This is a genomic window from Paenibacillus sp. Soil750 (genome assembly GCF_001428045.1).
Taxonomy (GTDB): domain Bacteria; phylum Bacillota; class Bacilli; order Paenibacillales; family NBRC-103111; genus Paenibacillus_E; species Paenibacillus_E allorhizoplanae.
Genome location: NZ_LMSD01000012.1, coordinates 115,344 through 227,776, shown reverse-complemented (window position 1 = coordinate 227,776; position 112,433 = coordinate 115,344). Strand labels below are relative to the sequence as shown.

Genomic DNA, 112,433 nt, shown 5'->3' with positions numbered 1-112,433 from the left:
TTCCCTAGTTGCTTTAACTTGTTCATATCACAGATTTTGTTTTCTTGCGAATATAACCCTTGCGAGAGACCCTAAGATTTTGTGGACAATTTGGAAAAATTTATAAAATTATTCATATACATGCGAACGTTCGTTTGTTATAATGATTTTATGGAACGTGAGTTCTCATTAGGGGGGGTGGACATGAATATGAAATCCATTGCTAGTGATGCGTCATTTTGTGAAACAGAAGAGGCATGTGAAAATTTTCTTATGAACTTGCGTTGGTCTAAGGGATTTCATTGTCCTCGATGTGATCATCATGAGGCTTTTCAAATTCGTACCCGTAGATTGTTGGAATGTAAAGAGTGCAGAATGCAGATTTCGATAACAGCTGGGACAATTATGCATAAATCTAAACTTTCCTTGTTAACCTGGTTCAAAGCTATCCAGCTTATGTTTATAAGCGGTGTTGAAGTTACTGCGTACGGATTATCAGAGATTCTGGATATTAATTATAGAAGTGCTAAGTTGCTGATTGATAAAATTTGTTTGGCAATTAAGGTTGAGGAGAGTAGATTACTTGCCTTGCGCAAAATGAAAATGAAAGCTAATCGCTCTGAATCAACTAAAACAAAGTTTCCAATGTCGAAGAACAACGAGAATTGGAGTGATCCATTTGATCTCAAAACATATATTGAAGTCAAATTTTCCAAACTTACTCAGCACTCGCTGATGAAAACTTTTGTGTCCATTCATTTATATGTCAGATTCCTGAAGTGTTTTCAGTTAGGATAGAGTTGAAAGCCAAAGTCATAGTATCATTTGACGGGATCCTTATTTTCAGTCAAGATAGTAGTAATGGTTACAACTTTACAAAGAATTAGGAGAATACTGATGAAAAGGGTTGTACAAGCCCCAATCCACTTTTATCGGAAGTTTATTTCGCCGCTTAAACCACCAACATGTCGATTCTATCCAACTTGTTCGCAATATGCGTTGGAAGCGATTGAGGTTCATGGACCTATGAAAGGTTCCTGGTTATCAGTGAAACGCATTTGCAAATGCCATCCTTTTCACCCAGGTGGTGTGGACCACGTGCCTGCAAAGAGCGGAAATTAATATAGTGAATCTGTCGGCTTGACATGTGGCTGTTTTTTTCGATATATTGTGCTTAAGATGCTAAATATTGTTTATTTCGATGAACGGATAAGTACAATCAGATGCCTATGTACAGAGAGCCGGGACAGGTGAAAGCCGGTATAGGAGAATGTTTGGAATATGGTCCCGGAGAATAGGCCTTCGAGCTTCTCAGTAGAAGAGTGTATAGCAATTGCTTACACAAACTTTGCCAGAGAGTAAGCTGGTCTCGTGTCCCAGCGTTAATGGGCAAGTCGCAATAGACTTACTGAGCCCCGAGCTTGTGAAAGGCGGGGGAACCTGGGTGGTACCGCGTGAGTTCAACTCTCGTCCCAAGATGGATGAGGGTTTTTTGTGTTTTCTAATAACCGCTATTGGAGGAATGAATAATGTCCGAACAATCAAAAACATTTTACATTACCACACCGATCTATTATCCAAGTGATAAGCTGCATATTGGGCATGCGTATTCGACTGTTGCTGGAGATGCAATGGCGCGCTACAAAAGGCTACAAGGCTATGATGTTAGGTATTTAACTGGTACAGATGAACATGGTCAGAAAATTGAACGTAAGGCGCAAGAAAAAGGAACAACACCACAAGCATTTGTGGATAATATCGTTTCTGGGATTAAAGAACTTTGGGCGAAACTAGACATCTCCTATGATGATTTTATTCGTACAACTGAAGACCGACATAAGGATGCAGTTGCTAAGATTTTTCAACGTCTACTCGATCAAGGAGATATTTATTTAGGCGAGTATGAAGGTTGGTACTGTATTCCAGATGAATCTTTCTTTCTGGAGAGCAAATTAGTTGATGGGAAATGCCCTGATTGTGGTCGTCCTGTGGAGAAGATGAAGGAGCAAACATATTTCTTCCGGATGAGTAAGTATGCGGATAGACTAGTGCAATATTATGAAGAAAATCCTGATTTCATCCAACCGGAATCACGTAAGAATGAGATGTTGAACAACTTCATTAAACCAGGGTTAGAGGATTTGGCTGTTTCGAGAACGACTTTTGACTGGGGAATTAAAGTTCCTGGAGATCCGAAGCATGTCATTTATGTTTGGATTGATGCGCTTTCCAATTATATTACAGCCCTAGGTTATGGTTCTAACGATGAGACGATTTTCAAAAAATATTGGCCAGCAGATGTGCACTTAATGAGCAAGGAAATTGTGCGTTTCCATACGATTTATTGGCCGATTATGTTAATGGCGCTTGATTTGCCTCTGCCGAAAAAGGTATTTGCACACGGCTGGTTGCTTATGAAGGATGGCAAAATGTCCAAGTCCAAGGGGAATGTTGTTGACCCTGTAACACTTATCGATCGTTATGGTTTGGATGCTCTTCGTTATTACCTCATGCGTGAAGTGCCTTTTGGAGCAGACGGTACTTTCACACCTGAGAGTTTTGTTGAACGTGTAAATCATGATTTAGCTAATGATCTGGGGAATTTATTGAATCGTACGATTGTGATGATCGATAAATATTTTGCTGGTAAAATTCCTGCCTATATTCCAGGGGCTACTGAATTTGACGAAAGCCTACTGGAGACGGTTCGTACAACTGTTGCTAAGTATGAGGAATCGATGGAGAAAATGGAGTTCTCCATTGCGTTATCCGCGGTGTGGCAGTTGATTAGCCGCACGAACAAATATATCGACGAAACACAGCCGTGGTCGATGGTGAAGGACGAAGCCAAGCGCGATACGCTAGGCTCGGTCATGTATGTGCTGGCGGAATCTCAGCGCATCTCGTCTGTTCTTCTTCGTCCTTTCTTGACGAAGACACCGGAACTGATCTGGGCGCAGCTAGGACTTGCTGCGGAAGATCTGCCACGCTTGACTGCCTGGGAGAGCGTTCAGTCCTTTGGGCATCTCCCTACAGGCACCAAGGTGCAGAAAGGAGAGCCTATGTTCCCTAGACTCGACGTAGCGGCAGAAGTCGCCTACATCGTCGAGGCCATGGGTGGCGGTGCTTCGGAGAGCACCGAAGAACCAAATGCAGCAGTGCCAGCATCCGCTGCAAATGCTTCTGTGCCAACGCCGGAGCCCAAAGAAGAAATCGGGATCGACGATTTCGGCAAAGTGGAGATGCGCGTGGCCCAAGTGATTTCGGCGGAGCCTGTGAAAGGCGCCGACAAGCTTCTCAAGCTACAGCTCGACCTCGGCTATGAGCAGCGTCAGGTTGTTTCGGGCATCGCGAAGTTCTACACGCCCGATGATCTTGTTGGACGCAAAGTCATTTGCGTCACGAACTTGAAGCCCGCCAAGCTGCGCGGCGAGCTGTCTCAAGGTATGATTCTCGCTGCTTCACACGGCGATCAGCTCACACTGGCGACCGTTCCGGATTCGATGCCGAACGGTGCGATCGTGAAATAATAGCCATATGCACGAAGACTCTTTCCCAGATTTTCTGGGAAAGGGTCTTTTGCTTTTTGTGACTAAGTTGAGGGTATTTTTGATGATAAAGGGCAAGCTATAGGAAACTAACCACGGAGTGAATAAGATGCTTATACAACGTATAGGAAAAGGGATAACTTTAGCAATATTGATCATCACTTTAACAGCTTGTTCGTTATTCGGTGGAGGCCAGAAGAAAAAGGAAGAAGAAAAAAAACAAGCTGATGCTAAAAATGAAAGTGTGATTGATCAAGAACTGAAAAAGCAGTATCAGATGTATAATGAAGTGATCAAATATCAAAAAGAGCAGAATGCTAAACTCATTAAGGAATCGGAAGAGCGTTATAAAAAGTTGAAAGAAGAGTCAGACAAACCCATAAAAGGTAGCAGCGAGGAAAAACAAAAAGCCAAAGAAGCTAAGATTGGGAAAGAAGGCTCTAGCGATTCGGGTTCAGGTGATTCTGGGGATTCCGGAAGCTCGAGTGATTCAGGAGATTCAAGCGATTCTGGAGGTTCTGAAGAATAATCAACCTCGCATATGTAAAGTAAAACATAGGGAAATCATAGGTAAATTAGAAATGGCCATGCTGTGAACGATGCAGCTGGCTTTTTTGACTTTCCTCTCCAGATATATTGACTTCAATAAACCCACCTCGTATAATCAAAGCGTTAATAAAAAAAATTACGATTTAGAGTAGGTGTTTATTCAAATGACAAGACATGCAAAGCGTTATATCTACATAGCTTTATTGATAATAGTTGCTTGCTGCATTGCGGGCTGTAGCAGTTCGAAAGCAGGATTAGTAGAGGGGAAAGTGAATGTTGTAACTAGTTTTTATCCCTTGTATGATTTCACGAAACAAATTGGCGGCGATTATGTAAATGTAATAAATCTTGTCCCGGCTGGCGTGGAGCCACATGACTGGTCTCCAAAAAGCAGGGATATCAAAAATATGTCTGGGGCTCAAGTTTTCGTATATCAAGGCGCAGGCTTTGAAGGTTGGGTCAAAGATTTTCTAGGAAGTCTATCAAGTACATCTAAAGTACGTGTCGTAGAGGCAAGTCAAGGTGCTAAATTGATTACAACAGATGAAAATAAAAAAGAATTTGATCCACATGCCTGGTTAAGCCCGTTAAATGCACAAAAAATGGCTAATAATATTAAAACGGCTTTAATTGAAGCGGATCCAGTTCATAAGGATGCTTATGAGCAAAACTATCAGGCATACAACGCTAAATTAACAGAGTTAGACGCTAGATATAAAAAAGAACTCTCAACTACTACAAAAAAAGAAATTGCTGTATCTCATCATGCTTTTGCATATCTATGTAGAGACTACGGCTTGACTCAAATGTCCATCATGGGCTTATCACCGGATGCTGAGCCAACAGCGCAAGATCTCAAACAAATCAACTCTTTTATTAGAGATCATCAGCTCAAATATATTTTCTTTGAAGAACTTGTCTCGGATAAGCTGGCAAAGACGTTAGCCAAGGATGCAAAGGTGGACACCCTAGTGTTAAATCCGCTAGAGGGACTTACCGAAGAGCAGATTAAAGCAGGCGAAGATTATATTTCGATTATGGACAAAAACTTGAAAAACCTAGTCCTCGCGTTACAATAAGAAAGTAGGACAATTCTTAGTAAGTCAGGAGTAATCAGATGGAAACTAGTAATAGAATGTTATGCCATCAGAAAATCGTTTCAATCGATCAGATTTCATTTGCATATGAAAATAAGTCAGTGATTAACAATCTCCAGTTTGATGTGTTTGAGCGGGATTTTGTTGGTGTGATTGGTTCCAACGGCGCGGGCAAAACGACGCTTCTAAAAATGTTAGTTGGTTTATTGAAACCAACCAGTGGAGAAATCCGATTATTTGATCGTCCATTGAATCAATTCAAGGACTGGGAACGTATCGGTTATGTACCACAGAAGAATGCTTTCAATCCTTTATTCCCTGCGACAGTTAGGGAAGTTGTACTTTCTGGCATGTATACCAAGAAGAACGTATATCGCCGACTTTCCAAAGCTGATTTGCAAAAAGCGGAAGACGCGATGCTGGCGATGCGCATCGAAGATCTAGCCGATCGACGTATTGGTCAGCTCTCTGGAGGTCAGCAGCAACGAGCCTTCTTAGCTCGAGCGATTGTGAATAACCCGGAGCTGCTCATTCTAGATGAGCCTACGGTAGGGATTGATGCCGAAACACAGATCGGCTTCTTCCGAATGATCAAGCATATGCATCAGCATCATCATATGACCTTCATTATGGTCTCCCATGATATGGACATGATTCAGTCGTATCTGGGAACAGAACCGCAGCAAGTAAGCGGCGGTATCAAGTTTTATGTGAAGCATACCCATGATCCCGAAGATTGCCGTGAGACGAATCTAACCCATTCACTCGGCCAGATTCGAGAGATGATCGGAGTTCAGTAAGGAGCGGGCATTTTGGACATATTTACAGAGTACTTTTTTCAACGTGCATTAATAGGTGGATTATTGATCGGGCTAACTGCGCCATTAATGGGCGTTTTTCTTGTTCTAAGACGTCTATCTATGATAGGGGACACACTAGCGCATGTTTCGATTGCTGGCGTAGCACTTGGTTTCTTGATCAATGTGTACCCACTAGGTGTGGGACTTGTATTTGCCTTATTGGCGTCATTTGCAATAGAAAGACTGCGCAAGGCATATAAGACCTACGCTGAGCTCTCTATAGCCATTATCATGTCAGGCGGCGTTGCGTTAGCAACGTTACTTTTTACCCTAGGAAAAGGGTTTAATATGAATGTCATGAGCTATCTGTTCGGCAGCATTTATACGTTGGATTCCACGGATTTATGGGTGGTACTAGTGGTATGTGTACTAGTTATCGGTGTTATAGCTTTTCATTTCAAAGAATTTTTCTTGATGTTTTTTGACGAGGATGCAGCTAGTGTAAGTGGACTTCCTTTGAAATTTTATAATATGATGATTACGATGCTGACGGCACTTGTCATTTCAGTTGCTATCAAAATTGTAGGTGCCTTGTTGGTTTCCTCCTTGTTGACCATTCCCGTCGCATGCAGTCTTTTAATTGCTCGCAGTTTCAAACATTCCGTTTTCTTAGCGATTTTATTCTCAGAAATTGCAGTTATCGTTGGTCTTGTTGTTGCTGGGATTTGGGATCTGGCACCAGGAGGAACGGTTGTTCTGAGCCTTATCGCTATTTTAATAGGGATTATTTTAAAAAGAGGATTGAGGATATAAATCATGGATTCCGTTAATTTATGGATCGCCCTCTGGGCGGGTATAGCATCTTTCATTTCACCTTGTTGTTTACCTTTATATCCTTCGTTCTTATCCTACATAACAGGTATTTCGGTCAGTGAACTTAAGTCAGGGAGAACAACTGTACAAGTTAGACGTCAAACGATGCTTCACACATTAAGCTTTATCGTTGGCTTCTCCATCATTTTTTACGCTTTAGGTCTGACGGCAGGCTTTGTCGGCAGCTTCTTTATTGACTACCGCGACTTGCTTCGTCAAATCGCTGCACTTTTAATATTTGTAATGGGATTATTTTTACTCGGTATTTTTCAACCGCAATGGCTAATGAAAGAACGTAAACTGTCTATTAAATTTCGGCCAGCCGGATATGTTGGCTCTGTCTTTGTTGGTATGGGTTTTGCAGCGGGTTGGTCACCCTGTGTTGGGCCAATACTTTCAGCCATTCTTGCTTTAGCGGCAACAGAACCGGGCACTTGGTTCCAACTAACCACTTCATACTCGCTTGGATTCGCGATTCCTTTTTTTGTGCTTTCCTTTTTCATTGGTTCAACTAAATGGATTCTACGCTATTCCAACCTACTTATGAAAATTGGCGGAGGCTTAATGATTATAATCGCCATTCTTCTTTATACAGGTAAAATGACGCAAATCACCCTTTGGTTGAACTCCATTACACCTGATTTCTTGAAATTCTAAGAATTCATGTAAAATATTCAATCTTCGCTTGAGGGAATTTCTCAAAAATTTGTTCTGTGATAAATTCTCTCAACGCGGTAGCTTGTTCATCTTTGTACACGTATTTACCTTTCCCATATTTGCCCCATTTGTATTTTCTCTTTTCTTCATCCATTTCCAACTTCGTTTTGGGATAGCGCTTCTCAATTATATTCTTGGCTGTTTTCGTGAAACGATGCTGAATCATTTCGAAAGTAAGATCATGAGTGGCTTCAGCAGGCAAGGTGTTATAGAGCTTTTCAATTAGCGTCGCATAGCCTTCCTCCCAACCTTCATGCCAAATAATAGGTGCAATGATGAAACCAAGCGGATAGCCAGCCTTGGCAACTTTGCCTGCCGCTTCAATGCGCTCATGAAATCGAGATGTTCCAGGCTCGAAGTTTTTGATTACATAATCCGCATTCACGCTGAAGCGAAAACGAGTATGCTTGTTATGTTTGGCATCTAATAATGGCTCTACGTGATGGTACTTGGTGACAAATCGTAGGCGGCCGTGCTCTTGTTCACCCATAAACTCGATTAACTGTTTAAGCGAGCCTGAGATATGCTCAAGCCCTACAGGATCTGATGTACAAGCGGCTTCGAAACGGGTGATTTCAGGTTCACGCTCCGCGATATAGCCCTTGGCTGCCCCGAGAATATCGTCTATATTGACATAGACACGAATATACGGCTTCGCACCCATCGTTGTTTGCAAATAGCAATAATGACAATGTCCCATGCAGCCTGTTGCGATCGGTATCGCGTATTCGGCGGATGGCTTGGATGTCTCGAATTTTAACGTTTTTCGTATACCTACAACTAAGGTTCTCTTGGCAATTCGGTATTTATCTAATTCGCTTTCCCCGGGCAAATCGCGGATTTGATTATGTGAGGTCGTCATATGAATCTCTAGGCCTTCTTGTTCAGCCCATTTATAAATTTGCTTACCTTTGGAATAATTCAGGGCATCTGGTTCAAAATAAACAAGCTCTGGCACGAAAATCGTCGTACTAGGTTGCGTCCTTGTAAGTAACTCAGTAGACATGTGGGCCTCCTTTACAAATCGGAATGATAATCTATTATTTTAGTGTGCCAAAGTGAAGAGCTTTGAAATCATGGGAGATTTGACCGCATCTAGGTAGATGGATTATGATAGGAAAGCAGTATTTGGAAAGAAATTCGTACAGCAGGGGGAAATATAGCAATGGCTACGCCAAGTATGGAAGATTATTTGGAGAGAATATACAAGCTTATCGATGAGAAAGGTTACGCTCGTGTTTCCGACATTGCTGAAGGGCTTGAAGTGCACCCCTCCTCCGTAACTAAAATGATTCAAAAATTAGATAAAGATAATTATTTAATCTATGAAAAATATCGCGGTCTCATCCTAACGCCTAAAGGGAAGAAGATGGGCAAACGTTTGATGGATCGTCATGAGCTATTGGAAAATTTTCTTACGACAATTGGTGTCCATGAGGACAATATATATAAGGATGTCGAAGGCATAGAACATCATTTAAGCTGGGATTCGATTACGTGTATCGAAACATTATTAGAATACTTTCGAAGAGATCCAAGTCGTGCAGATGAACTTATGAATGTTCGTAAAGAGTTAGAGGCAGAGAATTAGGCAGAGACCGTTTACGGTTCCCTGTCTTTTTTTGTGGGAATAGAAACAAACTGCTCTCGCATACATACCTAAGAAGCCCTACGAAATAGAGCTATAGGAGGATGCAGGGTATGAAGATTAATGGCGTGTTTGAAGGTGGGGGCGTCAAAGGGATAGCCTTGGCGGGGGCTGTGAGCGCAGCCATAGAACAAGGATATACCTTCCATAATGTCGCAGGTACAAGCTCTGGTGCGATTGTGGCTGCTTTGTTGGCAGCGGGCTATTCAGGGGAAGAAATGAGGGAGTTGATCCTTAGAGCGCCTTTTAAGTCGTTTATGCAACGTTCTCCTATTTTCAACACGAAGATCATAGGTCCCGCGGCACGTTTGTTACTCAAAAAAGGGCTATATTCAGGCGAAGCCTTAGAACATTGGATCAATCAACAGCTCGCCGCGAGAGGTGTTCGCACGTTTGCTGATCTGGGGCCGAACCAGCTCCGTATTATTGCTTCTGATATTACACAGGGCAAGCTATTGGTTCTGCCTAATGATATAGCGCAATACGGCATTGAGCCTGGCAAGCTTTCGGTTGCCAAAGCGGTGAGAATGAGCACGAGCATTCCATACTTCTTCGATCCAGTTAGAATCCGGCGGAATATAAAAAGCTCCGAGAAGGCTAAGCCTTTCTCAGAGCAGTTTAATTATATCGTGGACGGTGGTTTGTTAAGCAACTTCCCGCTTTGGGTGTTCGACAATGAAATGCCGCGTGCTAAACTCATTCCTGTTATTGGTTTTCAACTCGTTGGAAAGAGTGATACGCCAACACATACGATCCGAGGACCTATTACGATGTTAGAAGCGCTCTTTAGCACCATGCTTAGTGCACATGATGAACGCTACATAGAACAGAAGAATCGCTTCCGAACCGTTAAAATCCCAACGTTAGGTGTTGGGAATACACAATTCACCATCTCTAAGGAATTAAGCATGTCACTGTACGAGTCAGGCTTCTTGGCGGCCAAAGCGTATTTCAAAAGTTGGTCTGCCAGTACCTATGAAGAAAATTATGAGAAATATGTGATGCGACCTCCGCATAACTCTTTGACTTAGTGGTATTTCGGGAAATCATCCTTATCGGAATCTTTCGTCCCGTTGATGACGCGGAATTTCGCGTTCTTCGTTTTACCTTTTTCAGCTCCACGAGGGATGGAAGGTTTCTTCCAACGGGATGGTGGGAATTTATACAGTAGAAATATGACACCAAGCACAAAAATAGGAATGAGAAAAAATCTAAAATTAGCGATCAAGCCTATTGCAATCAAAACGCCTATGGCAATTTCAATCGGAGAAAACTTTCTTCTCATGCCCGTCCCTCCATAATTCGTTTTTCCGCTTCTAGCATACGGTTAAAAGATGCAATGGACACCTCGACTTGACTGTCTTCAGGTTCTTTGGTTGTCAGTAATTGAAGCCAAAGACCAGGATACCCTAAATAACGAAGTACAGGTACTTCACGAAGGGAATTCGTAAAACGTAATACCTCATAAGAAACACCGATAACTAATGGTAACAAAATGAGACGCTGCACAATACGCTCGACCATGCCGTCGTAGTGAAGGAATGAATAGATAACAACACCAATTAAAACGGTAAATACGATAAAGCTGCTTCCACAACGGTAATGAAGGGTGTTGAATTTTTGTACATTGCTAACCGTTAATTCCATACCTGCTTCATAAGCGCTGATGACTTTATGCTCTGCGCCATGATATTGAAACAATCTCCGAATCATAGGTGTAAGAGAGATGAAGTAAATATATCCCACCAGCAAAATGATTTTAATTACACCTTCTATAAGATTATGAAGAATCTGATTGCTAAATACATTTTGAAACAAAAACTGTTCAATAATAGCTGGAACTAACGTAAAAATGAATTTACCAAATAAAAATGAAAGGACACCGACAAAAGCAACTCCTAGAACCATGGAGATGCCAGAGAACATGCCTGCTTTCTCTTCTTTCTTCGGCATGTCAGCTTCACCTTCTTGTTCGGCGAATGACTCGGCGGAGAAATTTAGATGCTGTGCACCTTTGGCGCTCGACTCGATAATTCCTACAATTCCTCGTACAAAAGGAATTTTCTTAAGTGCTTGAACCCACGGAATCACTTTCTTAGGTACTTCCAAAAAATCAAGGGAACCGTCTTTTTTGCGCACAGCAGTTACATGCACATTTCTTCCTGCGAACATGACGCCCTCGATGACGGCTTGTCCTCCGTATATACTGTTTTGTTCTGCCACAAGATTCACCTTCTCATCTTTCTCGAATTCAGTTACTCACTTTCTCATTGTAACGGATTCAGGTGTTGAATGCTACCGATTGCGACAGAACATACTATGATTGCCAAGGAAAAGACAAGCCTTATCGGTAGAGAAAGGAAGATCGAAGATGACAAGTGCGCATACCGCGAAGAAAAAACAAACGAATCGTTGGGTATTTGTACTATATATCGGTTTTTTTGCGGGGTTACTATGGGGTGCCCTCAAAATCGTCGAGAATTACTTTAAGTTCACAACCATAGGAATTGGTTTTCTTGTTGAACCTTTTTTCAAGCATGATTTTTTTAATACATGGATGGGATTATTCTTGGGGTGGATCGCGTTTGCTCTATTCTCGATATTGGCCGCTTTCATCTACATGGTCACCATGTGGAAACTGCGCAGTCCTTTTTGGGGGATAGGCTATGGTGCCTTATGGTGGGCGATTATTTATCTCATCGTAGGGCCGATTACGGGAATGGTGTATTGGATCACGGAGTTGGAGCTAAATACAATCATCAGTGATATTTGTTTATTTCTCGTATGGGGGATGTTTATTGGGTATTCCATTGCCATTGAATATACAAGCGCTAGAACAACAGAGGCTATACCCAAGACATGAAAGTTATGGTAAAATATCAAAGGCTAATTAGCCGTAAGAAGCTAGTTGCCTATGACGATTGTCGTGGGAGGATTTCGAATTGAAAAGGGTTCTAGTTTTGAATGGTCCGAATTTGAATATGCTTGGCATACGTGAACCTGGTGTATATGGAACTGTCACACTTTCTTCCATCATTGAAGGTTTGCAGCAGCTTGGAACTGAGCTTTCGCTCGAATTGGAGAGCTTCCAATCTAACCATGAAGGCGAGATCATTGATAAAATTCACGCTGCCTACGGTACTAAGGATGGCATACTTATGAATCCTGGTGCCTTCACGCATTACAGCTATGCGATTCGTGATGCGCTATCTACGGTCCAATTGCCAACGGTAGAGGTTCATATTTCGAATATTCATAAACGTGAAGAATTTCGTCATCATTCGGTCATTGCACCCGTTGTAATTGGTCAGATTTGCGGATTTGGCGCAGATAGCTATGCGCTTGGTTTACGAGCATTACTACCCCATCTGTAAGCATTAGGCTTACGAAGCTAGTTTTGCTAAAGCAAAACTTTAAGAAGGAATGGTGATTTGGATGCAGGAGAAACGTATTGAACGTCTTCGCGAGGCTATGCAACAGCAGGAATTACCGGCACTACTCATCACGAACGCATATAACCGTACATATGTATCTGGTTTCACTGGTTCATCTGGCTATGTACTTATTACGTTAGACCGTGCCATCTTATTAACAGATTTCCGTTATATGACACAAGCGCCGCAACAAGCTAAATTGTTTGAAGTGGTAGAACATAAAGCAAAGGCGATTGAGTCCGTAAGAGAGCTCTTGCAGCAGCAAGGGATCACGAAGCTTGGCTTCGAGCAAAGCGACGTGTCTTATGGTGATTTCCTCAACTATCAACAGGGACTTCCGGACATCGAATTCGTGCCAACTTCACGTCTTGTTGAATTAATTCGAATGGTGAAAGATGATGCTGAACTCCAAGTGATGCAGGAAGCGGCTGATTTGGCTGATCTGACCTTCTCACACATCCTTAATTTCATTAAACCAGGTGTCAAAGAATTAGATATTGCACTGGAAATTGAAGTGTTTATTCGTAAAAACGGAGGCACCTCGACATCCTTCGAGACGATTGTAGCGTCTGGTGAGCGTTCAGCGTTACCACACGGTAAAGCAAGTGATCGTATTCTCCAATTAAACGAATTTGTCAAATTGGATTTTGGAGCGTATTATAAAGGTTATTGCTCTGACATCACAAGAACGGTTATGCTAGGAAAGCCGACAGATAAACATAAAGAAATTTATGATATTGTGTTGGAAGCACAGTTGAATTGTTTGGCAAACCTGAAGCCCGGTATTACTGGCAGAGAAGGCGATGCGTTCGCACGTGATGTCATCGTGAAGCGGGGCTATGGCGATTATTTCGGTCACGGGACCGGACATGGGCTGGGGATGGAAGTACACGAATCTCCGCGTGTGTCGAAAACCGAAGATATGATTTTAACTCCTGGTATGGTTGTTACTGTTGAGCCTGGTATTTATCTCCCTGATTTTGGCGGAGTTCGAATTGAGGATGACGTAGTAATTACTGAGACCGGCATTAAAATACTTACACATTCTACCAAAGATTTTCTTATCATTGACTAGCGGAGGGATTTACAAGTGATATCAGTAAACGATTTTAAAACAGGTCTGACAATTGAAGTTGAACATGATATTTTTACAGTTCTAGATTTCCAACACGTTAAACCAGGTAAAGGTGCTGCATTCGTGCGCTCCAAACTCAAAAACCTACGCAACGGTAACACTGTTGAGCGTACATTCCGTGCAGGTGAGAACGTTGGACGTGCTCACATCGAAAACCGTGAAATGCAGTACCTGTACGCAGCTGGCGACGAGTACACGTTCATGGATACGGAAACTTACGATCAGATTTCGCTTGCCCACGAACAATTGAAATGGGAATTGAACTTCTTGAAAGAAAACATGAACATCAAAATCATGAGCTACCAAGGGGAAATCCTAGGGATTAACCTTCCGAAGAGCGTTGATTTGAAAGTTATCGAAACCGATGCAAGTGTTAAAGGAAACACAGCACAAGGTGCATTGAAAAATGCGAAAGTGGAAACAGGCCTTAACGTGATGGTTCCACTTTTCATCAACGAAGGCGATGTCCTTTCCGTTGATACAGATGACGGCAAATACCTTTCACGCGCAAGCAACTAAAAAGCAAAGCCTTTCTGACTCTACGGAGTCCGAAAGGCTTTTTTTCTTTTCTTACCACAGTCCGTCAATTGTATGCTATAATATTGAATTGTTATGCACTAGTATGCGTTAGGAGTGGGTCAGCTTTGTCTCTTATAGTGATGAAATTTGGCGGTAGCTCTGTCGGTGATGCGGAGCGAATGAAACGAGTTGCAAAAAGAATCGTGGAGCGTAAACAAGCTGGACACAGCTGTGTTGTTGTCGTTTCAGCGATGGGTGATACAACGGATGATTTAATCGACTTGTCCAAGCAAATTTACGATGGAGCCCCACCGGCTCGTGAAATGGATATGTTGTTGACGACGGGCGAGCAAGTTTCCGTAGCGCTTTTATCGATGGCCATACATAATCTTGGTGAACAAGCGGTTTCGTACACTGGGTGGCAAAGTGGCATTTATACAGAGCCAGTTCACGGGAAAGCGAGAATTACGGATATTCAACCTCATCGTGTCCTGAATGCGATTGAACAAGGGAATGTTGTCATCGTAGCTGGTTTCCAAGGGATGACTGAAGCAGGTGAAATTACTACGTTGGGCCGCGGCGGCTCCGATACTACAGCAGTAGCACTTGCTGCAGCGATCAAAGCGGATCTTTGTGAAATTTATACCGATGTTGATGGCATTTATTCAACGGATCCTCGGATTGTGAAAGTAGCTAGAAAGCTTGCTGAAATTTCCTATGATGAAATGTTGGAGCTTGCTAACCTTGGAGCTGCAGTTCTTCATCCTCGCGCAGTCGAGTATGCGAAAAATTACAACGTGACCCTCGTGGTGCGTTCAAGCTTTAATTACAATGAAGGCACCAATGTGAAGGAGGAAGCAGTGATGGAGCAAGGAATCGTCGTTCGTGGCATCGCATATGACAAAAATGTAGCAAGAATTAGTATTCTGGGTGTTCCTGAGAAACCAGGTCAGCTTGCTAAAGTTTTCCTAGCACTTGCTGAGGTGCAAATTGACGTGGACATTATCGTTCAAAGCGGTGTGATTAACGGATCTGCGGATTTCTCTTTCACAACGACATTGGCGGATCGTGAGAAAGCGCTAGATGTTATTGAACAAATTCGTGCTGAAGTTGGTTTCCGTGAAGTGACGTCCGAAGTTGATCTTGTTAAAGTTTCGATCGTTGGTGCCGGTATGGTTAGCTCACCAGGAGTTGCAGCTACGATGTTCAAAGTTATTTCTGATCTTGGCATTACCATCTCATTGGTAAGTACATCAGAGATTAAAATGTCTTGTGTCATTGACAATACGAACTTAACAGATGTGATTCGTGCTCTTCACACAGCATACGGCTTAGACACAGCAGAGCAAGCCTTCGTTGGTGGTCCAGAAGATCGCAGATAATTTGGAAAACTAATGGAGTTTGTCCGCAATGAAATAAGCAATCTTCAATAGAAATGCCGTTATTCCAGCAGCCATTAATGGTCCTACCGGAATGCCGCGCATAAATAAAATGCCAAATATAGAACCAAGGACAAGACCCACAATTAATTGTGGGTCTACTTTTAGTAACTCCAAACCTTTTCCATTCATATAGGTGGCTATCGCTCCGCCCACGAGGGCAATGATGCCAGGCCATGTTGTGAAGACGGAGAGGATATCTTTCATCGAAATACGGTCACTTGCAAATGGAATCAATACACCGATTGTCAGGAAAAGCAAGCCGAGCTCGAGACCTCTACGTTCCATGGTAGGGAAATAGCGATCGAGACCAATTAACTTAATGGCCAGTAAAAGACAAGCCGCGGTTGTAATGATCGGAGAACGGCCTATGAGTCCAATAATAATTAGAATAACTAAGAGCATATCACCATTCATATACATAACCCCTTGTCCTCATCGTCGTCATTTAAGTTTATGAGAGGGGCTTGTATTTAGAACGAAGGGTGGGGGACTAGCGCCCAAAAGGAACCATCTGATCGTGTTCCAGAACGGGAACGCATTCCGTTATATTCGTCTTGGCACAAAGTTCGACATCCGCGAGGAAACCGGACTTTTTCATTTTTTTACCGTTGCTGCAAGCGAGTATGGTCTCGAATAAGTGATTCTTAGCTTCGAGATAGCAACCTCGCATTGCTAGACCGAAGTCATTCGTTATCATGTGCTGCTCGCCAAGTAGAATCGCGATTTCATTCAGGATGAGGCCGGCACAGAGGCCGTCCTCTAATGAGAATACATCTTGCGTACCTGCACAAACGATCACTGTGTCCCGTTTAAGGTCGATTGCTGCCGCAGCAGTGGCTTTGCCGTTAATAATGGCTCCCGCAAGCACACGATCGGCTTTTATCGCTTTCTGTATCCCTCTTGTGCCATTAGTAGTCGTCAAGATGATGCGTTTGCCTTGAACGACTTCGCGTGTGTACTCAAGTGGTGAATTACCAAAATCAAAGCCAGGAATTTTTTTGCAATAGCGCTCCCCACCAAGCAAATCGCCATCTCTCGCCAGTTCCTTCGCTTTTATAACCGTATCAACAGGGACTACACCCTTGCTGCCATTCATCAAAGCGGTGATGATTGTGCTGGTTGCACGTAAAACATCAACGACAATGACGGTTTTATGGAGAAACTCGTCACTTCTTGCTTCGCCGATGTTGGCGATCACCTCGATATGCATGTGCTAATCCTTTCTGGTACCTAAGGACAACGTGTCTGACCGGAGTCCTCTCCTCAAAGCTTCTAATGCAATAACTTCATCTGGGGAAATATTGCCTAAGTGAATATCGGGACCGAGGGAGTTGATCAGGTGCACTTGTTGGCTTTTTTGAGGTGCTTCCCATAAGAGCTTATGACCTGAAATGGAAGCAAGCACGCTATGCAATTCCTCATCTTTGCATTTCCCTTCCCCATCGAAAATGCCAACACCCATGCCAGACTCACGCGCTTCAATCGTGACAAGGGAAGCACCTAATTCAGAATCGATTAAGACTGTATCAATTAATTCTGTTAACTCTATGGAGGATCCCCATCCTTTTTTTCCATACTCCGTCACGACTTCTAACCCTTCATCTAACCCTCTGGTAATTAACTTATTCCGTTGTCTACGATCCATTTGAATGGTGCCGTCGGATATTTCAACGCCATTAAAGCCGAGTGCAAGTATCATGTCAAAAAATGAATCTACCGCATTCTGGGTTACAGCCACTTCCAGAAAAGTACCTCCTGGATAAATGAGAATGTTATTCTCTTTAGCTAGGTTTATTTTGCTCCGCAGCACGGATTGCGGATAAAGCGGTGAAGTGCCGAATCCGAGTTTGATCATATCCACATGGCTGCTAGAGGTTTGGAGCAAATCCTGAAAGGCAAGCATGCCAAGCCCCTTATCCATCACCATTGTTTTCCCCATCGTTCTTGGTTTCAGCTGCCTTTTTCCTGTAGGGTCGGCTAGAACGGGGTTCCATTTTAATTGAGAGGTCACTTCCATCGGTATTTCTCCTCACTGTCCTTCGAAGGATCAATTATGTGTACAGCATATGCATGAGTACAAATGGAGGTGCCCAGCATGCCTAAAATGAGACGAGCTCGCATAAGGTAGGGAAAAGCGTATGCTTCCGAAGCTAGTTTTGTCGCTGCACTATTCCGCTTCGCTTGCATGTGCTACAGAACTTTTAGGAGGTGTTATAGTTCATGAACAAGATTGTACTTACGATGGCTTCCTTGCGGCTGATGTCAGGGAGCATCGAAATTATTGCTGCTATTCTTATGCTCAGACTAGCGACGATCGAGAAGGCGCTGTTGGTGAATTCAGCTCTAGCACTAGTAGGTCCTCTAGTACTATTAACTACGACAACGATTGGATTAGTAGGCGTAGCTGACAAACTATCATATGGAAAGATGTTGTGGATCATAGCAGGAGTCAGTTGTTTGTTTATTGGGATTATTAAAAAGTAATCGGTCATATTTCTTTCTAGTAAGCATAGAAATGAATATAGAAGACTGGACAACTTGGAGGGATGTCTCCCAATGCTAGCGAGTATTTCACATTTGTTGCCGCAGAACATCCGATTCATGCTGAGCGAGCTTCCACCGAACGTACAAGCTAGTGTGGAGGAGATCAGGGTGAGAGAGTCACGTCCTCTTGAAATTAGCTGGGCGGACCGATATGCCTTCATTAGTGAGCGTGGGCAAATGATCACCCAGGAAGCTTTGGCATATAAACCGTCCAGGCAAGATTGTCTGACACTACTTGAGATCCTAACGAATCATTCGTTGTACACGTTTGAGGAAGAACTGCGCAGAGGCTACATCACCGTTTCAGGTGGTCATCGAGTTGGACTGGCTGGTCGTACGATTCTCGACCAAGGTCAAGTGAAGCAAATACGCGATGTGAGTTCCTTTAACATTCGGATCGCGCGCGAAATTCAAGGTGTGGGTCAGGAGATTTTACCGTATCTGGTAGATCAGAGCATGGGGAACATTCATCATACCCTGATCATCTCACCGCCGCAGCAAGGGAAGACCACCTTAATTCGTGATTTGGCCAGACTGATTAGCCGAGGCGAATGGGGGGCTAGGCATAGCTCACTATCAGGCAAAAAAGTAGGTATCGTAGATGAACGTTCCGAATTGGCTGCTTGTGTCAAAGGCGTACCGAAATTCGACTTAGGTCCTCGCACAGATGTGTTAGATGGTTGTCCGAAGGCTGAAGGGATGATGATGATGATTCGTTCCTTATCACCTGAGGTGCTCATCGTGGATGAGATTGGACGAGTTGAGGATGCGTTTGCGATTCATGAAGCGGTTCACACCGGGATTCGTGTTCTAGCGACAGCACATGGAGCAAGCTACGAAGATGTCCATAGACGACCAGTTCTTAGGGAGTTGATGGAGTCAGGTGTGTTTACGAAATATGTGATCCTGCAGCGAAGAAAAGGTGCTTCAGCTTCCTTTCGGATCTTGGATCATCAAGGTAAGGCAATGGGAGATGGATGACGAACGCAAAGGACGATGAAGATGCTGAAATTCGTTGGAGGAGTACTGATTTTCGGAGCAGCGTCAATGTATGGGTTTATGCAAGCTGCTCACTATGTAAGACGACCCAAGCAAATTCGTATACTTATTGGCGCGCTTGGCCGAATGGAGACGGAAATTTCCTACGCGCTCACGCCGCTTCCTGAAGCTTTCGCTTCATTAAGCAAGCAAGTTGCTGATCCACTTTCGACTTTATTTCGTTTAATGTCAGAACGTTTGCTCGGCAGCAATGGTGAATCGACTAAGGATCTATGGCAAATGACAGTGAAAGAAGTCTGGTCAAGAACCTCTATGCGGCAAGCAGAGCAAGAAGTGATTCTTGGGCTCGGTCCGGTGCTGGGGCTCTCAGATCGAAGTGACCAAATCAAACACTTGCGACTTGCGATGAGCCAACTTCAATCGGAAGAGACGGATGCAAGGGATGAGCAGCAACGCTACGAGAAAATGTGGAAAAGCCTAGGTGTCCTCATCGGAGCGTTAGTCGTAATTTTAATGTATTAGTGGGGATCATTTATCCCTGGATGACAAGTTCCTTGAAGGCGGAGTGAGGTGCCAGGAATGAATGTAGATGTGAACGCCATTTTCCAAATCGCCGGCATCGGAATCATCATCGCGATGATCCATTCGGTGCTGAAGCAGATGGGTAAAGAGGATATGGCACACTGGGTCACGGTCATAGGCTTCGTGGTCGTGCTTTTTATGGTCGTTAGTATGCTGGATAACTTATTCAAAGAAATTAAAACTATTTTCCTATTCCAATGAGGTGGTCTGATGGAAATCATCCAAATCGTAGGTTTAGGACTCATCGTCACGATCTTGACGCTCATCATCAAGGAACAGAAGCCGATGTTCGCCTTTCTATTAGCTGCTTTTACGGGCATAGTCATATTCTTGTTCTTAATAGGCAAAATTTCTTCGGTTATCCAAGTCCTTGAGGACTTAGCAGTGAAGTCGAACGTAAACCTCGTTTTCCTCAAAACGATTCTGAAAATTATAGGTGTTGCCTACATCGCCGAGTTTGGCGCTCAGATCGTTAGAGATGCCGGCCAAGATTCCATAGCTTCCAAAATCGAGCTGTCAGGTAAGGTACTCATTATGGTTATGGCCATTCCAATTATAACAGTCATTATCGAAACCGTGGTTAAACTGCTCCCTGCTTAGAAGATTCACCTAAGGAGTGACACGCATGCACCTACTTTATTCGCACCAGAAGCTGAACAACCGGTGGATCTTACTATTTATTATAACGATGGGTCTTTGGCTCGGCTTGTCGGGTTCCTTAACGGCCGAATCGCCTACAGATATTATCATCCAAGAACAAGCGAACCGCTTGAATACGGAGCCAGTCGAGCAATATTGGGATAAGCTGATGAAGGAATATGGCGGGTATTTCCCGGAGAGCAAACCTCCAACCTTCATGGAACTTCTTCTTGGGACTAAGGGTATTAGTATGAAAAGTATCTTTAAAGGACTACTGAGCTATGTATTTCATGAGATTATCATCAATGGCAAGTTACTAGCTTCCATCGTTGTATTGACCGTCTTTAGCATGATTCTGGAGACGCTGCAAAGCTCTTTTGAACGAAATACGGTTAGCAAGCTAGGTTATACGATCACGTATATGGTATTGATCATCATTGCCATCAATAGCTTCAGCGTTGCGATCGGGTACGCCAAGACAGCCATTTCGTCTATGATTCAATTCATGTTCGCGATCATGCCTTTGTTACTAACTTTATTAGCGTCCATGGGTAATGTTACTTCCGTGGCCATCCTTCATCCTCTGATCGTGTTCATGATTCACTCGGTGGGAACGGCGATATATGTGTTTGTTTTCCCGCTCTTGTTTTTCTCGGCTGTGCTGCACATCGTTAGCTCACTCAGCGACAAGTTTAAGGTTACCCAGTTAGCAAATCTACTGCGCACCGTAAGTTTAAGTATGCTGGGCGTGTTCGTAACGGTTTTCCTTGGTGTCATCTCTATTCAAGGGACTGCAGGTGCGGTTAGAGATGGTGTAGCGATTCGAACAGCAAAGTACATTACTGGGAATTTCGTGCCTGTTGTAGGGCGGTTGTTCTCGGACGCAACGGAAACGGTGATAGGGGCATCTCTCCTTGTCAAAAATGCCATAGGACTTGTTGGTGTTGTCATCCTCGTTCTCTTGTGCGCGTTTCCAGCGATTAAAATCTTAACGCTAGCTTTTATCTACAACTTATCCGCAGCGCTGATGCAGCCCTTAGGCGATAGCCCGATTATTGCTTGTCTGCAAACGATTGGTAAGAGCTTAATTTACGTTTTTGCAGCGTTAGCGGCAGTAAGCTTAATGTTTTTTCTTGCCCTGACCATCATGATCACAATTAGCAATGTCTCCGTCATGATGAGGTGAAAGGAGCTAGGCGATGGATTGGTTAGCAGGATGGCTGAAAACCGTCATTATGGTCATTATGCTCGCGACGTTTGTTGATCTTCTGCTCCCAAGCAATACGATGCAGCGGTATGTGAAGACGGTTTTGAGTCTATTTATTCTACTGACGCTACTCACCCCTGTGCTTCAGCTGTTCCAGAAGGACTGGGATATGGATCAGCTTCTCAGCCAAGCGGAGAAGGAGCAGAATGAGAAAACGATGCTTGCAGGTGGTTTTGGCGGCAATCAAACAACACAAATGAAGTCATTGGCAGCCATCACGAAGGATGCCAATAAGATTCAAGATGCAGAACAGAAGAAAACACAGGAATTAGTACAAACGCAATTAGCCGCATTGATTAAAGAGGACTTGCAGAAACAAACGGAATGGCCAGTACAGGAGGTACAAGTTCATGTAGAAGTAGACAATAATGGGAAACCCAGCATTACCAATGTGAAGGTGACCCTTGATGATATAGAAACGAAGAAACAAACGACAACGAAGAGTAATAGTATTGCAGCGATGGAGCCTGTCAAGCCTGTAGATCCCATCAAAATTGGGTCTACCGCGATAGCACAAGATCGTCAGACTTCTGCTCAAGGCGACTTGCATTCAACCCTTAAAGCGCTGCCTAGCGAGCAAGAAAAGGATCGACTCAAGCAAGATATTTCACGGAATTGGTTAGTGGATCCTGCCAAAATCGAGATCGAAACTATACAAAGCAAAGGATGGATGGCGAGGTGAATCGATGGGAACATTGCTGCAATGGATGGAGCACAAATTCGGCGGCGGACCAGGTGGACCCAAGCGTAAAAATACGTTGCTTTGGGTCATCATGGTTGGGCTTTTAGGAGCTGCGCTAATGATCATCAACGCATTTATAAATGTAAAAGATCTGGATCCCATCAACACAGGCAGAGCGTCTCCCCCAGCGGAAAGTAAGGAAACCTTTGCAGGAAGCGCGTCTAAGGAAAACGCAAGCTTTCATGACTATGAACAAGCTTATGGTGACCAACTGAAGGGCATCCTGCAACAAATTGTCGGTGTTGGCGAAGTGGAAGTGCTCGTTACTATCGAATCTACGGAAGAAATGACCGTTGACAAAAATTATAACGATAATCAGACCATGACGACAGAACGCGACAATGGTGGCGCAACACGCAACATATCCCAGGTAACGCGAAGTGGTGAAGTCGTTATTTATCAAGTATCAGGTGACCAGAAGCCGCTTGTGCTCAAATACATTAAACCCAAAATTAGAGGTGTCATTGTTGTTGCAAAAGGTGCAGAAAATCTTACGGTGAAGAAAATGATCATGGAAGCCGTTGAGCGAGGAATGGATGTTCAAGCGAGTAAAATTTCGATTTTACCGCGCAAAACAGGGAATTAATTCAGCAAATTATCTAACTATTCTAAGGAGGAATAAACAATGAATGCAAAAAGACAAACAATTTGGCTCGTATCGATGCTTAGCTTGATGGTGGTACTCTCCGCGTATTATCTCTTTACTGAGGACGTCAATAAGTTGGATCTCGCATCGTCTGATGCCATCACGCAATCGCAAGAAGTGAAGATTGATATGGCACAAGTGGACCCAGTTACTGGCGCAAAAACGGATGTAAAAGCAACATCTGGAACAGGAACACAATCCGACACCAAAGCAACAACGCCGCAAACTTCTACAAAAACAGACGCTAAAGCGACGACGACACAAGATAGCTCCAAAACTACGACAAAAGATGCAAGCAAACCAACAACGAATAAAACAGATGATCAAGTGTTGAAACAGGTAGAAGAACAAGCCAAAACGACGTCTGCTAACGACTATTTCACAAATGAGCAAGTGAAACAAAACAACTACTTCAGCAAAGTTTCCACGGATCTGATGACAATCATTTTGGATACTAAGAAAACACCTGAAGCGGTAGCAAAAGCAACAAACGATTTGTCTGCCTTGTCAGATTTGCAAGATAAAATTGAAAATCTTCAAGATCTTTTGATTCAAGATTTCCCGCAAGCGGTCATCAATCAAGATGGGAATAAGTGGAAAGTAACGGTTCAAGCCGATAAATTGGAAAAAAGCCAAGGTGTTTCCATCGTCGACATGGTTGTCAAAGAACTGGGAGCTATGCCAGAAAATATCAAGATCCAATACGTACGTCCGTAGGGATTCTAGTGAAGTTTTTGCTTCACAAATGGGAAGTGGAAAGGGTCCGGATAAACTGGACTCTTTCCATTTCGTGCGTTTATGGGTATAATACATACGTTGCGGCTATGAAAACGCATTTTTTAAGGGTTCACCAACGTCTAAAGGAGTGACTTGAATGTTTAAATTGAGTGAAATCAAAGAGTTAATTAAACTCGTCGATCAATCCTCTTTACAAGAACTTGAAATTGAAAATGAAGGTGCACGCCTTTCTATTCGTAAACCGAATAAAGCGGAGCCTCTGTATGTATCCGCTCCAGTTCAACACACATACGCACCGATTGGTCAACCAAACTACACAAATACAGCGCCAGCAGCTGCTCTTGAAGTGCCAGTAACTGCTAACGGACAAGCCAAGCAAGAGGATTCATCTTTACATAAGATCGTATCTCCGATGGTAGGGACATTCTATCAATCCGCTTCGCCAGGATCAGCGCCATTCGTAAGCGTTGGCTCTAAAGTAACGGACAAGAGTGTTGTTTGTATTGTGGAAGCTATGAAATTAATGAATGAAATAGAAGCCGAAGTGAAAGGCGAGATCGTTGAAATTCTCGTTGAGAACGGACAGCTAGTCGAGTACGGACAACCTTTATTCTTGGTTAGACCGGAATAGTTGCGTTTGCAAGCTTATGCTGACAGCGCAAGCTTTTCGCAGGAAGAGCTCTTAGGAGGGCAAATCATGAAATTTAATAAAATACTTATTGCGAACCGCGGAGAAATTGCAGTTCGTATTATCCGAGCATGCCGTGAACTTGGCATCTATACGGTTGCTGTGTACTCGGAAGCAGATCGAGAAGCACTGCACGTTCGTTTGGCAGATGAGGCTTATTGTATCGGGCCAACAGCTTCCAAAGACAGCTATTTGAACTTCACTAACTTGATGAGTGTTGCAACGTTAACGGAATGCGATGCGATTCATCCTGGATACGGGTTTCTTGCTGAAAATGCAGACTTCGCAGAAATTTGCGAGAGCTGCAATATCACTTTCATTGGTCCTTCGCCAGACGCGATCTCCCGAATGGGGGATAAAGCGGTTGCCAAGCAAACGATGAAAGAAGCAAGAGTTCCAATTATTCCCGGTTCTGATGGGTTGGTTGAGGATATTGATGATGCTGTGGTTATTGCACGTGATATCGGATATCCGATTATAATTAAAGCGACAGCAGGCGGCGGCGGTAAAGGAATCCGTATTGCAGAGAACGAGGAAACACTTGTTCAACAAATTACGGCAGCTCAACAAGAAGCGCAGAATGCCTTCGGTAATGCAGGGATCTACTTGGAGAAGTATTTAACTGGCATGAAGCATGTTGAGATTCAAATCCTTGCTGATAAACACGGCAATGTCGTTCACTTAGGCGAACGTGATTGCTCTGTACAGCGTCGTAGACAAAAACTTGTTGAAGAAGCACCTTGTCCGATCCTTACGGAGGAAACGCGTAAAGCAATGGGGCAGGCGGCAGTGCGCGCAGCGAAAGCCGTGAATTATTCCGGAGCGGGAACCTTGGAATTCTTGTTAGGTCCAGATGGTAATTTTTACTTTATGGAAATGAATACACGAATCCAAGTTGAACATCCTGTTACCGAAATGATAACGGGGATCGATATTATTCAAGAAATGATTCGCGTTGCTGAAGGGAATCCGTTGTCCTTCAGACAAGAGGATGTTCGCATCAATGGATGGGCGATCGAGTGCCGCGTGAATGCGGAAGATCCGAATCGGAACTTCATGCCATCTCCAGGGCAAGTGAAATTTTATTTGCCGCCAGGTGGATTTGGTGTTCGCGTGGATAGTGCCGTTTATCCTGGTTATACGATCCCACCACACTATGATTCCATGATCGCGAAGCTAATCGTCTGGGGAAGTACGCGTGAAGAAGCTATTAACCGTATGAAAAGAGCGCTCAATGAGTTCGCGGTGGACGGTGTAAACACGACGATTCCTTTTCATTTGAAGCTGCTTGAGCACAAGAAATTTATCAGTGGCGATCACGATATTAAGTTCTTAGAAGAGCACGATGTGAACGATCCAGAATCGTAGATAATCATTTGTCATATTTTTACCGAAATGTTATACTAATAAATTAAGATGGCTTATCCCATTTATATTTTAGGCTTATGATGCAAGATTGTTACAATCACAATTTTAAGATTTACAAGCCAGTTTTGCTGGCGCAAAACTTTTAGGAGGTGCCACAATGAGCACAATCGCTCCGGATTACGTCAAGACAGACATGGGCAGCATCCAGATTGCCCCCGAGGTTATCGAAATCATTGCCGGATTGGCAACGGTGGAAGTGCAAGGTGTAGCGGGGATGAGTGGCGGATTAGCTGGCGGCATTGCTGAATTACTTGGACGCAAGAATTTGTCCAAAGGCGTAAAGGTAGAGGTCGGACAACGTGAAGCTGCCATTGACGTCTCCATCATTATCGAGTATGGAAATCGTATCCCAGAAGTTGCAAATGATATTCAGAACAATGTGAAAATGGCTATTGAATCAATGACAGGTCTAAATGTTGTTGAGGTCAACGTACACATTCATGATGTTCACTTTAAGCAGGCGGATAAACCGATTGACGAAGAACCAGCGGCTGCCAATCGTGTGAAATAGGCGGTAAAGCTGAGCCATATGGATCAATTGAAACCCCCTACAGGTTGCAGGGGGTTTCCTCTAACTTAGGAAGGGGACAAGCGTAGTGGGTAAAATTGTGGACAGGCTCTTGTTACTTTTCTATAGCCTGATTATTTTCGTCGCATCGATCTTTGTATTGTTCACAGCATCTAGCTGGATCCCACTCGATCAAGCAAGTACAACGCTTAGTCATTTCTATTACGAGAAGGGCTACGCTTATCCGGGCATTATCATTAGTTTGATTATGCTGCTGATTTCCGTACGATTCTTGATCGTAACGCTTCGTCGCGGACGTTCCCAGGCACCATCGATTGATCAACGCACTGATTTTGGGGATATTCGAATTTCCATCGAGACGGTTGAGAATCTTTCGCTGAAAGCAGCGGGTCGCACGAAAGGTGCCAAGGACTTGCGTGCACGAGTTAGAGTGAATCAATCCGGGTTAGAAATAACAATTAGAACCATTGTCGATGGGGAAAGCTCGATTCCGGAACTGACTGAAGACATGCAAGGTACAGTGAAAAGTTACATAGAAGAGATTACCGGTATTCCTGTAGCTTCCGTAACCGTATTCGTAGCGAATATCGTGCAATCTGCCCCAACGTTTAAAAGCCGGGTCGAATAGAGGTGAATCCACATATGTGGAATGAACTGTGGGAATTCCATAGGGGCAAAGTAATCGGAGTGTCAGCGGGTATATTCTTCGGTTTTATTTATTTATTTTTTGGTTTCTGGGATATGTTGATCTTTGCATTTATCGTTCTTGTTGGTTTTTATGTTGGAAATAAGTTGGATCGCAAAGAAAGTTTCGTCATGCTGGAAGACATTTGGCGCTATCTCACACAAAAATGGAGAATGTTTCGCTAAAATCCCTGGTTCAACCATGGATTTTTTTGTTTGGATTGGATCTAATTTGACGTATACTAGGAGAAAGAGTTTTTAGGAGAAGGTCGCTTTGCTGGAGTAAAGCACTTAGGAGGAACAGAATGAAACGCAGAATTGCACGTGAAATTGCTATACAAAGCTTATACCAAATCCAAATGAATGAGGCTACTCCTCAGGAGGCTGTTCAAGTCGCGATTCATGAAGCTGAGCATGATAATGAAACGCAGTTGGATTTCTCCGGAGATAAGATAGATCCTGTCTACATTGTTGAGCTTGTTGAAGGAACTTACAAGAACAAAGTAAGCATCGACGAGTTGTTGGAGGAGTATCTGAAGGGGTGGGCGATGGACAGACTGTCTCGCATCGATCGGGAAATTCTGCGACTGGGTGCCTACGAGATGCTGTATCGCGACGATGTTCCACCGAAGGTTGTTGTCAATGAAGCTATTGATTTGGCCAAGCATTATGGCACTGAGGAATCAGGGAAATTCGTAAATGGTGTGTTAGGAAAAATGATCAAAGAAATCGAAGAACTGAAAGAGAAAGTTCTGCGTACGCTTTGAACAACCTTATTGAGATCATCAGCATAGTTAAATAGGGGTAAGGCTTAAACGGCTAAGGGGGAAATAACATGTCAGCACAAGTAATTAATGGGAAAGAACTCGTGAGCTCAATCCGTGAGGAAATTAGATCTGACGCAGCGGCACTTACAACTCAGGGAAACCAGCCAGGTCTTGTCGTTGTGATTGTAGGTGAAGATGCAGCTTCACAAGTATATGTTAGAAACAAAGCGAAAGCTTGCGATGATGTAGGTATTTATTCCGAAGTACACCGTCTGCCTGAAGAGACGACGCAAGCAGAATTAATTGCACTCATCCATGGTTTTAACGCGAATAATCGAATTAACGGGATTCTTGTTCAATCACCACTGCCTAAGCATATCAATGAAGAAGCGGTTGTTGATGAAATTGATCCAGCGAAAGATGTAGATTGCTTCCACCCGATTAATGTTGGTAACCTGATGATTGGTAAAGATGGTATGAAGCCTTGTACCCCGCACGGTGTAATTGAAATTCTGAAGCGGACAGGCGTGGAAATCGCAGGTAAGCATGCTGTTGTTGTAGGTAGAAGTAATATCGTTGGTAAACCGATGGCGATGCTGTTATTGCGCGAACACGCAACGGTAACTGTCGTTCATTCCCGCACGCCTAACATGGAAGAGATTACCAAACAAGCCGATATTCTTGTTGTAGCGGTTGGCAAAGCGCATTTGATTAAAGCTAATCATGTGAAACCAGGTGCAGTCGTTATTGACGTTGGGATGAATCGTCCTGCAGACGGCAAATTAACGGGTGATGTTGATTTTGAAGCTGTGAAAGAGATTGCAAGTGCGATTACACCTGTTCCAGGTTGTGTAGGCCCAATGACGATTACGATGCTGCTTCGCAATACAGTTGATGCGGCTAGCCGTGCAGCTAAAGCGAATGTGAGCGTATAGTCATCTTATGGCGAGAAATGAGACCAAGATTTTATCCGTAAAGGATCTAAACCGCTATATCAAGCTATTGCTGGAAGGAGATTCACGACTCCAGGATGTGTGGGTGCGAGGCGAAATTTCGAATTTCACACATCACTCCAGCGGTCATATGTATTTTACATTGAAAGATGCGGATGGTCGGCTGAAAAGCATTATGTTTGCTTCGCATAATCAAAAACTGGGATTTATCCCGAAAGAAGGCACGAAAGTCATTGCTCGCGGCAATATTTCCGTTTATGAGCGTGACGGTGCCTATCAGTTTTATGTAACGGCGATGCAGCCTGATGGCATCGGCAGCTTGTATTTGGCTTTCGAGCAGCTGAAAAAGAAGCTCGAAACAGAAGGATTATTCGCGCCAGAGCGTAAGAAACCGATTCCTCGGTTTCCGCGCGCCATTGGCGTGATCACGTCCCCGACGGGGGCTGCCATTCGTGATGTCATCATCACGCTTCAGCGGCGCTACCCGTCGATCCCGATCTTGCTGTACCCTGTCCTTGTACAGGGTACGCAGGCGGCGCCTTCGATCGTGAAAGCGATCGAAGCGATGAACCGGCTCGGTGAAGCCGACGTGCTCATTGTGGGCCGCGGCGGCGGCTCACTGGAAGAGCTGTGGGCTTTCAACGAGGAGATCGTTGCGCGGGCTATCGCAGCCTCCGCGATCCCGATCATCTCGGCCGTCGGCCACGAGACGGACTTCACGATCGCCGACTTCGTCGCCGATCTCAGAGCGCCGACGCCTACGGCGGCGGCAGAGCTCGCGGTGCCGCACCACCTCGAGCTGAAGCAGCAGCTATCGCAGCAGGCTCAGCGCCTGCATTACGGGCTGCTGCAGCAGCTGCGCCGCAAGCAGGAACGGCTCGAGCGCGCGAAGCGCTCGCCGTTCCTGACGAACCCCCGCAGGCAGCTGCTCATGCAGCCTGCGGAGCGACTCGACCGGCTGGCGGAGCAGCTCGGTTACCGTATGCGTCAGCGCCTCACGGAGCTGGCGCAGAGGCGTATGAAGCTGGAGCGTCGCTTATCCAGCTTCAATCCAACCGAGCAGGCCGTGATGGCGAGACGACGTTTGGACACGTCCAAACGTCAGATGCTCACGGCCATGCAGACTCTCCTGCGCTCGAAGAAGCAGGAGTGGCAGTCCAGCGTCCGTCATCTGGACGCCCTCAGCCCGCTGAAAGTTATGCAGCGGGGTTATAGCCTTGCTTATGATGAGCAGGAGAAACAGCTCATTCGTTCGGTCGCCCAAGTAAACATCGGTGATCGATTATCCATACGTCTTAAGGATGGTAAAATACAATGTCAAGTTTCGGGGATGGAGGCGAACATTGATGTCAACAAGTGAAACCGAAGTAAGTTTTGAAGTGGCTATCGAGCAGCTAGAGCGTATCGTAAGTCAGCTGGAGAGCGGTGACGTTCCTTTAGAGAAAGCAATTGAACTGTATCAAGAAGGTGTAAGACTCTCCCATATATGCGGTGTTAAGCTGGAGCAAGTGGAGAAGAAAATTGAGATGCTGGTTGAAGGGGAAGCTGGGGTAACAAGGAAGCCTTTCCAGCCTGTCTTGGAAGATAAGGGGAATTAGTTTGAATAACACGACGTCTACTATTCATACATACATCGCTTCCCATGCTGAATTGGTTGAAGCCGCATTGCGTCAATCATTGCCGACTGCTTGGGAGGTACCAGCTTCGTTACGTGAGTCCATGGACTACTCCTTGATGGCAGGCGGCAAACGACTGCGTCCTATTATGGTTCTCGCTGCAGCAGAGTCGCTAGGTGGCTCGCTGGAGTCTGCTATGCCTGTTGCGATGGCCATCGAATTGGTTCATACCTATTCGTTAGTTCATGATGATCTGCCAGCGATGGATAATGATGATTATCGCAGAGGTAAGTTAACGAATCACAAAGTTTATGGTGAGGCAATGGCTATTCTTGCTGGCGATGCGCTGCTTACGCACGCCTTCTTCTGCGTTGCGCAATCACACAAGAGGTTTGGTGTTCCTGCAGAACGTGTACTAGCCATTACAGAAGAGCTTGCCGTACTGGCAGGTGCTCGTGGCATGGTTGGCGGCCAAGCAGCGGATATGTTAGGAGAGCAAGGTCTAACCAAGTTAGAAGAGCTTACTTATATTCATACACATAAAACGAGTGATCTTATTGTATTTTCTTTGCGTGCTGGTGGACATATTGCTGGGGCATCCGAAGCGCAATTGGAAGCACTCAGTGAATTTGGACATGCGCTTGGACTTGCTTTTCAGATTCAAGATGATATTTTGGATATTATCGGTGATGAAGCGAAACTAGGTAAGCCTGTGAAGAGCGATGAGAAACAGCAAAAGGTGACATTCCCTTATTTTATCGGTATGGAAGCATCTGAGCAGAAAGTGCAAGAGCTGACGAATCAAGCGAAGGAAGCCTTAATTCGATCCAATATACCGAACCCTGAACGGTTGCTGCAGATCGCAGATTACCTGATGAAACGGGATCATTAGACATACGTATACAATTTGTATGACATACCGGAAGGTAGTTTTTCCACATTAGAAATAAGTTTTCACTTAATGAAAACATCTTCTAATTGGCGATGAAACCTACCTATAAACGCAGTCGCTCATCATTGAGTTGCCTCGAAAGAGGTTTAATCACACGAATTACCCAATAATATGATATAATGGTGAAATCTTAGTATTTTCACATTGAAAGTGAGGAAACAAGCGTGCTGCTCGAACAAATCAATCGGCCTGCAGATTTGAAGCGGTTATCCTTAACGGAGCTCGAAGAATTGGCAGGAGAAATCCGTCAATTTCTTATTGAGAAGCTTTCCGTTACTGGTGGACATCTAGCCCCGAACTTAGGCGTGGTTGAACTCACGATAGCTTTACACACCATGTTTCACAGCCCGTATGATAAACTGATTTTTGATGTGGGTCACCAGGCGTATGTACACAAAATTTTGACAGGTCGTAAAGACAAGTTTGATACTTTACGCAAATATAAAGGGCTCTGCGGGTTTATTAAGCGTTCCGAAAGCGAACATGATGTCTGGGAAGCAGGACATAGTAGTACTTCCCTGTCAGCTGCCATGGGTATGGCAATGGCGCGTGATCTCAAAGGCGAGCATAATAAGGTTGTGGCCATCATTGGTGATGGTGCGCTTACAGGCGGCATGGCATTAGAAGCCATGAATCATATTGGTCATGAGAAGAAGAATATTACGGTCATTCTGAATGACAATGAAATGTCGATTGCGCCCAATGTAGGGGCTCTTCATAATTATTTAAGCAAAATTCGTTCAGACCGTCATTATTTGAAAGCTAAAGAGGAAGTCGAATATTTACTGAAGAAAATTCCTGCCATCGGTGGAACGCTTGCCAAAACAGCGGAGAAGCTGAAGGATAGTCTTAAATATTTTGTATTAAATGGCGTGTGGTTTGAAGAACTAGGGTTTACTTATATTGGTCCTGTAGATGGACATAACTTACAAGTGCTCATGGATACGTTGAAACAGGCGGAAAAAGTGGAAGGTCCTGTACTCATCCACGTTGTCACGAAAAAAGGCAAAGGGTATACCCCAGCTGAGACGGATTCCCATACTTGGCATGGCGTAAGTACGTCGTACAAAATCGAAACTGGACAATTACTCAAATCTGCTGGACCTCCGATGTATACACAGGTATTCGGTGATACGTTAATTGAACTTGGCGAGAAGGATCAGCGTTTAGTTGCTGTTACACCTGCTATGCCAGGTGGTTCTGGTTTAATGAAATTTGCAAGCAAGTTTCCAAATCGGATGATTGATGTGGGAATTGCTGAACAACATGCTGCTACTCTGTGTGCAGGATTAGCAAGTGAAGGCTTAAAACCAGTGTTTGCAGTATACTCTACGTTCTTACAACGTGCATACGATCAAGTCGTTCATGATATTTGTCGTCCCAAATTGAACGTGACCTTTGCAATTGATAGAGCTGGCTTCGTTGGTTCCGATGGTGAAACGCATCAAGGGGTTTACGATATTTCATTTTTGCGAACAATTCCTAACATGGTCTTAATGATGCCGAAGGATGAGAAGGAATTGCGTGATATGATGCAAACGGCGCTTGAATATAATGATGGTCCGATTGCGTATCGTTATCCGCGTATTAATGGCACAGGCGCTAATATTGATGAGGCTCCAAAGGCCATTCCGCTCGGTACTTGGGAAACTGTACGTGAAGGTGATTATGCGGCAGTTCTCGCTGTTGGACCTATGGTTCAAGTTGCAGAGGAAGCAGCTGCTAAGCTGGCCCAAGAAGGCATTGAACTTCGTGTTGTGAATGCAAGGTTTATTAAACCGTTGGATGAAGCTTACTTGCTACAGCTAGCTAAGGAATCGATGCCAGTGATCACGATGGAAGAGGGTTCAATCCAAGGTGGTTTCGGAAGCGCGGTCTTAGAATTCTACGCAGAGAAGCGGGTTGTTGGTTTGCAGGTTGAATTGATGGGGATTCAAGACTACTTCGTAGAGCATGGCAGTGTGCCTGAACAACGCGAAGAGGTTGGGTTAACTGCCCATCACTTGATTGCCGAAGTGAAGAAGCTAGTTCCTCGCAAGGTTCTACGAGCGAAGGTCTAGTAACCGATTTTGAATAGGAGCAACACATTATATATGTCCTCGGATAAAGAACGATTAGACTTATTGCTACTGGAGCAAGGATATTTTGAAAGCAGAGAAAAGGCAAAGGCCGCCATCATGGCAGGCCTTGTTTTTGCGGATGAAGAACCAGCTGATAAAGCGGGGATGAAGATCAGCAGGAAAGCCGTGCTGAAAGTAAAGGGTGCGCTGCATCCTTACGTGAGCCGTGGCGGATTAAAGCTGGAGAAAGCGTTAAAGCATTTCGACATCGACTTACATGATGCAGTAATGCTCGACATTGGAGCTTCTACAGGCGGATTCACGGATTGTGCGCTGCAAAATGGTGCGGCCTCTGTCTACGCGGTGGATGTTGGCTACAATCAATTGGATTGGTCGCTGCGCAATGATGAGCGTGTTCATGTCATGGAGAGAACGAATTTCCGTTACACGAAATTGGAGGATTTGAACGGTCCGAGACCTAGCTTTGCCAGTATTGATGTTTCGTTCATTTCGCTTCGTATTATCCTGCCACCACTTAAGGAAATCTTAGGGGATCAGGGTCATGTTGTTGCTTTAATTAAGCCGCAATTCGAAGCTGGTCGAGAGAAGGTTGGGAAGTCGGGCGTTGTAAGGGACACGGATGTACATATTGACGTTCTGACAACGGTTCTTTCATTTGCTGAGGAGCTCGGCTTTCGCTTGAAGGGACTCACTTACTCGCCAATAACCGGTGGTGAAGGGAACATTGAATTCCTTGCGTACTGGTCGAGCAACGAGACGGAAGAGTCATTGGCAGTGCCAACTTCGATCAAAGCCCTTATTGCCGAGACAGTTAAAGAGTCTCAGAAATTACATGGAAAATAAACTCATCTTTGAGAACGCCTTTTGCGGCCCTAAGATGGGTTTTTTCAAATTATAAGCATATATTTGTTTCACTTCATATTTCGGCTTAAATTTTAGATAAACGCACTAGTCCCTTTCAGGACGGTGTAGTCGTTTATTTCACTTAAGAGAAAGGATTTGCCTTCCGGTTTCGCGAATACTATGGCGAGGTGAAGGACATGGAACAAGGCGATGTAAGAGTCATTTTGTTAATCCTTATCGTTGTTGTTTGTATCGTCTTTTGGCGATTTCAGAAGTGGTCAGTGGGTTCAAGTCGAAGAAGAGGACGTATTCCAAGGCATGCGAATATCCCCGAGGATGATGTTGTTGATTTGCTTGAGGCTGCTGGATTCGAAGTGCTTGCTGGTAAGACCAAAATTCCAATTACCATGTCCGTTGGCGAGAGAGAACTGCTGGAAAGCCGCCTATTTATCGATTATTTTGTGCAAAAGGAAGATGATATTTATCTTGTGAAAGTGGCAAGAGAACGCAAGCCACTTGAGATGACAGGGAGCGCTGTACGTGACATGTTGCTGCCCTACACTCTCATTTATCCGGAGGCACAGGGTATCCTTTACGTTGATATGACCGTTAGCAAAATCAAAAAAATCACTTTTCACATAGAGGTGTAAGGATGAAGGGTCAAAGGCATGTAAAAATCAGAGAAATTATTACTAATCATGAGATTGAAACGCAGGATGAATTGGTCGAGGCGCTGCGTGCGGCAGGATTTCATGTCACACAGGCGACAGTTTCGAGGGACATCAAGGAACTCCATCTCATTAAGGTGCCGCTAGATGATGGCAGATATAAGTATTCCATGCCGGCAGATCAGCGATTTAATCCGATGCAGCGACTTCGCCGGGCATTAAGTGACCATTTTGTCAGCATTGATTATACGGATAATTTAGTTGTTATGAAATGCTTGCCAGGCACAGCGAATACGATTTGTGCTTTAATAGATAATTTGGAGTGGAATGGCGTCATGGGAACGATTTGTGGAGATGATACGATACTTGTTATTTGCCGCGGGAAAGAGAATAGTGTAACTTTTGTAAATGAAGTCATGTCCTTATTATCATAAAATCAGGAGGCGTTCATGCTTACAGAACTTTCAATTCGTAATTTGGCTGTCATTGAACATGTACATATTCGGTTTAAAGCAGGTTTTCACGTCCTTACTGGGGAAACTGGCGCTGGGAAATCGATCATCATAGATGCGTTAACACTGATTGTCGGTGGTAGAGGTTCTTCGGAATTAGTTCGTTATGGTGCTGATAAAGCAGAGATTGAAGCGATGTTTGACTTACCTGCGTCTCATCCGGTTTGGCATACGCTTACAGAGTTCGGGATTGAATCCGATGCTTCCGAGCATCTCATTATCCGTCGTGAAATTACAGCAACAGGCAAAAGCTCAAGTCGAATTAATGGTCAGCTTGTGAATATGACGATGTTGCGCAAGACGGGGGAGTGGCTCGTTAATATTCATGGCCAACATGAGCATCAATCTTTACTTCATGTGGACGAGCATATTCATTCCTTGGATCTGTTCGGAGATGCCGAGATTGAGTCAGCGAAGAAGACGTACCAAGCTAGCTATGATCAGTATATGAAGCTTCAAAAGGAGCTGAACGATCTTCAAGAAACGAGCAAGCAGGCGCTGCAAATGTTAGACCTGTATCGTTTCCAGATTGAAGAAATTTCCTCAGCCAAGCTGAAACTAGGCGAAGATGAAACCTTAGCTGAGGAAAAGCGCAAGTTAGCTAATGCAGAGAAGCTTTATCAAAGCTCGTCTGAAGCTTATGATTTTCTCTATGCCACGAATCGAGGACTCGATGCTGCTGGCAAAGCAGTCTCTCGCCTTCAAGATATCGTTCAGCTAGATCCGACGAATTTGAGCCCAATTCTTGAGCAGGCGCAGTCGGCCTTTTATCAACTGGAAGACGCAGCTTATCAAATCAGAGACTATCGCGACAGCATTGAGTTCAATTCATCTCGATTAGATTATATTGAACAAAGATTAGATACCATCACGTCTCTTCGTCGAAAATATGGAGAGAATATAAAAGAGATTCTAAGCTATTTAGAAAAGATCAAAAATGAAGTCGATACGATTGAAAATAAAGATGAAATTATTCGTAAATTAGAAGATAAGCTTGTACTTGCTGAGAAACAAGTTGGTGTGCATGCCCTAGACCTTTCTAACCTGCGTAAAGGTATTGCCAGTGAACTCTCTGCTCAGATTGAACATGAATTGCGTGATCTTCAAATGGAACGAACACAGTTCCGAGTGCAGATCGCTCATATTATTGATGACCGCGGCGTTGAAGTTGACGGCAATAAGGTTCGCTTCTCCAGACAAGGCATTGATCAGGTTGAGTTCCTCATGGCTCCTAACCCAGGGGAACCGCTGCGCGGATTAAGTAAAATTGCCTCAGGTGGAGAGCTCTCCCGTATTATGCTCGCAATGAAGGCAATTTTTGCACGGATTGATCAAATTCCAGTGCTTGTCTTTGATGAGGTTGATACGGGGGTTAGCGGACGAGCGGCACAAGCGATTGCTGAGAAAATGTCCGTTCTTTCGCAAAGCTGTCAAGTCTTCTCCATTACTCACTTGCCGCAGGTTGCAAGCTTTGCAGATGTTCATTTCTATATTCGGAAAGAAGTGGATCATGAGCGAACGTTCACGCGTGTTCAAGATATGCCAGATACTGGCCGAATTGAAGAGCTTGCGAGGATGCTTGGCGGTGTAGAAGTGACAGAAACAACGCTTCATCATGCTGGAGAAATGCTTACCATGGCAAAAAATAAGAAAGCAAGGGTATGAAAGTATAGATAGTCATCATTTACAGTTATAAAAGAAGGGGACTGGGGTTAACTTATAGGTACGCAATTGACGAGGTTATTCGTCAGGGCTCAAGGAATTTTGAAGGAGCGTGTTGATAGTGCAATCCAACAAAAGAAAAAGATTGTTCGGACTCTTGCTCGTCTTCTTCGTTTGCTTGGTCAGTATGTCCCCGCCTTTTCAGAGCTTCGCCTCCTTTCCACAAGAACTCCGTTTGTTTAGCGGCCAAGGGAAGCAGCTTCAGTTAACGATGCCGGTCAGTGCCCAGGTCACGGTCAAGGATACGGATATTGTAAAGGTAAACGGCAACGCCAAGCACTCATTTCAAGTTAATTTGAACGAACCTATCTCACTGCAATCCGACCATTCTGGGCAAACGGAAATGAAGCTCAAGCTGTTCGGAGCCATTCCAATCAAGACTGTCAAAGTGAATGTCGTACCTGATTTAAAAGTAATCCCAGGGGGCCAGACAATCGGTGTAAAAATTAAGTCTGCCGGTATCTTGGTAGTTGGTCACCATCTAGTGACTGTTGCCTCTGAACAAAAAGTTTCACCTGGGGAAGAAGCTAAAATTCAAGTTGGCGATTTAATAACCAAAATTAACGGCAAGGATTCTAAGGATGTTAGTAAGGTCGCGGAACTGGTGGCCAAATCAGGCGAAAGTAAGAATCCCCTTGTTCTGCAAATTTTAAGAAACAATCAAGAACTTGTTGTGAAGTTGCAGCCAGTATATGACGTAGTAGATAAGTCTTATCGCTTGGGTCTGTACATTCGCGACTCCGCGGCAGGGGTTGGGACGTTAACCTTCTATGCACCAGATCAAGGAGTCTACGGGGCTCTTGGACATGTCATAACAGATATGGATACTCAGACACCCATTATTGTAGGCGATGGCGACATTGTCTATTCGAATGTGACGTCGATTTCCAAAAGCCATAATGGAGATCCTGGTGAAAAGCATGCAACGCTTTACAAGGACAGCAAGGTAATTGGCAATATTGAACGGAATACGGCTTTCGGGATTTTTGGGAAAATGTATGGTGCTCCTGATCACAGCTTAGATAAAGAAGCGATACCCGTTGCCTTCGCAGAAGAAGTGAAAGAAGGACCAGCCCAGATCTATACCGTCTTAGAAGGTCAAAAGGTAGAAAAATTTGATATCCAAGTGGTTCATGTATCCAAACAAGACGTTCCGGGTACGAAAGGCATGGTTATCAAAATCACGGACCCACGCTTATTAGATAAAACGGGGGGGATTGTGCAGGGCATGAGCGGTTCTCCCATCATCCAAAATGGTAAATTGATCGGAGCGGTCACACATGTCTTCGTGAATGATCCGACTAGTGGCTATGGTTGCTTTATCGAATGGATGCTTCAGGACTCCGGAATCATCCTTCGACCGACCTCGGGGAACACAGACAAAGAACTAAAGGTGAGTTAGTAGCCTTTAGTTCTTTGTTTCTTTTTAACCTCATTTTACGAGAGAATAGCGAGTTTCGTGTCTTCATGTCGAAAAATGTTGGAATTAGAAGATAAATATTATATTATATAAGAAACTCAAACAAAAGAAAAGAAAAATAATATTCGACAGAAGGATTTTAAAAAGAGCTGTCGAATAGTTTACACAAGAGAGAAAAATACCAACTTGTTTCAGTAGCTAAAGGAGGAAATTCAGTTGCAAAAAATTCAGGTATTACTTGCAGACGATAACCGAGAATTCACCCATCTATTGTCAGAGTTCATTGGTGAGCAAGAGGATATGGAAATTATGGGTGTTGCCTACAATGGTAACGAGGTCCTTCGTTTTCTGGAGCAACAGCGTGAGCTGCCCGATGTTCTCATTCTAGATATTATTATGCCTCATCTGGATGGACTTGGTGTTCTGGAAAAAATGCGAGAGATGAATCTTCCTTCTCAGCCCAAAATCATTATGCTAACGGCATTCGGACAAGAAAACATTACACAAAAAGCCGTGCAGCTTGGCGCTTCTTATTACATTTTAAAACCATTTGATATGGAAACCCTTACGAATCGTATTCGTCAGCTTGCTGGTAACTCTTCAACTACGACTACAACATCCTCAACACCTCGTGCGAATGTCGTACATATGCCAAAAGGAAAGAATTTGGATGCTAATATTACGAGCATTATTCATGAAATTGGTGTACCTGCTCACATTAAAGGCTATCAATATTTACGTGAAGCCATTACGATGGTGTACAACAATATTGAAATCCTAGGTGCGATCACCAAAACGCTTTATCCAGCTATTGCCGAAAAATACAAAACAACGCCAAGCCGCGTCGAACGCGCTATCCGTCACGCGATTGAAGTCGCATGGACGCGCGGCAATATCGACAGTATCTCCTTCATTTTCGGATATACGATTAATATCTCGAAATCCAAACCGACGAACTCCGAGTTCATCGCGATGGTTGCTGACAAGCTGAGAATCGAGCATAAAGTTTCTTGAGACAGTTAGGAGCTTTATAATATATGTCAAGTTAAGGACGCTCAATTTGAGCGTTCTTTTCATTTTTTAAAAAATATAAGAATTTATATGTTTCAATTCATAATTCGGCTATATTTGTCCATAAACACTCCCGTCCCAAGTGAACGACATAGCCGTTTATTTTGGTTGCATGAATGAGATGGGAAGCAGAAAAACTACCTAGACAGTCTAGGTAGTCCTTCTGTATTAGTTTTGAATTACCAAACAAATGCGCTAGTGATAATAACCAATAAGATGAAAAGTACCAAGACAGCTGCAGCGGAAGTACCATACCCAGTTCCACAACTCATTCGAATCAACCTCCAATTGGATATTTGGTTTGTGTTTCGAGATAGCTTATGACTATTTCTGAGGAATGTTTGGGCGAAACGACTGATTGTGCTAATGTCCCTGTCTTTTGAAATAAATTTGGGGTAGGGAAGGGGCAACGTGAAAACTTGGAACCAAGGGATAAGTTGTTACGTTATTACATCGTAGCTTATTCTTTTCAACAAGAGATCGTGCAAGCGGAATTAGAGGCATGGAGGAAAAGTGAATGTTATTGACAATAGTGATCATTGTGATTTTGATTGGTGTGTATGTTCTCTTTATGAAAGTGTATCCGGTATTCGGCCGAAGACCTTCTGAAGGTGATATTCGAAGGTTCAGTCAGTCACCGCAATATGCGAAAAACAAGTTCGAAAATCCAATCCCAGCGATGATGAATATGAGCTTTCGTACAACGCTCGGGATTTTGCGCGATATGATCAAAGGAAGCCCGCATCGACGTCCTAAGTCCCCCTTACCGATGGAGAGGCCTCAGTTTAGCGTGAATGGTGATACCAGCGTCACTTGGTTCGGACATTCGGCTAGCTTGCTCACAATCGATGGGAAAGCCTTGCTCCTTGATCCGATGTTTGGAAGAACACCTTCGCCATTTCCGTGGATAGGTAAAAACAGATATAGCGGCGGAATCCCGTTTGAAATAGCGGAGCTCCCGCAGATTGATGCCGTCCTTCTATCTCATGATCATTATGATCATTTGGATTATGGGTCCATTATGAAAATAAAACACAAAGTGAAACGGTTTTTTGTCCCACTTGGAGTTGGTGCTCATTTAATTCGCTGGGGAGTTCCAGCAGCCAAGATTGAGGAGCATGATTGGTGGGAAGAAATATCGTTTGAAGGGCTGGATTTAGCTTGTACGCCTGCCAATCACTTCTCAGGACGCAGTACGAATGATCGCGGGGCGACTTTATGGTGCTCATGGGTGATCAAAGGAGAGAGCTCTAGCATATTCTTCAGTGGGGATAGCGGATATACGCCTCATTTTAAGCAAATTGGAGATAAATATGGTCCTTTCGATCTGACCTTGATGGAATGTGGGCAATATGATGAACGTTGGGCGGATATTCACTTAATGCCGGAAGAAACGGTTCAAGCCCATTTGGATGTGAGAGGGAAGGTGATGCTGCCAATCCACTGGGGTGCCTTCACACTAGCCATCCATGATTGGAATGATCCTGTGGCTCGCGCCGCGAGGGCTGCTGAGACCAAAGGTGTTAAGTTGGTCACGCCACCTATCGGACAGACTATTATTTTAAAGGGTTCCGACGTACAGTCCTATCCGAAAGCGAATTGGTGGGTACAGTCATAGTTCGAGCTGAACTAGCTACCAGGGACTTCACATGGTATTATGGTTAGGTTAATAGTCAGATGTGAGCAGGAGAGAAGATAAGTCTATGTCGGAACAAAAAAGTGTACGAAAATTTCATTTTCTAGCCGTTGTGCTAGGAATAGCTATTGATAATATCGGGACGATGTTATCGTCAGGGGTGATTGGCAGTCTATATTTTGCTAACCGGCCGTTGGAAGATCAAGATGTAAATGCGATTTATTCAAATGCAGCTCTCTTACTTTTATTTCTGGTCGTTGGCTTATTCTGGACGTTCCTAGGTAGTTATTTCACCGCGAAGGTTGCCAAACGAGGGGAACTATTCAACGCAGCGATCATTGGGGTCATTGGTGCAGGGATTGGGTTTGATTCGATATTAACACAGGATGTAATCCCGCTATGGTACGAATTGATTGGATTAGTAGCCATCGTACCGGTATCGCTCCTAGGTGGATATCTTGCATTGAAGAGGAAGAAGACATCCCAGTCCTAATTACCTGCTTGGTACATTAGATAGGGTGATCTGCTGAATCTAGTGGAGTGAATTGTGCTTAGGAGGTGGAAGTATGCCTAAGTTCGCGAATGAGAGTGAAGAAGCGACGGCATTTTTACGCAAACAGACAGGCAGCAGTCAATTGGTGTGCTACACGTATATTGATGCTGAGAATAGCTTGGAGAGTTTTTTTATTGTGAAGACAAGTAATAAGGTCATTCAAGTATCCTTTGCGGAGATTTCGTATGATCCGAGGAATTACCAGAGCTTACTAGAGGGGCTCTACCGTGTTATCTACGAATAATTAATTGATCTACACATGGAAAACCCCCTAGCCAATGTGGCTAAGGGGTTTCTCATGTTCATGCCAATTACTTAATGAACGTTAAAGCTTGATCAGCGATGGAGAACTTGTAGCGATCAAGGCAATTGCACAGGTAATCTTTTCGGCAAATTGGACAAGGTTCTTTCATCAAACGGTTCAAGTCCGTTACGCGGCCGATGCCAGTTTCAGCATCTCTTTCAAAGAAAAGACGGCATTTGTTGCGGTCTTTCAAGGAAACGACAACCTCGAAAAGTCCATTCTTTTTATTATCACTCACTATTGTTGCATCAACTACCTGCGGATCGTAGGCCATATGTATTTCCTCCTAAGAGTTTGCTCAGCTAGACAATCTACATCGCAAATTCATAAATTAACATGCTTTTCTCTTTGTTTGCTCAGTTGCATTAGTATATTATATAAATAAAAAAGATTTTATTCAATAGGAGGTCATCTAGACATGATCATGGACTATTGTGAACAAGAAATTTCAGAAGGTCAGACATTCATTCACATTGGTTTACAGTTCGAGGATGAGCCTGATTCTTTGTATGTGGCAGAGCTTGAGGTTGACGATCAAGGGGTTGTTAAGCATTGGCAGTTATTCTTCAATGGGTTTGATTGCAAATATAATTTCCGTCCATCTGAGAAAGAAGAAATGATCCATTACGCAGCTCTACAAGGGATTTCCATACGAGAAGATGAAGGCCAAGAATGACAAAAGGAATTATCGCCATGTAATGAATGGTTCAAATTCCTTGATTTGTGTTTATTCTGTTGTTTGTTTTGAAGTTCTATTCGTGTTGGTGTTGTTCGGGTTACTGGATTCGTACCATGCCAGTGCAACCGTTGCATCATAGGATCCAGTTTGCCTTCACGTAGATTGCGTTGACGTAATTTTTGAGCTTGTGATCGGGACATCGTAATTCCTCTTTTCTATTTGTAGTGTGCGAGTCTATTTCTATTGTAACAGGTGATGAGGAAGAGGCAATGGAAAGTTTAGTTGATAATGAAAAAGGGTGAACAATATGCGCATTCAAATCCAGTTAGCGATAGATGGCGAAACGAAGAAAACGGAAGTGCTCGAAATTGCCGAGCATAAACTTGGTGAAATGACGGACGAAGAGATTGAGCAAGCAATTGAGGTGAAGATTCGAACGTGGGTTGATCGGATGGTTCAAGTGGAATGGGAAGTTATAGACGAGTAGGTAATAAAACGGCCCCGTAAGGATCTACCCTACGGAGCATCAGTGTACAACCTATGTATGTTAGTGAACGATGTTGCCTACTCCGGTCTTCTGCAAAGCATGTTCCCAGCTTGGATAGTAATACAGGGCGTTTTTCATAAGATCAGGATGCAGCTTCTTCACATTTTTTTTGGCTAGCGATTCCCCTGTGCTGTGAAGCTGTACAATTTGGCCTAACACTTCGTCTGCGCTCATGTTTAGCTCCATAGATGTCCTCTCCTTTCGTTACGAATATTAAACAATGCTTGCCATTCAAAGCTTAAAATATACATAGAATTTTGTGGGATCGGGTAAATTAGGTAGGCCATGAGACGACGTTAGGAAAGCTAGGTGTCTAACTATGAATTGGTCATCTTTATCTTTATTTGCCACAAAGCCAAACCTAATTTGCAAAGGGAAAATAGCTAAGATAACAGGTTCATTTGAAACGTTCGAACAGCTTTCAAGCGGTCGTATACTCGTGCTTTCACAGAGTGATATCGAGGAAGAACAGGCACAAGAACTGTTAGATCGAAGAGTGAAAGCGATCGTTCATTGTGGGCAAGTTATGAGTGGTGTCTTCCCGACGGAAGGTCCGCTATTATTGTTACAGCAGCATATCCCAATTATTGAAGTGGATGCCGTTCATGCTGAAATCTTTCTGCACGAAGCAGAAATGATTATTCATCATGATATGATCCATATAGCCGGTCAATCAGTCTCTTGTAAGCTATTTACGAGAGAAGACTGGTTGATAGCGCAACGAGCCGCCAATGAGCAGGCGAGTGAACGGTGGGAGCCCTTTATTGAACACACTTTAGCTTATGCAATGCGAGAAAAACAAGCTGTCAGAGAGTCATTACCCAACTTGCCGCTGCGCACGCAATTCATGGGTAGACACATCTTGGTAGTGTCCGATGGGAAAGGTTATAAGAAGGACCTGCAAGCCGCTAGTGGATTTATAACGGCGTTTAAGCCGATACTACTTGGCGTTGGTTCAGGAGCGGATGCGCTAATATCCAGCGGTTATCAACCAGATGTTGTTGTTAGTGATGCAGATCAAATTTCGAATCGCGTGTGGAAGAGTGGTGCAGAAATCATTGTCCACACCTACCCAGATCCTCAAGGAATCCTTGATAATTGTTCGCCTGATGGCCTAAGTAAGCATCATCTCGTGTTGTCCTGCATAGGTAACAGTGAGGATGCTGCTTTATTATTAGCCTATGAAAAGGGTGGGGAATGGCTAATTACGGTCGGCGTACATTCCTATATGAGTGATTTTGTAGCAAAGGGCTTAGCAAATATGGGGAGTGCGTTGCTTGTTCGAATGAAAATTGGAGCTCGTCTCGTAGATATAAAAAGCTTACAAGCGCTAACACTTCAACCAACTCAAAGACGGAAAGAAGTGCTTTCCACTATTGGTCTATCTTGTGTTTTCATTGGATTGAGTCTGTTCCAGTTGCATTGGATACTTAAACGAGCAAGTCATGTCGTGTGGAAGCTTGTTGGGGTAGAATGAGGGCTTTGACGTAAAAAAAGGACCGGACTTAGTGTCCGGTCTATTTATTGCGCTTTGGTTTGAATCGTGGAGCCAAATAATTCCGCTTACGATCTCTGAAGAAAGTCCATCCGCCAATAAAGGCAACACCGATCAGAAATAATACCAAGCCTAAGAAGAATTTCCCCCATAACATACCGCTATTAGCAACTGTATCAAATTGTGCAAAAAAGGCATCTTTCATTGCGAGAAAGCCATAAGTAGCGGTTATTCCAGGAATAACGAGAAGTAGAATAGCAATAAAACGATAAAAGGGTGCTTTCATAGTAACTCCTTACCTGATATTAAACATGTTTTTTCTAACATCATAACCCGAAACCGTTAGCGTGTCTAATTCCCCACATAAGAATTAATAAGTTTCCGGTGTTCGGAAAAACAAATTCTTATTGGCGATAAAAACAACATTTAAAACGCGGTAGCTCATCCTCGAATTGCTTCGATAGAAGTTTTTCTCACAAATAAGACTATGACTTCGATCCCAAAAAAGGGTAATATAATAGAGACGCACGTATACATATAACAAGTAATTGTTTCATAGGAGGCTTACATACATGAGTGAACATAGATATGATGTCGTGGTATTAGGTGGCGGAATCGGCGGGTATACCGCAGCTATTCGTGCTGCACAGCTCGGGAAGTCAGTAGCGATTGTTGAACGCGATAAAATGGGTGGTACATGCCTGCATCAGGGCTGTATCCCAAGTAAAGCTTTGCTTAGAAGTGCTGAAGTGTTTGCCGCGATGAAGCATAGCGAGGATTATGGCATCACAGCACAATCCATCTCGCTGAATTTTGACCAAGTAGTAGGACGTAAGCAACGAATTGTCGATCAACTGCATCAAGGACTTCAATTTCTGATGAAAAAGAATAAGATTACGATTCACCATGGAAATGGACGGATTATCGGACCTTCGATTTTTTCACCACGCAGCGGCGCTGTTTCTGTTGAGAAGGAGGATGGCGATATCGAAACGCTCCTTTCGAGCAATTTGATTATTGCAACGGGCTCTAGACCACGCAGTTTACCAGGATTAGAAATAGACGGTACTTCAATTATTACTAGCGAAGATGCGCTGCGGATGGAAAGTCTGCCGAAGTCAATCATCATTGTCGGCGGTGGGGTCATCGGTGTTGAATGGGCTTCGATGTTAAACGATTTTGGCGTGGAAGTAACGATCGTAGAAGTCGATAAGCGATTAGTCAGTTTAGAAGACGCTGATGTTTCCAAAGAATTAGAACGTTTATTCAAGAAACGTGGGATTAAGCTAGAGACGGGTACGAAATTGCTCCCGGATTCTGTGAAAGTGGCAGATGGCAAGGTTACGATGCAAGTGGACAAGCAGGGTGAGGTACAGGAACTATCCGCAGAAAGAGTACTGGTTTCAGTTGGTCGGGTGGCGAATGTCGAAGCGATGGGTCTTGAGAATACGGATGTCAAAATTGATAAAGGCGTCATTCGCGTCAATCGCTATATGCAAACGACGGAATCCCATATCTACGCGGTAGGTGATGTAATCGGCGGACTTATGCTGGCGCATATGGCTGGCCATGAGGGAATCGTGGCAGCAGAACATATTGCTGGACATCAACCGGATGAACTTCAGACGCACCTTGTATCCAAATGTACCTATACAAGACCTGAAATTGCCAGTGTGGGTTGGACCCAGCAGCAGGCGATTGATCAAGGTCGCCAAGTGAAAGTTGGCAAATTTAGTTTCAAAGGAATAGGGAAAGCTCTAGTTTATGGAGACTCCGATGGCTTTGTGAAAGTAATTGCTGATAAAGACACGAATGATATTCTTGGAGTTCACATGATTGGCCCTCAAGTTACTAACAGCATTACTGAGGCAGCGCTAGCTCAGGTGTTGAACGCAACGCCTTGGGAGGTTGGACAGACGATCCACCCGCATCCAACACTTTCGGAGGCTTTGGGTGAAGCGATGCTAGCTGTGGATGGTATTGCAATTAGCGGATAAAAATTGTAATCATAAACGTTTGCGTTTATAATATGCTTATAGAGTCAAGTACTAGGACCAGGTATTAAGTTTTAGTAGTCATTTAATCTCATTAAGGAGGCAAACTCCATGTCCATTGGTCAGCTATATAAGCACAGAAGTTTAGGATTATCCGATGATGAAGCACTACGTATGTATATGGTCATGAGCCTTGCAACTAAATTCGATGAGCGCGCCTTCATGCTGCAACGCGCAGGTAAAATTCCGTTTCACGTATCAGGTATGGGACAGTATGCCGGACAAGTTGGCATGGCCTTTGCGATGCAAGCTCAGAAAGACTATTTCTTGCCATATTACCGTGATTATGCATTCGTTTTATCGGTTGGAATGACGGTGAAGGACCTCATGCTCGCCATTTTCTGCAAAGCAGAAGATGTGAATAGCGGTGGCAGACAGATGGCAGGTCATTTCGGTGATCGTAAAAATCATATCGTAACGGCATCTTCACCTGTTACTACGCAAGTTCCGCATGCAGCGGGGATTGCTTTGGCGGCGAAAATGAAAAAACAGGATTTCGTTACTTTTGTTTCATTCGGAGAAGGATCCAGCAATCAAGGAGATTTCCATGAGGGCTGTAATTTTGCAGGTGTACATAAGCTGCCGGTTATCTTCGTTTGTGAAAATAATCAATATGCAATTTCTGTCCCACTCCATAAACAGGTGGCAGGCAAAATCGCGGATCGTGCGATTGGATATGGCTTCCCAGGTGTTCAAGTCGATGGCACTGATGTCTTGGAAATGTACCGCGTAACGAAAGAAGCAAGAGAGAGAGCCCTTCGTGGAGAAGGTCCAACATTAATCGAGATGCTGTGCTATCGCATTATGCCGCACTCCACCTCGGATGACGATATGTTGTACCGTACGAAGGAAGAAGTCGAAGAAAATCGCAAGAAGGATGGCATCTTGAAATTCAAGGAGTATCTCATCGCTTGTGAGCTGTGGAGTGAAGAGCAAGACCTAGCGCTTCAAGAACGTCAAAAGCAAGAAGTCAATGAAGCAACGAAGTATGCTGATCTTGCCCCTTATCCGAAGCCGGAAGATACGCTTCTTCATGTTTATGCGGAAGGAGATGGCAAATAGAGATGGCTGTTATAACGTATTTGGAAGCAATCCGTTCTGCGATGCAGGAAGAAATGCAACAGGACGACAACGTATTCGTCTTAGGTGAGGACGTAGGAAAAGGCGGCGTTCTTAACACAACCAAGGGACTTCGGGATCAATTTGGCGAAGAACGCGTGATGGACACGCCGCTTGCAGAGTCCGCAATCGTTGGTGTTGCCATCGGCGCAGCGATGTATGGGATGAAGCCGATCGCTGAAATTCAATTTGCCGATTTTATTTTCCCGGCAACGAATCAAATCTTGAGCGAAGCGGCGAAAATTCGCTATCGTTCGAACAATGACTGGAGCTGCCCGATCGTCATTCGTGCTCCTTACGGCGCAACAGGCGCTGGTGCTTTGTACCATTCACAATGTCCAGAATCCGTGTTCTTCGGAACACCAGGTCTGAAAATCGTAGCACCATCGAACCCGTATGATGCCAAGGGTCTGCTGAAAGCGGCTATTCGCGATGGCGATCCTGTGCTTTATTTTGAACATAAGAAATGTTACTTGGCTTTATCGGCCGAAGTTCCGGAAGAAGACTACATTGTACCTATCGGCAAAGCTGACGTGAAGCGTCAAGGGACAGATATTACCGTCATCGCCTATGGCATGGTAGTCAATTATGTCCTTCAAGCCGCGGAGGAGCTGGCCAAGGAAGGGATCTCGGCCCATGTCCTTGATTTGCGTACCTTGCAGCCGCTCGATCGCGATGCGATCCTAGAAGCCGCTAGAAAGACAGGCAAAGTACTTATAACTCATGAGGACAACAAGACCGGTGGTGTCGGAGCAGAAGTATCTGCGATTATCGCGGAAGAAATGCTATTTGAGTTAGATGCGCCGATCGCAAGATTATGCGGCCCAGATGTACCAGCCGTTGCAAGTAATCCTCCAATGGAGAAGTTTTTCCTTCTCAATGCTGATAAGTTGAAGGATGCTATGCGTCAGCTTGCTTTATTCTAAATGTTTGTTCTTATTCGTTGATCTTTTCCGAAATTAGGAGGTACTTGTATGAACCAAACCGGCCGCCTCACCGAGGTTACTGTTCCGCATTTGGCGGAAAGTCTCGTTTCGGCTACAATCGGCAAATGGCTGAAAAAGCCAGGCGATTATATTGAACAATATGACGTTCTTTGTGAGCTTTTCACAGAGAAAGTAAATACAGAAATGCCAAGTCCCATTGAGGGCAAGCTGATCAAAATTATTGTCGGCGACGGTGAAACGGCTGCCGTTGGTGAAGCGATTTGTGTTATTGAGGAGCCTGCTGACTCCTCAGCGGCGGCTTCAGCAGCGCCTGTTGCTTTCACGGATTCAGTAGTTGCTACCGAAGACACGGATCAAAGCATGCGTGGCCGCTTCTCTCCAGCGGTCCACAGACTTGCCCAAGATAACCGTGTCGATTTGTCACGCGTTGCAGGTACAGGTCTTGGTGGACGTATTACGCGTAAGGATGTAGAGACCTTCATCGCATCAGGTGGAGCTAATGCAGCTAACACAGCACCTGCGGCTGTTCAAGCAGTCTCTCCAGCGGCGTCCGTAGCAGCCTCTGTTGTCCCAGAAGAACCGGTGAACCAGCCTGTTCGCAGCTCAGGTATCCATCTATCAGCGAGTCCACAGACACCGCTTATCGAAGCAGAAGGTCACAACCTGGATGCTCGGAATGAGCATTTTATTGATGTAACACCTATGCGTAATGCGATTGCTACGAAGATGCGTCAAAGCGTCACCGAAATTCCTCATGCTTGGACTATGATTGAAGTGGATGTAACGAATCTAGTTGTTCTGCGGAATAAAGTGAAGGACGAGTTCATGCGCCGCGAGGGCATCAACTTGACTTACCTCGCGTTTATGCTGAAGGCTGTCGTTAACGCGATCAAAGACTATCCGATTATCAATTCCGTGTGGGCTGTTGATAAAATTATCGTGAAACGCGATATTAATATTTCCTTGTCTGTTGGTACGGAAGATTCCGTTATGACGCCGGTGATCAAGAAAGCAGATCAAAAGAATATCGCGGGACTTGCAAGGGAAATTGATGAGTTGACGAAGAAAACGCGTGCGGGGAAATTAGCTCTCACGGATATGGTTGGCGGTACATTTACCGTTAATAATACAGGCTCCTTCGGTTCGATTCTGTCGTACCCAATCATTAACTATCCGCAAGCGGCGATTGTTACATTCGAATCGATCGTGAAGAAGCCTGTCGTCATTCAAGATATGATAGCGGTGCGCTCCATGGTTAACCTTTGTTTGTCGCTCGATCACAGGATTCTGGATGGTGTGATCTGTGGAAGGTTCCTACAAAGAGTGAAAGAAAATCTAGAAAGCTACAACGCGGATACTAAAATTTACTAACGTTTTATGACGTGAAAAATAATCCGGCTGTAAACAATAAACTAGATAGCAGCATAACGAAGAGCATAATGTAAATAACGACTTTAAACCATTTCTTATTCTGTAGCACGGGATTCACTCCTTTTTCATCCAAGCTTGTACCGTTTTATTGTAACTCAAAGTGTGTATCGGAGGAAAGTACATGATTCAACAAGATCGTTTAGTCCAAGAATTCATTTCCCTCGTTCAAGTGGATAGTGAAACTAGATTTGAGCAAGACATCTGCGCCCTGCTCAAAGAGAAATTCGGCAAGTATGGCTTACATGTTGTCGAAGATGCGTCGATGTCCAAGAGTGGACATGGTGCAGGTAACTTAATCTGCACATTGGAAGCGACAGACAGCAATCCGGCAATTCCTACCATTTTCTTCACATGCCATATGGACACAGTTGCTCCAGGGAATGGCATTAAGCCTCAAATTGGTGAGGACGGGTATATTCGCTCTGATGGCACAACGATTCTTGGCAGTGATGATAAAGCAGGTATTGCTGCCATGCTTGAAGGGATCCAAGTTCTGAAAGAACAGAACATTCCGCATGGCCGTATTCAGTTCGTCATTACCGCAGGTGAAGAGAGCGGCTTGAAAGGTGCTCGCGCCATGGAACGCAGCTCCATGGAAGCTGAATATGGCTTCGCATTAGATTCCAATGGGAACCTTGGTGCTATTGCTACTGCGGCACCTGGGCGTGCAGAAATTGAAATCATTTTCCATGGAAAAACAGCGCACGCTGGTGTGAATCCGGAAGATGGCATCTCAGCCATCCAAGTGGCCAGCAAAGCTGTTTCGCGCATGTCACTAGGAAGAATCGATAATGAAACGACAGCCAATATTGGCAGCTTTTCTGGCGTAGGCCCGCTGAACGTGGTATGCGATAAAGTGAAAATGGAAGCTGAAGCACGCAGCATAGTGCAGCACAAACTGGAAGCGCAGATAGAAGCGATGAAACAGGCTTGTGAATCAGCTGCTGCAGAAGCAGGTACGTCCTGTGAATTCCATGCTGATATCGTCTACGCATCCTATATGCATGATGATTCTGCACCAATAGTACAATTAACTTCACGCGCGATGAGCACGATAGGTTTAACAGCAAGTACGTTCCACTCGGGTGGCGGCAGTGACGCGAATGTGTTCAATGGGATGGGGATTCCTACTGTGAATTTGGCCGTTGGTTATTTAGACATTCACACGGTCAAAGAGCGCATTGCGATCCGTGATCTCGTCAAAACCGCTGAACTTGTCGTAGCGCTTGTGAAAGAAGCTGCTAAGGTCTAGTTCCAGAAACAAAATAAAAACCGATTCGTCCGCCAACTGGCGCGGCTAATCGGTTTTCGTTCATTTATGCATGGATAATTCGAAGTTTATGTGAATGTCCTTGTGAGGAAGGCTTCTGAGCTATGTACAAGCCTGCTAAGAAATCAACCAATGGTATCTTCGGATCCCCTTGTTGAAGCAGTTGTTGCAGCTGATATTTGATCTCCCAGGCTTTACCTACAAGTCGAATTTGCTTAGAACTCACATAGCTCTTCATATCACAGACCCTCTTTCAGGAAAATATTTGATATAATGAACGATATGCTGCATGTGGACAAGTTAGACCAATTTACGAGGATGAGGTGCACGAATGACAGACCATAAGAAATTTGAAGAAGTGACAACGAGCAGTGAAATGATTTTCAAGGGTAAAATAATTTCCCTGCAAGTAGATCAAGTAACGTTGCCCAATGGAGGAACAGCTTCCCGTGAGATCGTTAAGCATCCAGGTGCAGTAGCGGTGATCCCGCTCCTAGGGGATAAAATGATCGTCGTAGAGCAGTACCGTAAGCCGCTTGAGAAGAGTCAGGTGGAAATCCCTGCAGGGAAGCTCGACAGCGGTGAGGAGCCTTTGAGAGCGGCTTTGCGGGAGCTTGAGGAAGAGACAGGATATAAGTCAGATAACATTCGATTGGTAAGCTCTTTCTACACATCACCTGGGTTTGCAGATGAGATTATCCATTTATACATAGCGGAAGATCTAGTAAAGGGTACAGCGAACCCGGATGAGGACGAATTCCTTGATTGTGAAGCGATCACCTTAGAACAAGCTCAGCAGTATATGCGTGAGGGACGAATCAGTGACGCCAAAACGATCATGGCGGTGTATGCTTGGCAGCTTTACAAGTTAACGGGTCAGATCTAAATGTTGAAGGATTACTATGTTGATCTGCATATTCATATTGGCCGGACGGAGAAAGGTCAAGCTGTCAAAATAAGCGCAGCGAATAATCTCACCTTTTTCAATATTGCTCATGAAGCTGCGAACCGTAAGGGGATGGAGATGATCTCCATTATCGATACACACTCTCCTTCAGTCCAAGAGGAGATTATGATGTATTTGGATAAGGGGGACATGGCGGAGCTCGAAGGCGGGGGAATTCAGTATCGGGATACATCCATCATCCTGGGGAGTGAAATTGAAGTAAGAGACCCTGGGATGGGGCCAGCGCATGTTTTGGCCTACATGCCAAACCTTCAAGTGATGCAGGAGTTTACGGGATGGATGAGCCGGCATATGAAAAATGTGGAGCTTAGTTCTCAACGCATCTATGTGCCTGCACGTGATCTTCAGGAAGAGGTGCTGGGCCGGGGAGGCATCTTAATCCCTGCACACATCTTTACGCCGCACAAAAGCGTGTACGGCAGCGCTACAAGCTGCATGAATGATTTGCTTGATGTGAAGCAGATACCTGCCGTTGAACTTGGGCTAAGTGCGGATTCGGACATGGCTGGGTACATCACTGAGCTGGATGATTTCACATATATAACCAATTCAGACGCTCATTCCTTGGCCAAAATAGGTCGTGAATACAACCAGATGAAACTTGCTGCGCCAACTTTTGATGAGTTAGCTAAAGCTCTTCGACGTCAGGATGGACGAGGTGTTACTGCCAACTATGGCCTGAACTCGCGATTGGGCAAATATCATCGAACCTATTGCAGCGTGTGTAAGGCTGTATTGGACGATGGCGAAACAGCTGTGGAACGTTGTGTTAATTGCGGCAGTGCCAAAATTGTGCGCGGCGTCATGGACCGAATCATGGCGATTGCAGATCGGGAGATGTCATATCAGCCAGCGCATCGTCCGCCGTATCATTTTCAAGTCCCCTTAGAGTACATCCCAGGATTGGGTCCGAAGAAGCTGGAACAACTGCTAAGCCAGTTCGGAACAGAAATGCAGGTCTTACACCATGCAACGCCAGAGGCGTTAGCTAGTGTCGTTGGGGACGAGATTGCTGCGTACCTTGTGAGTGCTCGAGAAGGGACCTTACATCTCGAAGTTGGCGGCGGAGGAAAGTATGGCAAAGTGAAAAATCATTCATAGTTTTACCTTTTCGCTCATAAGCTTGTCTTTGTAGAGGTTGTACAAGGAGGGAGTGGCGAGTGTGAATAGGAACTTAACGATGAAACAATATATGAAGGATAATTTGCCGTTATTTATATTCGTCTCTGTGCTCTTTGTTATTGGCGTTGTTTTCGGTGCCGTCATGGTTAATGCACTTTCCTTGGAACAGAGGACGGAAATGACCCGCCATTTGGGCAGTTTTTTTCATGAAATTAATGAGGGTATCGAAATTGACAGCCAGCAATCGTTTAGTCAAGCATTCGGTATGCATATGAAGTGGATACTATTAATTTGGTTATTTGGCTTGTCGATAATAGGTTTGCCGTTAATCTTAGTATTGGATTTTCTAAAAGGTGTACTGATTGGCTTCACGGTCGGATACCTCGTGGGTCAGATGTCGTGGAAAGGGATGCTTTTTGCACTTGTAGCCGTTGTTCCTCAGAATTTGATCGTAATACCGGCGATCTTATTCTGCAGTGTGGCTGCAATGTCATTCTCGCTATATATGATAAAGCATAGAATCATGAGTCGTAGTGGTAACATTTACCAACCTTTCATGAGATATACAACGATCACCTTAGCGATGGGAGGCTTCCTTTTAGCTGCTGCATTATTAGAAGGATACTTCTCCCAATACATGATGAAATGGGTAACCCCAATGCTGGTGGGGGTTTATGGGGAATGAAATGAATTGTGATTGTGTTTGACTTTGTCAGCAAGCTCCCCCTATAATGAAAAGAGTGGCTAAAAATGGGCTAGGATGCCCACCTTTCTGAGGGGGAGGCATATGGAAGCAAGGATCGAGAAAATTAAACAACAACTACAATCCCAGGGGTACAAGCTTACACCTCAACGGGAAGCGACTGTTCGCGTTCTACTGGAGAATGAACAAGATCATCTTAGTGCAGAAGATGTGTTTATGCTTGTGAAGGATAAAGCGCCAGAGATCGGGCTAGCAACAGTGTACCGTACGTTAGAACTTCTGAGCGAACTGCACGTCTTGGAGAAAATGAATTTTGGCGACGGCGTGGCTCGTTACGACTTACGTGACGATAATTCACGTCATCATCATCATCACTTAATTTGCGTGCAATGCGGAGCCGTAGATGAAATCATGGAAGACTGGCTCGGACCTTTCGAAGAAAGGTTAGAATCAGAATTTCATTTTCAAGTCTTAGATCATCGACTTGATTTCCAAGGTATTTGCTTCCGCTGTAACGAACGCGGGAAACCGGACTCATTGGAGAAATCCCACTAACAGCTGCCGCAAGGAAGCTGTTCAACTTATGAAAATGCCTGTATGCAGACTAATGCATACAGGCATTTTTGTGTTTACATCATATGCTAAATAGTAGCTAAGAGTTAACTTACTGTCACATAATTGGCAAGGGAGTCGGGGTACATTATAGACGAATGATCCGAAGGAAGAAGGTGGCGAGTATGTCGAAACCAAACCTAGTCGTTGGCGTTCCTAAAGAAATCAAGAACAATGAAAATCGAGTAGCTTTGACCCCAGGCGGTGCAGGGATGCTGCAAATGTCAGGTCATCGTGTGTTGGTCGAAGCCGGAGCAGGCATTGGCAGTGGATTTTCAGATGAGGATTATAAGCAAGAAGGCGCTACAATAATCGCACATGCAGCTGAAGTGTGGGCGCAAAGTGATATGATCATGAAAGTGAAAGAGCCGTTGCCTGCTGAATATGGCTATTTCAAAGAAGGTCAGATGCTATTTACCTATTTGCACTTAGCAGCTGCTGGCGATCTGGCAACGCAGTTATTGGAGAAGAAAGTGACGGGTATCGCCTATGAGACGATTCAACTGCCGAATGGCTCTCTGCCTTTACTAACACCGATGAGTGAGGTTGCGGGGCGGATGTCTGTACAGATTGGAGCCCACTATCTCGAGAAATTCTATGGAGGCCGCGGCATTCTGCTTGGCGGTGTTCCAGGAGTTCCGCCGGCAGATGTCATTATTCTAGGCGGTGGGATTGTAGGTACGAATGCAGCCAAAATGGCACTAGGGCTTGGTGCTAATGTCGTTATTATTGAACGAAGTGCGGACCGGATGCGAGCCTTGGATGACATTTTCGGAGGGCATCTCCGTACATTGATGTCCAATCCGTATAATATTGCTAGTGCAGTCCAAAAGGCAGATCTGCTCATTGGGGCCGTCCTCATCCCAGGGGCAAGAGCGCCGCGATTAGTGACAGCGGCGATGGTTCAGAGTATGAAGCCAGGCGCCGTCATTGTGGATGTTGCTGTCGATCAAGGAGGTTCCATCGAAACGATTGATCGTGTAACCACCCATAGTGATCCAACATATGAGAAGTTCGGTGTCCTGCATTATGCGGTTGCCAATATGCCAGGAGCTGTTCCTCGTACCTCAACGCTTGCTTTGACGAATGTCACTTTGCCATACGCATTGGAGTTGGCTAATAAAGGCTTCACACAAGCTTTAGCAGAGAACTACACACTACAATTAGGTGTTAATACGTACAAAGGTAATGTCACCCATCCAGCGGTCGCTGAGGCACTTGGAATGCCTTATACCAAATTGATTGATCTGTCATAATCATAGACCGAACCTCATATTCTGTTCCTAAGACATGGGATAGACATGGGGGACGGGCTATGATATTTTCCTATCGGAAATTAATTGTTCGCTTACAGTATATTTTGGTTTTTGTAGCATTGACGGTCATTTTATATCAAGTGTTGCTTGCCGTATCCGGCTGGATCCAACCTGTAAACAAATACAAAGCACCTACTGGCAAATCCGTTAAGGTATTCGGACAAAGCGAGCATGTTTCTTTTGAATCGAATTCAATGAGTGAGCGATTGCGTTTGTTTTATTGGTATGGTGAGTAAAGCGAAAAATAAAGGAATCTCTCCAGTCACCGTGGAATGCTATAGAAAGGAAATCATAGCAGGTAAACGAGGGAGAGACTGACATAATGACGAGTGAGCTACAATCCTTCATCCAATTTCTGACGACTGAACGAGGACTTTCACGGAATACACTCGAATCCTACGAAAGGGATCTCCTTCAATTTGTTGCTTATCTTGAGATGCAGGGTGTTACAAACTGGCGAGATACTGGGAAAGTACATCTTGGAAGTTATCTATCACAATTAAAAACGCTCGGACGAGCTTCAGCGACCTTATCGCGTATACGCGTTTCATTACGTTCCTTTTTTCAATACATGGTAAAAGAACGGCTGCTTGATTCTGATCCTTCTGTTTTCATCGAGGTTCCTAAGTTGGAAAAGAGGATTCCTAAAGTTCTAAGCATTCTCGAAGTTGAAAAGTTGCTGGAAGCTCCCCAATCAGAGCAAGTGAATGGCGCCAGGGATAAAGCCATGCTTGAATTACTTTACGCTACAGGGATTCGTGTTTCTGAACTAGTGGCACTAAATATAGCCGATGTAAATCTAGAGATGGGCTTTATTCGATGTATTGGCAAAGCAGAGAAAGAGCGGATGATTCCGCTTAGCGGCATTGCCATTCGGATCATTGATACCTACATTCAGCTCTTTCGCATTAAGCTCCTCAAACGATCGGTAGATGAGGAAGCACTCTTCATTGGGCATTTAGGTACGCGAATGACGAGACAAGGTTTTTGGAAAATTATGAAGCGCTATGCGTTGGAGACGAATATTACGAATGAAATTACGCCCCATACGCTAAGACATTCCTTCGCTGCGCATTTAATCGAAAATGGTGCGGATTTAAGATCTGTACAGGAAATGCTTGGTCATTCCGATATCTCATCAACACAGCTCTACGTGCAAGTTACGAAGATCAAAATGAAAGATGTCTATAATCGAGCACACCCGAGAGCTCATTTATGATTGTTGACAGAAGGGCAGCGGCACTTCCAACCGGAATTGCTGCTGTTTTGCATTCACGAGTTAGAAGTGGGATAATGAAGGGTGGATATCATTACTATTAGGAATTGATTTGGAGGGACATCGGTGCGCTTTGAACGAATTAGTTTAATCGTATTAGATAGCGTAGGCATCGGAGAATTACCGGATGCTGATCAGTTTGGCGACCTTGGAGCACATACCCTAGGTCATATAGCAGAGAAAGTAAGCGGCTTCGCGCTGCCCCATTTGCAGCAAATGGGATTAGGAAATATTGCAGATATCAAGGGGATTCCTCCGCTATCTTCACCAGAAGGCTATTATGGTAAAATGGCGGAGGTTTCCGTCGGCAAAGATACGATGACAGGCCACTGGGAATTGATGGGACTCCGTATTTCTACACCATTTAAAGTGTTCCCTGACGGTTTTCCCGAAGCCTTGATCTCTCAATTTGAGCAAGAGACAGGTCGGAAAGTGATCGGAAATAAACCGGCTTCGGGGACTGAGATTTTAGATGAGCTTGGCGAAGAGCAGATGAAAACTGGCGCATGGATTGTCTACACGTCAGCGGATAGTGTGTTCCAGTTGGCCGCACATGAAGACATTATCCCACTAGACGAGCTGTATCGCGCATGCGAGATTGCCCGAAAGCTAACTATGCAAGATGAATTTGCCGTGGGGCGTGTGATTGCAAGACCTTATCTGGGTTCACCAGGTGCGTTCAAACGAACGCCAAACCGTCATGATTATGCGGTCAAGCCACCAGAGCCTACCGTTATGAATCAACTGAAGGATGCCGGATGGGATGTCATTGCCATCGGTAAAATTAATGATATCTTTGATGGGGAAGGGGTCACGAAAGCGACCTCAACGAAAAGCAATTTGGATGGCATTCAGAAAACGATTGACGTGCTTGGAACCTCATTTAAGGGCCTAGCTTTTACCAATCTAGTCGATTTCGATTCCTTGTATGGTCATCGACGTGATCCTGAAGGCTACGGAAAGGCGTTAGAGGAATTTGATGCCTATGTACCACAGCTGAAAGCTGGTCTCGGTCCAAAGGATCTGCTGATCTTGACCGCGGATCATGGGAATGACCCTGTGCACGCAGGGACAGACCATACACGCGAGTATGTACCCATTTTGCTGTATAGCCCTAGCTTCCAATCGCCAGTATCCTTGGGAATCCGTGGAACCTTTGCAGATTTAGGCGCGACGATCGCTGAGAACTTTGGCGTAGAACCAACTAAGAATGGTGAGAGCTTTCTGCATCTTTTGAAATAAAGTCGAGTTACATTAATTTGAGGAGGCATGATGACATGTCAGGTACATCCATGATTCAAGAAATTCAAGAAGCTGCAGCATTTATTAAAAAAGAAACAAATATGACACCACAAATTGGTCTTATTCTAGGTTCAGGTCTCGGCGTTCTAGCTGATTTGATAGAAGAGCCTATTGTAATCGACTATTCACGTATCCCGCATTTCCCGGTCTCTACTGTTGAAGGACATGCTGGAGAGCTCGTTGTAGGTTCCATTAAAGGTAAGCAAGTCCTCATGATGAAGGGGCGCTTCCATGCTTATGAAGGTTACGGGGCTGAGACGGTTTCTTTCCCTGTACGTGTAATGAAAGAGCTTGGTGTACAAACCTTGATCGTTACTAATGCAGCTGGCGGAATCAATGAGTCCTATCAAGTTGGCGATCTCATGGTCATCAGCGACCATTTGAATATGACGTTCCGCAATCCGTTGATTGGACCGAATGATTCAGCGCTAGGTGTTCGCTTCCCGGATATGTCAGAGGCTTACAGTAAGCGTCTACGTAAGTTAGCCCATGATGTTGCGGCTACGCAGGATTTTAAATTACAAGAAGGTGTGTATGTCGGGCTGCTTGGACCTAACTACGAAACACCTGCTGAAATTCGCATGTTCCGTACATTGGGTGGAGACTCTGTTGGGATGTCTACTGTTCCTGAGGTCATCGTGGCTCGTCATGCGGGCATTGAAGTATTGGGCTTCTCTTGTATTTCCAACATGGCATCGGGTATATTAGACCAACCGTTATCCCATGCTGAAGTGATGGAGACGACGGAGAAAGTTAAACCTAAATTTTTGAAGCTAGTCCTAGGGATTATTGAGGCACTATAAGTGCGTGTTCAAACAACCTCTATAAGCAGATAAGGAGAACAACATGACATTGACTTACATTCAACAAATTAATGAAGCTGCAAGCTTCATCCAATCGCGTTTAGGCAGCGTGTCACCAACAATTGGACTTGTTCTAGGTTCAGGACTTGGCGATATGGCGAATCAGGTTGAGCAGCCAATAGCGATCGAATACAGTGACGTTCCACATTTCCCTGTATCTACAGTTGAGGGCCATGAAGGCCGTTTTGTGATTGGGACTTTAGAAGGTAAGCAAGTTATCGTGATGCAAGGCCGTTTTCACTATTATGAAGGCTACGATATGAAAAAAGTGGTGTTCCCGGTTTACGTGATGAAAGCTATCGGGGTACAGACCGTTGTCATGACGAACGCGGCGGGAGGGATGAATCGCTCCTTCCAGGCGGGTGATTTGATGTTGATCAGTGATCATATCAATATGACGGGCGATAACCCGTTGATTGGACCGAACCATGGTGAGCTTGGTGTTCGTTTCCCAGATATGTCAGAAGCCTATAATCGTGACTATCGCAGCCTTGCTCGTGAGCTGGCGTCATCTGTTGTGGGAGAAGATGGCACCCCTCTCCATCTCCAGGAAGGCGTATATGCAGGCATCACAGGTCCTACCTATTGTACGCCAGCAGAGTTGACGATGCTTGCGCGTATCGGCGGCGATGCGATCGGTATGTCTACAGTAGGCGAAGTGATTGCTGCGCGCCATGCAGGGCTTAAAGTATTGGGCATTTCATGCATTACAGATATGGCCATTGGTGAGGAACTTGAACCCTTGACGCATGAACAGGTTGTGGCAGTGGCGAATCGAACGAAGCCCAAATTTATTGCTTTGGTGAAAGCATTTGTTCGTGAGGTTGAATTGGGATAAAATGGATCGAAAAAAATATGATATTTTGAGGGGTTGGGCGCCTTAAGACCTATCCTTCCTATGGGTCACATGGTAGAATATAGTTAATTAGAACTATACTCGATGGTAATCTTTCTGAGAGAGATTACCTATTCCATAGAAGGATGTGTTGGAGCATGTCAGTTCCTCAGCAACTCATGGTGGCCAATTGCCCGCGCTGCGGGAAAGTGTTTCAAAGAAATTTACGCAACCAATGCATGGATTGCAGCACTAGTATCAATGATCAATTAAAGGATTGTGTCGATTATCTCCGTAGAAATTATCGTTCATCCAATGAGCAGGTTTGTGCTGTTACAGGTGTTTCCAATATTCAATTACAAGTTTGGATGAAAGAAGGCAAGTTACATCTTTCTGATTATCCTAATTTGAGTTATCAATGTGCTTCCTGTGCGGAACCAATTCGTGAACATAAGTTGTGTGTTAGTTGCAGCACGCGTATCACTCGTGAAATTCGTAAGCTTTCAGAGAGTGTGACCGTACAGCAACGAATGAAGCAACCTGAATTGAAACCTCAGGGTAACACGGGTGGATTCAAAATTAGTGATCGTTGGAATCGCGTGTAATTTGCTGTGGATTGGGCAATAGTAAGATGGAGTTCAGTTCACAATTCTGTCACGAAATAGTCAATTTTTTGCCACGGACTAGATATGGGATTATTCTCTGATGTTAGGTAGAATAGATGAAGTGAACACACGATGAGGGGGATATGCATGCAAAAGTGGATTTTCTTTGTACTATTTATACTTGCGGGCGCATTGGGGCTGGGAGTCCTCTTTCAAGATATTTCTGATCGCCAAGAGGCACAGGAAGCCGAGGCTGCCGCTGGTAAAATGCAACAGCTAAAATTAGTTGCTTCAAACTGGCAGTTTGATACGCCAGAGTACACGATCAAAAAAGGTGAGCCTACAAAAGTATCTTTATCTTTAAAAGAAGGCGTACATGCGGTTGAAATTGTTGGGTTGGATATTAAACTTGACAAAGAAAACCCTTCGAAAGAAATTACGTTTGACAAACCAGGTACATATGAAATTGATTGTGTTCTTCCTTGCGGCGAAGGACATGCCAAAATGAAATCCAAACTAATTGTACAATAATCTTCATAGATAACAGATAAGAGGGGGCTTATTAGCTCCCTTTTTTCCATTTTCCTAATTGTGATGTAAGATGGTAGCTAAAGCGGATGCTTACGATGTCAGTTTTCTGGCGAAAACTTTAAGGAGGCAATATCATGAGAATGGTTGATTTAATACATAAGAAACGTGTTGGTGAAGCGTTAAGTGAACAGGAAATTACGTTTATCATCAATGAATATACCACGGGGAGTATTCCTGATTATCAAATGTCCGCCTTCTTGATGGCGACCTTTCTAAACGGAATGACAGATGAAGAAACGTCGTTTCTTACACTCGCAATGGCAGGATCCGGTGAAATGATTGATTTATCTGCGATTGCTGGTGTGAAAGTGGATAAACATTCGACGGGTGGCGTAGGGGATAAAGTTAGCCTCATCGTAGGTCCAGTTGTGGCTTCGCTCGGAATACCTGTTGCTAAGATGTCAGGTAGAGGGCTAGGGCATACAGGAGGTACGTTGGATAAACTGGAGTCTATTCCAGGTTTTCAAATCGAGTTGTCGAAAGAAGCCTTTATTGAAGCGGTTAACACGAATAAAATAGCCATTGTCGGACAGAGTGGCAATTTGGCTCCAGCAGATAAGAAAATCTATGCCTTACGTGATGTGACGGCAACGGTGGATTCGATCCCATTGATCGCCAGCTCCATCATGAGTAAGAAAATTGCTTCTGGCGCTGAAGCGATTGTATTGGATGTGAAAATAGGTTCCGGTGCCTTTATGAAAACGGTTGAGGATGCAAGAGTACTTGCTCGTACAATGGTTGATATCGGAACTCGTCTGAATCGGAAAACAATTGCGATGATTACCGATATGGATCAGCCGCTTGGCCGCGAAATCGGAAATGCGAATGAAATTCGAGAATCGATCGAGGTACTGCGCGGAACAGGAGACAAGGAGCTAACGGAAGTTGCGATTTCTGTTGCTGCTTATATGGCAGTCCTGGGTAAGGTGTTTACCTCCTTTGAGGAGGCGCAGGAAGCTGTCCGTGACATCATCTTCAAGGGGAAAGCATTGGATACGTTCAAGCGCTTTATCGCCAGCCAAGGCGGCGACTCGCGTGTTGTTGATCAGCCTGAGCTATTGCCAACGGCAGCTTATCATATCGAGGTTATTGCACAACAAGCTGGCTTCATTAACGAGATTCAAGCGGAAAATATCGGCATCGCAGCGATGGTCCTTGGCGCGGGACGAGCGAAGAAGGAAGACTTGATTGATTATGCAGTAGGACTGACGTTAAATAAGAAAATAGGAGATGCCATTCAAATAGGGGAATCCATTTGTACCATCCATGCGAATCGACTCGACGTAGCTGAGGTTGAAGCGATGATTCTCGATGCCTATAAAATCACGTCAACGCAGCCTGCACCGAAGCAATTAATTTATGACGTAATCGAATAACAGTTGCAGTGAACAAACACTTTCTTAACGGAAGGTGTTTTTTTCGTTCTGGCTTATTTTCACCGTCATGGAATAATTTAGAGGAATTTCGTCAACACTGATTAGCAGTCATTCATGCTGCAAAATGCCAAAACTTTCACTTCATACATCACAGGAGGGGTACAATTGCTATGCGAAAAAAAGGGCTAATCAGTTTTATTTGTTTACAACTAGGTGTGATGCTGGTTCTGCCAGCGATTTATGCGGCGGAAACCAAGGTTCAACCCGTGGATCTAACACCGAATGCGCTATCAGCTGTTCTCATGGATGCGGATACCGGCACGGTGATTGCGGAGAAAAATAAGGATGCTAAACTTCCGCCAGCGAGTATTACCAAAATCATGACCATGTTATTGATTATGGAAGCAATCGACAAGGGTACCATCAAAATGGATGAAAAAGTCAGCGTTAGTGAATATGCGGCTTCCATGGGAGGCTCACAAATCTTCTTAGAGCCTGGTGAACAAATGTCTGTTCAAGAGATGCTGAAGGGCATCGCAATGGCTTCTGGAAATGATGCATCTGTCGCAATGGCTGAGAAAATTGCGGGATCGGAAGAGAATTTTGTTGCCATGATGAATGAGCGAGCAGGGCAACTTGGGATGAAGAATACCCATTTCTCCAACTGTAATGGACTTCCTGTGGCGAATCACTATACAACGGCGAATGATATCGCGATTATGTCACGTGAACTTCTGAAGCACGAAGGGATAACGAATTTCACTGGTGCCTACCAAGATTATTTACGCAAAGACTCACCGAAGCCATTCTGGCTTGTAAATACAAATAAATTAGTCCGTTTCTATAGCGGAGCCGATGGATTGAAAACTGGCTATACGAGTGAAGCCAAATTCTGTTTGTCAGCTACAGCTAAACGTGATAATTTACGTGTTGTTGCTGTTGTACTGGGTGAGCCTAATACCAAAACGCGAAACGCGGAAGTAACAAAGTTGTTTGATTATGCTTTTGCGCAATATACGAATTATCCATTGTTCAAAACAGGAGATAGTTTGGGAAGCTTCACGATAAATAAAGGTCAAGTATCGACAGTACCGTTAGTTGCAAGGCAGAATTATAGCATATTAATGAAAAAAGGGACGGACACGGCAAATATCCGACATGAATTGCAGCTTGATCCAAGCTTGAGAGCACCTGTAAGTGAAGGTCAACCGATTGGTAAAATCATGGTCTACAATGGGGATAATGTCTTAGCTGAATACCCATTAGAGTCTCCGCAAGCTGTTGATAAAGCATCTTGGTGGAAGCTGTTTAAACGGACAACGTCGGAGTTATTTACGACGAATTAATGCGGAAAACAGCGAATAGAAGTTGATGTGATCGTATATTTTGCCTTCTTTTAGCGGTTTTCTTCTAGTTTTGTCGGGTGGCAGGAAATGCCAACTCAGTTGTAGAAACTAGTGTTCATGACCTGAAGGGAGTGAACATATTGGGCATGCAAATTGAGTTTGAGCAAGGCAGAAGAGCGCTGATTGTTAGATTGAAGGGTGAACTTGACCATCATGCAGCGGATAGTGTAAAGGCGAGGATGGAGGATGCAATTGCGAAGGAGCAGACGCATCACCTCATTCTTAGTTTGAAGGACCTCTCCTTCATGGATAGCTCAGGTCTAGGTGTTATTCTTGGCCGTTATAAGCAAATCACGAGCAAAGGCGGCAAAATGGTCGTCTGTGACGTCTCACCAGCTGTTTATCGCTTGTTCGAACTTTCGGGAATGTTTAAGATCGTTTCGATTCAAGATAACGAACGTAATGCAATGTCCAGTTTGGAGGTTGCTTTATGAGTGAACGAAACTTTATGACCTTGCAATTTGCCAGCCGATCGGAGAATGAAGCTTTTGCACGTGTAGCAGTAGCCGCATTCGTTTCGCAATTAGATCCAACATTAGATGAATTGACGGATATCAAAACGGTTGTTTCAGAAGCCGTAACGAATTCGATTATACATGGTTATAACAATAATCAGGATGGTGTCATTACCATTTCAGCTGAAATTGATGATGACACGATTCGATTGACGATTGAGGACAAGGGTGAAGGTATTGCTGATTTAGAGCAAGCGAAGGAGCCCTTGTACACCTCTAAACCAGAGCTAGAACGTTCTGGGATGGGCTTTACAATTATGGAAAATTTCATGGACGAAGTGGAAGTTGTGACGGCCGTCGGAATCGGAACGAAAATAAACATGTTGAAGCGAATTGAATCTAAAAAAGCTTTATACAATTAGGGGTAGGATCTATGGATGTTGATCTGAAGCATGCTTCTCATAGTTATTTAGACGATTCGGAAGTCAAACGGTTAATCGCCCTCAGCCAATCCGGAGATGGACTCGCTAGAGAAACACTTGTCAGTTGCAATATCCGTTTGGTGTGGTCCGTGGTTCAGCGCTTTTTGAACCGTGGTTACGAAGCCGAAGACTTGTTCCAGATCGGGTGCATTGGACTGCTCAAGTCCGTGGACAAATTCGATCTATCGTATGATGTCAAATTCTCAACCTATGCCGTCCCGATGATTATCGGGGAGATTCAGCGGTTTCTACGAGATGATGGTACATTAAAGGTAAGCCGCTCTCTGAAGGAGCTTGCGAACAAAATTCGCAAGACGAAGGATGAGCTTTCGAAACGCTTGGGGAGGCTTCCTACGATCAAAGAGGTTGCCGAAGAGCTTATGATTACGCCGGAGGAGGTCGTGTTCGCTCAAGAGGCGAATAAACCACTCTCGTCGATTCATGAGACCGTATTTGAGAACGACGGAGACCCCATCACGCTCATGGACCAAATTTCGGATGAATCTGGCGAGAAATGGTTCGAGAAGTTAGCCTTGAATGAGGCGATTGGGACGCTCAATGAGCGAGAAAGACTTATTGTATATCTCCGCTATTTCCGTGATCAGACGCAGTCGGAGGTTGCAAGCAGATTGGGTATATCTCAGGTGCAAGTATCGCGCTTGGAGAAAAAAATTCTGCAATCGATCAAGGATCAGATTGCACAATAATTGTTCTATACGCAACAGCGCGCTGGTATAAACCGTGCTCCCTATGGGAGGACGGTTTTTCAGTGCATATACGTATAGCCGCTAATTTCCCATGAGTAAGTATCAGGGGGATGAGCGGCTTGTTCCTTATACACCGAACGCTTTTTTACCGTGCCGAATAACGGTCAACCGCATAAAATCTGACGCAGTATATCCCGCATAAACCTACGAGGGAATATACAATACGACTTAACCCTGAAGATTCACGGTGTGAATCTCCCCCAAGTAGAGCAGAAACTAAATCCCATTCGAAAAGCCCAACTAGAAGCCAATTCAGCGCACCAATGATGACGAGTGTTAACGCGAATTTTGCCATGTTATCACCTTCTTTATATGGAATAAGTAATCGTATTCCCTATTTAACATGCCTTGCCATGTCCAACTTTATGCATGGAGAATTTACCAAATCTCGAATGGATTACGAGAAGGAAGGATTTTGCATACTATTCCTATACATGGATGACTGCAGACAGAATTGACATTGTTAAGCTCTGAGAGGGGTGAACCATGGACCAGGTAGTTAATAAATACTTATACATACGTCTGCGCCGCAAAGCGCGAGTTCGCAAAGGTCAGATCGTGAGACTTCACCACATTGCACAGCTATTTGTGGAGCCTGAATATGAACAAGCTTTGAATGAATTGATTATCCATCAACCCCAGCAAGAGGATGGGAATCGCGTGCTCATTGACATGCTATTAATCATTCGTAAAGTAAAGAAACGGTTTCCCGAGCTGCAAGTTGAACATTTTGGTGAACCACACGTTCTGCTAGAAATATACACCGATAATAAGAAAGCAAATCCGCTTCTCATCGTGATCGTATGGTTGCTTTTATTTATTGGCTCTGGGCTGGCGATCATGAATTTCCATGCGGATGTGTCCATGCTAGCCGTCCATCAGCGTATTTATGAATTGATGACGGGTAAAAAGGTCGATCATCCGCTCATTTTGCAAATACCCTATTCAATTGGCATCGGTGTAGGGATGGTACTTTTCTTTAACCATCTGTTTAAAAAGAAATTCAACGAAGAGCCGAGTCCTTTGGAAGTTGAGATGTTTATGTATCAAGAAAATATTAATCATTACGTAATCACAGAAGAATACTCGAAAATCAATGAAGAAGGGGACGCGAAGTGATTACGCTGATCGGAGAAGCCTTCCTAGCTGCTTTTATCGGATTAGCTGGAGGCATTGCAGTTGGGAGCGGCATGGTTGCCTTTCTAGTCGTTCTGGATATCATCCCTAGGTTAGCTCAAATCTCACGTTCATTCTCCAAAATCCACGCTTATGAAGCAGCGGTAGTACTAGGTTCACTCGTGTTTACTTGGGTGGATTTCAGTGATTTGCATATGCACTTATTTCCAATGGGCGCAGCACTATTTGGCCTATTTGCAGGTTGTTTCGTTGGCTTGCTAGCCGCTGCACTGACTGAAATCGTCAATGTGCTGCCGATTTTGGCTAAACGAGTAGGAATGGATTCTTATCGAATTGTGTTATTAATGGCCATGATTTTCGGGAAAGTAATTGGCTCCTTGTTTGAATGGTTATTTTATTAAAGAGCGGAGGATGGTGGCGCACCAATGAAATTTATTGTTCGAAATGGTCAAAACAGCGAAGAGGAGAAATTGCAAGACCTACAGGACGATGATAAACAAGATAATCAAGAAGAAAAGTTAACTGTTGATGAGGAAGGGAATTTATCGGCCTATAATCCCATTACGAATATGACACCGAAAGAGAAGGCACTTAAGATCCAAGAAGATATTCCAAAAAGTCTGCGAGAAGTACAGCGCGTATTAGAAGAAAGGGTCGGCTTAAATCGGAGTTTTGATCTTGTGATGAGAGAGATGGTGTTTGGCTCTAAACGCGTCGGTATCTTCTACTGCAACGGGTTCGCGAAAGATACCGTGTTGACGGACATTATTACTCGACTGACCTATGCAGATAGTGAAGCAGTGGCTCACCATACGTTGGAAACTTTTATTGAAAAATTAATCCCACATATTCAAGTGAAGCATTATACGAAAATGTCGGAGATTGTTGGACAAGTGTTAATGGGTGGGACTGCATTCTTCATTGAGGGAGTAACGACGGCCATTGCGGTTGATGCGAAAAGCTTCCCTGTTAGATCGATTGCAGAACCAGATTTAGAACGTGTGGTTAGAGGTTCGCGCGATGGTTTTGTAGAAACGCTGTTAGTGAATGTTACCCTTGTTAGACGACGCATTCGTGATGAGCGTTTTAAACTTGAAATCATGCAAATCGGTAAGCGTACGAAGACAGATGTCTGTATCGGATATATTAATGATATTGCGGATGCGGCACTTGTCCAAGATATTAAAGACAAAATGAAACAAGTAGATATTGATGGTCTGCCCCTTGGTGAGAAGCAATTAGAGGAAGTGATTGTAAATAAGGGTTGGAATCCATACCCCATGGTGCGCTATTCGGAGCGGCCGGACGTAGTCTCTGCACATCTACTAGAAGGTCATGTTTGTGTGTTTGTGGATACCTCTCCAAGCGTCATGATCTTGCCGACGACCTTTTTCCATCATGTACAACATGCTGAGGAATATCGGAATACACCATTTATCGGTACCTATTTGAGGTGGGTACGTTTTGCCGGCATTATGATGTCGATCTTCTTGCTGCCACTCTGGTATCTAATGGTGATGGAGCCTTCCCTAAAACCAGCGGGATTAGAATTCCTTGGGCCGCAGAAGGAAGGGACGTTGCCGCTCCTCATTCAATTCCTGATTGCAGATATAGGAATTGATCTCATGCGGATGGCAGCGGTACATACCCCTTCACCGCTTGCAACTGCGATGGGGTTGGTGGCCGCGATATTGGTCGGAGATATTGCTGTTAAGACAGGACTCTTTATCAACGAGGTCATCCTCTACTTAGCACTCGCTTCAATCGGGATGTTCGCTACCCCAAGCTATGAATTAGGTTTAGCGAATCGAATCGTGAGGCTAGCGTTATTAATAACAGTGTCTATTTTTGGAGTTCCTGGGTTTGTGATTGGCTCCACATTATGGCTAATTATGTTAGCTTCAAAGAAATCTTATGATGCTCCCTATATGTGGCCGTTTATCCCGTTTAATGCGAAGAGCTTTTTCGCAATCTTGCTTCGTCGTCCAGTACTAGCAAGCAAAACAAGACTTAGCATTACGAAGCCAATTGATGGTACTCGTCAACCTAAATCATAGCTTAAAAATGGGCTGGAATCTTCCTGCCCTTTTTTGTTTGTTCTAGGCGCATGTATTGTCAAATACGCGTGCACTATGGTACTTTTATTAGTATGTATGCGACCTCTTTAGCGGAATTTGGCATAGGGAAGGTTCAAGTAGAGAGGGGAAAATATTGCTATGTATTTACATGGTACCAGTAGAATAAATGACCAAGGCCACCTCGAAATTGGCGGTGTTGATACGACAAAGTTAGTTGCCGAATACGGTACGCCTCTCTATGTTTTTGACGAGACACTCGTACGTCAGCGCTGTCGTGAATTCGTTGAAGCTTTCGGAGCTTCTGGGCTGAAATTTCAAGTAGCCTATGCAAGTAAAGCGTTTTGTGTAATGGCGATGTGCCGAATCGTCGAAGAAGAAGGTATGTCTTTGGATGTTGTATCCGATGGCGAGCTGTATACAGCGCTTCAAGCAGGCTTCCCAGCTGAACGTATTCATTTCCATGGGAATAACAAAACCATTTCTGAGATGGAAATGGCCATTGATGCCAAAATTGGATGCTTCGTCGTGGATAACTTTATCGAGTTGCAAATGTTAAATGCGATTGCAGCTGAGAAACGCCAAAAAGTGAAAATTTTATTGCGGATTACGCCAGGTGTAGAGGCGCACACGCATGAATATATTTCAACAGGCCAGACAGATTCCAAATTCGGCTTCGATTTGGGGAATGGATCTGCATTCCGCGCGATTGAAGAGGCATCGCAGTTATCCAATTTAGATCTTTTGGGCATTCATTCGCATATTGGTTCGCAGATATTTGAAGTCGAAGGGTTCCGTATCGCGGCTGAGAAAATGGCCGAATTTGCAATTCATGTACGGACAGAATTAGATGTCACGTTCAAAGTAATCAACCTTGGCGGTGGCTTCGGAATTCGTTATGTGAGTGAAGATACACCTCTACCTGTAGCTGTGTATGTGAAGGCGATTACTGATGCGATCCTAACGAATTTCGGCAGCAACGGCTATCCGCTTCCGGAAATTTGGGTTGAACCGGGTCGGAGCATCGTAGGCGATGCAGGGACAACGCTTTACACGGTTGGCACAACGAAGGATATTCCCGGTGTTCGTAAATATGTGGCCGTGGATGGCGGTATGACTGACAATCCGCGTCCTGCCCTATATGATGCTGTATACGAAGCGGGTCTCGCGAACCGCGCTGCAGAACAGCCAGCTGAAGTTGTTTCGATTGCCGGCAAATGCTGTGAAAGCGGCGATATGCTGATCTGGGATGTGAATCTGCCGAAGGTTGCGTCAGGTGATATTTTGGCGGTGTCGAGTACAGGAGCTTACAATTACTCGATGGCCAGCAACTATAACCGAATTCGTAGACCGGGGGTTGTATTTGTCAGAGACGGTCAAAGCGACCTTGTCGTGAAACGTGAATCTTTTGATCAAATCGTAGGGAATGACGTGATTCCAGCGAGAATGAAACAAGTGAGCAAAACGGTATAAAGGCATCATGAAAACAGCGGAAGGCCCTAGAGTTACGCTGGGTTCCTCCTGCTGTTTGTGTAATGCAGTCATTCATAGTAGAATAAGATATTATTTCCTAAAGGAGTGAACCACATAATGGCAAAACAAGCAAAAATTCAACTAGCAGGTGGCGGAGAGGTTGTTATCGATCTTTTTGAGAAAGATGCACCTAATACTGTCGCTAACTTTGAAAAACTAGCAAACTCTGGTTTCTACAACGGACTTGTTTTTCACCGCGTAATCCCAGGATTCGTAGCACAAGGTGGTTGCCCAACTGGAACAGGAACTGGTGGCCCTGGCTACCAAATCAACTGTGAAATCAACCCGAACAAACATGAGCGCGGCTCCCTAGCGATGGCGCATGCTGGTCGTAACACTGGTGGAAGCCAATTCTACATCGCTTACCAACCACAACCACATTTGGATGGCGGACACACGGTTTTCGGTAAAGTATCCAAAGGTATGGAGCTTGTTGATGCATTCAAAGGCAAAGACAAAATGGAAAAAGTAGAAGTTGTAGAAGTATAATTTCTGTTATATGAACTGCTCAGACTTAGGTCTGGGCAGTTTTTTGTATTTGTGGAATAAGTGAGGGGCTATCCCCCGAATCCCGTATCCTTAGTTACTCCGTAAACCAACACATCAAGCAGAACCTATCTGAACCCGGATACGTCAAACTTAAAAAGGGAATACGTATGAAAGGTGATGTCTGTTTGAAAAAGAAATGGCTTATGTATGTAGGTGCGGGTATAGGGATGGGTATACTCTGTTTATTCACTTTGACAGGAAAAGAGCGGCCCACACTCCCCGTTCAAAGCCCGCAACATGTCACCTTGATCTCAGATGTAGATGTAGCTAAAACGCCCTCAGAAACGGTGAAGCGACCTTTGATTGAGCAACTAAGAATAGAGCTTAGCCACTTCAATGAACCTATGCCTGATATGACGGAATGGCTTCAAACACGAGTATCGGCATACGATTCCAAGAATGAGTTGTTAAGTGTCATCCAGACGGATCTAGATCAAGATGGAGTTGCGAATGAATGGGTAACTGTGTTAGTTGAGGATATTCTGGATGAGCAAACAGGCTTGGTACAGGAACGAAAGTCTTATGGGGTCATCATTGATTTTGATGAAGATAACCAGTACACCCTTCAGTATTTACATTTTTCATCTGCGAATAACGGTCGAACAAAGGTCATGACCATTGATGATCTTACAGGTGATAGCAAGCCAGAGGTTGTTTGGGTATCCATAAATAGCGGCGCGCACACCACTTTTTCCGAATATACCGTGTCTTCATGGGTAGGTAGAAAACTTGAAACATACGTGGGAGCAGCTGTAATAGCCAGTGAATCCAAAGCGGAAATTCGAGATAGGAAACTTCAGTTGTCAGGTGGGCTAATCGGTTCAGTTGGAGCGGGACCGTGGCAGCAGGAATTCACTGAGACGTATGAGGTTGTTGAAAATACGCTTAAACGGACTGAGCGCGTCTATGTGCAATCACCTACACCGTATCATCGTCTGATAAATGGCATGTGGGCTGAATCGCATGGATACAGGGATCAGGCGTTACGTGATTATTCAGAAGCCATCAATATGCAAGCTGCGTCTTATCAAGATTATGCTTTTATCTTTGAAGGTGAGTGGGTACAGGGTGGGATGAATTCCGATAAGGAAGCGGAGTTCGACCGTACAATCAAACGTTTTTCAATGCTGCGGAAAGAACTTTTAACGGAGGTGAACAGAGGCGTTGACCAACATAACGCTTGTGTATCGGCCAAGAAGAAAGCTGGCTTCGACAAGGCTTGGTTGACATATCTGAATGCACCCGCAGGCTATGCGAATCCTCATTGGGAAGAAGGAACGATTTGTTCAGATATTGCATTATTAGAACAATGAATTCATAGTAAATTCAACAAGGTTGAGTTCCAAATCCATTAATTCCGACAAGTTTTATCAGAAAAAATGAAAAAAGACCTTGCAATTTTCATGCGTGAGTGATAAATTTTTGTGTAATAAAGAAATTAGTAGCTATGGTTTAGTTATTAATCTCTTTTATAGTATGCAAAACCTTCGGGGCGTGGTGAAATTCCACACCGGCGGTGATTCGTATGCATGTACGTGTACATGGTTGCGATCAGTCCGTGACCCGTTGTGAAGCTAGCGGTACCTGACAACAGCTTCGCTACGGTTGACCTGGTGGAATTCCGGGACCGACAGTATAGTCTGGATGGGAGAAGGAAAATGCGAATGCCAATTCGCTAGCATGCTTGTTCATTTTTTCACATTAACCTAAATTCGGCAGGTCTGTCCAAAGTGACTACCTCGTCGGTATTGTTTGATTTGATCAAAAATGTGACAAGCGTAATAGCTGAAGTTTATTCGTGTTATCTAAACAATCTCTGGCCCCCATCCGTAAGCGGAAGGGGCTTTTTTGCATTAGAAACAAGGATTGGATTAAGAAGGCGGTGATCACTCTTGGAGCTGTTAAATGACGAAACCTATATGAGACTTGCGCTTCAGATGGCGGAGAGTGCACTTGGACAAACGGGAATTAATCCTGTAGTAGGGTGTGTTCTTGTCAAAGAGGGCCGCATTGTTGGCATGGGTGCACATTTGAAGCGCGGAGAAGGGCATGCAGAGGTCTTGGCGTTGCGTATGGCGGGCGAGGAAGCTAAGGGGAGTACAGCTTATGTGACCTTGGAGCCCTGCAGTCATTATGGCAAAACGCCGCCGTGCAGTGACCGCCTCATCGAAGCTGGTGTGACTCGTGTTGTTGTGGCTACCACGGATCCGAATCCGGTAGTTGCTGGGACGGGAATCGCCAAGCTCCGCGCGCACGGTTTGGAAGTGAGTGTAGGCTTACTAGGTGAAGAATCTGAGAAGCTGAATGAGGCTTTCAATAAATTCATCGTCTCGAGGATGCCATTCGTGACGATGAAGACCGCGAGCACCCTTGACGGCCGCATCGCTTCCAAAACAGGCGACAGCAAGTGGATTACATCCGCGGAGTCGCGAGCTTATGTTCATACCCTGCGCCATCGGCATCAGGGTATCCTCGTCGGCGTGCAGACCGTCATCGCCGACGACCCGCAGCTGAGCACGCGCGGCGACGTACCGGCTGTGCAGCCGGTACGCATCATCGCGGACTCGCAGCTGCGAGTCCCGCTCGGCGCCCGCGTGCTCACCGAGCAGGATCGTCAGCCGACGATCCTGCTGGCGAGCTCACAGGCGCCCGCAGAACGCCGTGCCGCGCTGGAAGCGCGCGGCATCACGGTCCTCACCTGCGGGGACGGCCCGCAGGTGGACCTGACGCTCGCCATGCAGCAGCTCGGCGAGCGCGAGATCAGCTCCATCCTCCTCGAGGGTGGAGGACGCTTGAACGGCGCCATGCTGGAGCGGCGCCTGATCGATAAGCTGGTGCTGATGTTTGCGCCGAAAATTGTCGGCGGGGGTCAGGCAGCACCTGTGAACATCCACTTCGACGGCTACGCGAAGATGGATGACGCCATAACGCTCGACCGACTGCGTGTCGAGCAATTCGGGCCGGATGTTTGTATAACCGGTTATCCGTTGTATAAGAGCTAGAGAATGGAGGAGTGGCATGTTTACCGGCATTGTTGAAGAAATCGGCCACATGCGCCGCATTCATAGTGGAGGGCAAGCCATGGTGCTGACCATTGGCGCCAAAAAGATACTGGAAGATGTCCATTTAGGAGACAGCATTGCCGTTAATGGCGTATGTCTTACGGTTATTTCGTATGATAGTGATTCTTTCTCCGTTGATGTGATGCCTGAAACGTATCGGAAGACGAATCTACGGAAGTTGCAATCGGGTACGCGTGTGAATTTGGAGCGGGCAATGGCAGCGAATGGCCGTTTTGGCGGACATATTGTCCAAGGGCATGTGGATGCCACAGCTACGATCCTTTCCCGTATACCGGACGAGAATGCTGTTGTTTACCGGTTCGCACCGGAGAATCCGCATATATTCCGCTACATCATTCCAGGGGGTTCCATCACGATAGACGGGATTAGTTTGACGGTTGTAGATGTCACAGAAAGCGATGTTTCCGTTTCGATTATCCCGCATACACTTGCGCAAACGGTTCTCTACGATAAAAAAGCCGGAGATACAGTCAACATTGAATGTGATGTTCTTGGCAAATATATGGAACGACTACTCAAATTCGGTCCTTCTGAAACTTCTGCTCACGGAAATGGAGAGCCTAAGAAAAGTAAGCTGACCGCAAGCTTTTTAGCAGATAATGGCTTTATGTAAGTTAGGAGAGGTGTATATGACACAACCCATTCGGTTCAATACGATTGAAGAGGCACTTACGGATCTGAAATTAGGTAAAGTAATTATTGTTGTAGATGATGAAGATCGGGAAAACGAAGGCGATTTTATCGCCCTTGCTGATAAAACAACCCCTGAAGTGATCAACTTCATGATTAAAGAAGGGCGTGGGCTCGTCTGCACACCGATTACCGAAGACAGAGCCAAAGAACTAGATCTGCCTCCGATGGTAGCGCGCAATACCGATTATCACGGTACAGCCTTCACGGTTTCTGTTGATCATACAGATACAAGCACAGGGATTTCAGCTCATGAGCGTTCTAGAACGATTCAAGGCTTAATCGATCCGACAACAAAACCGCAGGATTTCCGTAGACCAGGTCACATTTTCCCTTTGATTGCCAAAAAAGGCGGTGTACTCCGCAGAGCAGGTCATACGGAAGCAGCAATCGATTTAGCTATTCTTGCTGATTCGTATCCGGCAGGCGTTATTTGTGAAGTTATCAAAGAAGATGGTACCATGGCAAGAGTGCCAGATCTGATGGAAATTGCCGCGAAGCATGAGCTTAGTATCATTACGATCCAAGACCTTATCCAGTATCGCAATCAACAAGAAAAGTTGGTGAAGCGTGAGGTTGAAGTGGATCTGCCAACGGATTTCGGTATATTCAAGGCAATTGCGTATACGAATCAATTGGATGATAAGGAACATGTAGCTTTAGTTAAAGGGACCATTGATCCTTCCAAACCAACTTTGGTGCGAGTGCACTCGGAGTGTTTGACAGGTGATGTGTTCCATTCTCATCGTTGTGATTGTGGTCCACAGCTGGACGCCGCACTAAAACAGATTGATGAAGAGGGCAATGGTGTATTATTATATATGCGACAGGAAGGTCGCGGTATCGGCTTAATCAATAAATTGAAGGCTTATGTCCTCCAAGAGCAGGGATTAGACACCGTAGAAGCGAATATTAAGCTTGGATTTGCTCCAGATCTTCGTGATTATGGCATTGGTGCTCAAATTCTCAAAGATCTTGGGATCTCGAAACTTCGTTTGTTGACGAATAATCCGCGTAAAATCAAAGGCTTAGAAGGCTATGGTCTCGAAGTAGATGAGCGCGTCCCGATTCAAATGGAAAGCAAGAAAGATAACCTTAATTATTTGCAAACTAAGCAACAGAAGCTAGGCCACATGCTTACCTTTATCGACGTAGGCAAAGGCATTTAATTTTGTGAATGAGTGAAGACCACATACTAAACTAATACGGTTCAAAAGAAAAGGAGATTCTTACCATGGCTACGATTTATGAAGGACATTTAATTTCGCAAAATTTAAAATACGGGATCGTCGTAGGACGTTTCAATGAGTTTATCACTTCCAAACTACTTGGCGGCGCACAAGACGCGTTAAAACGTCACGGTGTGGATGAAAGTGAAGTTGATATCGCGTGGGTTCCAGGTGCATTTGAACTTCCTCTTATCGCGCAAAAAATGGCCGAAAGCGGCAAGTATGATGCTGTCATTACCCTAGGTGCCGTTATTCGTGGATCAACGCCGCATTTTGATTATGTGTGCAGCGAAGTGGCCAAAGGTGTTTCGGCTATTAACTTGAAAACAGGTATTCCTACAATCTTCGGTGTATTAACAACGGATTCCATTGAGCAAGCAGTTGAGCGTGCAGGTACGAAAGCAGGCAATAAAGGCTGGGAAGCTGCCGTAACTGCGATTGAAATGGCGAATTTGACGAAGCAATTCTCTTCGTAATGCTGGCTTATTACCATTTAGAAACACTGCTGCCGCGGCTGTTTGCATTCCTAATTGCTATGACCTTACATGATACAGCGCATGCTGGGGTCGCTTGGCTGCTAGGAGATCGAACAGCTCGTGATAGCAAACGATTTTCGCTTAACCCCTTGGCGCATCTTGACGTCTTGGGGTTGGCGATGATCGTCTTCGGGCCATATGGCTGGTCCAAGAAAATGCCTGTCGACTCGAACCGTTTTCCCAAGAATAAAAAACTATCGCTTACCATTGTTTATCTAGCGGGACCTCTCACGAATCTTGTACTCGTGCTATTTTTTTGGTGGCTATACTTTTACTTACCTGCCCTTCTTGGTGCAGCATCGGAATCGCTCGTTGTGGAACAATGGCGTGTGTATTTACAATATTGTGTTATCGTTAACTTAATGATTGGACTCATTCATTTGTTGCCGCTCTATCCGCTTGATGGATGGTATATATGGAGAGGGCTTCTCTCGACTCCGAAACAGCGATGGATAGACAGACAACAGATCAAAGCACTTATTCTTGTAATCGTTTTAATGGTGACTCCGATTGGACAATGGGCACTCAGCGGAATTTATCCTTACGCCGTAAAGGTTATCATGCATCTTTATTCACTATGACAAGGGGAAGAACGACATGAAGGTTACCTATAAGTTGGAAGCATTTGAAGGCCCCCTTGATCTATTGCTTCATCTAATTGATAAAAATGAACTCGACATTTACAATATTCCGATCAAAGAAATTACAGATCAATACCTTGGGTACGTACAAGCAATGCAGGAGCTGGAGTTAGATATTACGAGTGAGTTTCTAGTTATGGCTGCCACTCTGCTCTCCATCAAAAGCAAAATGCTCTTACCTAAGCCGCCTGTCATTGAATTTGACGAATATTTTGATGATATGGATGATTCGTTAGACCCACGCGCTGAGCTCGTTGCTAAGCTGATTGAATATCGGAAATATAAATCGATTGCTGATATGCTTCGGGACAAAGAGGTGGAGCGCAGCCTCGTTTACACGCGTGAACCCGAGGATTTAACGCCGTATCTCCCGGATCTTCAAGAGAACCCGGTGGAAGGGTTGGATGTTGCTGATTTATTGATTGCTTTTCAGCGTACTTTGCGCAAGTTAGCAAACAGAAACGTAGTTGCACGGATCAGACGGGATGAGATCTCGGTAAAGGATCGGATTCGTGAAGTTGTTGATTTGCTTAAAATAAAAGGTGGTAAGCTGTTATTTTCCAAGCTATTCGATTATGAGATGACGCGGGAAGAAATTGTCGTTACCTTTCTAGCTATCCTTGAGTTGATGAAAATGAAGAAAATCACATGCTACCAAAATCAGCTTTTTGAAGATATCGTCATTCAAGCCAAAGAGGAGGGAACCGACCTTGACACTCAACTTCCAACAGATGAAATCGATTATTGAAGGACTTCTCTTCGCCTCTGGCGACGAAGGACTAGATCTCAAGCAACTTGCTGAGGTGATGGAACTTGATGCTTATGTGATTAAAGATCTGCTGAAAGATATGCGAACAGATTTCAAACGTAAAGGGCGTGGCGTCCAAATTGTAGAAGTTGCTGGCGCATACCAACTGACTACATTAGCGGAGCATGCTCCGTATTTTGAAAGACTTGCTTATACGCCATCACGTTCCTCGCTCTCGCAAGCTGCTCTTGAAACGTTATCCATCGTTGCTTATAAACAACCAATCACACGTGTTGAAATCGAAGAGATCCGCGGCGTGAAGTGTGATCGAGCACTCGCTACGTTAACGGGTAAGGACTTAATAACGGAGGTAGGGCGTGCAGATGCGGTGGGTAGACCGATCTTATATGGCACGTCCAAACAATTCTTGGAGTATTTCGGTTTAAATTCGATCCAAGAATTACCAGACTCTGCTAACTTTCAAGGTAGTTTTGATTTAGAAGAAGAAACTCGGATGCTATTCGATCGCTTAAGCGGGGATCAGAAACAATTGACACTAGACGACGTGAGTGACGAGCACTCTGAGTAGACCATGTTAAGTTAAAGCTTATCCATACATGCATTTCATTTCCTTTTAGAGGTCATACTAACTCCACCTGCGAGAATTCATCTTGCGCGTGGAGTTTTCGTTCATTTTGGCTAAGGAGGCGTAAGTGTTGCTGTGGGTAGGGTTGGCCGTCTTGGTTATCATCATTGCCATTATCGTTGTGCTATGCAGCTATATGCGCGGTGAGTTTTATTTCTCCCGAGTAAAAGATAATGATACGCTTACCGTGGAGATGCGAGGGTTGTTTGGGCTCGTGCGATACCGTTATGTTATCCCGATCATTCAATTCAAAGGTTTTACCCAAGGGATTTTAATTAAGTCTGAAAAAGTGACCCAACATAACGCCAAGCTGAAAGATGAAACGAGAGAACATATTACCAAAGATAAAGTCATCGCCTTTTACGAGGAAGCGAAAGACGTTCTTGTTCATACGCTGAATTTGTATGGTTGGATGAAGATGACCTTAGCTAAAGTGGAGTGCACAGAGCTTAAGTGGATTACTCGTGTAGGTCTTGGCGATGCTCCGGAAACGGCGATAACGACGGGGGCCATATGGGGAATCAAGTCCTCATTGCTTGGCTTTACAATCCGGTATGTGAAGCTAATTGCGAAGCCGCGCATTGATGTGATTCCACAATATAATGAAAAGCAATTTGCAACGGAGTTTCGTTTTGCCGGTCGAATCCGGGTGTGGTTTGCTGTCACAGCTGGCATACGGCTGTTGTATCGAGCAGCTAAAATCAAAGGAGGTATTCGAACCTGGATCCAGTTCGCGTTGAAGGCGAGAGCTAGATTCAAACCTGCTTCGTGAGTTTTACATAACCCCATGTCAGTAGGGGCATTCTAGAACTGAACCATGATAGTTCTTTAGAGTTCTTGATGCATGAGCTTTCGATGCCAGAAACGTATGATGATAGTGAAAAAATGCTAAGGAGGAATATGAAGATGTCTGAACACCCGATTCAAGGCCTCATGAAAGTCGCCATGGAAAATATAAAAGAGATGGTCGACGTAAACACAATTGTCGGTGACCCGGTCGAAACGCCAGACGGTAGTGTCATTATGCCGATCTCCAAAGTCGGATTTGGTTTCGCTGCCGGTGGTAGTGAGTTTGTGACAGACTCCGAAATCGAAATCGAAGGCGGAATAAACCGTGGCGACGCACTCAATGCCAAAGTTGCTCTCCCCTTCGGTGGTGGTAGCGGTGGTGGGGTTTCGATTACACCAATTGCTTTCCTTGTTGTTGGTAAGAATGGTGTGAAGGTCGTACCGTTAGACAATCAAACGCATATTTTGGAGCGCCTAATCGATTCTGCGCCGCAGGTCGTGGACAAGATTCAAAGTATGATCAAGGGAATGTCAGCGAAGCCGCCAGCAACGACTAGTGCAGCTAGTAGTGTCACCAATATTGAGAATCAGAATTTTATTGTGTAGCCTCTTGTCATTATGAGCTGTCCTTTGAGGACAGCTTTTTTCTGTGGGGATTCATCAATCGTGAGAGCTTCTTACGACCGTTTTAGCAGAGGCGGGACGCCAGTTAATCAGTCTGATCAATTGATCCTGCATATACGAAGGTGAATATTTAAATTCACTTTCAATCCAATGGAAAATAAGGCCAAGCAAGGCATGAATCGAATAAATACTCAGCAACTCATGATCGATTTCTTTATCTTGATCGGGGTAGACTAATTCTTCTTGTGTGATTTTTTTTAAGGCGCTAAACATGGTTTCCTTCAGCTTGTGTAGTACTTCACTTTTCATTAGCGTGGTATAAATGGTAGAATTCTGAAAAAAGTGATCAAATATCATAACGGACTTAGCAGGCAGTTCTTGAATACGAAATACTTCTACATGTTCATAGGGTGCTCGAAAGGATTGGAGTAATTGCTCAGTTAAATTGGCAATGATATCGTCAAGCAAATCTTCCTTACTCTCATAATTGGCATAGAAAGTCCCACGATTATAGTTGGCAAATTCTACGATTTCAGTTATTGAAATGGAAGTAAAGGGCTTTTGTGACATCAGCGCCAGCAGGGCTTCTCGAAGAGCGATTTTACTTCGAACGATTCTGCGATCTGTTTTTTTAGTAATTTCTGACATTCATGTTCATTCCTTTTTGGCGTTAGTGAACAAAATCAATCATTTTGTACGTTAGCTAACAAACAAGCGTTTTTTACTGATTGTAACACTTCTGATACTCTATTATACTCCAAGTGAAAGAAGTTCTATAGGCACAATTCAGTGAGATATTCGTACAAAAATACATGACATTTGGAGGAATTACACATGAAGCTTTCTGGAAAAGTGGCTATCGTTACAGGAGCAGCGTCAGGTATGGGGAAAGCAATCGCAGAGTTGTTCGCAGCTGAAGGAGCTAAGGTTATCGTTTCGGATCTTCGGGTTGAGGCGGCGCAAACGGTTGTTTCTGGCATTGAAGCAAAAGGTGGTACAGCAATTGCTGTTGCAGCGAATGTTGCGAAGGAAGAAGATGTTGCACAAATGATTGATACGGCTGTGGAAGAATACGGTACCGTTGATATTCTCATAAATAATGCTGGTATTATGGATAACTTTGTCCCTGCTGGAGATCTTACGGACGAGCTATGGGAGCGAGTTTTCGCTATTAACACAACAGGCGTCATGCGAACAACTCGGAAAGTTCTTCCTATTTTTACAGAGAGAAAAAGTGGTGTCATCGTAAACATAGCGTCTGCGGGAGGACTAAATGGATCCAGAGCGGGTGCGGCGTATACGGCCTCTAAACATGCGGTAGTTGGATTCACGAAAAACGTTGGTTTTCAATACGCGAATCTCGGTATCCGTTGTAATGCTATCGCGCCTGGTGGCGTGAGCACAAACATCGGAACAACGATTACAGCTCCAAATCCTTTTGGTATGGAAAGAGCAATGGTTGGCATGGGGTTAAATCCACGAGCAGGTGAGCCAGAGGAAATTGCAAAGGTTGCTTTATTCTTGGCTTCCGACGATGCGAGCTTTGTTAACGGGACTGTGGTTACAGCGGATGCAGGCTGGACAGCGTACTAATCGTGAACTAAATTGAATAAGTAAGTCGTAAACGCCAAGTTGCGTTAATTGAAGGCTGATCCATAAGTAGATTTTCTACTTCTGGATGGCCTTTTTGTTTTGGATTGTTTTCAGGACATATCCCTCGTCCACTCGCATATACTTGTACAAAGTTTCATCAGTGGATTCGATCAAAAAGTGTACAAGTTCGCTCGTGTAGGAGGATAACCCAACCAATGAAAACCAAAAGCCAGTTCATCGTCATTTGCTGTGCCTTGATTGGATTGTTAATTGCGCCATGGACCTATGTAGAAGCCGCGCCGCCAAGCATTCATACGAATGCAGTCGGTGCTTCGCTCGTTGATGTGGAGTCAGGACGTGTGCTTTATAGCGAAAAAGGGGACACGCCTATGCGTATAGCTAGCTTGACCAAAATTATGACGGCGATCATTGCGATTGAACAAGGCGACCTCACCAGCATGGTCAAGGTCAGTAAGAATGCTTTCGGCAAAGAAGGGTCTTCCATCTACTTGAAGCTTGGAGAAGAAATGCGACTTCATGACATGTTATACGGACTCATGATGCGTTCCGGTAATGACGCCGCGACGGCAATTGCTGAGCATATTGGAGGTAGTGTCGAAGGGTTCGTCTATTTGATGAACGAGAAAGCGAAAATGCTAGGGATGGATCACTCCCATTTCACGAATCCATCCGGGCTGGACGAAGGGGAAGGTCATCGCTCAAGTCCGAATGATATGGCTAAGCTTACCGCGTATGCGCTCAAGAATAGTGTATTTGCTGACATCGTATCTACAAAGCTGAAAAAAGTACCCAATCCGAATGAATCGTGGGATTACTCTTGGCTCAACAAAAATAAGATGCTTTCCATGTTCGAAGGTGCAGATGGGGTGAAAACGGGTTATACCAAGCTCGCTAAGCGTTGCTTAGTATCGTCGGCTACACGGAACGGACAGCAACTTGTCGTGGTGACTTTGAATGATGGTGATGATTGGGCGGATCACGCGAAGCTGCTTCAATATGGGTTCAATCATTTCCCGCTGCAGACACTGGTGAAGAAAGGCGATGCAATCGAAGGCACCCCTTGGGTAGCAAGCCGAACGTTTAAATACCCACTCGCAGAAGGTGAATACGCTAGCTTAACGCACCAAGTTAGCTTGGTAGATCCAATGGCGACGGAGTATCGGTTAGCTGAACGCGGTGCACTGCGAATTTCATTGAAAAATAATCTGATACAAACGATACCGATCTATGATCCAGCAAACCCATTAATGCAAGTTCCCGAGAAAGCAACATTCTCCTATCAATCGAGCAGTCCTTATAAAGAGACATTGCTGACCAAGTATAGTTATATCTGCAGAGTGCTAGTACAGGGGTTATTTCAAATATCTGGCTCCATATGGGCGGATTAATTTAAAAATTGTAAAGCCAAGTTGTAAGGAGTGCTGACCTATGGTGAATTGGATATGGCTATTTTTTATCGTCGTTGGTTTCCTCGTCGCAGCTATCAATGGTGATGTAGAATCCGTTACACAAGCGGCATTTGATGGGGCGAAGAATGGGGTAACCGTATGTTTCGGTTTAATAAGTGTATTGGTATTCTGGATGGGAATGATGCGTATTGCGGAAGATGCTGGTATTCTGCACAAGTTGGCAAGACTTCTTCAGCCCGTTGTACGTTTCCTTTTTCCAAGTGTTCCAAAGAATCATCCTGCGCTTGGCTATATCATGTCGAACATGAGTGCGAATATCCTAGGCTTAGGCAATGCTGCGACCCCGATGGGGATTAAAGCGATGCAAGAGCTTCAGAAGCTTAATCCTAACAAAGAGGAAGCCAGTGCAGCTATGTCCACGTTGCTTGCACTCAATACGTCAAGTATCACCTTAATCCCGACAACACTTATTGCAATAAGGATGAATTTTAATTCGATGAACCCGGCAGAAATCGTAGGTACAACACTCATTGCGACGATCATTTCCACAACAGTGGCCATATTCGTGGATAGATGGTATCGCAGATCGCGCTCACCTATCCCTCCGCTGAAAGGATGAACCAGCATGTACGCACTCGTTTCACTTATTTCAGCATGGGCAATCCCGATCATGATTGTGTTCATTCCCCTTTACGCTGCTTATCGCAAGGTTCCTGTCTATGAGTCATTTGTAGAGGGGGCCAAAGATGGCTTCGACACGGCGATCAAAATTATTCCCCACCTTGTCGGAATGATGGTCGCGATTTCCGTATTTCGTGCATCTGGCGCGATGGACATGATGATAGGCTGGATGCGGCCATTTTTCGAAAGTATTGGTGTGCCTACAGAAGTGCTCCCTTTAGCAATTCTAAGGCCTATCACAGGAGCGGGTTCCTTAGCATTTACGACTGATTTAATCGAGCAATTTGGTCCGGATTCCATGATTGGGCGGATTGCCTCAACGGTACAAGGGAGCACAGACACAACTTTATATGTGATAACTGTCTATTTTGGCGCGATTGGAATTCGGAAAGCGGGCTATGCGCTCAAAGTAGGATTAATTTCGGATGCTGTTGGCTTTATCGCTTCTCTTGTTATTTGTTATTTCGTGTTTTCATAAATGGCAGGCACGTAATGGCACCAGAATAGCCATCATTCTGTCACCTTCTGTCAGTTATTGTGGGTTGCCGCTTGAGATTTGTGGTTAAGTCCGTTATCATTAGCTTGAGGTGAAAGCGGATAATGGAAAGACTGCAAAAGGTATTAGCCGAAGCTGGGATCGCATCCCGCCGGAAATGTGAAGAAATCATTACAGCGGGACGCGTGCAAGTGAACGGTGAAGTCGTCACGACGCTGGGTGTGAAAGTGAATACAGCTGAAGATGAAATAAGGGTTGATGGACGTGCGATAGGTCAACAGAAGAAGATCTATGTCATTTTAAATAAGCCCAAAGGTGTTATTACGAGTGCAACGGATCCCGAAGGCCGTAAGGTTGTCACTGATTTCTTGCCAGGAATCAGAGAGCGTGTATATCCGGTCGGTCGACTGGATTATGATACGGAAGGCCTGCTCATTCTAACGAATGACGGTGAGTTCGCACATCTGCTTACACATCCGAAGCATCATGTACCGAAGACATACCAAGCAACTGTCAAAGGAGTGCCACACGGCACGTTATTAGATAAGCTCAAAATGGGCATACAGTTAGAAGATGGTATGACTGCACCTGCTGAGGTCGAGTACGCAGATGTGAATATGGAGAAGAATGAGTCTGTCATTCAAATCACTATCTATGAAGGTAGAAACCGCCAAGTCAGACGGATGTTTGAGGCGATTTCGTTCCCAGTAATCAAATTAAAGCGGATTAAATTCGGTCCCATCTTCTTAACTGGCCTGGCAAGAGCGAAGTATCGCCACTTGACGCCCAAAGAGGTTGAAGAGCTTAGGAACGAAGCTCTAAGGACACATAACGTTCAAAAAGGCCAATAAGAATTGGCCTTCTTTTCGTTATAATAAGGGTATAATTCGATATACAAAAAACTAACATTGTCGACAAAGCGAAGGTGATTAACATTGGGTCGTAATAAGAAGTGGGTACAGATTGGGATCTTTGCAATCGTGCTCATTATTGGTGTGTTTACGATTATTACAAATTTGTCTGCTTCAGCAAGCAAGAAATACCCGCAGCAAGGGGAGAAAGCAACGAACTTCTCCTTGGTTGGATTAGATGGTCAAACGCACGAGCTCTCTGATTACAAAGGGAAGGTTGTGCTAGTGAATTTCTGGGGTACATTTTGTCCACCATGTAAAGAAGAAATGCCTGATCTGCAGAAGCAATATGATAAGTGGAAGAGCCAAGGTGTCGTTTTCTTAGAAGTGAATGTGGACAAGAATAAAGTAACGGTCCAGGGCTTCATGGAGCAATACAAATTAAATATGCCAGTGCTGTTAGATGCCAATGAAGTTGTGCGTAAATTATATGGTGTAATGGACTATCCAACAACCTTCTTCATAGGAACAGATGGCAAAATTGCTGTGAAAAAAATTGGCCAAATGGAAGAGTCATTTATTGATGAGACCATATCTAGCTTGGTCAGTAAATCGTAATTTATAAGTCGTACACATGTTCAACGTTTTTAGGAGGTCATCATGTTCTACAATACCAAATGCGATTGCGGACATCAGAACCCCACAGGTACTACGCTATGTGAATCCTGTGGGAATCCGCTGATCGATATCGATGGCAGAGACATTCTGGAAATGCGCTATGATGGGATGGCCAGACGGTCTCAGAAGTCCAATCCTTCTCTGCTCGATAAAGTCTGGAATTTCTTCTCTTCAGTGAAAATAGCCGTTTGGATCATTTTCATTACATTGCTCGCTTCAGCTGTAGGTACGATATTTCCGCAAGAGAATACCTTTCTGGACATGGATCCATCTCAATATTACAGCGAAAACTATGGGGAACTAGGGAATATTTATCATGCCCTTGGCTTTTCTCATACCTTCAGCTCATGGTGGTTCATCACGTTGCTATTCATGATTGGAACTTCGCTTGTCATTTGCAGTTTGGATCGCGTTCTTCCCTTATATAGGGCGTTGTCCAAGCAACAAATACGTAAACATATCAATTTTCTGACTAGGCAAAATGTCACACTTGTTACAGATTTGCCTGCGGGAACGGATGAAATCGCTTGGACGAATAAGCTCGGTACGCTTTTGCGTAAAAAGAATTACCGCATACATACCGATGGCTCTGCATTACTTGCTGAAAAATATCGCTTTAGCCGCTGGGGGCCCTATATCAATCATATTGGACTCATTATCTTCTTAATCGGTGTGCTTATGCGCGGGATTCCTGGCTGGCATATGGATCAATACATGAGCATCCTTGAAGGTGAAACTAAGCCCATCCCGCATACTTCGTACTACATCAAGAATGAGAAATTTACACTCACGTTGTACGATGAACAAGAGCTTCCTGAAAGCATCAAAGCCAAAGGTCAGATCGTTCCGAAGACGTATGAAACGCAAGCTGTCTTGTATCATTGTACCGCGAACTGCGGGGATGGGGCAGAAGCGCCAGTACTGGAGGAAGTTCATAAGGACAATATCATTGTGAATCATCCATTGGATTACAAGGGTCTGCAAGCGTATCAGTTTGATTATAAAGCAACACCACTGCTGATCTCGGTGAAGCCTACACTAAGCAATCCAACTACGGGTGAGACTTATGGCAGCTTTGATCTACCAATGAATAATCCAAAAGAGTCTTATCAGGTAGGTGCCTATACACTTACGCTGAAAGGTTTCTTCCCTGAGTTTGGCATAGAGAAGGGGCAACCCATTTCGAAATCGAATGAGCCGAAAGCTCCAGCTTTTATTTTTAGCATAACTGGACCAGGGCTAGCTGAAAAAGGGGAACCATATCTGTATTTCCCGAGACAAATCGATAAGGAAACGTTCTCGCAAGATACCATTAACGGTGCGATTAGTCAGAAGCTAAAGATTGCGGTTGGTTCCATGGAAGGTGTTCAATTTGCCAATTACACGACATATTTGAACATACGAGTGGATAAAGCAATGCCATATATCTGGGTTGGCTCTGCGATCTTTATGATCGGTGTCATTATGGGCTTCTATTGGCAGCATCGACGCATTTGGATTCGAATTGATGAGGGCAAGTTGACGCTCGGCGGCCATACGAACAAGAACTGGTTTGGACTGCGAAATGAAGTTGCCGCAGCTCTAAATAAGAATGATCTGGACGTTTTACCGAAAACATTAGCAAATGGAGGAAACCAGGGGTGAATGTAAACTCTGTTAGCAGTACCTTTCTACTCATCGCTTTTTTTGTATATTTGCTCGCATTCTTCCTGTTTGTGCTTTCGATTACGGGTAAAAGGTGGAGCAACCGAAAGCCGGAAGACCATACGAGGAAATGGGGGTTCGTTGCTTTTATTACTTCGGTTGTCGGGTTTGCTTGTCATGTGACATTCTTCTTCACACGATGGGCTGAAGGGGATCACATCCCTACTTCCAATATGTATGAATTTATGACGTTTTTAGGGATGATGATCATGTGTGCTTTCTTGATCGTATATCTCATCTATCGGACTCCGGTATTAGGTGTCTTTGCACTACCCATTGGCTTTATCATCATTGCCTATGCTTCCGTTTTCCCAAGTGAAGTACAGCCATTGATTCCTGCGTTGCAGAGTTACTGGTTGAAGATTCATGTAACAACTGCGGCTACCGGAGAAGCTTTCTTTGGCGTTGGTTTTGCCGGTGGATTAATGTATCTGCTTCGAGCCGTTGACTATACAGGGACGACGAATATCGATAAAAAGGAACAAAGAGGTGTTGAGCTTACCTTATTCTTTATACTTATGCTCGTTGCATTTATTGCCTCGATTTTTACATTCAATGGATCAGGTTACAAAGCAGTATTCTCCAAAGATGTGATTGTTACGAATGCACAAGGTGTACAGGAAACCAATCATACAACAGAAACTTATGTATTGCCTCCAATTGTTCAGCCATATGAAATGAACGTAGTAGAGATGAAGTCATTCCTTGGCATGTCTGAACCTTTATTTACAGCGCCATCCTGGATGGAAGGGGCTAGTGCAGGTCGTAAATTAAACACCGTCATTTGGTCCATTCTTGGTGGTCTCATTCTATATTGGCTAGCTCGCCTAGTGGCTCGTAAACCGTTAGGAGCAGCGATTGGTCCGATTGTGAAAGGTATGGATGCGGAAGATCTGGATGAAATCAGTTATCGCGCTATTGCGATTGGCTATCCGATCTTTACCCTGGGGGCACTCATCTTCGCGATGATTTGGGCTCAGGAAGCATGGGGTCGTTTCTGGGGATGGGATCCGAAGGAAGTATGGGCATTGATAACTTGGTTATTCTATGCAGTATTCCTACATCTTCGTCTTTCAAAAGGTTGGCAAGGTAAGAAATCCGCTTGGTTAACTGTAATTGGATTTATCGTCGTTATGTTTACATTAGTAGGTGTGAACTTAGTCATAGCTGGACTGCATTCTTATGCAGGTGTTTAAACATAAGTACGTACATTAATAGAGGATGTGACGCTAAGATGGAATTGAAGCCAAGTATACTCGTTGTTGATGATGAAGAACGTATTCGCCGATTACTCCGCATGTATTTAGAGAAGGAAGGTTATCTGATTGAAGAAGCGGAAGACGGTGAAACCGCTTTGCGTATGGCTACCGAAACCGATTTCGATCTGATCTTGCTTGATGTGATGCTGCCTGGCATCGATGGCATTGAAGTCTGTGCACGCCTTCGTCAAGTGAAGTCCACACCAGTCATCATGTTAACAGCGAAGGGGGAAGAGACGAATCGTGTGAGTGGATTTGAAGTTGGTGCGGACGATTATGTCGTCAAACCGTTCTCACCGCGTGAAGTGATCTACCGTGTGAAAGCGATCCTTCGTCGTTCTTCAGCGACAGCGTATTTATCCAAAGATGCAAGTTCCAGCAATAATATTGTATTCCCGAACTTGATTATTGAGCATGACGCACATCGTGTGACAGCTGGTGGTCAGGAAGTTGCCCTCACGCCGAAGGAATATGAATTGCTTCATTACTTGGCTGTTTCACCTGATAAAGTTTTCTCTCGTGAAGAGCTGCTCAAGGATGTTTGGAACTATGAATTTTTCGGTGACTTACGTACTGTAGATACGCATGTAAAGCGACTTCGTGAGAAATTAAACAAAGTATCCCCGGATGCTGCAGCGATGATTACGACAGTATGGGGTGTAGGCTATAAGCTAGAGGTGCCTAAATAAGTGTTTATTTTCAGAAGTGTCGTAGGTAAACTGTGGTTAACAATTATAGGCCTAGTTGGGGTTGTCTTGCTCATACTGGGCTTTTTTCTTGTCAATTATATGGAAAATTATTTTGCGCAAGCAACGGATCAGCGCGAAAATATGAAAGAAGTGGCAGTTAAGTTTTCAGAGGAAGCAACGACACATTTGTACAACGAGCAATTTTATCAATTAAGTAATGAGTTGCTCAGCTTTCAAGATTCAAGAATGCTTGTGATTTCTACGGATATGAAGGAAATGGCCATCCCGCGAACCAACGGAAGTCAGTTAGCTGAATTCCATGTATCTGATTTCTATACAGAAGATGAACTGAAGCCTGTATTTGCCGGCCAAACAATCGATAAGCAAGTAAATAAATCGCGCACAGGCCGCTTTGATGCAGGTGCGGAATACCTTGTTGTGGCCGTACCGCTTTTCAATTTGGAGGGGGGCATTGTAGGGGCGACCTTGCTTTATCAATCCCTGCAGTCGTTAGAAGCCACACAATCGTATATGTTAAGATTGTTTGTTTATGTGTCCATTGTTGGTTTTCTCATGACAACTTTCTTCGCCTTCTTCTTATTCTCACAAATTACGAGACCGCTGCAGCAATTGAAGAAAGCAGCTGATTTCATCACGCATGGGGAATATGGTACGCGTGTCCCCATTCTTTCGAAAGATGAGATTGGTGAGCTTGCCAAAACGTTTAATCACATGGGCGAAAAGGTGCAGGAAAGTATTCATGCCCTCAGTCAGGAGAAAGAACATCTATCGAGCATTCTACGAAGTATGACCGATGCGGTGATCACCCTGGATGTGAATGGATCTGTGATGCTAAGCAACCCGCAAGGGGAGAAAATCGTAGAAGAGTGGAGTACGATTGAGTGGTCGGATGATGAAGGTGAGCCAAGACGTTTCCCGAAACCAGATACTGCACTTGGCGATTGGGGCCTTATGAGCTTCAGCAATCCAAACATGTTACCAATCCCTGTACCTCTGATTCCGCTCTTTGAAGCGGTTGTCGATGAGTCAGCAGAGGCCGCTACAAAGCTTCATGTGCAAAATGGCGTGTGGTCCGTGGCGATGACGCCACTCTACTCCAGGGATCAAGTGCGCGGCGCTGTGGCCGTACTCCGTGACGTGACAGAGGAGGAACGGCTCGATAAGCTGCGCAAGGACTTCGTGGCGAACGTCTCGCATGAGCTGCGTACGCCGATCTCGATGTTGCAGGGCTACAGTGAAGCCCTGCTGGATGATATTCCTTCCACGCCGGAAGAACGCGTGGAGCTGGTGCAGGTCATTCACGACGAGTCGCTCCGCATGGGGCGCCTCGTCCGTGATCTTCTCGATCTGGCGCGGATGGAAGCCGGCCATCTCGAGCTTTCCTTCAGGGAGGTCGAAATCGACTCCCTGGTGAGGCGCATGCACCGCAAATTCGCGGTGCTGGCCAAAGAGCGCGGCATCGCGTTAAGCGTGACGCTGCCAGACGAACCGCTCATCCTACACCGTGCGGATGAGGATCGTTTGGAGCAGGTGCTGACGAACCTGCTCGACAATGCGTTCAGGCATACGCCTGCAGGGGCGCGTATCGCCTTGAAGGCGGAGGCGTGCCTCTCGAAGGATCGGCCCGCGATCCGGATCGAGATCGCCGACGAGGGGCAGGGGATCCCTGCCGAGGATCTGCCGTTCATCTTTGAACGCTTCTACAAGGCGGACAAGGCTCGTACGCGTGGATCTTCTGGGGGAACTGGACTTGGCCTCGCGATCGTCAAGAACATCATTGATTCCCATCATGGGACTGTAACGGTACAAAGTACATGGGGGCAAGGCAGCACATTTACGATCTGCTTGCCGTGTGAACATAAATAAACAGAAAATTGTGCGAATTTCGACACATAGAAAAAGGCGAATGCTGAGTTATCACTCGGCATTCGCCTTTATTTGTAGAATATTCAGATAAAATCTTGTTGTTCGTGAAACAATTTGTGCTTATTACAGCGTAAGTGCACGAACATTTACGATTTCATCTTGTTTGGTAAGCTCGGCCAATACCTCAGCAGGAGCCGTTTTATCAATCGTCAGTACCATGATTGCGGAACCGCCAATCACTTTACGTCCAACTTGCATTGTTGCAATGTTGACTTGATTGCTTCCGAGAAGTGTTCCAACGCGTCCGATAATACCTGGTTTATCGTTGTGAGAAATTAACAACAAGTTACCCTCAGCTGCGAAGTCAACTGGATACTGATCGATACGCACGATGCGCTCGCCAAAGCCAGCTAGTAATGTTCCAGCAAGTGTTTTTTCCTCTTGTTTCGTTTTAACAGTCACTGTAACGAGGTTAGTGAAGCTATTTGATGCATTTGATGTTTGCACAACGATGTTAACACCGCGTGATTTGGCCAGATGCATAGCATTAATGATATTGATGGATTCCAATTGATTTTGGAAAATACCTTTTACAATGTAACGTGTTAATGGGCTTGTATCTACATCCATTAAGTCACCTGCATAGTTAACTACGATTTCAGATACCGCACCTTGAGCGATTTGTCCAAGGACAGAACCGATTTTTTCACCAAGACTGAAGTATGGTTGTAGTTTGTTTAATACATCCGCAGGAACAGGAGGCATATTGACAGCATTCTTAAATGGCTCATTACGAAGAATATGAAGAACTTCCTCGGAAACGTCGATTGCTACGTTTTCTTGTGCTTCGATCGTCGATGCACCAAGATGAGGCGTTACAATCACTTTTGGATTCGATAGGAAAGGGTGATCCTTCGTTGGAGGCTCGACTTCAAATACGTCGAAAGCTGCACCTGCAACGATTCCTTGATCAATTGCTTCAACCAACGCTAGCTCATCGATAATTCCACCGCGGGCACAGTTGATGATGCGAATGCCTGGTTTCATTAATTCAAATTGTGGTTTCGCGATCAAGTGACGCGTTTCCGGTGTAAGTGGCGTATGAACAGTAATGAAATCTGCTTTTGCTGCGATTTCGTTAACTGAACCTAGCTTTACGCCCATTTTCTCAGCACGCTCTTCAGTCAAGAATGGATCATAGCCGATAACTTCCATGCCAAATACTTTCGCACGTTTCGCAACTTCACTACCGATACGTCCCATACCGAGTATACCTAGTGTTTTGTTGCGAAGCTCAACGCCGATGAATTTACGATCCCATTCGCCGCCAACTGTTTTCTTGTACGCTTGTGGAATCATACGAGCTGTTGCCATCATCATGGCGAAAGTAAGCTCACAAGTGGCAATTGTGTTACCGTCAGGTGCATTAATAACGATAATCCCGCGTTTTGTTGCTGCTTCCAAATCAATATTGTCAACACCAACACCTGCGCGGCCAATTACTTTAAGCTTTGTACCAGCATTCATGATTTTCTCTGTTACTTTTGTTTGGCTACGAACTAAGAGGGCATCGTACTCACCGATAATGGCAATGAGTTCGTCTTCAGATAGACCAGATTGCTTAACCACTTCAACATCAGCTGCATCATAAAGCATTTGAATTCCCATGTCACTAATTGGATCGGATACTAGAACTTTGAACATAATTCGGTTCCTCCTTAGATTTGAACATAAAAAAACTCCCAGCCCTCGGATACAGACAATTAGCCTGTAGCCAAAGGGACGAGAGATTGCTTTCGTGGTACCACCCTAGTTCGCTGCCCATTCGCATGGGTAGCCTCATTTGGTCTTGCGACCTGGAACTGTAACGTGTTCCTAACCCGATTGCATCTACTACCGTTCAATGCAATAACTCTGGAGTGCTCCGCAATTTGTTCGCTACCGGTTCTCACCAACCACCGGTTCTCTGAAAGCTACTTAATTTGCTTGGCTCCGTCAACGCTGTACTGTGATATAGAATTTTTAATAGATTACCATGCGTTCGAAATCGTGTCAATACATGTCGAACGATTTTCACTTTTACGTCATAAATGTTCGGATTGACACTCAATAAGAAGCTTTTCGTTTATTTTATAGCAAGAATGTTCAGAATGCAATGACATTTTGCTTATATTTGAGGCTCATTTTCATGTATGGTACAGTGAATGTTAGGATCTTAACTAAAGAAAGCAGGAGTGTGTACCTAAATGGAAATTAAAAGCATTTATCCCCAAATTTTTCTCCAAGCTGTCGACCAAAAAACACTAGGAAATAGTGTCATCATTGATGTAAGAGAACCCCATGAATGGGATTACTATCATATGGAAGAAGCCAAATTAATTCCCATGCAGCAAATTCCGCTCCGTATGGGTGAGCTTCCAGAAGATGAAGACATTTATATCGTTTGTGCACATGGGATGCGCAGTCTACGTGTTGCTGAATATTTAAAAGAAAACGGTTTTGAGCGTGTCATTAATGTAGACGGGGGAATGGCTGCTATTGGCATGTTCCGCGGCTTCCAATACGATTAAATAGAAAAAGCTGATGACTTCGTCCACGAGGACTAAATCTTCAGCTTTTTTCTTAATTTACATCTGAAAAGAAAGGTAATTGAGGCAGTGTTTCATTGGCATACCATTTTGCTTTGCCTTTGACGAAGTCTCCTGTGCGAACAGCATTCGTGCTGAGCAATAATTCCATGGTTTGATTCACATCATTCACATTTAATTTTTTGGCTTGGCCGGATGCGATGAATTCATCAATTCTTATCGTTAAATCCTGCGGATAAAAAGGTGAGAATGCTTTGTTTTTCAATAATTTAGCGGTGATATATACATTCTTTACGTTGAAATTCATTGCGCGCCACTGATCAAGATTGGCTGTATTATTAGGATCGAAATATTCAATGTCCGGATCCATAGTGCCGTTCCAGACAAGGATGGAGTCGAAGTAATTTTTCTGTGCAGTTAAGGCTTGTGTTTTGGCTTCAAGGAAGTACGCATCCTTCTGAATGGCATCTAATAACTGTGCGTGACTTTGTGCATTCGCTTTGGACTGATAGTTACTTAATGCATCAGTGAATAGCTTCAAGCTCTTCAGATAGCCTTGGTGTGACTGCACAAGTAAGGGTGAAGAGGCAGGCATGTTCTTATTTTGGAGCGTATTGTATTTATCAGCTGCAATTTTACTTAGCTCTTTCAGGACTGCGGAAGCGTCAACAGTTGCATTATCCATTTCGATTTGACTCAATAATTCAAACCATTTATTCTGAAATTCCCTAAAGGGTAAAAAGATGGTATGGTAATATGACACAAGCACTTGTTGATCATAGGCGCCTACTTCGGGGACTGATGACGCTTGATCAGCATGCATGATTTTATCATACTTTAAATCGGATTTCGTTTGTCCTAATCGCAAGCCATAGAAAAAAGCGCCAAGGATACAGACCAGCATAAAGATAAACATGAGGGCAAATAAATAATCAGTGCGGGTAAGACGCTTCTCCATAAATCAAGCTCCTTGTTGTCTCTTATAGTTGTTTTAGTATAGGTCAATCAGCATGAAAAAGGAATATTATAAGGAAATGAGGCTGCTTCCTTTGAAAAAATTCGATTTTAAAAACCTTCGTATTGGGAAAGTTGATATCAATGAACTGAATGACAAAACTTTATTGCTGAATCTTTACATTACACAACTGCTTACGCTTATTATCGGAATTATCATCCTATTATTTCAGAGTAATTCAAAGATTCTTTCTGCGTTGTCGTTTCAAGGTGGTTGGCGTGTCCTCATTTGGGGTTGTTTATTTGCTGTAGTTGTCCTCGGTATTGACCTACTTATTTCAAGATGGGTACCCAAAGAAGTATCTGATGACGGTGGCATTAATCAAATGATTTTTGGGAATAGGGCCCTTTGGCATATTGCACTTATTTCATTCATCGTATCAGTCTGTGAAGAGGTCCTATTTCGTGGTGCGATTCAACATGCTTGGGGACCTTACTGGACTAGTATTTTATTTGCCGCAATCCATGTTCGCTATCTGCAGCATTGGCTCATGACAGGGATGGTATTTTGTATTAGCTATGGCTTAGGTTGGATTTACCTTCATACGGGAAGCCTATGGACACCAATAATTGCTCACTTTATGATTGATATGGTGATGGGTTGCATACTTCGGTTTGGCAAGGAGGAAGATCAAGGTTCATGAGTGTTGGAGAAAGAGTAGCTTCGCGTTCGAATCCTGACGTGGAGGAGAAACAAGAGGATGATACCTATTTACCGCCGCGTAGAGCCGTACACCCTTCGGAGCAAGGCAAATGGACGAATCTTTTCTATATGACATTACTTTGGTTATTTATCGCTTTAGTTGTGAGTTTAACTGTTTGGGGGATCAAGTACTCAAATTCTTCGTTGTAAAAAATAAAAAGAGCCCTACGCTGCTACGAACGAAACATTCGCGGCAGCGTAGGGCTCTTAGTTCATTCCTATCTCATTTCTAATTCAATGGCATTGGGATCAACAAACGTATAACCTTTTTCCTCGAGCTTCGTAAGCAACGTATCAAGCGCAGCTACTGTCCATGGGAGCTCATGCATGAGAATATTGCTGCCGTTGTGAAGCTGTTGCATGACATTCTCAATGACTTTATTGGAATCATTATTCTTATTCGTCATGTCCCAATCTAATGAACCATTCGACCATGTCATGTAAAGCATTTTATTGTTTTTAATTTTCGACTTCAAATAATCATTACCTGAGCCAAATGGAGGACGGAAAAATTGTGGGGACTGACCTGTAATTTCTTTCACAATTTGCCCAACATCGTCAACTTGTTTATCAATTTTATCATTCGGCATATCTTTCATATTGTCATGATCCCAAGCATGATTACCAATGATATTGCCGCTTTCGTGAACAAGTTTTACGAGCTCAGGCTTTTGCTTTATACGATAACCGTTCATGAAGAAGATCGCCTTCGCCTTATGTTTGTTCAGGATATCAATAAGAGATTGATTCATCGCTTGTTCTTTAGGTCCATCATCAAAGGTTAATAAGACGACTTTTTTATTACCATTGGGGTCATTGGGCACGATATCATAGTTTTTGTTCATGTGGTAGGTCTTTTGTACTACTTCTTGAACGGGAGCAGTTGGTGTTGGTGAAGGTGTGGGTGTAGGAGCCGCGGTGGGGGTTGGAGATTCACTTGGGCTTGATGTCACTTGAACAACTGGCGCTACACTTGTAGTCGCAGCAGGACTTGTTTCGGTTTGATCTGCACTGCAGGCAGCCAATAGAAGCATGACTGTTAGGAATAGTGTGCTTGCTTTCTTTTTCATAATTCGTATTCTCCTCAGATCCTTACATGGTGGTCATCCCTTATAGTACCACAATTAAGACCATAATTCGCAGATGTCAATTCTCCTATGTTTTCCTTCTTCAGTTGTGTATGACCACTTCTAAACTCGCACAACCTAGAAAGGATTGATACTACTTATCATGGAGGGAGATCCAATGAAATTAGGAACATTTATGCTTGGTGGCATTGCAGGCGCGGCTGCTGTTATTTATCTCAATCGTAAAAGTAAATCCATGCTTTTCTCAGCATTTAGCTCACCTAGTCAATCGATGGGCAATGTCATGGATAAGGCCAAAGAAACGTTCACAAGCAAATCTGTTGGAGAATCTACAGCCCGAAATTTCTCCTCGACGAGTACAAATGGCTTTAACCAAGTAGAGAAAATCGTCAAAGAAGACCCGAGTTTGAAGGCAACTGTCAATGAAATCCTGCAGGATAATAAAATTAGCAGCGCAACAATACAATAAAGATAAGCGCTCAGCACAGTCTGGCATACCCACGGGGCCGGCTGTGCTTTTTCTTTTTATACATAACTTAAGCGTGCAATTACAAAGATTTAGTGTTAACATGATAGGTGAAAACAATAGATGGATGCATGTCCATTTATTGATTAGTGGTTCACCTTTTTATTTTTCTAACATATTCTGATTGAAATAAGGTGACCATGCTTTCGATGCAAGCTTTCCAGTTGGAGAGCTCAAAGGAGGATCCTATCATGAAAATAGAACGCTTAAGTCAGGATAAGATACGGATTTTCCTAACATTCGATGACTTAACTGAACGTGGAATTCAAAAAGACGACATGTGGAGAGAAATTCCGAAAGTGCACGAGTTGTTTAGTGAGATGATGGATCAAGCCTATTCGGAGCTCGGATTTGACCCGTCCGGTCCCCTTGCTGTTGAGGTATTCGCCCTCCCAGCGCAAGGTATGGTTGTTATCGTCACTAGAGGCAAGCTTGATTTGTATGCGAGTTCTGATGCGTATGATGATCATGAAGCTGAAGAAGTGTACGAAATGGAAGTTACGCTTGAACAAAGCGATTTAATCTCCTATGCTTTCCGTGATTTTGAAGATCTGCTGCGTGTATCCAAAGTAATTAATCCCCTTCTGATGGAAGGCGGTACCCTGTATTCGTATAAAGGGAAATATATTTTACAGCTAGAACCTGTAGATCTTGAAGAAAACAAGTATCAAGCTCTTATTGCTGTCTTGTCTGAGTTCGGTGAAGCTTCTTCAGTGACCTTGGCTGTTCTTGAGGAATACGGGAAAACCATCATTGCAGATGATGCCGTTAAGGTGCTCTGCCGCCATTTCAAATAATTGGGACTCACGTCCTGATGCATGAGAATGAAACAAGCATCTCCCAAAAACAACCGTTTTTGAGGATGCTTGTTTTGTTTTCCATAATGCGCAACTAAGGTCGTTTGTGTTACACGTAGAAATGTCTAGACAGAACGACTATAATAGAGGTATGAATTTCAAAAAAGAGGGGAGCTGGAACATGCATATCGTGCCTATTTTATTGGCAGCCATAGCACCAGGTCTCTCATTGCTCGCCTACTTTTATCTAAAGGATCGGTACGAAACAGAACCTATCCATTTAGTGATACGGATGTTTCTCTTCGGTGTACTTCTCGTTTATCCGACGATGGTTCTACAGAACGCATTTATCCAGGAGTTCGGCAATGGCACGATCATGACATCTTTTTTTCTCTCAGGAGGAATTGAAGAGTTTCTGAAGTGGTTGTTACTGTATCACTTGATTTTCCGTCATGAAGCCTTCGATGAGCCATACGACGGGATTGTGTATGCGGTGGCTGTCAGTCTTGGCTTTGCAACCTTGGAGAATATTATTTATGCATTCTTGCATGCTTCTTCTTTCTCGGCATTGATGCTTCGCGCGCTATTGCCAGTCTCGGGACACGCTTTATTTGGTGTTATGATGGGGTATTACATGGGCAAGGCCAAATTCGTTCCTCATAAGCAAAATAGGTATTTATGGATATCCCTGTTGCTACCAATTGCTTGGCACGGTGCATTTGATTATATTTTGCTTATATTCACAAACAACTGGATTTGGATTATGATTCCACTTATGACTTTTCTATGGTTACGGTCGATATGGCGTGTAGATCGTGCTAATGCACACTCTCCTTTACGCGTTGTAACTGTCGATGAGAAGATTAAAATGGGATGATTTGGGTCATAATGACTGTATATTTGTTGAACTCCATTACATGGAATGGGGAAAGACCGGGAGGGTATACATGTCTTTAACGACGCGCGTGAAAGTGAAGATCCGATGTCGGTTATGTGGTGAGAAGTTCGTATTGCGAGGTAAAAAGGAAAAAGATAAGATTGAAACTGGATTTCGGCAATGCATATGCAGTAATGAGCACGATTTTGAAATAGAAACCGAAAGTTAGCAAGAGGCCATTCTTCCGAATAGGCCTTTTTTTGTATGTACAAATCGATAAACGCCATTGTCCTATCGAGGGACGGAGTAGCTGTTTATTTTGTGACAATCTTGTATAAACCTGCCTCCACGCGTAAAAACTAAGCGCAAGATTGGGTATGAAAGGAGCAGTTCTGTGTATAAAAGATTAAGTATCGTCATGTTTCCATTTCTACTGCTGGCTTTAATCGGGGCTTCTGTGTGGGGGTATTTGGAACACCAAGAAAAGAATACGATATTAATTAAAGCGGAGAATCAGTATCAACGCGCGTTTCATGACCTGTCCTTTCACATGGATAAGCTACATACGGAATTAGGCAATACATTGGCGGTAAATGAAACTTCTGAACCATCCTACCGGAAAGGTTTGGTTAATGTTTGGCGTTTAACAAGTCAAGCGCAGAGTGACATTACACAATTGCCTTTAATGCTGCTGCCTTTTAACAAAACGGAAGATTTCCTAGCGAATATGGCTAATTTCTCTTACCGCATGTCTGTTCGCGATATGACGAAACAGCCTTTAACCGAAGCGGAAATGAAAACGTTGAACACCTTGTATGCACATTCTGCTGATATAACTAAAGAAATTCGGGGTGTGCAAAATAAAGTAATTGCAAATAATTTGCGTTGGATGGATGTGGAGACGGCGCTCGCATCTGAAAATGAAATGCATGACAATGCGATTATCGATGGCTTTAAGATTGTGGACAAACAAGTAGGTGGATATGATGAGTTGAATTGGGGGACAGGCAGTTTAAATGTGTTCTCCAAAAATGATGTCAAAATGCTGACGGGCAATGATATGACGGCAGATCAAGTTAAAAAGAAAGCTATTGATTTCCTTGGCGTAAAAGATTCAAGTGGCATTAAAGTTGTTGAGAACGGCGGAAGTGCACCTGAATTTCAAAGTTATAGTGTTGTTATTCCAAGCAATGATGCTTCCAAAACGGATACGCAAATGGATTACACCAAAAAAGGTGGTCACCTGATCTATTTTATGAAGACACGTGATGTACCAGCTGCGAAATTTAATCTTCGTCAAGCAAGAGATATTGCGAATGAATTTCTGGATCAGCATGAGTATAAGGATTTAAGTGCAATTAGTTACGATCAATATCAGAATACAGCGACCATTCTATTCGCAAAGAAAGAAAATAATGTCACCATATATCCGGAACAAGTTACGGTTAAAGTTGCTTTAGATACCCTTGAAGTAACGGGGCTACAAGCGACCAATTATATTTATTCACAAAAGAAACGCAATATTGGTCAACCGAAAATTACAGTAGACCAAGCACGTAAGCAACTGAGTTCTAAAATGAAAGTGACTGGCGAATCGCTTGCGATTATCAAAAATGATCTGGACGAAGAAGTGCTGTGTCATGAATTTATCGGCACGATGAATAACAATATCTATCGTGTTTATGTAAATGCAGATATGGGCATGGAAGAGAAAATAGAGACAATTCGTCAAGATCAAGCGGAAGCTGCAAAAGGAAAATCATAGGAAGAGGAGGCAGGATATCATCCTGCTTCTTTTTTTTCTATCTAAATGGTGAGGTCATGGTATAATTAATGCATATTACTTCGCGGAGGTGCGGAAATTGCTTCCTAAGGTCAACCAGATTTTACATATGCAAATGAACAGTATTGATGAAGAAGAGTCCAAAATCGAATATAAGTCTAGAATTGCGGATGTGACAGAAAGCGCGATTATCATTGAAATCCCTTTGAACGAAAAGACAGGACGATTGAAAAAACTTTATCAAGGTGATGAGATTAGTGCTCATTTCCTAGGTCAAGGCGGTGTGAAGCATTATTTCACAACAGAAGTTGTAGCTTTTACGGAGGATGTTATTCGCTTGATCGAACTAAGACTCCCAGAGTTAAGTGCGATTACGCAAATACAACGCAGGAATTTCCTTCGAGTTTTAGCAGAATTAGAAATCGCCGTGAAGCTGAACGACCAGATCCAATTTATTGGATTGACGGATGATGTTGGCGGTGGAGGTATTTCATTTATTTGTGATGGTCATATTCCGATAGGCTTAAATGCAATCATATCTTGTTGGGTACTTGCGCCATTCAAAAATGGCACGATCGAGCATATTCCGTTTACAGGTGAAGTTGTACGCGTGAAAGGTACGGAGACGGGTAAGCAATTAGTCATGATTCGATTCGCAGAGATCGCGGATAGAGAGCGGCAGAAACTGATTCGTTTTTGCTTTGAGAGACAAATGGATTTTCGCAAACGCTAGGGATTGAGACATAAACGCTAAGGGTATACTGCTATGCATATCGGATGCTAGCGGGAGTGTGATCTCATGTCCAAGGAACCAGAGACAGAACCATATGAACAGTTATTTTTGCGCTTTTCTGCGAAAGTAGAGAAGATCATTATTAGAGCTGTAATTTTCGTTATTATATTACTAGTTTGTGTACAAGCATTACTTCAAAATGCGTATATTCGCAAGCATTTCACACGTGTCGAGCCACTCGAAGGGCAACCATATATCGTACCGGAACATCCCTTAAGAGAACGCTCATAAGCGCATGAAATCAAGGTAGGATAGAACCCAAGTTTTGCATATGACCATGTTGTGTGGTATAATTTCTAGTAATTAGCAGGCAAGTGCCTGCTTTTTTGTTCGTAAGGTACTGTGAAGTATTGTTAGGAGGAACAGCAGCTTGGATAAGTTCAATATTGCCATAGATGGTCCTGCTGGAGCCGGTAAAAGCACCATAGCACGGCTAGTTGCCGGTGCACTTGGTTTCATTTACGTGGATACAGGAGCCATGTATCGAGCAGTAACGTGGAAAGTACAGCAAGAAGGGCTGCTACCTGAGCAAGAAACAGAAGTGGCTGCGTTAGCCAATCGAATGCAGATTGAGCTCATCCCTGGAGATGAAGGGCAACAGGTCATCGTAGATGGTGTTGATGTGACGAAAGCGATTCGTTCAACGGATGTAACGACACATGTTTCACAAATTGCCAGCTATGGCGCTGTACGTCATTTGTTAGTTGCGCTACAGCAGCAAATGACTGTTTCCAAAGGCGTAGTCATGGACGGCCGTGACATTGGTACACATGTCATGCCAGATGCAGAGATCAAGGTTTTCTTAACCGCGAGTGTGAAGGAACGTGCTGAGCGCCGATTCAAGGAATTAGAAAACAGTGGTACGAATACACTGACTCTTTCCGAATTGGAGCAGGATATCGCACGTCGCGATCAATTCGATGAGGCGAGGGAAATTTCACCACTGCGTAGGGCGCATGATGCCGTGTTGATGGACAGTACATCAATGACGATTGAAGAAGTAGTGGAAGAAATTCTTGGACTTTGCAAGGACAAAGTCGGAGGTGGCAAATAAAGATGCTATATCGCATCGGAAGAGCCTTATTTCGATTTATTTTCACCGTTTTTTTCCGAATGCGTGCTATCGGCATGGAAAATGTTCCAACGCAAGGGGCAGTTGTTTTGTGTGGTAATCATACTAGCTTCTTAGACCCACCATTCTTAGGTTCACCACTGCGCCGCAAGGTGCATTTCATGGCCAAGGCGGAGCTGTTTGATATACCAGTACTTGGGTCTATCATATCTAAAGTAGGCGCATTCCCAGTTAAACGCGGAGGCGTAAGCAGAGAGTCGATTCGACTTGCTGTACAGCTGCTGCGTGATGGCAATATGCTAGGTGTTTTTCCTGAAGGATCTAGAAGCAATGCGGGTGGAATGGGGAAGAAAGGCGCTGCTAGTCTTGCATTGAAGTCGGGCGCGGCAGTTGTTCCGGTAGCTATCGTAGGTACCTACTCACTATTCCGTCGTATGACGATCGTTTACGGTAAACCACTTGATATGAGCGCTTATGAAGGCGGTAGTTCAGAGGATCTGGAGCAGGCGACGGAAGCGATTATGAAAGAAATTCGCCGACTACATACAGTTACTAGTAAAGCATAAGCAGAAATGTATGGAATCGAAAGCTTGGAATTATACTAACCATAAAGTGATTTGAACTTATTATTGTGTTTGAAACAGAGTAGGAGCTTGACTGCTGCTTTGTGACTTATAAATTATTTTTGTTGGTTGTAAATAGAGGAGGCTAATCTCATGTCAGATGAAGTAAAAGTTGAAGATCAATCACAGGAAGCTCAAGAAACGGCCGTATCACAAGCAGAAGCAGAGCACGCGCTTAACAATGTTGCTGTGTTGAAGAAAGGCGCTACGGTAAAAGGCAAAATCGTTAAAGTAGACGCTGATCAAGCTTTCGTGGATATCGGTTACAAATACGATGGCGTCATCCCAGTTCGTGAGCTTTCTTCCGTAAGCTTGAACGATGCTGCGCAAGCAGTCGAGCTTGGTCAAGAAGTAGAATTGAAGATCGTTTCCATCAACGATGCAAAAGAAACGTTGGTATTGTCCAAACGTGTTGTTGACAACGAGAAAGCTTGGGAAACGCTACAAGGACAACTTGAGAGCAAAGAAATTATCGAAGCAGCTGTTGCTGAGGTTGTTAAAGGCGGATTAGTTGTGGATATTGGTGTACGTGGATTCGTACCTGCTTCCATGGTTGAGCGTCAATTCGTTGAAGATTTCTCTTCCTACAAAGGCCGCACATTGCGTCTTCGTGTGAAAGAAATTGATCGCGAGAAAAACAAAGTCATCCTTTCCCAAAAAGATATTTTGGATGAAGAGTTCGAAACAAACAAAAAGAAAATCATCGAAGGTCTTCAAGTTGGTCAAGTACTAGATGGTACTGTACAACGTTTGACACAATTCGGTGCATTTGTTGACATCGGTGGTATTGATGGACTTGTTCATATTTCTGAACTTGCTTGGCAGCATGTTGAACAAGCTTCTGATGTTGTTAAAGAAGGAGACAAAGTTAAGGTGCAAATCCTTAAATTGGATCCATCCAATGACAAAATCAGCTTGAGCATCAAAGCTACGCAAGATGGTCCTTGGTCAAATGTTGAGCGTGATTTCAAAGCTGGTGATATCGTAACAGGTACAGTTAAACGTCTTGCAGCTTTCGGTGCATTCGTTGAAGTGGCACCAGGTGTTGAGGGGCTTGTTCACATTTCCCAAATCGCACACCGTCACATCGGTACTCCGCATGAAGTTTTGAAAGAAGGTCAAGAAGTACAAGTGAAAATCTTGGAAATCAACCTTGCTGAGAAACGCGTTAGCTTAAGCATTAAAGATACAGAAGATGCTCCTGAAGCACCTGCTGGTGCAGCGGCTCCGTCATCAGCTGGCAAGCCAGATAGAGAAAGACAACCGCGTGGTGATCGTGACCGTGGTAACAGCGCTAGTCACCAAAAAGAAATTGCTGGTAACGAAAACGTATCCCTAAGCAATCAAGGTTTGTCCATGACACTTGGTGAGCGTTTCGGAGATAAACTGGCTAAATTCAAAAAATAAATAGATCCAATTTCTAGGGAGGTTACAGAAATGCGCATCTCACGCAAAATGGAGCATGTCCATTATGCGCTGGAGCTTGGTCAAACTCGTCAACAAGGGTTGGCGGATATCAAGCTTGTGCATAACTGTCTTCCTGAGACTTCGACGGATCATATTGCTTTAACAACAACAATCGGCGATCTCACTATGAGTTCGCCGATTTTAATTAATGCAATGACCGGCGGCGCTCACGAGACAGAGAGCATTAATCGCGAATTGGCCATACTCGCGCGGGAGAAAGGTTTGCCTATGGCTGTTGGCTCCCAGATGTCAGCTATTAAGAATAGCGAAGTGGCATCCAGCTATGAAGTGGTGCGACGCGAGAATCCGAAGGGTATCATCTTTGCTAATTTGGGGAGTGAAGCCACAACGGAACAAGCATTACGTGCGGTAGAGATGATAGAAGCGAATGCGCTTCAAATCCATTTGAACGTTATGCAAGAACTGATTATGCCAGAAGGTGATCGCAGCTTCGTAGGCATGCTTGGACGCATTGAAAGCATTGTTCGTCACACGCCTGTACCGGTAATTGTGAAAGAGGTAGGCTTTGGCATTTCGCGTGATAATGCGAAGCAGCTAAGAGATGTTGGTGTTCAGGTACTCGATGTGGGAGGCTCAGGTGGCACGAATTTTGCTGCTATTGAAAATGCGAGACGATCTGCTGCATTAGATTGGCTGAATGATTGGGGTACACCGACAAGTATGACTTTATTAGAAGCCCTATCTGTTTATCCGTGGGGTTCTATTATTGCGTCAGGAGGCATTACAAATGCATTGGAAGCGGCGAAAGCACTTACCTTAGGCGCATCGGCAGTGGGTATGGCAGGCGCATTTCTGAAGGTATTGCGTGTAGATGGTGTAGATGCACTTCACGATTATGCAGAAGAACTTCACCAAGGACTCATTTTAATTATGACGGCATTAGGAGCTAATTCGATTCAAGCCCTTACAAGGTGTCCAGTTGTCATCGTTGGAGATACCGCGGAATGGTGTCGAACGAGAGGCATTGACTTAACTTCATACGCAGAGCGAACTATTCAGAGTAAATAATCAAATTATTGCCATACTAAGGATCAGGCAGATCTCCCTTATTATTCACTTGAGGGGGAGCCTGAAGATCCGTAAAGCACATTGATGACAGAGGATGTCATCGATAGCTACGCAGGCTAGGTGGTTTGATTATGAATGCTGGTTATCTGTCGCTTATTCTCCTTTGCATCACGTTGATCTTGCTCGCCAGCGGCTGGAAGGAGCTGTACATCCGAAGTATATCGCATAAAGGCATGCTTCTTTTTTTTGCCTCTTGGCTGATCGGATCGCGAGTTACCGTAACGATACAACATGTACATATTCAACTTGTTTATGTTGTTGTACTAACGATTGCCTTTAGTATTCTTTATGTGACACAAGGTTTTATACATAAGCTACATCTGCTTTCCATAGGACTTCTGATCGGTTCACTCCACTTTCTATTTCAACAACTGCTAGAAATGGACCCTATTCTTATTATTCGTAATTCAGAATGGCAGACTGCTCTGTTAATTGCCATCGTGGCCGTAGTTGTTCAGCGCAATGCATGGGAACAAATTGCAGCCATTTCGATCGGATATTTGATCGGGGATATGTATCAAGCGAGTATTCACGAAGTTGACGGCTTTCATCAGTTGGGTATGGCTACGTTTCAAGATCAATGGTGGTTGTCTATTTTTACAGCAAGAACATTAACGATTGTAGTACAAGCTGCATACAGTGGTTGCCGAACCGTCGTGAGAAGCTGGTTAAACCGCAGGGAGGGCGACTAAGCAATGGATATAACTTGGTTACATACACATCGGTATACCATTGGGATTGTCATTGGTGTCATTTTTGGCATTTTGTCGCGAATCAATATGCTGCGAACGGATTATCGGCAGTATCCAACGTATCCACATGGCAAAATTATTCATGTCTCGCTCGGTGTGATCGCTGCAGGTCTTGGAGCGGTTGCTGTTCCAGCATTGTTGGATAAAAACTACACGGCAGTCACGTTTCTTTCTTTAGCGGCACAACAATTTAGAGATGTGCGCAATATGGAAAGACAGAGCTTAACGAAAGTGGACGAGTTAGAACTTGTCCCCCGAGGAGCGGCCTATATCGAAGGGATTGCGATGGTATTCGAAGGCCGTAATTATTTGGTCATTATGACAGCTTTTTTGGCTTCCTTTTTTAGTATATTAGGAGCTTGGTACTGGGGGATAGTTGCTGGATTAATCTCAATCTGGCTTGCAAATTTCTTTAAATCGGGCAGCAAATTAGGGGACATCGCTGATATTGAACCCGTTGATATTCATATGGATGGGCCTGATGTTTCGGTGGGTTCTATTTATATCATGAACGTAGGACTTAGGGATTCGCGTGAAAAAATAATGAAATATGGTCAAGGATTTCTAATTAAGCCGAAAAATCGTAATGCCCGTGTATCGATTTCTCATGTCGGACAGCGGCAAGCTATTATGTATGATATGTCCACTTTGTTCGGCGTGTATCGTGATGAGGGTGAGCCTTCCTTACGACCCATGGCTAAATTGGACCTAGACTCAGGGACGATCGGTTTACTCTTACTTTTGCAGGAAAATGACAAAGAGAAAACATACACTGCCCTTCATCGTGTACCTGTTCTTGAAAGTGCTGTGCGCATGCCTTCCGAAGCTGGTGTAAATAAAAAGAAGGAGGGGTAAGGCCCTTATGTCGCAAATTCTCGCGATCGTGACATTGTCGAAAGACCGTATTGCTGGCGGTGCGCCAATCTTTGTGGTTGAAGGTGAAGAGGAGATGCAGAGAACCGCATTCTCTTTGGAGAAAATGTTAGACGCGAATGCCCATGATTTGAAAAATGGTACGATGATTCTGGTGAAACATTCCTGATTATCCGGTGGAAGGGCGTATATTTAATAGAAGTCTCAAAAGAGATTAGCCAAGGCGCCTCTTTTTTGTTATGATGTAAGTTGCGTAATTTTCCATGTATGATCATGGAATCCGAAGGAGAGATGTAAATTGGCTAGACCCGTACTTGCAATTGTAGGCCGACCTAATGTCGGAAAATCCACCATTTTTAATCGAATCGTAGGCGATCGTATGGCGATCGTAGAAGATAAACCAGGTGTCACGCGAGATCGTTTATATGGTGTTGGTGAATGGCTTAATACATCGTTTAGTGTCATTGATACAGGCGGTATTGAAATTGACGGCGAAGACGTAATTCTGAAATCTGTTCGTGTTCAAGCTGAGCTTGCTATTGAAGAAGCGGATGTCATCGTGTTCATGGTTGACGCGAAGGCGGGTGTAACCCCATCGGATGAGGAAGTAGCGCAGCTACTATTCCGTTCCAAGAAGCCAGTTGTCTTGGCAGTAAATAAAGTAGATAATTTGGCACGTCAAGATGATATCTATGAATTCTATTCTCTTGGTTTTGGTGATCCTGTAGGGATTTCGGGTTCGCATGGAATTGGGATTGGCGATCTTCTTGAGGTCGTATGTAACTTATTCCCTGACAAAACGGATGAGGAGTATGGCGAAGAAGTTGTTAAATTCGCATTGATTGGTCGTCCAAACGTCGGGAAATCGTCAATGACAAATGCGATTCTTGGTGAAGAGCGAGTCATTGTGAGCGACGTTGCAGGTACAACACGTGATGCGATCGATACACCTTTTGAGCGTGATGGACAGAAGTTCGTTATTATTGATACAGCTGGTATGCGTAAACGTGGCAAAGTTTATGAGAACACTGAGAAATACAGCGTTATGCGGGCAATGAAAGCTATTGAACGAGCAGATGTGGTGCTTGTTGTAATTGATGGACAAGAAGGTATTATTGACCAAGATAAACACATTGCAGGCTATGCGCATGAAGCAGGAAAAGCGATTGTCATTGTCGTAAATAAATGGGATATCGTTGAGAAAGATGATAAGACGATGCAACATTTCACGACGACGATTCGCGATCATTTCTTGTTCTTGAGCTATGCACCAATTGTGTTTGTATCTGCGAAAACAACACAGCGACTTCATAAACTGCTGCCTGTTATCGTACAAGTGGCTGAGAATCATGCCTTGCGTGTACAAACGCATCTCCTGAATGATGTTGTTTCCGATGCGGTTGCATACAACCCGCCGCCAACGGACAAAGGGAAGCGTCTGCGCATTAACTATGTGACGCAAGTAGCCGTTAAGCCGCCTGTGTTCGTACTCTTCGTGAATGAGCCAGAGCTTATGCATTTCTCATACGAACGTTATTTGGATAACAAAATCCGTGCTGCATTCGGCTTTGAAGGAACGCCCATTCGCATCTTGAGCCGTAGAAAAACTTCGGACAAAGAATAGGAGATGTTGTACATTGCTTTCGATAATAACAATTGTAGTGGGCTATTTACTAGGATCCATCAGCTTTAGTTATTTATTCGGAAAATGGTTCAAGGGAATTGATATCCGTAAGCACGGCAGTGGGAACGCGGGGGCAACGAATACGCTCCGCGTTCTGGGGAAGGGGCCAGCAATCCTCGTCCTGCTGCTGGATGCCTTGAAAGGCGTCGTAGCTGTCTTACTGGGGGTCTGGGCTGCTCCGGGACCTGATGATATCTGGATTTCTGTTTTGTGTGGATTAGCAGCCATTGTAGGGCATAATTGGCCTGTGTTTTTCGGCTTCCGCGGTGGTAAAGGCATTGCAACCACCATTGGAGTCATGGCAACACTTTGTTTTGTCCCTACCTTGATTGCAGGCTTAACAGCCATCGTCATCATCGCTATCACACGATTCGTTTCGCTCGGCTCCCTTATTCTTACAGCACTCTTACCTTTTCTAATTTGGGGAATGGACCGTCCGTTACCTGTTTTGTGGATAAGCATTTTGCTTTGTGCTTTTGCCTTCTTACGTCACCGGACAAATATCGTGAAACTTATTCAAGGTAAAGAAAACAAGCTGGGCCAGAAAAGAGCCTAACGAAAAACAACTACGCGTAGGAGGAGAAACCGTGACACAAAAAGTATCGGTCCTTGTAGCTGGAAGTTGGGGGACGGCACTCGCCTCGGTATTGGCGGATAATGGGAAAGAAGTCCTTCTATGGTCTCGTAACGAAGAACAAGTGGTAGAAATTAACGAACATCACACGAATGGCCGTTTTCTCAAAGACATATCGCTATCTCCTTCGATCATAGCGACCCATTCTTTGCAAGAAGCTGTACAAGATGCGGATGCGATAATTATGGTCGTTCCATCTTCAGGCATGCGTGAGGTTGCTTCACGAATTCGTCCATTTTTGAAGAAAGATACACTTATTATTCATGCGACCAAGGGTTTTGAAACAGGGACACTTAAGCGTATGACAGAGGTGCTCGCGGACGAGCTCCCCGAGATGGATTCGAAGCGATTCGTGGTCCTTTCTGGACCAAGTCATGCAGAAGAAGTTATTTGCAAAATGCCGACAACTGTCGTTGTCGCTGCAGAGGATCTAGAAGCCGCTGAGGCTGCTCAAGACCTGCTTATTACACGATATTTCCGTGTGTATACGAATCCGGATGTAACAGGTGTTGAGGTAGGTGGCGCGCTGAAAAATATCATTGGACTTGGGGCAGGGCTAACCGATGGTTTAGATTTCGGTGATAATGCGAAGGCGGCACTTGTTACTCGAGGGCTCGCGGAAATCACGCGACTAGGTACTGCAATGGGGGCGAACCCTCTTACCTTTGCTGGATTAGCTGGAATTGGTGATTTGATCGCTACCTGTACAAGTAAACATAGTAGAAACTGGCGAGCAGGCAACAAATTGGCCAAAGGGATTCTATTAGAAGATGTGCTCAAAGAGATGGGAATGGTTGTTGAAGGCGTGAAAACGACGAAAGCAGCCTATGACCTGGCGAAGCGATATGAAGTCACCATGCCAATTACGAATGAATTACATAACGTTTTATTTGAAGGGAAGTCTCCACAACTTGCAGCCGGTGATCTTATGGGACGTGTGCGTACACACGAAATGGAAGAATTACCGATGACAAGGTGAACAAAAGGTTGGAGATAGCCTACACCAGTTCTTCTCCGCACTCATACTATACCCTATCAGGATTTCTCATTAGCTTAGGGTACAGGAGGCGGCACAATTGGCGAATAAAGATATGTCGAAGGACGTATTAAGTGTGGTCAAGAAGAAGACGGGCAAATCCGTTACAGCTAAAGATATCGAAAAAATTGCAAGTGGAGTGAAACCTTCTACCATGCAGAGTGAAGTTCAATTAAGAGCTCTCATTAAACAGGTTTCTGGATTAGTGAATGTCAAGGTGTCTGAAGAAACGATTAATGATATCGTTCAAGCCGTTAAAAGCAGTAAACTTGATACCAATAATATGCAGCAATTGATGAGCATGATGCTGGGTAAGAAATAAGAAGCATGAAGGGGTTCATCCCCTTTATGCTTTTTTCTCATTCTGTGCTATACTTACATGTGTTTCATTTTCGCGATTTTTACATAAGGAGTTTTTCATATGTCACCTTTAGACAAAATGTGGGCCTCATTCGTGGCCATGGGACTGATGGTTGTTGCGTCATTCCTGATCTCGTATGCACGTACAAGAACATCTGGCGTATGGCGCGGAGTGCTGTCTTTTATTGCTTTTTTAATGTTTATTCCTATCTTACTTTTTATGTTATCTTCGTTGTTTTAACCAACCGGAGGGGAAATCATCATGTTAGAACTGAAAACACGTAAAACGCAGATAAAACTAACGCCCGAGACGGGATTAACCATTCTGGACCATGCTTTGAAGGCAGATGTGGATTGGGGATTCTCGTGTACGCGAGGAACCTGCGCGAGATGTCGCTGTTACGTTGCAGAAGGGCGTGAGCTGCTCGCAGAGGCTTCTGAAGCGGAAGAGGATCGACTAGAGCCAGAGGAGCTTGCACAAGGCTATCGTCTAGCCTGTCAATGCGTAGTAAAACAAGTGGGAACGATTTCCGTTACGCACAAGCCTTATTTTTAAAAAATTACTGCCTGAAAGGTGTGGG

At 44.2% G+C, this 112,433-nt stretch carries 134 protein-coding genes, 1 riboswitch and 1 other annotated feature; of the genes, 117 read left to right on the top strand and 17 right to left on the bottom strand.

Going from position 1 to position 112,433, the window contains the following annotated elements; genetic code table 11:
• The first annotated feature begins 183 nt into the window (after positions 1-183).
• From ASL11_RS13445 to ASL11_RS13415, 8 genes are all read left to right on the top strand, one after another.
• Complete coding sequence (locus ASL11_RS13445) at positions 184-777, top strand: transposase (RefSeq protein WP_056614773.1); 594 nt, start codon at positions 184-186, stop codon at positions 775-777.
• A gap of 99 nt (positions 778-876) precedes the next feature.
• A complete protein-coding gene (gene yidD, locus ASL11_RS35825; RefSeq protein WP_216626085.1) occupies positions 877-1,101 on the top strand; it encodes a membrane protein insertion efficiency factor YidD in 225 nt (74 codons plus the stop codon).
• A 407-nt stretch (positions 1,102-1,508) separates the two neighbouring features.
• Positions 1,509-3,509 carry a methionine--tRNA ligase gene (metG, locus tag ASL11_RS13440; protein WP_056614769.1) on the top strand — a complete coding sequence of 667 codons (2,001 nt, stop codon included), beginning with the start codon at positions 1,509-1,511 and terminating at the stop codon, positions 3,507-3,509.
• A 127-nt stretch (positions 3,510-3,636) separates the two neighbouring features.
• Positions 3,637-4,056, top strand: coding sequence for a hypothetical protein (locus tag ASL11_RS13435; RefSeq protein ID WP_056614766.1), 420 nt, complete (start codon positions 3,637-3,639; stop codon positions 4,054-4,056).
• A gap of 184 nt (positions 4,057-4,240) precedes the next feature.
• Positions 4,241-5,155 carry a metal ABC transporter substrate-binding protein gene (locus ASL11_RS13430; protein WP_056614763.1) on the top strand — a complete coding sequence of 305 codons (915 nt, stop codon included), beginning with the start codon at positions 4,241-4,243 and terminating at the stop codon, positions 5,153-5,155.
• A 38-nt stretch (positions 5,156-5,193) separates the two neighbouring features.
• Complete coding sequence (locus tag ASL11_RS13425; RefSeq protein WP_056614760.1) at positions 5,194-5,973, top strand: metal ABC transporter ATP-binding protein; 780 nt, start codon at positions 5,194-5,196, stop codon at positions 5,971-5,973.
• 12 nt (positions 5,974-5,985) lie between these two features.
• Positions 5,986-6,786: a metal ABC transporter permease gene (locus tag ASL11_RS13420; RefSeq protein WP_056614758.1), complete on the top strand. Its 801-nt coding sequence runs from the start codon at positions 5,986-5,988 to the stop codon at positions 6,784-6,786.
• Positions 6,787-6,789: 3 nt separating this feature from the next.
• Entirely contained in the window at positions 6,790-7,503 is a 714-nt protein-coding gene (locus ASL11_RS13415; RefSeq protein WP_056614755.1) for a cytochrome c biogenesis CcdA family protein, read from the top strand.
• Between the two features lie 4 nt (positions 7,504-7,507).
• Here ASL11_RS13415 and splB read toward each other — a convergent pair whose 3' ends face one another.
• A complete protein-coding gene (gene splB, locus ASL11_RS13410) occupies positions 7,508-8,569 on the bottom strand; it encodes a spore photoproduct lyase (RefSeq protein ID WP_056614753.1) in 1,062 nt (353 codons plus the stop codon).
• A 159-nt stretch (positions 8,570-8,728) separates the two neighbouring features.
• On the opposite strand from splB, the gene mntR reads away from it, so the two are divergent.
• The gene (gene mntR / locus ASL11_RS13405; protein ID WP_056614749.1) at positions 8,729-9,154 is read left to right on the top strand and encodes a transcriptional regulator MntR; all 426 of its coding nucleotides are present in this window, start codon (positions 8,729-8,731) and stop codon (positions 9,152-9,154) included.
• Between the two features lie 110 nt (positions 9,155-9,264).
• Positions 9,265-10,242 (top strand): patatin-like phospholipase family protein, encoded by a 978-nt coding sequence (locus ASL11_RS13400; protein ID WP_056614746.1) that lies wholly within the window; start codon positions 9,265-9,267, stop codon positions 10,240-10,242.
• Here the strand turns inward: ASL11_RS13400 and ASL11_RS13395 are convergent.
• Positions 10,239-10,496, bottom strand: coding sequence for a hypothetical protein (locus ASL11_RS13395; protein WP_056614744.1), 258 nt, complete (start codon positions 10,494-10,496; stop codon positions 10,239-10,241). The two genes, ASL11_RS13400 and ASL11_RS13395, sit on opposite strands and share 4 nt — an antisense overlap.
• On the bottom strand, positions 10,493-11,383 hold the full coding sequence (locus ASL11_RS13390; RefSeq protein ID WP_056616997.1) for a DUF1385 domain-containing protein: 891 nt from the start codon (positions 11,381-11,383) through the stop codon (positions 10,493-10,495). The genes ASL11_RS13395 and ASL11_RS13390 overlap by 4 nt, the downstream gene beginning before the upstream one ends.
• Positions 11,384-11,582: 199 nt before the next feature.
• Between ASL11_RS13390 and ASL11_RS13385 the strand changes: the two genes are divergently transcribed.
• The 5 genes from ASL11_RS13385 (at position 11,583) to ASL11_RS13365 (ending at position 15,681) form a co-directional block, all read left to right on the top strand.
• Positions 11,583-12,074, top strand: a complete 492-nt coding sequence (locus ASL11_RS13385) for a YqhR family membrane protein (protein WP_056614741.1) — start codon at positions 11,583-11,585, stop codon at positions 12,072-12,074.
• 79 nt (positions 12,075-12,153) lie between these two features.
• Positions 12,154-12,585: a type II 3-dehydroquinate dehydratase gene (gene aroQ, locus ASL11_RS13380; protein ID WP_056614738.1), complete on the top strand. Its 432-nt coding sequence runs from the start codon at positions 12,154-12,156 to the stop codon at positions 12,583-12,585.
• Positions 12,586-12,646: 61 nt separating this feature from the next.
• Entirely contained in the window at positions 12,647-13,720 is a 1,074-nt protein-coding gene (locus ASL11_RS13375; RefSeq protein WP_056616995.1) for a M24 family metallopeptidase, read from the top strand.
• Positions 13,721-13,735: 15 nt separating this feature from the next.
• Positions 13,736-14,299 carry an elongation factor P gene (gene efp, locus ASL11_RS13370; RefSeq protein ID WP_056614735.1) on the top strand — a complete coding sequence of 188 codons (564 nt, stop codon included), beginning with the start codon at positions 13,736-13,738 and terminating at the stop codon, positions 14,297-14,299.
• 125 nt (positions 14,300-14,424) lie between these two features.
• Positions 14,425-15,681 (top strand): aspartate kinase, encoded by a 1,257-nt coding sequence (locus ASL11_RS13365; RefSeq protein WP_056614731.1) that lies wholly within the window; start codon positions 14,425-14,427, stop codon positions 15,679-15,681.
• Positions 15,682-15,690: 9 nt separating this feature from the next.
• Here the strand turns inward: ASL11_RS13365 and ASL11_RS13360 are convergent, their stop codons facing one another.
• The 3 genes from ASL11_RS13360 to ASL11_RS13350 form a co-directional block, all read right to left on the bottom strand.
• The gene (locus ASL11_RS13360; protein ID WP_056616992.1) at positions 15,691-16,155 is read right to left on the bottom strand and encodes a DUF441 domain-containing protein; all 465 of its coding nucleotides are present in this window, start codon (positions 16,153-16,155) and stop codon (positions 15,691-15,693) included.
• A gap of 76 nt (positions 16,156-16,231) precedes the next feature.
• A complete protein-coding gene (locus ASL11_RS13355; protein ID WP_056614727.1) occupies positions 16,232-16,951 on the bottom strand; it encodes a 2-phosphosulfolactate phosphatase in 720 nt (239 codons plus the stop codon).
• A gap of 3 nt (positions 16,952-16,954) precedes the next feature.
• Positions 16,955-17,758, bottom strand: coding sequence for a phosphosulfolactate synthase (locus tag ASL11_RS13350; protein WP_056614724.1), 804 nt, complete (start codon positions 17,756-17,758; stop codon positions 16,955-16,957).
• Between the two features lie 203 nt (positions 17,759-17,961).
• Here ASL11_RS13350 and ASL11_RS13345 point away from each other — a divergent pair, with 203 nt between their 5' ends.
• The 26 genes from ASL11_RS13345 to spo0A all read left to right on the top strand — a co-directional run bounded on the left by ASL11_RS13345 (position 17,962) and on the right by spo0A (position 39,775).
• On the top strand, positions 17,962-18,225 hold the full coding sequence (locus tag ASL11_RS13345; protein ID WP_056614722.1) for a YqhV family protein: 264 nt from the start codon (positions 17,962-17,964) through the stop codon (positions 18,223-18,225).
• A gap of 72 nt (positions 18,226-18,297) precedes the next feature.
• Positions 18,298-19,266: a stage III sporulation protein AA gene (gene spoIIIAA / locus ASL11_RS13340; RefSeq protein ID WP_056614720.1), complete on the top strand. Its 969-nt coding sequence runs from the start codon at positions 18,298-18,300 to the stop codon at positions 19,264-19,266.
• Between the two features lie 21 nt (positions 19,267-19,287).
• Positions 19,288-19,806, top strand: a complete 519-nt coding sequence (gene spoIIIAB, locus ASL11_RS13335) for a stage III sporulation protein SpoIIIAB (RefSeq protein ID WP_056616988.1) — start codon at positions 19,288-19,290, stop codon at positions 19,804-19,806.
• A 57-nt stretch (positions 19,807-19,863) separates the two neighbouring features.
• Positions 19,864-20,067 carry a stage III sporulation protein AC gene (gene spoIIIAC / locus ASL11_RS13330; RefSeq protein ID WP_056614718.1) on the top strand — a complete coding sequence of 68 codons (204 nt, stop codon included), beginning with the start codon at positions 19,864-19,866 and terminating at the stop codon, positions 20,065-20,067.
• A gap of 9 nt (positions 20,068-20,076) precedes the next feature.
• Positions 20,077-20,466, top strand: coding sequence for a stage III sporulation protein AD (gene spoIIIAD, locus ASL11_RS13325; RefSeq protein ID WP_056614713.1), 390 nt, complete (start codon positions 20,077-20,079; stop codon positions 20,464-20,466).
• A gap of 25 nt (positions 20,467-20,491) precedes the next feature.
• A complete protein-coding gene (gene spoIIIAE, locus ASL11_RS13320; RefSeq protein ID WP_056614710.1) occupies positions 20,492-21,691 on the top strand; it encodes a stage III sporulation protein AE in 1,200 nt (399 codons plus the stop codon).
• A gap of 13 nt (positions 21,692-21,704) precedes the next feature.
• The gene (spoIIIAF, locus tag ASL11_RS13315; protein WP_056614707.1) at positions 21,705-22,454 is read left to right on the top strand and encodes a stage III sporulation protein AF; all 750 of its coding nucleotides are present in this window, start codon (positions 21,705-21,707) and stop codon (positions 22,452-22,454) included.
• 4 nt (positions 22,455-22,458) lie between these two features.
• Positions 22,459-23,100, top strand: coding sequence for a stage III sporulation protein AG (spoIIIAG, locus tag ASL11_RS13310; RefSeq protein ID WP_056614704.1), 642 nt, complete (start codon positions 22,459-22,461; stop codon positions 23,098-23,100).
• Between the two features lie 39 nt (positions 23,101-23,139).
• The gene (locus tag ASL11_RS13305) at positions 23,140-23,877 is read left to right on the top strand and encodes a SpoIIIAH-like family protein (protein ID WP_056614700.1); all 738 of its coding nucleotides are present in this window, start codon (positions 23,140-23,142) and stop codon (positions 23,875-23,877) included.
• 157 nt (positions 23,878-24,034) lie between these two features.
• Complete coding sequence (accB, locus tag ASL11_RS13300; protein ID WP_056614696.1) at positions 24,035-24,529, top strand: acetyl-CoA carboxylase biotin carboxyl carrier protein; 495 nt, start codon at positions 24,035-24,037, stop codon at positions 24,527-24,529.
• Between the two features lie 66 nt (positions 24,530-24,595).
• Positions 24,596-25,954, top strand: coding sequence for an acetyl-CoA carboxylase biotin carboxylase subunit (gene accC, locus ASL11_RS13295; RefSeq protein WP_056614692.1), 1,359 nt, complete (start codon positions 24,596-24,598; stop codon positions 25,952-25,954).
• A gap of 157 nt (positions 25,955-26,111) precedes the next feature.
• Entirely contained in the window at positions 26,112-26,525 is a 414-nt protein-coding gene (locus tag ASL11_RS13290; RefSeq protein WP_056614688.1) for an Asp23/Gls24 family envelope stress response protein, read from the top strand.
• Positions 26,526-26,610: 85 nt separating this feature from the next.
• A complete protein-coding gene (gene amaP, locus ASL11_RS13285) occupies positions 26,611-27,171 on the top strand; it encodes an alkaline shock response membrane anchor protein AmaP (RefSeq protein WP_056614686.1) in 561 nt (186 codons plus the stop codon).
• Between the two features lie 14 nt (positions 27,172-27,185).
• On the top strand, positions 27,186-27,413 hold the full coding sequence (locus ASL11_RS13280) for a DUF2273 domain-containing protein (protein WP_056614682.1): 228 nt from the start codon (positions 27,186-27,188) through the stop codon (positions 27,411-27,413).
• A gap of 119 nt (positions 27,414-27,532) precedes the next feature.
• Positions 27,533-27,994 (top strand): transcription antitermination factor NusB, encoded by a 462-nt coding sequence (gene nusB, locus ASL11_RS13275; protein ID WP_056614678.1) that lies wholly within the window; start codon positions 27,533-27,535, stop codon positions 27,992-27,994.
• Positions 27,995-28,062: 68 nt separating this feature from the next.
• Entirely contained in the window at positions 28,063-28,929 is an 867-nt protein-coding gene (folD, locus tag ASL11_RS13270; RefSeq protein ID WP_056614675.1) for a bifunctional methylenetetrahydrofolate dehydrogenase/methenyltetrahydrofolate cyclohydrolase FolD, read from the top strand.
• 7 nt (positions 28,930-28,936) lie between these two features.
• A complete protein-coding gene (xseA, locus tag ASL11_RS13265; RefSeq protein WP_056614671.1) occupies positions 28,937-30,307 on the top strand; it encodes an exodeoxyribonuclease VII large subunit in 1,371 nt (456 codons plus the stop codon).
• A complete protein-coding gene (gene xseB / locus ASL11_RS13260; RefSeq protein ID WP_056614667.1) occupies positions 30,294-30,545 on the top strand; it encodes an exodeoxyribonuclease VII small subunit in 252 nt (83 codons plus the stop codon). Before xseA ends, xseB begins: the two co-directional genes overlap by 14 nt.
• Positions 30,541-31,455: a polyprenyl synthetase family protein gene (locus ASL11_RS13255; protein WP_436244978.1), complete on the top strand. Its 915-nt coding sequence runs from the start codon at positions 30,541-30,543 to the stop codon at positions 31,453-31,455. The genes xseB and ASL11_RS13255 overlap by 5 nt, the downstream gene beginning before the upstream one ends.
• Positions 31,456-31,679: 224 nt before the next feature.
• Complete coding sequence (gene dxs / locus ASL11_RS13250; RefSeq protein WP_056614661.1) at positions 31,680-33,575, top strand: 1-deoxy-D-xylulose-5-phosphate synthase; 1,896 nt, start codon at positions 31,680-31,682, stop codon at positions 33,573-33,575.
• A gap of 33 nt (positions 33,576-33,608) precedes the next feature.
• Positions 33,609-34,439, top strand: coding sequence for a TlyA family RNA methyltransferase (locus tag ASL11_RS13245; RefSeq protein WP_056614659.1), 831 nt, complete (start codon positions 33,609-33,611; stop codon positions 34,437-34,439).
• Between the two features lie 197 nt (positions 34,440-34,636).
• On the top strand, positions 34,637-35,089 hold the full coding sequence (locus ASL11_RS13240) for a hypothetical protein (protein WP_056614656.1): 453 nt from the start codon (positions 34,637-34,639) through the stop codon (positions 35,087-35,089).
• Between the two features lie 2 nt (positions 35,090-35,091).
• Positions 35,092-35,541 carry a transcriptional regulator AhrC/ArgR gene (gene ahrC, locus ASL11_RS13235; RefSeq protein WP_056614653.1) on the top strand — a complete coding sequence of 150 codons (450 nt, stop codon included), beginning with the start codon at positions 35,092-35,094 and terminating at the stop codon, positions 35,539-35,541.
• Between the two features lie 15 nt (positions 35,542-35,556).
• Positions 35,557-37,284: a DNA repair protein RecN gene (recN, locus tag ASL11_RS13230; protein WP_056614649.1), complete on the top strand. Its 1,728-nt coding sequence runs from the start codon at positions 35,557-35,559 to the stop codon at positions 37,282-37,284.
• A gap of 118 nt (positions 37,285-37,402) precedes the next feature.
• Entirely contained in the window at positions 37,403-38,743 is a 1,341-nt protein-coding gene (spoIVB, locus tag ASL11_RS13225; protein WP_056614646.1) for a SpoIVB peptidase, read from the top strand.
• 234 nt (positions 38,744-38,977) lie between these two features.
• Positions 38,978-39,775: a sporulation transcription factor Spo0A gene (gene spo0A / locus ASL11_RS13220; RefSeq protein WP_056614643.1), complete on the top strand. Its 798-nt coding sequence runs from the start codon at positions 38,978-38,980 to the stop codon at positions 39,773-39,775.
• A 236-nt stretch (positions 39,776-40,011) separates the two neighbouring features.
• On the opposite strand, the gene ASL11_RS35820 is transcribed toward spo0A, so the two are convergent.
• A complete protein-coding gene (locus ASL11_RS35820; protein ID WP_082595420.1) occupies positions 40,012-40,104 on the bottom strand; it encodes a YjcZ family sporulation protein in 93 nt (30 codons plus the stop codon).
• A gap of 245 nt (positions 40,105-40,349) precedes the next feature.
• Between ASL11_RS35820 and ASL11_RS13215 the strand changes: the two genes are divergently transcribed.
• From ASL11_RS13215 to ASL11_RS13205, 3 genes are all read left to right on the top strand, one after another.
• Positions 40,350-41,450, top strand: a complete 1,101-nt coding sequence (locus ASL11_RS13215; protein ID WP_056614637.1) for an MBL fold metallo-hydrolase — start codon at positions 40,350-40,352, stop codon at positions 41,448-41,450.
• Positions 41,451-41,535: 85 nt separating this feature from the next.
• Positions 41,536-41,961, top strand: a complete 426-nt coding sequence (locus ASL11_RS13210) for a hypothetical protein (RefSeq protein WP_056614634.1) — start codon at positions 41,536-41,538, stop codon at positions 41,959-41,961.
• Between the two features lie 73 nt (positions 41,962-42,034).
• On the top strand, positions 42,035-42,265 hold the full coding sequence (locus ASL11_RS13205; protein WP_056614631.1) for a hypothetical protein: 231 nt from the start codon (positions 42,035-42,037) through the stop codon (positions 42,263-42,265).
• Positions 42,266-42,332: 67 nt separating this feature from the next.
• Here the strand turns inward: ASL11_RS13205 and ASL11_RS13200 are convergent, their stop codons facing one another.
• Positions 42,333-42,599, bottom strand: a complete 267-nt coding sequence (locus tag ASL11_RS13200; RefSeq protein WP_028554204.1) for a hypothetical protein — start codon at positions 42,597-42,599, stop codon at positions 42,333-42,335.
• A 144-nt stretch (positions 42,600-42,743) separates the two neighbouring features.
• Between ASL11_RS13200 and ASL11_RS13195 the strand changes: the two genes are divergently transcribed.
• Positions 42,744-43,001, top strand: a complete 258-nt coding sequence (locus tag ASL11_RS13195) for a hypothetical protein (RefSeq protein WP_056614628.1) — start codon at positions 42,744-42,746, stop codon at positions 42,999-43,001.
• A 310-nt stretch (positions 43,002-43,311) separates the two neighbouring features.
• Positions 43,312-43,491 (top strand): hypothetical protein, encoded by a 180-nt coding sequence (locus ASL11_RS13190; RefSeq protein WP_056614625.1) that lies wholly within the window; start codon positions 43,312-43,314, stop codon positions 43,489-43,491.
• Positions 43,492-43,551: 60 nt separating this feature from the next.
• Here the strand turns inward: ASL11_RS13190 and ASL11_RS13185 are convergent, their stop codons facing one another.
• Positions 43,552-43,737, bottom strand: coding sequence for a hypothetical protein (locus ASL11_RS13185; RefSeq protein WP_028554206.1), 186 nt, complete (start codon positions 43,735-43,737; stop codon positions 43,552-43,554).
• Between the two features lie 133 nt (positions 43,738-43,870).
• Here ASL11_RS13185 and steA point away from each other — a divergent pair, with 133 nt between their 5' ends.
• Entirely contained in the window at positions 43,871-45,028 is a 1,158-nt protein-coding gene (gene steA / locus ASL11_RS13180) for a putative cytokinetic ring protein SteA (protein WP_056614621.1), read from the top strand.
• Positions 45,029-45,068: 40 nt separating this feature from the next.
• On the opposite strand, the gene ASL11_RS13175 is transcribed toward steA, so the two are convergent.
• The gene (locus ASL11_RS13175; protein ID WP_056614619.1) at positions 45,069-45,332 is read right to left on the bottom strand and encodes a DUF2627 domain-containing protein; all 264 of its coding nucleotides are present in this window, start codon (positions 45,330-45,332) and stop codon (positions 45,069-45,071) included.
• A gap of 286 nt (positions 45,333-45,618) precedes the next feature.
• Here ASL11_RS13175 and lpdA point away from each other — a divergent pair, with 286 nt between their 5' ends.
• From lpdA to ASL11_RS13155, 4 genes are all read left to right on the top strand, one after another.
• The gene (lpdA, locus tag ASL11_RS13170; RefSeq protein ID WP_056614614.1) at positions 45,619-47,043 is read left to right on the top strand and encodes a dihydrolipoyl dehydrogenase; all 1,425 of its coding nucleotides are present in this window, start codon (positions 45,619-45,621) and stop codon (positions 47,041-47,043) included.
• 108 nt (positions 47,044-47,151) lie between these two features.
• Positions 47,152-48,162 (top strand): thiamine pyrophosphate-dependent dehydrogenase E1 component subunit alpha, encoded by a 1,011-nt coding sequence (locus ASL11_RS13165; protein ID WP_056614611.1) that lies wholly within the window; start codon positions 47,152-47,154, stop codon positions 48,160-48,162.
• A 2-nt stretch (positions 48,163-48,164) separates the two neighbouring features.
• On the top strand, positions 48,165-49,145 hold the full coding sequence (locus tag ASL11_RS13160; protein ID WP_056614608.1) for an alpha-ketoacid dehydrogenase subunit beta: 981 nt from the start codon (positions 48,165-48,167) through the stop codon (positions 49,143-49,145).
• 48 nt (positions 49,146-49,193) lie between these two features.
• Positions 49,194-50,537 (top strand): dihydrolipoamide acetyltransferase family protein, encoded by a 1,344-nt coding sequence (locus ASL11_RS13155; RefSeq protein WP_056614605.1) that lies wholly within the window; start codon positions 49,194-49,196, stop codon positions 50,535-50,537.
• Positions 50,538-50,541: 4 nt separating this feature from the next.
• On the opposite strand, the gene prli42 is transcribed toward ASL11_RS13155, so the two are convergent.
• Entirely contained in the window at positions 50,542-50,646 is a 105-nt protein-coding gene (gene prli42 / locus ASL11_RS36460) for a stressosome-associated protein Prli42 (RefSeq protein ID WP_157256922.1), read from the bottom strand.
• 72 nt (positions 50,647-50,718) lie between these two features.
• Between prli42 and ASL11_RS13150 the strand changes: the two genes are divergently transcribed.
• A complete protein-coding gene (locus ASL11_RS13150) occupies positions 50,719-51,849 on the top strand; it encodes a M20/M25/M40 family metallo-hydrolase (protein WP_056614602.1) in 1,131 nt (376 codons plus the stop codon).
• Between the two features lie 64 nt (positions 51,850-51,913).
• Here ASL11_RS13150 and mciZ read toward each other — a convergent pair whose 3' ends face one another.
• Entirely contained in the window at positions 51,914-52,105 is a 192-nt protein-coding gene (mciZ, locus tag ASL11_RS13145; protein ID WP_056614599.1) for a Z-ring formation inhibitor MciZ, read from the bottom strand.
• 93 nt (positions 52,106-52,198) lie between these two features.
• Here mciZ and ASL11_RS13140 point away from each other — a divergent pair, with 93 nt between their 5' ends.
• From ASL11_RS13140 to sigF, 17 genes are all read left to right on the top strand, one after another.
• Entirely contained in the window at positions 52,199-52,753 is a 555-nt protein-coding gene (locus ASL11_RS13140) for an NUDIX hydrolase (RefSeq protein WP_056614596.1), read from the top strand.
• On the top strand, positions 52,754-53,935 hold the full coding sequence (locus tag ASL11_RS13135; protein ID WP_056614593.1) for an endonuclease Q family protein: 1,182 nt from the start codon (positions 52,754-52,756) through the stop codon (positions 53,933-53,935).
• A 61-nt stretch (positions 53,936-53,996) separates the two neighbouring features.
• Positions 53,997-54,641: a stage II sporulation protein M gene (spoIIM, locus tag ASL11_RS13130; protein WP_235550466.1), complete on the top strand. Its 645-nt coding sequence runs from the start codon at positions 53,997-53,999 to the stop codon at positions 54,639-54,641.
• Between the two features lie 102 nt (positions 54,642-54,743).
• Positions 54,744-55,214 (top strand): ferric iron uptake transcriptional regulator, encoded by a 471-nt coding sequence (gene fur / locus ASL11_RS13125; protein WP_056614591.1) that lies wholly within the window; start codon positions 54,744-54,746, stop codon positions 55,212-55,214.
• 182 nt (positions 55,215-55,396) lie between these two features.
• Positions 55,397-56,527 (top strand): alanine dehydrogenase, encoded by a 1,131-nt coding sequence (gene ald / locus ASL11_RS13120; RefSeq protein ID WP_056614587.1) that lies wholly within the window; start codon positions 55,397-55,399, stop codon positions 56,525-56,527.
• A 59-nt stretch (positions 56,528-56,586) separates the two neighbouring features.
• A complete protein-coding gene (locus tag ASL11_RS13115; protein ID WP_056614586.1) occupies positions 56,587-56,823 on the top strand; it encodes a DUF4227 family protein in 237 nt (78 codons plus the stop codon).
• Positions 56,824-56,909: 86 nt separating this feature from the next.
• Positions 56,910-57,806 (top strand): site-specific tyrosine recombinase XerD, encoded by an 897-nt coding sequence (xerD, locus tag ASL11_RS13110; protein WP_056614584.1) that lies wholly within the window; start codon positions 56,910-56,912, stop codon positions 57,804-57,806.
• Between the two features lie 123 nt (positions 57,807-57,929).
• Positions 57,930-59,105 (top strand): phosphopentomutase, encoded by a 1,176-nt coding sequence (gene deoB / locus ASL11_RS13105; RefSeq protein ID WP_056614580.1) that lies wholly within the window; start codon positions 57,930-57,932, stop codon positions 59,103-59,105.
• Positions 59,106-59,140: 35 nt separating this feature from the next.
• Positions 59,141-59,968 carry a purine-nucleoside phosphorylase gene (locus ASL11_RS13100; protein WP_056614577.1) on the top strand — a complete coding sequence of 276 codons (828 nt, stop codon included), beginning with the start codon at positions 59,141-59,143 and terminating at the stop codon, positions 59,966-59,968.
• 43 nt (positions 59,969-60,011) lie between these two features.
• Complete coding sequence (locus ASL11_RS13095) at positions 60,012-60,866, top strand: purine-nucleoside phosphorylase (RefSeq protein ID WP_056614574.1); 855 nt, start codon at positions 60,012-60,014, stop codon at positions 60,864-60,866.
• Between the two features lie 155 nt (positions 60,867-61,021).
• Positions 61,022-61,468, top strand: a complete 447-nt coding sequence (locus ASL11_RS13090; RefSeq protein WP_056614571.1) for a hypothetical protein — start codon at positions 61,022-61,024, stop codon at positions 61,466-61,468.
• 147 nt (positions 61,469-61,615) lie between these two features.
• Positions 61,616-61,999 carry a cupredoxin domain-containing protein gene (locus ASL11_RS13085; protein ID WP_056614567.1) on the top strand — a complete coding sequence of 128 codons (384 nt, stop codon included), beginning with the start codon at positions 61,616-61,618 and terminating at the stop codon, positions 61,997-61,999.
• A 134-nt stretch (positions 62,000-62,133) separates the two neighbouring features.
• A complete protein-coding gene (locus ASL11_RS13080) occupies positions 62,134-63,435 on the top strand; it encodes a pyrimidine-nucleoside phosphorylase (RefSeq protein ID WP_056614564.1) in 1,302 nt (433 codons plus the stop codon).
• Between the two features lie 170 nt (positions 63,436-63,605).
• A complete protein-coding gene (locus tag ASL11_RS13075; RefSeq protein WP_056614560.1) occupies positions 63,606-64,781 on the top strand; it encodes a D-alanyl-D-alanine carboxypeptidase family protein in 1,176 nt (391 codons plus the stop codon).
• 140 nt (positions 64,782-64,921) lie between these two features.
• A complete protein-coding gene (gene spoIIAA, locus ASL11_RS13070; protein WP_082595419.1) occupies positions 64,922-65,275 on the top strand; it encodes an anti-sigma F factor antagonist in 354 nt (117 codons plus the stop codon).
• Positions 65,272-65,718, top strand: coding sequence for an anti-sigma F factor (gene spoIIAB, locus ASL11_RS13065; RefSeq protein WP_056614558.1), 447 nt, complete (start codon positions 65,272-65,274; stop codon positions 65,716-65,718). Before spoIIAA ends, spoIIAB begins: the two co-directional genes overlap by 4 nt.
• Positions 65,719-65,729: 11 nt before the next feature.
• A complete protein-coding gene (gene sigF, locus ASL11_RS13060) occupies positions 65,730-66,485 on the top strand; it encodes an RNA polymerase sporulation sigma factor SigF (protein WP_056614554.1) in 756 nt (251 codons plus the stop codon).
• Positions 66,486-66,630: 145 nt separating this feature from the next.
• Here the strand turns inward: sigF and ASL11_RS35815 are convergent, their stop codons facing one another.
• Complete coding sequence (locus tag ASL11_RS35815; protein WP_082595418.1) at positions 66,631-66,840, bottom strand: DUF378 domain-containing protein; 210 nt, start codon at positions 66,838-66,840, stop codon at positions 66,631-66,633.
• A 191-nt stretch (positions 66,841-67,031) separates the two neighbouring features.
• Between ASL11_RS35815 and ASL11_RS13055 the strand changes: the two genes are divergently transcribed.
• The 15 genes from ASL11_RS13055 (at position 67,032) to ytfJ (ending at position 80,807) form a co-directional block, all read left to right on the top strand.
• Positions 67,032-67,664, top strand: a complete 633-nt coding sequence (locus ASL11_RS13055; protein WP_082595417.1) for a stage V sporulation protein AA — start codon at positions 67,032-67,034, stop codon at positions 67,662-67,664.
• Positions 67,665-67,669: 5 nt separating this feature from the next.
• A complete protein-coding gene (locus tag ASL11_RS13050) occupies positions 67,670-68,083 on the top strand; it encodes a stage V sporulation protein AB (protein ID WP_056616974.1) in 414 nt (137 codons plus the stop codon).
• Between the two features lie 24 nt (positions 68,084-68,107).
• Positions 68,108-69,739: a spore germination protein gene (locus tag ASL11_RS13045; protein ID WP_056614551.1), complete on the top strand. Its 1,632-nt coding sequence runs from the start codon at positions 68,108-68,110 to the stop codon at positions 69,737-69,739.
• 159 nt (positions 69,740-69,898) lie between these two features.
• The gene (gene lysA / locus ASL11_RS13040; protein ID WP_056614548.1) at positions 69,899-71,230 is read left to right on the top strand and encodes a diaminopimelate decarboxylase; all 1,332 of its coding nucleotides are present in this window, start codon (positions 69,899-69,901) and stop codon (positions 71,228-71,230) included.
• Between the two features lie 117 nt (positions 71,231-71,347).
• Positions 71,348-71,779 carry a peptidylprolyl isomerase gene (locus ASL11_RS13035; RefSeq protein ID WP_056614545.1) on the top strand — a complete coding sequence of 144 codons (432 nt, stop codon included), beginning with the start codon at positions 71,348-71,350 and terminating at the stop codon, positions 71,777-71,779.
• A gap of 185 nt (positions 71,780-71,964) precedes the next feature.
• Entirely contained in the window at positions 71,965-73,152 is a 1,188-nt protein-coding gene (locus tag ASL11_RS13030) for a hypothetical protein (protein WP_157256921.1), read from the top strand.
• A gap of 166 nt (positions 73,153-73,318) precedes the next feature.
• Positions 73,319-73,499, top strand: a riboswitch (FMN riboswitch).
• 232 nt (positions 73,500-73,731) lie between these two features.
• Complete coding sequence (ribD, locus tag ASL11_RS13025) at positions 73,732-74,841, top strand: bifunctional diaminohydroxyphosphoribosylaminopyrimidine deaminase/5-amino-6-(5-phosphoribosylamino)uracil reductase RibD (protein WP_200962427.1); 1,110 nt, start codon at positions 73,732-73,734, stop codon at positions 74,839-74,841.
• A gap of 16 nt (positions 74,842-74,857) precedes the next feature.
• Positions 74,858-75,535, top strand: coding sequence for a riboflavin synthase (ribE, locus tag ASL11_RS13020; protein WP_056614538.1), 678 nt, complete (start codon positions 74,858-74,860; stop codon positions 75,533-75,535).
• Between the two features lie 16 nt (positions 75,536-75,551).
• On the top strand, positions 75,552-76,781 hold the full coding sequence (locus tag ASL11_RS13015; RefSeq protein ID WP_056614535.1) for a bifunctional 3,4-dihydroxy-2-butanone-4-phosphate synthase/GTP cyclohydrolase II: 1,230 nt from the start codon (positions 75,552-75,554) through the stop codon (positions 76,779-76,781).
• Between the two features lie 65 nt (positions 76,782-76,846).
• Complete coding sequence (ribH, locus tag ASL11_RS13010) at positions 76,847-77,317, top strand: 6,7-dimethyl-8-ribityllumazine synthase (protein WP_056614532.1); 471 nt, start codon at positions 76,847-76,849, stop codon at positions 77,315-77,317.
• Positions 77,317-77,958: a site-2 protease family protein gene (locus ASL11_RS13005; RefSeq protein WP_056614529.1), complete on the top strand. Its 642-nt coding sequence runs from the start codon at positions 77,317-77,319 to the stop codon at positions 77,956-77,958. Before ribH ends, ASL11_RS13005 begins: the two co-directional genes overlap by 1 nt.
• A 16-nt stretch (positions 77,959-77,974) precedes the next feature.
• The gene (locus ASL11_RS13000; protein ID WP_056614526.1) at positions 77,975-78,766 is read left to right on the top strand and encodes a segregation and condensation protein A; all 792 of its coding nucleotides are present in this window, start codon (positions 77,975-77,977) and stop codon (positions 78,764-78,766) included.
• Positions 78,750-79,355, top strand: a complete 606-nt coding sequence (gene scpB / locus ASL11_RS12995) for an SMC-Scp complex subunit ScpB (protein WP_056614519.1) — start codon at positions 78,750-78,752, stop codon at positions 79,353-79,355. Before ASL11_RS13000 ends, scpB begins: the two co-directional genes overlap by 17 nt.
• A gap of 124 nt (positions 79,356-79,479) precedes the next feature.
• On the top strand, positions 79,480-80,184 hold the full coding sequence (locus ASL11_RS12990; RefSeq protein WP_157256920.1) for a DUF2953 domain-containing protein: 705 nt from the start codon (positions 79,480-79,482) through the stop codon (positions 80,182-80,184).
• 134 nt (positions 80,185-80,318) lie between these two features.
• A complete protein-coding gene (gene ytfJ, locus ASL11_RS12985; RefSeq protein WP_056614514.1) occupies positions 80,319-80,807 on the top strand; it encodes a GerW family sporulation protein in 489 nt (162 codons plus the stop codon).
• Positions 80,808-80,861: 54 nt separating this feature from the next.
• On the opposite strand, the gene ASL11_RS12980 is transcribed toward ytfJ, so the two are convergent.
• Positions 80,862-81,473 carry a TetR/AcrR family transcriptional regulator gene (locus tag ASL11_RS12980; protein ID WP_056614511.1) on the bottom strand — a complete coding sequence of 204 codons (612 nt, stop codon included), beginning with the start codon at positions 81,471-81,473 and terminating at the stop codon, positions 80,862-80,864.
• 186 nt (positions 81,474-81,659) lie between these two features.
• Here ASL11_RS12980 and ASL11_RS12975 point away from each other — a divergent pair, with 186 nt between their 5' ends.
• The 10 genes from ASL11_RS12975 (at position 81,660) to ASL11_RS12930 (ending at position 92,093) form a co-directional block, all read left to right on the top strand.
• Positions 81,660-82,418, top strand: coding sequence for an SDR family oxidoreductase (locus ASL11_RS12975; RefSeq protein ID WP_056614508.1), 759 nt, complete (start codon positions 81,660-81,662; stop codon positions 82,416-82,418).
• A 215-nt stretch (positions 82,419-82,633) separates the two neighbouring features.
• Positions 82,634-83,827 (top strand): D-alanyl-D-alanine carboxypeptidase family protein, encoded by a 1,194-nt coding sequence (locus tag ASL11_RS12970; protein ID WP_056614504.1) that lies wholly within the window; start codon positions 82,634-82,636, stop codon positions 83,825-83,827.
• A gap of 40 nt (positions 83,828-83,867) precedes the next feature.
• Positions 83,868-84,467 (top strand): nucleoside recognition domain-containing protein, encoded by a 600-nt coding sequence (locus ASL11_RS12965; protein WP_056614501.1) that lies wholly within the window; start codon positions 83,868-83,870, stop codon positions 84,465-84,467.
• A 6-nt stretch (positions 84,468-84,473) separates the two neighbouring features.
• Positions 84,474-85,007: a spore maturation protein gene (locus ASL11_RS12960; RefSeq protein ID WP_056614498.1), complete on the top strand. Its 534-nt coding sequence runs from the start codon at positions 84,474-84,476 to the stop codon at positions 85,005-85,007.
• Positions 85,008-85,129: 122 nt separating this feature from the next.
• Positions 85,130-85,876: a pseudouridine synthase gene (locus ASL11_RS12955; protein WP_056614495.1), complete on the top strand. Its 747-nt coding sequence runs from the start codon at positions 85,130-85,132 to the stop codon at positions 85,874-85,876.
• 84 nt (positions 85,877-85,960) lie between these two features.
• Positions 85,961-86,494 (top strand): redoxin domain-containing protein, encoded by a 534-nt coding sequence (locus ASL11_RS12950; protein ID WP_056614494.1) that lies wholly within the window; start codon positions 85,961-85,963, stop codon positions 86,492-86,494.
• Between the two features lie 42 nt (positions 86,495-86,536).
• On the top strand, positions 86,537-88,198 hold the full coding sequence (gene resB, locus ASL11_RS12945) for a cytochrome c biogenesis protein ResB (protein WP_056614493.1): 1,662 nt from the start codon (positions 86,537-86,539) through the stop codon (positions 88,196-88,198).
• A complete protein-coding gene (ccsA, locus tag ASL11_RS12940; RefSeq protein WP_056614491.1) occupies positions 88,195-89,454 on the top strand; it encodes a cytochrome c biogenesis protein CcsA in 1,260 nt (419 codons plus the stop codon). Before resB ends, ccsA begins: the two co-directional genes overlap by 4 nt.
• Before the next feature lie 38 nt (positions 89,455-89,492).
• Positions 89,493-90,206 carry a response regulator transcription factor gene (locus ASL11_RS12935; RefSeq protein WP_056614488.1) on the top strand — a complete coding sequence of 238 codons (714 nt, stop codon included), beginning with the start codon at positions 89,493-89,495 and terminating at the stop codon, positions 90,204-90,206.
• The gene (locus tag ASL11_RS12930; protein WP_056614485.1) at positions 90,207-92,093 is read left to right on the top strand and encodes a sensor histidine kinase; all 1,887 of its coding nucleotides are present in this window, start codon (positions 90,207-90,209) and stop codon (positions 92,091-92,093) included.
• 123 nt (positions 92,094-92,216) lie between these two features.
• Here the strand turns inward: ASL11_RS12930 and serA are convergent, their stop codons facing one another.
• Positions 92,217-93,797: a phosphoglycerate dehydrogenase gene (serA, locus tag ASL11_RS12925; RefSeq protein ID WP_056614474.1), complete on the bottom strand. Its 1,581-nt coding sequence runs from the start codon at positions 93,795-93,797 to the stop codon at positions 92,217-92,219.
• A 71-nt stretch (positions 93,798-93,868) separates the two neighbouring features.
• Positions 93,869-94,101 (bottom strand) — a binding site (T-box leader).
• A 238-nt stretch (positions 94,102-94,339) separates the two neighbouring features.
• Between serA and ASL11_RS12920 the strand changes: the two genes are divergently transcribed.
• Positions 94,340-94,663 (top strand): rhodanese-like domain-containing protein, encoded by a 324-nt coding sequence (locus ASL11_RS12920; RefSeq protein WP_056614472.1) that lies wholly within the window; start codon positions 94,340-94,342, stop codon positions 94,661-94,663.
• Between the two features lie 52 nt (positions 94,664-94,715).
• Here the strand turns inward: ASL11_RS12920 and ASL11_RS12915 are convergent, their stop codons facing one another.
• The gene (locus ASL11_RS12915; RefSeq protein ID WP_056614470.1) at positions 94,716-95,639 is read right to left on the bottom strand and encodes a hypothetical protein; all 924 of its coding nucleotides are present in this window, start codon (positions 95,637-95,639) and stop codon (positions 94,716-94,718) included.
• A gap of 91 nt (positions 95,640-95,730) precedes the next feature.
• Between ASL11_RS12915 and ASL11_RS12910 the strand changes: the two genes are divergently transcribed.
• The gene (locus ASL11_RS12910) at positions 95,731-96,339 is read left to right on the top strand and encodes a CPBP family intramembrane glutamic endopeptidase (RefSeq protein ID WP_082595532.1); all 609 of its coding nucleotides are present in this window, start codon (positions 95,731-95,733) and stop codon (positions 96,337-96,339) included.
• Entirely contained in the window at positions 96,336-96,548 is a 213-nt protein-coding gene (locus tag ASL11_RS12905) for a hypothetical protein (protein WP_056614466.1), read from the top strand. Before ASL11_RS12910 ends, ASL11_RS12905 begins: the two co-directional genes overlap by 4 nt.
• A 68-nt stretch (positions 96,549-96,616) precedes the next feature.
• Here ASL11_RS12905 and ASL11_RS12900 read toward each other — a convergent pair whose 3' ends face one another.
• Positions 96,617-97,468 carry a polysaccharide deacetylase family protein gene (locus ASL11_RS12900; protein ID WP_056614463.1) on the bottom strand — a complete coding sequence of 284 codons (852 nt, stop codon included), beginning with the start codon at positions 97,466-97,468 and terminating at the stop codon, positions 96,617-96,619.
• A gap of 175 nt (positions 97,469-97,643) precedes the next feature.
• Here ASL11_RS12900 and ASL11_RS12895 point away from each other — a divergent pair, with 175 nt between their 5' ends.
• From ASL11_RS12895 to ASL11_RS12805, 20 genes are all read left to right on the top strand, one after another.
• Positions 97,644-97,955 (top strand): hypothetical protein, encoded by a 312-nt coding sequence (locus ASL11_RS12895; protein ID WP_056614460.1) that lies wholly within the window; start codon positions 97,644-97,646, stop codon positions 97,953-97,955.
• 248 nt (positions 97,956-98,203) lie between these two features.
• Positions 98,204-98,809, top strand: coding sequence for a genetic competence negative regulator (locus ASL11_RS12890; protein WP_056614457.1), 606 nt, complete (start codon positions 98,204-98,206; stop codon positions 98,807-98,809).
• A 181-nt stretch (positions 98,810-98,990) separates the two neighbouring features.
• Positions 98,991-99,686: a glutamic-type intramembrane protease PrsW gene (gene prsW, locus ASL11_RS12885; protein WP_056614455.1), complete on the top strand. Its 696-nt coding sequence runs from the start codon at positions 98,991-98,993 to the stop codon at positions 99,684-99,686.
• 70 nt (positions 99,687-99,756) lie between these two features.
• Complete coding sequence (locus ASL11_RS37095; RefSeq protein ID WP_164483569.1) at positions 99,757-99,915, top strand: hypothetical protein; 159 nt, start codon at positions 99,757-99,759, stop codon at positions 99,913-99,915.
• 165 nt (positions 99,916-100,080) lie between these two features.
• The gene (gene ypeB / locus ASL11_RS12880) at positions 100,081-101,451 is read left to right on the top strand and encodes a germination protein YpeB (RefSeq protein ID WP_056614452.1); all 1,371 of its coding nucleotides are present in this window, start codon (positions 100,081-100,083) and stop codon (positions 101,449-101,451) included.
• Positions 101,452-101,539: 88 nt separating this feature from the next.
• Positions 101,540-102,202, top strand: a complete 663-nt coding sequence (locus ASL11_RS12875; protein ID WP_327205100.1) for a flagellar brake protein — start codon at positions 101,540-101,542, stop codon at positions 102,200-102,202.
• Between the two features lie 66 nt (positions 102,203-102,268).
• Positions 102,269-102,493, top strand: a complete 225-nt coding sequence (locus ASL11_RS12870) for a hypothetical protein (protein ID WP_056614449.1) — start codon at positions 102,269-102,271, stop codon at positions 102,491-102,493.
• Positions 102,494-102,632: 139 nt separating this feature from the next.
• A complete protein-coding gene (gene cmk, locus ASL11_RS12865; protein WP_056614445.1) occupies positions 102,633-103,316 on the top strand; it encodes a (d)CMP kinase in 684 nt (227 codons plus the stop codon).
• 2 nt (positions 103,317-103,318) lie between these two features.
• On the top strand, positions 103,319-103,900 hold the full coding sequence (locus ASL11_RS12860) for a lysophospholipid acyltransferase family protein (protein ID WP_056614442.1): 582 nt from the start codon (positions 103,319-103,321) through the stop codon (positions 103,898-103,900).
• A gap of 150 nt (positions 103,901-104,050) precedes the next feature.
• Positions 104,051-105,364 carry a 30S ribosomal protein S1 gene (gene rpsA, locus ASL11_RS12855; protein ID WP_056614440.1) on the top strand — a complete coding sequence of 438 codons (1,314 nt, stop codon included), beginning with the start codon at positions 104,051-104,053 and terminating at the stop codon, positions 105,362-105,364.
• A gap of 30 nt (positions 105,365-105,394) precedes the next feature.
• Positions 105,395-106,453 carry a type 2 isopentenyl-diphosphate Delta-isomerase gene (gene fni / locus ASL11_RS12850; RefSeq protein WP_056614438.1) on the top strand — a complete coding sequence of 353 codons (1,059 nt, stop codon included), beginning with the start codon at positions 105,395-105,397 and terminating at the stop codon, positions 106,451-106,453.
• A 131-nt stretch (positions 106,454-106,584) separates the two neighbouring features.
• Entirely contained in the window at positions 106,585-107,205 is a 621-nt protein-coding gene (locus ASL11_RS12845; RefSeq protein WP_056614435.1) for a YphA family membrane protein, read from the top strand.
• A 3-nt stretch (positions 107,206-107,208) separates the two neighbouring features.
• A complete protein-coding gene (locus ASL11_RS12840) occupies positions 107,209-108,120 on the top strand; it encodes a YIEGIA family protein (protein ID WP_056614432.1) in 912 nt (303 codons plus the stop codon).
• Positions 108,121-108,127: 7 nt separating this feature from the next.
• On the top strand, positions 108,128-108,307 hold the full coding sequence (locus ASL11_RS12835) for a capping complex subunit for YIEGIA (RefSeq protein ID WP_056614430.1): 180 nt from the start codon (positions 108,128-108,130) through the stop codon (positions 108,305-108,307).
• A gap of 129 nt (positions 108,308-108,436) precedes the next feature.
• Entirely contained in the window at positions 108,437-109,762 is a 1,326-nt protein-coding gene (der, locus tag ASL11_RS12830) for a ribosome biogenesis GTPase Der (protein ID WP_056614428.1), read from the top strand.
• A gap of 13 nt (positions 109,763-109,775) precedes the next feature.
• Positions 109,776-110,378 carry a glycerol-3-phosphate 1-O-acyltransferase PlsY gene (plsY, locus tag ASL11_RS12825; protein ID WP_056614425.1) on the top strand — a complete coding sequence of 201 codons (603 nt, stop codon included), beginning with the start codon at positions 109,776-109,778 and terminating at the stop codon, positions 110,376-110,378.
• Positions 110,379-110,409: 31 nt separating this feature from the next.
• Entirely contained in the window at positions 110,410-111,435 is a 1,026-nt protein-coding gene (locus tag ASL11_RS12820) for an NAD(P)H-dependent glycerol-3-phosphate dehydrogenase (protein ID WP_056614423.1), read from the top strand.
• Between the two features lie 112 nt (positions 111,436-111,547).
• A complete protein-coding gene (locus ASL11_RS12815; RefSeq protein ID WP_056616963.1) occupies positions 111,548-111,814 on the top strand; it encodes a stage VI sporulation protein F in 267 nt (88 codons plus the stop codon).
• Between the two features lie 99 nt (positions 111,815-111,913).
• Positions 111,914-112,093 carry a DUF2768 family protein gene (locus ASL11_RS12810; protein WP_056614420.1) on the top strand — a complete coding sequence of 60 codons (180 nt, stop codon included), beginning with the start codon at positions 111,914-111,916 and terminating at the stop codon, positions 112,091-112,093.
• 21 nt (positions 112,094-112,114) lie between these two features.
• A complete protein-coding gene (locus ASL11_RS12805; RefSeq protein ID WP_056614418.1) occupies positions 112,115-112,408 on the top strand; it encodes a 2Fe-2S iron-sulfur cluster-binding protein in 294 nt (97 codons plus the stop codon).
• The last annotated feature ends 25 nt before the right edge of the window (positions 112,409-112,433 follow it).

Excerpts from the sequence above, each read along its gene's own strand:
- scpB (WP_056614519.1), top strand. The coding sequence starts at position 78,750 with ATGAAATCGATTATTGAAGGACTTCTCTTCGCCTCTGGCGACGAAGGA.
- ASL11_RS13280 (WP_056614682.1), top strand. The coding sequence starts at position 27,186 with ATGTGGAATGAACTGTGGGAATTCCATAGGGGCAAAGTAATCGGAGTG.
- ASL11_RS12980 (WP_056614511.1), bottom strand. The coding sequence starts at position 81,473 with ATGTCAGAAATTACTAAAAAAACAGATCGCAGAATCGTTCGAAGTAAA.
- spoIIIAG (WP_056614704.1), top strand. The coding sequence starts at position 22,459 with ATGGGAACATTGCTGCAATGGATGGAGCACAAATTCGGCGGCGGACCA.
- ASL11_RS13005 (WP_056614529.1), top strand. The coding sequence starts at position 77,317 with ATGCTGGCTTATTACCATTTAGAAACACTGCTGCCGCGGCTGTTTGCA.
- ASL11_RS12815 (WP_056616963.1), top strand. The coding sequence starts at position 111,548 with ATGTCGAAGGACGTATTAAGTGTGGTCAAGAAGAAGACGGGCAAATCC.
- fur (WP_056614591.1), top strand. The coding sequence starts at position 54,744 with ATGGAAGCAAGGATCGAGAAAATTAAACAACAACTACAATCCCAGGGG.
- mntR (WP_056614749.1), top strand. The coding sequence starts at position 8,729 with ATGGCTACGCCAAGTATGGAAGATTATTTGGAGAGAATATACAAGCTT.
- ASL11_RS12915 (WP_056614470.1), bottom strand. The coding sequence starts at position 95,639 with ATGGAGAAGCGTCTTACCCGCACTGATTATTTATTTGCCCTCATGTTT.
- ribE (WP_056614538.1), top strand. The coding sequence starts at position 74,858 with ATGTTTACCGGCATTGTTGAAGAAATCGGCCACATGCGCCGCATTCAT.
- ASL11_RS12835 (WP_056614430.1), top strand. The coding sequence starts at position 108,128 with ATGTCGCAAATTCTCGCGATCGTGACATTGTCGAAAGACCGTATTGCT.
- ASL11_RS13215 (WP_056614637.1), top strand. The coding sequence starts at position 40,350 with ATGTTATTGACAATAGTGATCATTGTGATTTTGATTGGTGTGTATGTT.
- ald (WP_056614587.1), top strand. The coding sequence starts at position 55,397 with ATGTCGAAACCAAACCTAGTCGTTGGCGTTCCTAAAGAAATCAAGAAC.
- ASL11_RS12860 (WP_056614442.1), top strand. The coding sequence starts at position 103,319 with ATGCTATATCGCATCGGAAGAGCCTTATTTCGATTTATTTTCACCGTT.
- ASL11_RS12890 (WP_056614457.1), top strand. The coding sequence starts at position 98,204 with ATGAAAATAGAACGCTTAAGTCAGGATAAGATACGGATTTTCCTAACA.
- accC (WP_056614692.1), top strand. The coding sequence starts at position 24,596 with ATGAAATTTAATAAAATACTTATTGCGAACCGCGGAGAAATTGCAGTT.
- ASL11_RS37095 (WP_164483569.1), top strand. The coding sequence starts at position 99,757 with ATGTCTTTAACGACGCGCGTGAAAGTGAAGATCCGATGTCGGTTATGT.
- serA (WP_056614474.1), bottom strand. The coding sequence starts at position 93,797 with ATGTTCAAAGTTCTAGTATCCGATCCAATTAGTGACATGGGAATTCAA.
- xseA (WP_056614671.1), top strand. The coding sequence starts at position 28,937 with ATGGCGAGAAATGAGACCAAGATTTTATCCGTAAAGGATCTAAACCGC.
- recN (WP_056614649.1), top strand. The coding sequence starts at position 35,557 with ATGCTTACAGAACTTTCAATTCGTAATTTGGCTGTCATTGAACATGTA.
- ASL11_RS13205 (WP_056614631.1), top strand. The coding sequence starts at position 42,035 with ATGCCTAAGTTCGCGAATGAGAGTGAAGAAGCGACGGCATTTTTACGC.
- ASL11_RS13445 (WP_056614773.1), top strand. The coding sequence starts at position 184 with ATGAATATGAAATCCATTGCTAGTGATGCGTCATTTTGTGAAACAGAA.
- ASL11_RS13345 (WP_056614722.1), top strand. The coding sequence starts at position 17,962 with ATGAACAAGATTGTACTTACGATGGCTTCCTTGCGGCTGATGTCAGGG.
- ASL11_RS13290 (WP_056614688.1), top strand. The coding sequence starts at position 26,112 with ATGAGCACAATCGCTCCGGATTACGTCAAGACAGACATGGGCAGCATC.
- ASL11_RS13115 (WP_056614586.1), top strand. The coding sequence starts at position 56,587 with ATGATATTTTCCTATCGGAAATTAATTGTTCGCTTACAGTATATTTTG.
- fni (WP_056614438.1), top strand. The coding sequence starts at position 105,395 with ATGCGCATCTCACGCAAAATGGAGCATGTCCATTATGCGCTGGAGCTT.
- ASL11_RS12900 (WP_056614463.1), bottom strand. The coding sequence starts at position 97,468 with ATGAAAAAGAAAGCAAGCACACTATTCCTAACAGTCATGCTTCTATTG.
- ASL11_RS12805 (WP_056614418.1), top strand. The coding sequence starts at position 112,115 with ATGTTAGAACTGAAAACACGTAAAACGCAGATAAAACTAACGCCCGAG.
- ASL11_RS35820 (WP_082595420.1), bottom strand. The coding sequence starts at position 40,104 with ATGAGTTGTGGAACTGGGTATGGTACTTCCGCTGCAGCTGTCTTGGTA.
- ASL11_RS12810 (WP_056614420.1), top strand. The coding sequence starts at position 111,914 with ATGTCACCTTTAGACAAAATGTGGGCCTCATTCGTGGCCATGGGACTG.
- steA (WP_056614621.1), top strand. The coding sequence starts at position 43,871 with ATGAATTGGTCATCTTTATCTTTATTTGCCACAAAGCCAAACCTAATT.
- ASL11_RS13140 (WP_056614596.1), top strand. The coding sequence starts at position 52,199 with ATGACAGACCATAAGAAATTTGAAGAAGTGACAACGAGCAGTGAAATG.
- ASL11_RS13415 (WP_056614755.1), top strand. The coding sequence starts at position 6,790 with ATGGATTCCGTTAATTTATGGATCGCCCTCTGGGCGGGTATAGCATCT.
- ASL11_RS13155 (WP_056614605.1), top strand. The coding sequence starts at position 49,194 with ATGAACCAAACCGGCCGCCTCACCGAGGTTACTGTTCCGCATTTGGCG.
- ASL11_RS13175 (WP_056614619.1), bottom strand. The coding sequence starts at position 45,332 with ATGAAAGCACCCTTTTATCGTTTTATTGCTATTCTACTTCTCGTTATT.
- lysA (WP_056614548.1), top strand. The coding sequence starts at position 69,899 with ATGTATTTACATGGTACCAGTAGAATAAATGACCAAGGCCACCTCGAA.
- spoIIIAB (WP_056616988.1), top strand. The coding sequence starts at position 19,288 with ATGCTGAAATTCGTTGGAGGAGTACTGATTTTCGGAGCAGCGTCAATG.
- xseB (WP_056614667.1), top strand. The coding sequence starts at position 30,294 with ATGTCAACAAGTGAAACCGAAGTAAGTTTTGAAGTGGCTATCGAGCAG.
- ASL11_RS13245 (WP_056614659.1), top strand. The coding sequence starts at position 33,609 with ATGTCCTCGGATAAAGAACGATTAGACTTATTGCTACTGGAGCAAGGA.
- ASL11_RS13400 (WP_056614746.1), top strand. The coding sequence starts at position 9,265 with ATGAAGATTAATGGCGTGTTTGAAGGTGGGGGCGTCAAAGGGATAGCC.
- ASL11_RS13045 (WP_056614551.1), top strand. The coding sequence starts at position 68,108 with ATGAAATTTATTGTTCGAAATGGTCAAAACAGCGAAGAGGAGAAATTG.
- ASL11_RS13200 (WP_028554204.1), bottom strand. The coding sequence starts at position 42,599 with ATGGCCTACGATCCGCAGGTAGTTGATGCAACAATAGTGAGTGATAAT.
- ASL11_RS13000 (WP_056614526.1), top strand. The coding sequence starts at position 77,975 with ATGAAGGTTACCTATAAGTTGGAAGCATTTGAAGGCCCCCTTGATCTA.
- sigF (WP_056614554.1), top strand. The coding sequence starts at position 65,730 with ATGGATGTTGATCTGAAGCATGCTTCTCATAGTTATTTAGACGATTCG.
- ytfJ (WP_056614514.1), top strand. The coding sequence starts at position 80,319 with ATGTCTGAACACCCGATTCAAGGCCTCATGAAAGTCGCCATGGAAAAT.
- lpdA (WP_056614614.1), top strand. The coding sequence starts at position 45,619 with ATGAGTGAACATAGATATGATGTCGTGGTATTAGGTGGCGGAATCGGC.
- ASL11_RS13195 (WP_056614628.1), top strand. The coding sequence starts at position 42,744 with ATGATCATGGACTATTGTGAACAAGAAATTTCAGAAGGTCAGACATTC.
- ASL11_RS13185 (WP_028554206.1), bottom strand. The coding sequence starts at position 43,737 with ATGGAGCTAAACATGAGCGCAGACGAAGTGTTAGGCCAAATTGTACAG.
- ASL11_RS13360 (WP_056616992.1), bottom strand. The coding sequence starts at position 16,155 with ATGAATGGTGATATGCTCTTAGTTATTCTAATTATTATTGGACTCATA.
- ASL11_RS13015 (WP_056614535.1), top strand. The coding sequence starts at position 75,552 with ATGACACAACCCATTCGGTTCAATACGATTGAAGAGGCACTTACGGAT.
- ahrC (WP_056614653.1), top strand. The coding sequence starts at position 35,092 with ATGAAGGGTCAAAGGCATGTAAAAATCAGAGAAATTATTACTAATCAT.
- ASL11_RS13190 (WP_056614625.1), top strand. The coding sequence starts at position 43,312 with ATGCGCATTCAAATCCAGTTAGCGATAGATGGCGAAACGAAGAAAACG.
- ASL11_RS13165 (WP_056614611.1), top strand. The coding sequence starts at position 47,152 with ATGTCCATTGGTCAGCTATATAAGCACAGAAGTTTAGGATTATCCGAT.
- ASL11_RS13090 (WP_056614571.1), top strand. The coding sequence starts at position 61,022 with ATGTCAGTTCCTCAGCAACTCATGGTGGCCAATTGCCCGCGCTGCGGG.
- ASL11_RS12845 (WP_056614435.1), top strand. The coding sequence starts at position 106,585 with ATGAATGCTGGTTATCTGTCGCTTATTCTCCTTTGCATCACGTTGATC.
- ASL11_RS13425 (WP_056614760.1), top strand. The coding sequence starts at position 5,194 with ATGGAAACTAGTAATAGAATGTTATGCCATCAGAAAATCGTTTCAATC.
- ASL11_RS12895 (WP_056614460.1), top strand. The coding sequence starts at position 97,644 with ATGAAATTAGGAACATTTATGCTTGGTGGCATTGCAGGCGCGGCTGCT.
- ASL11_RS13385 (WP_056614741.1), top strand. The coding sequence starts at position 11,583 with ATGACAAGTGCGCATACCGCGAAGAAAAAACAAACGAATCGTTGGGTA.
- spoIIIAC (WP_056614718.1), top strand. The coding sequence starts at position 19,864 with ATGAATGTAGATGTGAACGCCATTTTCCAAATCGCCGGCATCGGAATC.
- rpsA (WP_056614440.1), top strand. The coding sequence starts at position 104,051 with ATGTCAGATGAAGTAAAAGTTGAAGATCAATCACAGGAAGCTCAAGAA.
- ASL11_RS12960 (WP_056614498.1), top strand. The coding sequence starts at position 84,474 with ATGTACGCACTCGTTTCACTTATTTCAGCATGGGCAATCCCGATCATG.
- ASL11_RS13135 (WP_056614593.1), top strand. The coding sequence starts at position 52,754 with ATGTTGAAGGATTACTATGTTGATCTGCATATTCATATTGGCCGGACG.
- spoIIIAE (WP_056614710.1), top strand. The coding sequence starts at position 20,492 with ATGCACCTACTTTATTCGCACCAGAAGCTGAACAACCGGTGGATCTTA.
- ASL11_RS12970 (WP_056614504.1), top strand. The coding sequence starts at position 82,634 with ATGAAAACCAAAAGCCAGTTCATCGTCATTTGCTGTGCCTTGATTGGA.
- ASL11_RS12965 (WP_056614501.1), top strand. The coding sequence starts at position 83,868 with ATGGTGAATTGGATATGGCTATTTTTTATCGTCGTTGGTTTCCTCGTC.
- ASL11_RS12920 (WP_056614472.1), top strand. The coding sequence starts at position 94,340 with ATGGAAATTAAAAGCATTTATCCCCAAATTTTTCTCCAAGCTGTCGAC.
- ASL11_RS13080 (WP_056614564.1), top strand. The coding sequence starts at position 62,134 with ATGAGAATGGTTGATTTAATACATAAGAAACGTGTTGGTGAAGCGTTA.
- ASL11_RS35815 (WP_082595418.1), bottom strand. The coding sequence starts at position 66,840 with ATGGCAAAATTCGCGTTAACACTCGTCATCATTGGTGCGCTGAATTGG.
- ribH (WP_056614532.1), top strand. The coding sequence starts at position 76,847 with ATGGCTACGATTTATGAAGGACATTTAATTTCGCAAAATTTAAAATAC.
- ASL11_RS12840 (WP_056614432.1), top strand. The coding sequence starts at position 107,209 with ATGGATATAACTTGGTTACATACACATCGGTATACCATTGGGATTGTC.
- prsW (WP_056614455.1), top strand. The coding sequence starts at position 98,991 with ATGCATATCGTGCCTATTTTATTGGCAGCCATAGCACCAGGTCTCTCA.
- ASL11_RS13035 (WP_056614545.1), top strand. The coding sequence starts at position 71,348 with ATGGCAAAACAAGCAAAAATTCAACTAGCAGGTGGCGGAGAGGTTGTT.
- ASL11_RS13355 (WP_056614727.1), bottom strand. The coding sequence starts at position 16,951 with ATGCATATCGAGGTGATCGCCAACATCGGCGAAGCAAGAAGTGACGAG.
- ASL11_RS13240 (WP_056614656.1), top strand. The coding sequence starts at position 34,637 with ATGGAACAAGGCGATGTAAGAGTCATTTTGTTAATCCTTATCGTTGTT.
- ASL11_RS12905 (WP_056614466.1), top strand. The coding sequence starts at position 96,336 with ATGAGTGTTGGAGAAAGAGTAGCTTCGCGTTCGAATCCTGACGTGGAG.
- ASL11_RS12975 (WP_056614508.1), top strand. The coding sequence starts at position 81,660 with ATGAAGCTTTCTGGAAAAGTGGCTATCGTTACAGGAGCAGCGTCAGGT.
- ASL11_RS13305 (WP_056614700.1), top strand. The coding sequence starts at position 23,140 with ATGAATGCAAAAAGACAAACAATTTGGCTCGTATCGATGCTTAGCTTG.
- ASL11_RS13150 (WP_056614602.1), top strand. The coding sequence starts at position 50,719 with ATGATTCAACAAGATCGTTTAGTCCAAGAATTCATTTCCCTCGTTCAA.
- ASL11_RS12955 (WP_056614495.1), top strand. The coding sequence starts at position 85,130 with ATGGAAAGACTGCAAAAGGTATTAGCCGAAGCTGGGATCGCATCCCGC.
- ASL11_RS13095 (WP_056614574.1), top strand. The coding sequence starts at position 60,012 with ATGACATTGACTTACATTCAACAAATTAATGAAGCTGCAAGCTTCATC.
- ASL11_RS12935 (WP_056614488.1), top strand. The coding sequence starts at position 89,493 with ATGGAATTGAAGCCAAGTATACTCGTTGTTGATGATGAAGAACGTATT.
- ASL11_RS13350 (WP_056614724.1), bottom strand. The coding sequence starts at position 17,758 with ATGGAAGTGACCTCTCAATTAAAATGGAACCCCGTTCTAGCCGACCCT.
- ASL11_RS13085 (WP_056614567.1), top strand. The coding sequence starts at position 61,616 with ATGCAAAAGTGGATTTTCTTTGTACTATTTATACTTGCGGGCGCATTG.
- ASL11_RS13210 (WP_056614634.1), top strand. The coding sequence starts at position 41,536 with ATGTCGGAACAAAAAAGTGTACGAAAATTTCATTTTCTAGCCGTTGTG.
- spoIIIAD (WP_056614713.1), top strand. The coding sequence starts at position 20,077 with ATGGAAATCATCCAAATCGTAGGTTTAGGACTCATCGTCACGATCTTG.
- ASL11_RS13430 (WP_056614763.1), top strand. The coding sequence starts at position 4,241 with ATGACAAGACATGCAAAGCGTTATATCTACATAGCTTTATTGATAATA.
- ASL11_RS13395 (WP_056614744.1), bottom strand. The coding sequence starts at position 10,496 with ATGAGAAGAAAGTTTTCTCCGATTGAAATTGCCATAGGCGTTTTGATT.
- yidD (WP_216626085.1), top strand. The coding sequence starts at position 877 with ATGAAAAGGGTTGTACAAGCCCCAATCCACTTTTATCGGAAGTTTATT.
- ASL11_RS13435 (WP_056614766.1), top strand. The coding sequence starts at position 3,637 with ATGCTTATACAACGTATAGGAAAAGGGATAACTTTAGCAATATTGATC.
- accB (WP_056614696.1), top strand. The coding sequence starts at position 24,035 with ATGTTTAAATTGAGTGAAATCAAAGAGTTAATTAAACTCGTCGATCAA.
- nusB (WP_056614678.1), top strand. The coding sequence starts at position 27,533 with ATGAAACGCAGAATTGCACGTGAAATTGCTATACAAAGCTTATACCAA.
- spoIIAB (WP_056614558.1), top strand. The coding sequence starts at position 65,272 with ATGAGTGAACGAAACTTTATGACCTTGCAATTTGCCAGCCGATCGGAG.
- resB (WP_056614493.1), top strand. The coding sequence starts at position 86,537 with ATGTTCTACAATACCAAATGCGATTGCGGACATCAGAACCCCACAGGT.
- ASL11_RS13075 (WP_056614560.1), top strand. The coding sequence starts at position 63,606 with ATGCGAAAAAAAGGGCTAATCAGTTTTATTTGTTTACAACTAGGTGTG.
- xerD (WP_056614584.1), top strand. The coding sequence starts at position 56,910 with ATGACGAGTGAGCTACAATCCTTCATCCAATTTCTGACGACTGAACGA.
- ASL11_RS13390 (WP_056616997.1), bottom strand. The coding sequence starts at position 11,383 with ATGTTCGCAGGAAGAAATGTGCATGTAACTGCTGTGCGCAAAAAAGAC.
- ASL11_RS13375 (WP_056616995.1), top strand. The coding sequence starts at position 12,647 with ATGCAGGAGAAACGTATTGAACGTCTTCGCGAGGCTATGCAACAGCAG.
- ASL11_RS13100 (WP_056614577.1), top strand. The coding sequence starts at position 59,141 with ATGTCAGGTACATCCATGATTCAAGAAATTCAAGAAGCTGCAGCATTT.
- folD (WP_056614675.1), top strand. The coding sequence starts at position 28,063 with ATGTCAGCACAAGTAATTAATGGGAAAGAACTCGTGAGCTCAATCCGT.
- spoIIIAF (WP_056614707.1), top strand. The coding sequence starts at position 21,705 with ATGGATTGGTTAGCAGGATGGCTGAAAACCGTCATTATGGTCATTATG.
- ASL11_RS12870 (WP_056614449.1), top strand. The coding sequence starts at position 102,269 with ATGTCCAAGGAACCAGAGACAGAACCATATGAACAGTTATTTTTGCGC.
- spoIIIAA (WP_056614720.1), top strand. The coding sequence starts at position 18,298 with ATGCTAGCGAGTATTTCACATTTGTTGCCGCAGAACATCCGATTCATG.
- ASL11_RS13160 (WP_056614608.1), top strand. The coding sequence starts at position 48,165 with ATGGCTGTTATAACGTATTTGGAAGCAATCCGTTCTGCGATGCAGGAA.
- splB (WP_056614753.1), bottom strand. The coding sequence starts at position 8,569 with ATGTCTACTGAGTTACTTACAAGGACGCAACCTAGTACGACGATTTTC.
- metG (WP_056614769.1), top strand. The coding sequence starts at position 1,509 with ATGTCCGAACAATCAAAAACATTTTACATTACCACACCGATCTATTAT.
- ASL11_RS13055 (WP_082595417.1), top strand. The coding sequence starts at position 67,032 with ATGGACCAGGTAGTTAATAAATACTTATACATACGTCTGCGCCGCAAA.
- mciZ (WP_056614599.1), bottom strand. The coding sequence starts at position 52,105 with ATGAAGAGCTATGTGAGTTCTAAGCAAATTCGACTTGTAGGTAAAGCC.